This is a genomic window from Microbulbifer sp. ALW1, assembly GCF_009903625.1.
Classification (GTDB): Bacteria; Pseudomonadota; Gammaproteobacteria; order Pseudomonadales; family Cellvibrionaceae; genus Microbulbifer.
The window spans coordinates 1,020,172-1,135,514 of record NZ_CP047569.1 but is presented as its reverse complement, the minus strand read 5'-3'; the positions used below and the strand labels follow the sequence as shown (position 1 = coordinate 1,135,514).

Annotated in this window: 95 protein-coding genes (2 of these 95 only partly in view); 40 read left to right on the top strand and 55 right to left on the bottom strand. The window is 58.4% G+C overall.

The genetic code is table 11. From position 1 onward, the window contains the following. The 4 genes in view from cyoB to cyoE are tightly spaced (at most 28 nt apart) and all read left to right on the top strand, a layout consistent with a single transcriptional unit that may run on beyond the window. Positions 1-1,961 carry the 3' portion of a cytochrome o ubiquinol oxidase subunit I gene (gene cyoB, locus GRX76_RS04645; protein WP_160152239.1) on the top strand. It extends 106 nt beyond the left edge of the window, so the window shows 1,961 of its 2,067 coding nt (coding positions 107-2,067); the start codon falls outside the window, past its left edge; its stop codon occupies positions 1,959-1,961. Then, the gene (cyoC, locus tag GRX76_RS04640; protein ID WP_160152238.1) at positions 1,958-2,599 is read left to right on the top strand and encodes a cytochrome o ubiquinol oxidase subunit III; all 642 of its coding nucleotides are present in this window, start codon (positions 1,958-1,960) and stop codon (positions 2,597-2,599) included. Before cyoB ends, cyoC begins: the two co-directional genes overlap by 4 nt. Then, complete coding sequence (gene cyoD / locus GRX76_RS04635; RefSeq protein ID WP_160152237.1) at positions 2,599-2,940, top strand: cytochrome o ubiquinol oxidase subunit IV; 342 nt, start codon at positions 2,599-2,601, stop codon at positions 2,938-2,940. The genes cyoC and cyoD overlap by 1 nt, the downstream gene beginning before the upstream one ends. Positions 2,941-2,968: 28 nt before the next feature. Beyond that, positions 2,969-3,862 (top strand): heme o synthase, encoded by an 894-nt coding sequence (cyoE, locus tag GRX76_RS04630; protein WP_236250548.1) that lies wholly within the window; start codon positions 2,969-2,971, stop codon positions 3,860-3,862. A 95-nt stretch (positions 3,863-3,957) separates the two neighbouring features. Here cyoE and GRX76_RS04625 read toward each other — a convergent pair whose 3' ends face one another. After that, complete coding sequence (locus tag GRX76_RS04625; RefSeq protein ID WP_160152235.1) at positions 3,958-4,284, bottom strand: hypothetical protein; 327 nt, start codon at positions 4,282-4,284, stop codon at positions 3,958-3,960. A gap of 443 nt (positions 4,285-4,727) precedes the next feature. Between GRX76_RS04625 and GRX76_RS04620 the strand changes: the two genes are divergently transcribed. Together GRX76_RS04620 and GRX76_RS04615 are read left to right on the top strand one after the other, a co-directional pair. Then, positions 4,728-4,958, top strand: a complete 231-nt coding sequence (locus GRX76_RS04620; protein ID WP_160152234.1) for a DUF350 domain-containing protein — start codon at positions 4,728-4,730, stop codon at positions 4,956-4,958. 10 nt (positions 4,959-4,968) lie between these two features. Then, positions 4,969-5,784, top strand: coding sequence for a transglutaminase-like domain-containing protein (locus GRX76_RS04615; protein ID WP_236250547.1), 816 nt, complete (start codon positions 4,969-4,971; stop codon positions 5,782-5,784). Positions 5,785-5,880: 96 nt separating this feature from the next. Here GRX76_RS04615 and GRX76_RS04610 read toward each other — a convergent pair whose 3' ends face one another. Continuing rightward, the gene (locus GRX76_RS04610; protein ID WP_160152233.1) at positions 5,881-8,274 is read right to left on the bottom strand and encodes a zinc-dependent metalloprotease; all 2,394 of its coding nucleotides are present in this window, start codon (positions 8,272-8,274) and stop codon (positions 5,881-5,883) included. Between the two features lie 317 nt (positions 8,275-8,591). On the opposite strand from GRX76_RS04610, the gene GRX76_RS04605 reads away from it, so the two are divergent. After that, positions 8,592-9,410, top strand: a complete 819-nt coding sequence (locus GRX76_RS04605; protein WP_160152232.1) for a sulfite exporter TauE/SafE family protein — start codon at positions 8,592-8,594, stop codon at positions 9,408-9,410. 74 nt (positions 9,411-9,484) lie between these two features. Beyond that, complete coding sequence (locus GRX76_RS04600; RefSeq protein ID WP_160152231.1) at positions 9,485-10,630, top strand: histidinol-phosphate transaminase; 1,146 nt, start codon at positions 9,485-9,487, stop codon at positions 10,628-10,630. A gap of 310 nt (positions 10,631-10,940) precedes the next feature. Here GRX76_RS04600 and GRX76_RS04595 read toward each other — a convergent pair whose 3' ends face one another. Continuing rightward, complete coding sequence (locus GRX76_RS04595) at positions 10,941-13,487, bottom strand: TonB-dependent siderophore receptor (RefSeq protein WP_160152230.1); 2,547 nt, start codon at positions 13,485-13,487, stop codon at positions 10,941-10,943. Between the two features lie 393 nt (positions 13,488-13,880). Here GRX76_RS04595 and GRX76_RS04590 point away from each other — a divergent pair, with 393 nt between their 5' ends. The 3 genes from GRX76_RS04590 to GRX76_RS04580 all read left to right on the top strand — a co-directional run bounded on the left by GRX76_RS04590 (position 13,881) and on the right by GRX76_RS04580 (position 16,892). Then, the gene (locus tag GRX76_RS04590) at positions 13,881-14,684 is read left to right on the top strand and encodes a DUF2884 family protein (RefSeq protein ID WP_160152229.1); all 804 of its coding nucleotides are present in this window, start codon (positions 13,881-13,883) and stop codon (positions 14,682-14,684) included. Positions 14,685-14,905: 221 nt separating this feature from the next. Then, positions 14,906-16,042 carry a hypothetical protein gene (locus GRX76_RS04585; RefSeq protein WP_160152228.1) on the top strand — a complete coding sequence of 379 codons (1,137 nt, stop codon included), beginning with the start codon at positions 14,906-14,908 and terminating at the stop codon, positions 16,040-16,042. Between the two features lie 7 nt (positions 16,043-16,049). Beyond that, complete coding sequence (locus GRX76_RS04580) at positions 16,050-16,892, top strand: hypothetical protein (protein ID WP_160152227.1); 843 nt, start codon at positions 16,050-16,052, stop codon at positions 16,890-16,892. A gap of 155 nt (positions 16,893-17,047) precedes the next feature. Here GRX76_RS04580 and GRX76_RS04575 read toward each other — a convergent pair whose 3' ends face one another. After that, complete coding sequence (locus tag GRX76_RS04575) at positions 17,048-17,587, bottom strand: peroxiredoxin (RefSeq protein WP_160152226.1); 540 nt, start codon at positions 17,585-17,587, stop codon at positions 17,048-17,050. A 253-nt stretch (positions 17,588-17,840) separates the two neighbouring features. On the opposite strand from GRX76_RS04575, the gene GRX76_RS04570 reads away from it, so the two are divergent. Further along, a complete protein-coding gene (locus GRX76_RS04570; RefSeq protein WP_160152225.1) occupies positions 17,841-19,139 on the top strand; it encodes a hypothetical protein in 1,299 nt (432 codons plus the stop codon). A gap of 149 nt (positions 19,140-19,288) precedes the next feature. Then, a complete protein-coding gene (locus tag GRX76_RS04565) occupies positions 19,289-20,278 on the top strand; it encodes a hypothetical protein (RefSeq protein WP_160152224.1) in 990 nt (329 codons plus the stop codon). Between the two features lie 40 nt (positions 20,279-20,318). On the opposite strand, the gene GRX76_RS04560 is transcribed toward GRX76_RS04565, so the two are convergent. The 3 genes from GRX76_RS04560 to tkt all read right to left on the bottom strand — a co-directional run bounded on the left by GRX76_RS04560 (position 20,319) and on the right by tkt (position 24,027). Continuing rightward, on the bottom strand, positions 20,319-20,795 hold the full coding sequence (locus GRX76_RS04560; RefSeq protein ID WP_160152223.1) for a tRNA-uridine aminocarboxypropyltransferase: 477 nt from the start codon (positions 20,793-20,795) through the stop codon (positions 20,319-20,321). Position 20,796: 1 nt separating this feature from the next. Beyond that, positions 20,797-21,819 carry a type I glyceraldehyde-3-phosphate dehydrogenase gene (gap, locus tag GRX76_RS04555; RefSeq protein WP_160152222.1) on the bottom strand — a complete coding sequence of 341 codons (1,023 nt, stop codon included), beginning with the start codon at positions 21,817-21,819 and terminating at the stop codon, positions 20,797-20,799. A 207-nt stretch (positions 21,820-22,026) separates the two neighbouring features. Then, positions 22,027-24,027, bottom strand: coding sequence for a transketolase (gene tkt, locus GRX76_RS04550; RefSeq protein WP_160152221.1), 2,001 nt, complete (start codon positions 24,025-24,027; stop codon positions 22,027-22,029). A gap of 314 nt (positions 24,028-24,341) precedes the next feature. On the opposite strand from tkt, the gene GRX76_RS04545 reads away from it, so the two are divergent. The 5 genes from GRX76_RS04545 (at position 24,342) to GRX76_RS04525 (ending at position 31,121) form a co-directional block, all read left to right on the top strand. Next, complete coding sequence (locus GRX76_RS04545; protein ID WP_160152220.1) at positions 24,342-25,307, top strand: metalloregulator ArsR/SmtB family transcription factor; 966 nt, start codon at positions 24,342-24,344, stop codon at positions 25,305-25,307. A gap of 84 nt (positions 25,308-25,391) precedes the next feature. Further along, positions 25,392-26,612 carry a methionine adenosyltransferase gene (metK, locus tag GRX76_RS04540; RefSeq protein WP_160152219.1) on the top strand — a complete coding sequence of 407 codons (1,221 nt, stop codon included), beginning with the start codon at positions 25,392-25,394 and terminating at the stop codon, positions 26,610-26,612. Positions 26,613-26,694: 82 nt separating this feature from the next. After that, positions 26,695-28,071 (top strand): adenosylhomocysteinase, encoded by a 1,377-nt coding sequence (gene ahcY, locus GRX76_RS04535; RefSeq protein ID WP_160152218.1) that lies wholly within the window; start codon positions 26,695-26,697, stop codon positions 28,069-28,071. 64 nt (positions 28,072-28,135) lie between these two features. After that, a complete protein-coding gene (gene metF, locus GRX76_RS04530; RefSeq protein WP_160152217.1) occupies positions 28,136-28,966 on the top strand; it encodes a methylenetetrahydrofolate reductase [NAD(P)H] in 831 nt (276 codons plus the stop codon). Positions 28,967-29,114: 148 nt separating this feature from the next. Then, a complete protein-coding gene (locus tag GRX76_RS04525; protein ID WP_160152216.1) occupies positions 29,115-31,121 on the top strand; it encodes an OPT family oligopeptide transporter in 2,007 nt (668 codons plus the stop codon). Positions 31,122-31,136: 15 nt separating this feature from the next. On the opposite strand, the gene GRX76_RS04520 is transcribed toward GRX76_RS04525, so the two are convergent. After that, entirely contained in the window at positions 31,137-31,685 is a 549-nt protein-coding gene (locus GRX76_RS04520) for an OmpA family protein (protein ID WP_236250546.1), read from the bottom strand. Between the two features lie 298 nt (positions 31,686-31,983). Between GRX76_RS04520 and GRX76_RS04515 the strand changes: the two genes are divergently transcribed. Continuing rightward, entirely contained in the window at positions 31,984-32,733 is a 750-nt protein-coding gene (locus GRX76_RS04515; RefSeq protein WP_160152214.1) for a hypothetical protein, read from the top strand. A gap of 39 nt (positions 32,734-32,772) precedes the next feature. Here the strand turns inward: GRX76_RS04515 and GRX76_RS19140 are convergent, their stop codons facing one another. From GRX76_RS19140 to GRX76_RS04490, 6 genes are all read right to left on the bottom strand, one after another. Next, entirely contained in the window at positions 32,773-32,937 is a 165-nt protein-coding gene (locus tag GRX76_RS19140; RefSeq protein ID WP_201276910.1) for a hypothetical protein, read from the bottom strand. Positions 32,938-32,986: 49 nt separating this feature from the next. Beyond that, positions 32,987-33,646, bottom strand: coding sequence for an HAD family phosphatase (locus GRX76_RS04510; protein ID WP_160152213.1), 660 nt, complete (start codon positions 33,644-33,646; stop codon positions 32,987-32,989). A gap of 20 nt (positions 33,647-33,666) precedes the next feature. After that, entirely contained in the window at positions 33,667-34,029 is a 363-nt protein-coding gene (locus GRX76_RS04505; RefSeq protein WP_160152212.1) for a hypothetical protein, read from the bottom strand. Positions 34,030-34,061: 32 nt separating this feature from the next. After that, positions 34,062-34,802: a 16S rRNA (uracil(1498)-N(3))-methyltransferase gene (locus GRX76_RS04500; RefSeq protein ID WP_160152211.1), complete on the bottom strand. Its 741-nt coding sequence runs from the start codon at positions 34,800-34,802 to the stop codon at positions 34,062-34,064. 112 nt (positions 34,803-34,914) lie between these two features. After that, positions 34,915-38,049, bottom strand: a complete 3,135-nt coding sequence (locus GRX76_RS04495; RefSeq protein ID WP_160152210.1) for an efflux RND transporter permease subunit — start codon at positions 38,047-38,049, stop codon at positions 34,915-34,917. 2 nt (positions 38,050-38,051) lie between these two features. Continuing rightward, on the bottom strand, positions 38,052-39,215 hold the full coding sequence (locus GRX76_RS04490) for an efflux RND transporter periplasmic adaptor subunit (protein WP_236250545.1): 1,164 nt from the start codon (positions 39,213-39,215) through the stop codon (positions 38,052-38,054). A 452-nt stretch (positions 39,216-39,667) separates the two neighbouring features. On the opposite strand from GRX76_RS04490, the gene GRX76_RS04485 reads away from it, so the two are divergent. Beyond that, positions 39,668-42,016 carry a Tex family protein gene (locus tag GRX76_RS04485; RefSeq protein ID WP_160152209.1) on the top strand — a complete coding sequence of 783 codons (2,349 nt, stop codon included), beginning with the start codon at positions 39,668-39,670 and terminating at the stop codon, positions 42,014-42,016. 115 nt (positions 42,017-42,131) lie between these two features. On the opposite strand, the gene GRX76_RS04480 is transcribed toward GRX76_RS04485, so the two are convergent. The 7 genes from GRX76_RS04480 to GRX76_RS04450 form a co-directional block, all read right to left on the bottom strand. Continuing rightward, complete coding sequence (locus GRX76_RS04480) at positions 42,132-45,107, bottom strand: Calx-beta domain-containing protein (RefSeq protein ID WP_160152208.1); 2,976 nt, start codon at positions 45,105-45,107, stop codon at positions 42,132-42,134. Positions 45,108-45,218: 111 nt separating this feature from the next. Continuing rightward, positions 45,219-46,694, bottom strand: coding sequence for a sulfatase-like hydrolase/transferase (locus GRX76_RS04475; protein ID WP_160152207.1), 1,476 nt, complete (start codon positions 46,692-46,694; stop codon positions 45,219-45,221). A gap of 15 nt (positions 46,695-46,709) precedes the next feature. Continuing rightward, the gene (locus GRX76_RS04470) at positions 46,710-48,461 is read right to left on the bottom strand and encodes a Na+:solute symporter (protein WP_160152206.1); all 1,752 of its coding nucleotides are present in this window, start codon (positions 48,459-48,461) and stop codon (positions 46,710-46,712) included. Then, complete coding sequence (locus tag GRX76_RS04465) at positions 48,458-49,105, bottom strand: 2-dehydro-3-deoxy-6-phosphogalactonate aldolase (protein WP_160152205.1); 648 nt, start codon at positions 49,103-49,105, stop codon at positions 48,458-48,460. The genes GRX76_RS04470 and GRX76_RS04465 overlap by 4 nt, the downstream gene beginning before the upstream one ends. Beyond that, positions 49,102-50,037 carry a 2-dehydro-3-deoxygalactonokinase gene (locus GRX76_RS04460; RefSeq protein ID WP_160152204.1) on the bottom strand — a complete coding sequence of 312 codons (936 nt, stop codon included), beginning with the start codon at positions 50,035-50,037 and terminating at the stop codon, positions 49,102-49,104. The genes GRX76_RS04465 and GRX76_RS04460 overlap by 4 nt, the downstream gene beginning before the upstream one ends. A gap of 136 nt (positions 50,038-50,173) precedes the next feature. Continuing rightward, positions 50,174-52,822 carry a TonB-dependent receptor gene (locus GRX76_RS04455; RefSeq protein WP_160152203.1) on the bottom strand — a complete coding sequence of 883 codons (2,649 nt, stop codon included), beginning with the start codon at positions 52,820-52,822 and terminating at the stop codon, positions 50,174-50,176. Between the two features lie 156 nt (positions 52,823-52,978). Then, positions 52,979-54,130: a mandelate racemase/muconate lactonizing enzyme family protein gene (locus GRX76_RS04450; protein WP_160152202.1), complete on the bottom strand. Its 1,152-nt coding sequence runs from the start codon at positions 54,128-54,130 to the stop codon at positions 52,979-52,981. A 184-nt stretch (positions 54,131-54,314) separates the two neighbouring features. Here GRX76_RS04450 and GRX76_RS04445 point away from each other — a divergent pair, with 184 nt between their 5' ends. Both GRX76_RS04445 and GRX76_RS04440 read left to right on the top strand, forming a co-directional pair. Continuing rightward, complete coding sequence (locus GRX76_RS04445) at positions 54,315-56,051, top strand: SMP-30/gluconolactonase/LRE family protein (RefSeq protein ID WP_160152201.1); 1,737 nt, start codon at positions 54,315-54,317, stop codon at positions 56,049-56,051. Further along, positions 55,999-56,898, top strand: a complete 900-nt coding sequence (locus GRX76_RS04440; RefSeq protein ID WP_236250544.1) for an SDR family NAD(P)-dependent oxidoreductase — start codon at positions 55,999-56,001, stop codon at positions 56,896-56,898. The genes GRX76_RS04445 and GRX76_RS04440 overlap by 53 nt, the downstream gene beginning before the upstream one ends. Positions 56,899-56,994: 96 nt before the next feature. Here the strand turns inward: GRX76_RS04440 and GRX76_RS04435 are convergent, their stop codons facing one another. From GRX76_RS04435 to GRX76_RS04425, 3 genes are all read right to left on the bottom strand, one after another. Continuing rightward, positions 56,995-57,453, bottom strand: a complete 459-nt coding sequence (locus GRX76_RS04435; protein WP_160152200.1) for a hypothetical protein — start codon at positions 57,451-57,453, stop codon at positions 56,995-56,997. Between the two features lie 62 nt (positions 57,454-57,515). Next, positions 57,516-58,193, bottom strand: coding sequence for a pseudouridine synthase (locus tag GRX76_RS04430; RefSeq protein ID WP_160152199.1), 678 nt, complete (start codon positions 58,191-58,193; stop codon positions 57,516-57,518). Between the two features lie 37 nt (positions 58,194-58,230). Next, positions 58,231-60,351 (bottom strand): winged helix-turn-helix domain-containing protein, encoded by a 2,121-nt coding sequence (locus GRX76_RS04425; RefSeq protein ID WP_160152198.1) that lies wholly within the window; start codon positions 60,349-60,351, stop codon positions 58,231-58,233. A 273-nt stretch (positions 60,352-60,624) separates the two neighbouring features. On the opposite strand from GRX76_RS04425, the gene GRX76_RS04420 reads away from it, so the two are divergent. Beyond that, positions 60,625-63,360 (top strand): TonB-dependent receptor domain-containing protein, encoded by a 2,736-nt coding sequence (locus GRX76_RS04420; protein WP_160152197.1) that lies wholly within the window; start codon positions 60,625-60,627, stop codon positions 63,358-63,360. Between the two features lie 132 nt (positions 63,361-63,492). Then, the gene (locus GRX76_RS04415; RefSeq protein ID WP_160152196.1) at positions 63,493-64,851 is read left to right on the top strand and encodes an alkaline phosphatase; all 1,359 of its coding nucleotides are present in this window, start codon (positions 63,493-63,495) and stop codon (positions 64,849-64,851) included. Between the two features lie 21 nt (positions 64,852-64,872). On the opposite strand, the gene GRX76_RS04410 is transcribed toward GRX76_RS04415, so the two are convergent. The 7 genes from GRX76_RS04410 to ampC all read right to left on the bottom strand — a co-directional run bounded on the left by GRX76_RS04410 (position 64,873) and on the right by ampC (position 72,436). After that, on the bottom strand, positions 64,873-65,700 hold the full coding sequence (locus tag GRX76_RS04410) for a class III extradiol ring-cleavage dioxygenase (RefSeq protein ID WP_201276908.1): 828 nt from the start codon (positions 65,698-65,700) through the stop codon (positions 64,873-64,875). 37 nt (positions 65,701-65,737) lie between these two features. Further along, positions 65,738-66,181: a thioesterase family protein gene (locus GRX76_RS04405; protein ID WP_160152195.1), complete on the bottom strand. Its 444-nt coding sequence runs from the start codon at positions 66,179-66,181 to the stop codon at positions 65,738-65,740. Between the two features lie 32 nt (positions 66,182-66,213). Next, positions 66,214-67,377: an iron-containing alcohol dehydrogenase gene (locus GRX76_RS04400; RefSeq protein WP_160152194.1), complete on the bottom strand. Its 1,164-nt coding sequence runs from the start codon at positions 67,375-67,377 to the stop codon at positions 66,214-66,216. 112 nt (positions 67,378-67,489) lie between these two features. Continuing rightward, positions 67,490-68,176 carry a TetR/AcrR family transcriptional regulator gene (locus GRX76_RS04395; RefSeq protein ID WP_160152193.1) on the bottom strand — a complete coding sequence of 229 codons (687 nt, stop codon included), beginning with the start codon at positions 68,174-68,176 and terminating at the stop codon, positions 67,490-67,492. A gap of 180 nt (positions 68,177-68,356) precedes the next feature. Beyond that, positions 68,357-70,078, bottom strand: a complete 1,722-nt coding sequence (locus GRX76_RS04390) for an NAD(P)/FAD-dependent oxidoreductase (RefSeq protein WP_160152192.1) — start codon at positions 70,076-70,078, stop codon at positions 68,357-68,359. 278 nt (positions 70,079-70,356) lie between these two features. Further along, positions 70,357-71,130 (bottom strand): 4'-phosphopantetheinyl transferase, encoded by a 774-nt coding sequence (locus GRX76_RS04385; protein WP_160152191.1) that lies wholly within the window; start codon positions 71,128-71,130, stop codon positions 70,357-70,359. Positions 71,131-71,209: 79 nt separating this feature from the next. Further along, on the bottom strand, positions 71,210-72,436 hold the full coding sequence (gene ampC, locus GRX76_RS04380) for a class C beta-lactamase (protein ID WP_160152190.1): 1,227 nt from the start codon (positions 72,434-72,436) through the stop codon (positions 71,210-71,212). Between the two features lie 275 nt (positions 72,437-72,711). Here ampC and GRX76_RS04375 point away from each other — a divergent pair, with 275 nt between their 5' ends. Both GRX76_RS04375 and GRX76_RS04370 read left to right on the top strand, forming a co-directional pair. After that, positions 72,712-73,215: a hypothetical protein gene (locus GRX76_RS04375; RefSeq protein WP_160152189.1), complete on the top strand. Its 504-nt coding sequence runs from the start codon at positions 72,712-72,714 to the stop codon at positions 73,213-73,215. 29 nt (positions 73,216-73,244) lie between these two features. After that, positions 73,245-73,862: an NUDIX hydrolase gene (locus GRX76_RS04370; protein WP_160152188.1), complete on the top strand. Its 618-nt coding sequence runs from the start codon at positions 73,245-73,247 to the stop codon at positions 73,860-73,862. A 31-nt stretch (positions 73,863-73,893) separates the two neighbouring features. Here the strand turns inward: GRX76_RS04370 and hutG are convergent, their stop codons facing one another. Then, positions 73,894-74,847 carry a formimidoylglutamase gene (gene hutG, locus GRX76_RS04365; protein ID WP_160152187.1) on the bottom strand — a complete coding sequence of 318 codons (954 nt, stop codon included), beginning with the start codon at positions 74,845-74,847 and terminating at the stop codon, positions 73,894-73,896. Next, the gene (gene hutI / locus GRX76_RS04360) at positions 74,831-76,060 is read right to left on the bottom strand and encodes an imidazolonepropionase (RefSeq protein ID WP_160152186.1); all 1,230 of its coding nucleotides are present in this window, start codon (positions 76,058-76,060) and stop codon (positions 74,831-74,833) included. The genes hutG and hutI overlap by 17 nt, the downstream gene beginning before the upstream one ends. Positions 76,061-76,239: 179 nt before the next feature. Here hutI and hutC point away from each other — a divergent pair, with 179 nt between their 5' ends. The 3 genes from hutC to hutH all read left to right on the top strand — a co-directional run bounded on the left by hutC (position 76,240) and on the right by hutH (position 80,521). Next, positions 76,240-76,977 carry a histidine utilization repressor gene (gene hutC / locus GRX76_RS04355; RefSeq protein WP_160152185.1) on the top strand — a complete coding sequence of 246 codons (738 nt, stop codon included), beginning with the start codon at positions 76,240-76,242 and terminating at the stop codon, positions 76,975-76,977. A gap of 238 nt (positions 76,978-77,215) precedes the next feature. Continuing rightward, positions 77,216-78,889 carry a urocanate hydratase gene (gene hutU / locus GRX76_RS04350; RefSeq protein ID WP_160152184.1) on the top strand — a complete coding sequence of 558 codons (1,674 nt, stop codon included), beginning with the start codon at positions 77,216-77,218 and terminating at the stop codon, positions 78,887-78,889. Between the two features lie 81 nt (positions 78,890-78,970). After that, positions 78,971-80,521 (top strand): histidine ammonia-lyase, encoded by a 1,551-nt coding sequence (gene hutH, locus GRX76_RS04345; protein ID WP_160152183.1) that lies wholly within the window; start codon positions 78,971-78,973, stop codon positions 80,519-80,521. A 116-nt stretch (positions 80,522-80,637) separates the two neighbouring features. Here hutH and GRX76_RS04340 read toward each other — a convergent pair whose 3' ends face one another. From GRX76_RS04340 to GRX76_RS04330, 3 genes are all read right to left on the bottom strand, one after another. Further along, positions 80,638-80,940, bottom strand: a complete 303-nt coding sequence (locus GRX76_RS04340) for a superinfection immunity protein (RefSeq protein ID WP_201276907.1) — start codon at positions 80,938-80,940, stop codon at positions 80,638-80,640. A gap of 81 nt (positions 80,941-81,021) precedes the next feature. Beyond that, on the bottom strand, positions 81,022-81,651 hold the full coding sequence (locus tag GRX76_RS04335) for a hypothetical protein (protein ID WP_160152182.1): 630 nt from the start codon (positions 81,649-81,651) through the stop codon (positions 81,022-81,024). 8 nt (positions 81,652-81,659) lie between these two features. Then, on the bottom strand, positions 81,660-82,157 hold the full coding sequence (locus GRX76_RS04330; protein ID WP_160152181.1) for an RNA polymerase sigma factor: 498 nt from the start codon (positions 82,155-82,157) through the stop codon (positions 81,660-81,662). Positions 82,158-82,402: 245 nt separating this feature from the next. On the opposite strand from GRX76_RS04330, the gene GRX76_RS04325 reads away from it, so the two are divergent. The 7 genes from GRX76_RS04325 (at position 82,403) to GRX76_RS04295 (ending at position 91,164) form a co-directional block, all read left to right on the top strand. Beyond that, entirely contained in the window at positions 82,403-82,792 is a 390-nt protein-coding gene (locus GRX76_RS04325) for a MerR family DNA-binding transcriptional regulator (protein ID WP_160152180.1), read from the top strand. 58 nt (positions 82,793-82,850) lie between these two features. Next, the gene (locus tag GRX76_RS04320; protein ID WP_160152179.1) at positions 82,851-84,020 is read left to right on the top strand and encodes an isovaleryl-CoA dehydrogenase; all 1,170 of its coding nucleotides are present in this window, start codon (positions 82,851-82,853) and stop codon (positions 84,018-84,020) included. 181 nt (positions 84,021-84,201) lie between these two features. After that, positions 84,202-85,809, top strand: a complete 1,608-nt coding sequence (locus GRX76_RS04315; RefSeq protein WP_160152178.1) for a carboxyl transferase domain-containing protein — start codon at positions 84,202-84,204, stop codon at positions 85,807-85,809. A gap of 77 nt (positions 85,810-85,886) precedes the next feature. Next, complete coding sequence (locus GRX76_RS04310; protein ID WP_160152177.1) at positions 85,887-86,684, top strand: enoyl-CoA hydratase/isomerase family protein; 798 nt, start codon at positions 85,887-85,889, stop codon at positions 86,682-86,684. 216 nt (positions 86,685-86,900) lie between these two features. Next, positions 86,901-88,904 (top strand): acetyl/propionyl/methylcrotonyl-CoA carboxylase subunit alpha, encoded by a 2,004-nt coding sequence (locus GRX76_RS04305; protein ID WP_160152176.1) that lies wholly within the window; start codon positions 86,901-86,903, stop codon positions 88,902-88,904. 2 nt (positions 88,905-88,906) lie between these two features. Continuing rightward, complete coding sequence (locus GRX76_RS04300; protein ID WP_160154804.1) at positions 88,907-89,827, top strand: hydroxymethylglutaryl-CoA lyase; 921 nt, start codon at positions 88,907-88,909, stop codon at positions 89,825-89,827. Positions 89,828-89,904: 77 nt separating this feature from the next. Continuing rightward, complete coding sequence (locus GRX76_RS04295) at positions 89,905-91,164, top strand: DUF945 family protein (protein ID WP_160152175.1); 1,260 nt, start codon at positions 89,905-89,907, stop codon at positions 91,162-91,164. Positions 91,165-91,292: 128 nt separating this feature from the next. Here the strand turns inward: GRX76_RS04295 and GRX76_RS04290 are convergent, their stop codons facing one another. The 4 genes from GRX76_RS04290 to alaE all read right to left on the bottom strand — a co-directional run bounded on the left by GRX76_RS04290 (position 91,293) and on the right by alaE (position 94,848). After that, the gene (locus tag GRX76_RS04290; RefSeq protein WP_201276906.1) at positions 91,293-91,646 is read right to left on the bottom strand and encodes a hypothetical protein; all 354 of its coding nucleotides are present in this window, start codon (positions 91,644-91,646) and stop codon (positions 91,293-91,295) included. A 121-nt stretch (positions 91,647-91,767) separates the two neighbouring features. Continuing rightward, the gene (locus tag GRX76_RS04285; protein ID WP_160152174.1) at positions 91,768-93,117 is read right to left on the bottom strand and encodes a hypothetical protein; all 1,350 of its coding nucleotides are present in this window, start codon (positions 93,115-93,117) and stop codon (positions 91,768-91,770) included. Positions 93,118-93,528: 411 nt separating this feature from the next. Continuing rightward, positions 93,529-94,236 (bottom strand): aspartate/glutamate racemase family protein, encoded by a 708-nt coding sequence (locus GRX76_RS04280; protein ID WP_236250543.1) that lies wholly within the window; start codon positions 94,234-94,236, stop codon positions 93,529-93,531. 39 nt (positions 94,237-94,275) lie between these two features. Continuing rightward, on the bottom strand, positions 94,276-94,848 hold the full coding sequence (gene alaE / locus GRX76_RS04275; protein WP_160152173.1) for an L-alanine exporter AlaE: 573 nt from the start codon (positions 94,846-94,848) through the stop codon (positions 94,276-94,278). A gap of 346 nt (positions 94,849-95,194) precedes the next feature. On the opposite strand from alaE, the gene GRX76_RS04270 reads away from it, so the two are divergent. Then, positions 95,195-95,743 carry a PadR family transcriptional regulator gene (locus GRX76_RS04270; RefSeq protein ID WP_160152172.1) on the top strand — a complete coding sequence of 183 codons (549 nt, stop codon included), beginning with the start codon at positions 95,195-95,197 and terminating at the stop codon, positions 95,741-95,743. A gap of 14 nt (positions 95,744-95,757) precedes the next feature. Here GRX76_RS04270 and GRX76_RS04265 read toward each other — a convergent pair whose 3' ends face one another. The 8 genes from GRX76_RS04265 to acs form a co-directional block, all read right to left on the bottom strand. Further along, entirely contained in the window at positions 95,758-96,744 is a 987-nt protein-coding gene (locus GRX76_RS04265; RefSeq protein WP_160152171.1) for a TIGR00341 family protein, read from the bottom strand. 55 nt (positions 96,745-96,799) lie between these two features. Next, positions 96,800-98,848, bottom strand: a complete 2,049-nt coding sequence (locus tag GRX76_RS04260) for a TonB-dependent receptor (RefSeq protein ID WP_160152170.1) — start codon at positions 98,846-98,848, stop codon at positions 96,800-96,802. A 177-nt stretch (positions 98,849-99,025) separates the two neighbouring features. Further along, entirely contained in the window at positions 99,026-99,400 is a 375-nt protein-coding gene (locus GRX76_RS04255; protein ID WP_160152169.1) for a VOC family protein, read from the bottom strand. A 188-nt stretch (positions 99,401-99,588) separates the two neighbouring features. After that, on the bottom strand, positions 99,589-100,173 hold the full coding sequence (locus GRX76_RS04250) for a GNAT family N-acetyltransferase (protein ID WP_160152168.1): 585 nt from the start codon (positions 100,171-100,173) through the stop codon (positions 99,589-99,591). Beyond that, complete coding sequence (locus GRX76_RS04245; protein WP_160152167.1) at positions 100,170-100,601, bottom strand: hypothetical protein; 432 nt, start codon at positions 100,599-100,601, stop codon at positions 100,170-100,172. Before GRX76_RS04245 ends, GRX76_RS04250 begins: the two co-directional genes overlap by 4 nt. Before the next feature lie 21 nt (positions 100,602-100,622). Then, on the bottom strand, positions 100,623-101,111 hold the full coding sequence (locus GRX76_RS04240) for a YciI family protein (RefSeq protein WP_160152166.1): 489 nt from the start codon (positions 101,109-101,111) through the stop codon (positions 100,623-100,625). A 42-nt stretch (positions 101,112-101,153) separates the two neighbouring features. Then, positions 101,154-102,005 carry a universal stress protein gene (locus GRX76_RS04235; protein ID WP_160152165.1) on the bottom strand — a complete coding sequence of 284 codons (852 nt, stop codon included), beginning with the start codon at positions 102,003-102,005 and terminating at the stop codon, positions 101,154-101,156. 125 nt (positions 102,006-102,130) lie between these two features. After that, positions 102,131-104,068 (bottom strand): acetate--CoA ligase, encoded by a 1,938-nt coding sequence (gene acs, locus GRX76_RS04230; protein WP_160152164.1) that lies wholly within the window; start codon positions 104,066-104,068, stop codon positions 102,131-102,133. Positions 104,069-104,356: 288 nt separating this feature from the next. On the opposite strand from acs, the gene GRX76_RS04225 reads away from it, so the two are divergent. After that, complete coding sequence (locus tag GRX76_RS04225) at positions 104,357-104,710, top strand: cupin domain-containing protein (RefSeq protein WP_160152163.1); 354 nt, start codon at positions 104,357-104,359, stop codon at positions 104,708-104,710. Positions 104,711-104,827: 117 nt separating this feature from the next. On the opposite strand, the gene GRX76_RS04220 is transcribed toward GRX76_RS04225, so the two are convergent. From GRX76_RS04220 to panC, 7 genes are all read right to left on the bottom strand, one after another. Then, positions 104,828-105,754: a histone deacetylase family protein gene (locus GRX76_RS04220; protein ID WP_160152162.1), complete on the bottom strand. Its 927-nt coding sequence runs from the start codon at positions 105,752-105,754 to the stop codon at positions 104,828-104,830. A gap of 2 nt (positions 105,755-105,756) precedes the next feature. After that, positions 105,757-107,658 (bottom strand): bifunctional acetyl-CoA hydrolase/transferase family protein/GNAT family N-acetyltransferase, encoded by a 1,902-nt coding sequence (locus GRX76_RS04215; RefSeq protein ID WP_160152161.1) that lies wholly within the window; start codon positions 107,656-107,658, stop codon positions 105,757-105,759. Between the two features lie 188 nt (positions 107,659-107,846). Next, on the bottom strand, positions 107,847-109,133 hold the full coding sequence (locus GRX76_RS04210; protein ID WP_160152160.1) for a serine hydrolase: 1,287 nt from the start codon (positions 109,131-109,133) through the stop codon (positions 107,847-107,849). Positions 109,134-109,254: 121 nt separating this feature from the next. Continuing rightward, positions 109,255-111,477, bottom strand: coding sequence for a TonB-dependent receptor (locus tag GRX76_RS04205; RefSeq protein WP_160152159.1), 2,223 nt, complete (start codon positions 111,475-111,477; stop codon positions 109,255-109,257). Positions 111,478-111,609: 132 nt separating this feature from the next. Continuing rightward, positions 111,610-112,305, bottom strand: a complete 696-nt coding sequence (locus GRX76_RS04200) for a Crp/Fnr family transcriptional regulator (protein WP_160152158.1) — start codon at positions 112,303-112,305, stop codon at positions 111,610-111,612. Between the two features lie 278 nt (positions 112,306-112,583). Then, entirely contained in the window at positions 112,584-112,970 is a 387-nt protein-coding gene (panD, locus tag GRX76_RS04195; RefSeq protein ID WP_160152157.1) for an aspartate 1-decarboxylase, read from the bottom strand. Positions 112,971-112,981: 11 nt separating this feature from the next. Next, positions 112,982-113,830 (bottom strand): pantoate--beta-alanine ligase, encoded by an 849-nt coding sequence (gene panC, locus GRX76_RS04190; RefSeq protein ID WP_160152156.1) that lies wholly within the window; start codon positions 113,828-113,830, stop codon positions 112,982-112,984. A gap of 238 nt (positions 113,831-114,068) precedes the next feature. Here panC and GRX76_RS04185 point away from each other — a divergent pair, with 238 nt between their 5' ends. Together GRX76_RS04185 and speA are read left to right on the top strand one after the other, a co-directional pair. Next, positions 114,069-114,791, top strand: coding sequence for a DUF6515 family protein (locus GRX76_RS04185; RefSeq protein ID WP_160152155.1), 723 nt, complete (start codon positions 114,069-114,071; stop codon positions 114,789-114,791). 425 nt (positions 114,792-115,216) lie between these two features. Further along, positions 115,217-115,343, top strand: the 5' portion of a protein-coding gene (gene speA / locus GRX76_RS04180) for a biosynthetic arginine decarboxylase (protein WP_160152154.1). It continues 1,796 nt past the right edge of the window; 127 of the gene's 1,923 nt are visible here — the first part of the coding sequence; the start codon lies at positions 115,217-115,219; the stop codon falls past the right edge of the window.

Here is a 115,343-nt window from a genome sequence, read left to right as displayed (position 1 = left end):
CCATCACCCGCGCAAAGCAGTGGAACACCCTGTGGTTTGACTGGATCACTTCCGTCGACCACAAGCGCCTCGGGGTGATGTATATCCTGCTCGCGCTGATCATGCTGATCCGCGGTTTTTCCGACGCGATCATGATGCGCACCCAGCTGGCCATGGCTACTAACGGTGCAGCCGGCTACCTGCCACCGGAACACTACGACCAGATCTTCACCGCCCACGGGGTGATCATGATCATGTTCATGGCGATGCCGTTCATGATCGGTCTGATGAACATTGTGCTGCCGCTGCAAATCGGCGCGCGCGATGTGGCCTTCCCGTTCATGAACAACCTGAGCTTCTGGTTGTCGGCGGGCGGCGCCATCCTGATCAACATTTCCCTCGGCCTCGGCGAGTTCGCCAAGACCGGCTGGCTCGCGTATCCGCCGCTGTCGGAGTTGTCGTTCAGTCCCGGTGTGGGAGTGGATTACTACATCTGGGCACTGCAGATTTCCGGTGTCGGCACCCTGCTGACGGGGGTGAACTTCCTGGTAACCGTGTTCAAGATGCGCGCGCCGGGCATGAAGCTGATGGATATGCCGATCTTCACCTGGACCTGTACCTGGGCCAACGTGCTGATCGTGGCCTCCTTCCCGATCCTGACCGCGGTACTGGGCTTGCTGACCCTCGACCGCTACCTGGACTTTCACTTCTTCACCAACGATCTCGGCGGCAACGCCATGATGTATATCAACCTGTTCTGGGCCTGGGGACACCCCGAGGTATACATCCTGATGCTGCCCGCTTTCGGTATTTTCTCTGAGGTGATTTCCACCTTTACCGGCAAGCGCCTGTTCGGCTACAAGTCCATGGTGTGGGCCAGCGGTGCGATTTCCATCCTCGGGTTTATCGTGTGGCTGCACCACTTCTTTACCATGGGCTCCAGCGCCAATGTGAATGCCTTCTTCGGCATCATGACCATGATCATCGCGGTACCCACCGGGGTGAAATTATTCAACTGGCTGTTCACCATGTACCGAGGGCGCCTGCGCATGACGGTACCGGTACTCTGGACCCTGGGCTTTATGGTGACCTTCACCATCGGCGGCATGACCGGCGTATTGCTGGCGGTGCCAGGGGCGGACTATGTACTGCACAACAGCCTGTTCCTGATCGCCCACTTCCACAACACCATCATCGGCGGTGCGGTGTTCGGTTACCTGGCCGGCTTTGCCTTCTGGTTCTCCAAAGCCATGGGCTTTCATCTGAACGAGCGCATTGGCAAGGCGTCGTTCTGGTGCTGGCAGGTCGGTTTCTACATGGCGTTTATGCCGCTGTACGTGCTCGGTTTCCTCGGTATGACCCGTCGCCTGAACCACACCGACAACCCCGACTGGAATCTCTGGCTGTATATCGCCTGCGCCGGTGCCGTCGTGATCCTTGTCGGCATCGTGCTGCAATTTGTGCAGCTGTACCTGGCGTTCCGCGACCGCGAGCAGAACCGCGACCTCACCGGTGACCCCTGGAACGGTCACACCCTGGAGTGGTCCACCGCCTCGCCGCCGCAGTTCTACAACTTTGCGGTGCTGCCACAGGTGCACGACATCGATGCCTTTACGGAAATGAAAGAAAACGGCACCGCCTACCAGCGCCCCGCCAAATACGCGCCCATCCACATGCCGAGAAACACCGCTGCCGGCATTTTAATCGCCGGTGCCGCCACTGCCTTCGGCTTTGCCGCCGTGTGGCATATCACCTGGCTGGCCGCCGCGAGCCTGGTGGCGGTGGTCGCGTTCCTGCTGCAGCGTGCCTATGCGAAAGATGTGGATTACTACGTGCAGCCGGATGAAATCGCGCGTATCGAATATGCCCATCTGCGCCATATCAATCCCGCACCGGCAGCCACCCCTGGTCACGGCCAGGCAACGCCGGCGAAGCGCCGCAAAAAGGCAAACGAAGAAACCATTGAAGAGGTGTCCGCATGACCGCGATAGCTCAAATACCACAGGGCGCCACTGCGGCGTCCGATCACCACGACGATCACCATCACCACGAACATCATCATGACTCAGGTGAGAACACGATTTTCGGTTTCTGGCTCTACCTGATGACCGACTGCCTGCTGTTCGCCTCGGTGTTCGCCACCTACGCGGTGCTGTTCATGAACACCGCCGGCGGCGTATCCGGACGCGATATTTTCGAACTGGATTACGTGGCCATCGAAACCGCGGCGCTGCTGCTCAGCAGTATCACCTACGGTTTCGCCATGATCGGCGCGCATCGCCAGAACAGAGCCGCCACCCTCGGCTGGTTGGCGGTGACATTCGCCTTCGGCGCGGTGTTTATCGGCATGGAAGTGAATGAATTCCACCACCTGATAGCCGAGGGCAACGGCCCGTCGCGCAGCGCCTTCCTGTCTTCGTTCTTCGCCCTGGTCGGCATGCACGGCCTGCACGTGACCGCCGGCCTGATCTGGATGGCGATAATGATGATCGAAGTAGTGAAGCGCGGCCTCGGCCAGCAGACCATCACCCGACTGTCTTGCCTGAGCCTGTTCTGGCACTTCCTGGATATCGTCTGGGTGTGTGTATTTTCCGTGGTTTACCTGATGGGGGTTCTGTAATGAGCGCACAGTCTGATTTGTATTCCGGACATGAACACGCGGCCGATCACGGCAGTGTCAAATCCTACCTGGTGGGGTTTGTGCTGTCGGTCATACTCACCGCCATTCCATTCTGGGCGGTGATGACCGGGCAATTCGACAAAGCCACCAGCATCTGGCTGGTGGTAGTGATGGCGATTGTTCAGGTGGTAGTGCACCTGAAATATTTTCTGCACCTCAACTTCTCCATCGCAGGACGCGCGAATACCTTCGCCTTCCTGTTTACTGCATTGATCATCGTGATGGTGGTTGGGCTGTCGGTGTGGATCATCTACGCCTCCAACGCCATGATGATGCATTGATGCTTTTACCACGATTCAGGTAATGGCCGTGTTCAAGCATTTATCGAAATACTTCGCCGTCACCAAGCCGGGCATCATCGCCGGCAATCTCATTTCGGTAGCGGGGGGATTCTTCCTCGCCGCCCGCGGCGAGATCGACTGGGGGCTGTTTATGGCCTCGGTGACCGGGCTGTCGCTGATCGTGGCCTCTGGCTGCGCCATCAACAACTACATCGACCGCGACATCGATGCACGCATGCAACGGACCCGCAACCGGGTCACCGTCACCGGTGCCCTGGCCGCGCGGGCAGCGCTCCTGTTCGGCATGTCGCTCGGCATTGCGGGCTTTGCGCTGCTCTCGTTTTACACAAACGCCGTTGCCGTCGCTTTCGCGGCACTCGGATTTGCGGTTTATGTAGGGGCTTACAGTCTGTATATGAAGCGCAACTCCGTTTACGGCACCTTGGTGGGCGCGCTGTCCGGTGCGGTGCCGCCGGTGGTGGGCTACTGCGCGGTGACCGGAGCCTGTGACGCTGCAGCGTTGATCCTGCTGGTGATGTTCTGCCTGTGGCAAATGCCACACTCCTATGCGATTGCTATATTCCGTTATCGCGACTATGAGGCGGCGAATATCCCGGTATTACCGGTTGCACAGGGCATCAGCAAGGCAAAACTGCATATCGTGCTCTATATTGCAGTGTTCGCCCTCACCAGTATTCTGCTGCCTTTGAATGGCTATACCGGTACAGCGTTTATGACGGTGGCCTGTACCACCAGTTTCTGGTGGCTGGCGATGGCGTTGCGCGGTTACCGCAAAGACGTTGACGTCCATGGCTGGGCGCGGCAGGTTTTCGGGTTTTCGATTATCACCATAACCGCTCTGAGCGTGACCATGGCACTGGACTTCAACCAAGTTGCACCCCAGTGGATAGTGGCCGGCTAACGCAGCTCGAATTATCGGAATTCGTTCAATAAAATTTGTTCAATAAAAAAGGTTTACCGGTAACCCGGTAAACCTTTTTATCCTTTCTCAGGCGGTTACTGACTTTGCAGGTCAGTAATGCACTTGTTGTACTCATTGATGTACACGCTGCTGCCCCGGTTGGGCACTTCATTGGATTTATCCGCAGCGGAGTTACGACAACCTTCAATCTGGTCACCAGTCAGGTTAGTCGCAGGAAGGGTCTGGCTGCGCTGATACATATGCGCTTGTGACAGACGATCCTTATGAGCCTGAACGGTAGGCTGAGGAACCTGATAGAAAAGACCAGTTTGTTCATTGAACTGATAGAAGTTATCGCCACTGTGCCAATAGGTTTTACCCATAATCTGCACTTCGGACGCCCCAGCAGGGAGCTGAGTCATTTGGTCTTCCGCCTGAGCAAAACCCGCTACAGCACAGAACAGAACGACGGGCATAAGATAACGCATTTGGTTTACCTCCTCTTCGGATGTGCCACGAAGTCTATTCCCCGGTCGGTCCCTTCCCAACAAGATTCGTGGCGATAAAACGCCGGCTCATTTCAGCGCACTCATCATCGTCAGCAAGGCTACCATCCCGTACTTAAACCCCTGCCAAAGCGAGCAAGCCGGCGCGAAGCAGACGTCAAAAATGAAACAGCGTTTCCCTTAGATGATTTCAGAATTTCCCTTTCCCTAACTGATCAGTCAGGCCTGTTCAATTGCCGATACCAGAACGCATTAGAACGACGTTGGCGGCGCGCCAATCAACATAGACTTGTGGTCTAATAAGACCCTTCTAATGGGGCCCAATAGCCACCTTCGAATTACCCTCAGGATAAACAACCGTGCAATCTGAATTTCTGACCGCCACCCTGTTCAATCTCGGCCTGAACCTGCTCTACACCCTGCTGGCACTACTTATCGGCATGGTGGCGCTGCTGGTGATCGACAAGAAGCTACTCAAGCATGTAGACATTGAAGCGGAGCTGAAGAACGGCAATATGGCCGTCGCAATCTTTGCCTCCACCATCCTGATGTTTGTGGCACTGATCATTTCCTTCGGGCTCAAGGGCTGAGGTTAGTCCGGTGCGTCTACTGCTCATCGGTATCGTGCTAGGTGCCCTACTAATGGTGCCGAAACTGCTGCAACAGCAATGGACCCAGCAGCGGGAGCAGGCTTCGCTGGTAGCCAGTATCCGCAGCGCGCCCTTGGGATCCGCGGAGGAGACACATATAGACAGCCAGCGGGGCACGGTTGTGGTCAGCGGCAGCAGTTCGCCCCTCACGGAAAGCATGGTGCAAGGAGCGATTGGAAAAAGATCTGCCGAAGAGAGCGGCTATATCTCCGTATGGAACTGGCAGGGACTTGAATCCGTCACTGCCTCCGCCCGCGGTCTCGACAGCCTGCACCACTTTGCCAACAGCTACCTGGTTGGCTTCCAGCCCTTCGATACCGAGGCACTCTGGGTTCCCCTCTACACCCTCGCCATTCGCAAGGAGTACCAGTACGACCACCTGCAATATGCAGGGCTCGCCGATATCTGGCAGACCTCCCGCCAGGCCTATTATCAGAAGCGCGGTGACTGTGAGGACCACGCCATACTGCTGGCCGACTGGCTGATTAACCTGGGGGTCGATGCCCGGGTTGCTCTGGGCACATACAACGGCGACGGCCATGCCTGGGTGGTCGCCGTTGTGGACAATACTGAGTATTTGCTGGAGGCAACCAGCAAGCGCCGCCAATCCAACTGGCAGGCCATGCCCCTGGCCGCCCTGGCCGAGGGTTACGATGTAGAGTTCCAGTTCAACCGGGATTACTTCTGGGCCAAAACCACTTCCGCACCCACGCGGAACTATCGTGGCAAACACTGGATCAGGAAATCACAGTTTATTCGTGGATAACCCTCGCGGTCGCACTCAATCAGGTCGATGGGAATATAAAAATGCCGGCAATATTGCCGGCATTTTTATTGCGTTCACAAAGAATCGGTTAGCCGCTCAAATCGGCGACCCTGGCGGTATTGCTTTCACATCACCCGCGTCCACCTTCAAATCCCCCTGCATAAACGCGGCTATGCGGTTGGCTTCATTGAAGTAGTGCGCGTTGTATCCCAGGGGATCATCGCCAAAAAGTTTCATTTCACCAATGGCGTGCTGGAATTTTGCCAGCTCAAAGTTGGCACGCGCACGGGCGGATTCCGGCGCTTTTTTGTCGCTGGCAAGCAGCATCAGGCGGTGGATATAGACGTGATTCACCCGCTGGTGTACTGCCGCCTCTAGCCCGTCATATTTTTCGCGCTTCAGCGATTGCTCGGTCAGCTGGGCCAGCAGGGTATTGAAGCCCGGGCCTTCACCGCGACGGGCCTGCTGCTCCTGCAGGCGGGCGGCGCGCTCCGGATCAAGCAGTATCGCGTAAGTGTGGCCTGCCGCCGCTTCCGCCATCGCAATCCCATCAAACGCGACACCGGTATAGGCCGGGAAGCTCTCACCGGTGCGGCTGTAACCGTAGGATTTCGGCGGCAGCAGTTGCAGTACCTTTTCTGGCAGGGTCAGAAATTCCGGCTGCAGCGTCGAGACCAGGGCATCGATCGCCTGCTGCTGCTTGTTCGCTGGCACCAGGGTATAGCTCTCCGGATCGGCGTTATTGTAGAGGTAATCGTACTCCAGGCCACCAATCAACTTGCCGACCGCTTCCGCCTGGTAGCGATGCCCGTAATACACTGGCACCAGGGTTTCATCCAGGGAGGAGCGTACCGTATCCGAACGGTTTGCCGCACGACTGAAATTATCCAGTGCGTAACGGCGCAGCTCTGTCATGCGGGAAAACTCATCCAACACATCGCCGCCGTTGTCCCACAGGTGAGAAGAACCGTGGGCATTATTGATGGAGCGGGAATCCGGGTCAGAGATAAAACGCAATTTCTGATCACGGGCATCATCGATAACCGCGGCCAAATACTGATGCTCCTGCGCGTTGTCGGTAACACCATACCCGTAGCGGACCGCCAGTTTGTCCCAGGCACCGATACCGGTGTCGTAGGCTTGCTGTAATTTCAGCGCATCGCCATCCAGAGTCACCAGCGGCGCCGGGTAATCCATTACCGAAGCGCGACCTTCGGTACTCGCCACAAAGTTGTGGGCCAGTCCGAGGGTGTGGCCCACCTCATGGGCAGACAGCTGGCGAATACGGGCCAGCGCCATATCCTGCAGCGCTTGCGTATCGGCGTCCTCCTGGACGTAGGGCTGCAACAGGCCCTGGGCAATGAGAAAATCCTGGCGCACACGCAGGGAGCCCAGGGTGACATTACCCTTGAGAATTTCCCCGGTACGCGGGTCGTAGACGGAATAACCGTAGGACCAGCCTCGGGTAGAACGGTGCACCCAGTTGATCACGTTGTAGCGCACATCCAACGGATCGGCGTCCTCCGGCAGCACTTTTACCTGGAAGGCATTCTTGAAACCGGCGGCCTCGAAGGCCTGATTCCACCAGCTTGCGCCCTCGATCAGGGCACTGCGCACCGGCTCCGGTACACCGGAGTCCACGTAGTAAACGATCGGCTCCACCACTTCATCGCTACCGGGTTGCTTCTGCAGGCGGTGGCGGAAAATCAGCCGCTGATCCATCGGCTGATCGATCGCCGTCGCATAGTCGCGATAGGTCAGCGGGAAATAGCCGCTATTGCTGTGGAACTGGCGGGGCTGGTATTCGTTATCCGGCAGCTCCACCAGTGAAATATGCTGGCGCAAGGTCACCAGTGTCGGCGTAGGAACCACTTCCTTCAGGTAGTTACCCGGTTCACTGCCTGTGAATGTCAGCTGCGCTTCAAATTCCGTGTTTTTGGGGAAGCTCTTGGTTCTCGGCAGGTAAATGGAAGACTTGCTGCCATCGATGCTGTAACTGCCCTGCTTGGTGTCTTTGAGGCGCTGGGCAATGCCGTGCTGGTCGCTCAGCAGAAAAGGCGTGAAGTCCACCAGTACCGCACCGCCCTCTTCCGCCAGTACTGTGAAGCCCCATAGCACCGAAGAGGCGAATGCTTCCGATACCGCCTGGCGCTCGGCCGGGTTGTCGGATTCGGCGCGGTAAGCGAGATTGCGCTGGTGCAGCAATACCTTGTTGCCCACCCGCTCAAATCGCACCAGACGGCTCTCGCCGGCCTGATTGCGGTCCAGGCCCACCGGGTTGGATCCCAGGCCCTGCGCCAGGCCAGTAACAAACAGCAGATCCTGGTCAAAGTGGTCCAGCTCCAGTAGAACCCGACCTTCTTTACTATCCCAGTAGAAATCGTACAGCCCCTGCTGCTTTTTCATACCGCTGGTGATTTCGCCGATGCTCGCCGCCTCAGCGGACAAACTGGATATCAGCAGCGCGGCAAAGAGTAACCTCGTTAGCATTGATCCCCCCAAAAACCTTTGTTGTGCATTATTAAACCGTAGAGATTACCACTCGCGCCTCGACAGTAAACCGCAACACCGGGATTCGGCAGATCGCCCTGTCCGAATCACACTTTCGGGGCAAGTCGTCGCGGTGGCCACAGTGACAGCCAACAATTCTTCCGTTGCGTTGATCCCACCAACCAAGATTGTGATGGCGCCCAGATTCGCCCCACCCTCACGGAAATTCCATTCATCGCAGCACAACCCGGCCGCGGGACTATTGGCACGTTTAATGCTTTTTAGACTTTGTTCAACGAAGAGCTAGCGGAGTGTCTATGAGCATCGAAGAAGTATCACTGTTTATCTTGCTGCTCTGTGCAGCGGGCCTTATCGCCGGAATAACGGCGGGTTTATTTGGCAACGGAGGCGGGTTTGTGGTGGTGCCGGCACTGCTGGCGGTCTTCCCCTTTCTACACAGTGCTACCGATGAAATGATGCGCGTGGCAGTAGGTACCTCACTGGCATCCATCGTGGTCTCTTCGGCAAGATCGGTACAGGCGCACAATAAGCGCGGAGCCGTGGACTTTAAAGTGCTGCGGGACTGGTCCATATGGATAGTACTGGGGGTTTTTGCCGGCCTCTATATCGCCTCCTTCACCAACAGTAAAAGCCTGGTCTATGTGTTTGCGGCCGGCGTCCTGATGTATTCCATCTATTTCCTTTTCCCCAATCTTTTTGACGGGCTCAAGGGCAAACTGGAAATGCCGACAGGTATTGCCCGCGCTGGCCTGGCGAGTTTTCTCGGCGGTTTTTCCTCCCTGCTCGGTATCGGCGGCGGCACCATTACCGTGATGACCATGGTGCTGTGCAACCGCCCGGCGCACCAGGCCGTAGCCACCGCATCCGGTATCGGCTTTCTCATCGGCCTCCCCGGCGCCATTGGCTTCCTCATTATGGGGCTGGGCGCACCGAATTTGCCCATGGGCTCGATTGGTTACATCAATATTCCTGCGCTTATTGCCATTTCCGTATTTTCAATAATCTCGGCGCCTATTGGTGCACGCTGGGCACATAGCCTGAATGAACTGCACCTGAAGCGCCTGTTCGGGGTTTACCTGATTGCCGTTTCCATGGCCATGTTTGCCAAAGCCTGAGCCGTTTTTATTTTAAAAATGGTCGTTCATCAACGACCACACAAGACCGTTCACACAACCAGGAGAACAAAATAATGCATAAATCACTGAGCAGGAGGTTGTTTCTGCAGGGCGCCACTGCGGCGTTCTCCGCGGCCGCCATTGGCGGTGCCGCCAGCGCATCGGCCAAGGAAATGATTCGGCCAACGCCGCTCTACGGACCGCCCCCGGGGGTCGCCAAGCTGAATGCGAACGAAAACCCTTACGGCCCCAGTCCGGCAGCGCTCAAAGCCATGATGGAGGCGAGCCAGAAAGGCGCCTATTACGTTTACGACAGTGTCATGCGCCTGAAAACCATGATTGCCGAACGCCACGGACTCACGCCCGAGCATGTCGCGCTCGGCTCCGGTTCCAGTGCCGGCCTGGTGGCCGCGGCGATTGTGGCTGGCCACAAGGGCAACATACTCGGCCCTGACCTTTTCTGGGACACTACCTCGCGGGTACTGGAAGTCCAGAACATTGGCGAAATCAAGCGCCTGCCCAAACTGGAATCCCTCGCCATTGATCTCGATGCCATGTACGCGGCCATCGATGATTCAATTTCCATGGTGCAGGTTACCAACCCGAACAACCCCACCGGCATGCTGGTAGACCCGATAGCGATGCGCAACTTCTGCATCAAGGCGTCAAAAAAGTGCACCGTATTGGCGGATGAAGCCTATAACGAACTGACCGACAACAGCGATGCCAATACCGTGATCCCGCTGATCAAACAGGGCCACGATATTATTGTTGCACGCACCTTTTCCAAGATTTATGGCCTTGCAGGTATGCGCGTTGGCTACATGATCGCGCAGCCGGAAAAAATTGCGGAAATGGAGCGCTTTGGCATCGGCTGGTACGGTTTGAACCAGGCGGGATTGGCAGCGGCCATTGCCAGCTATGAAGACCATAAATTTATGGACTACTCACGGGCCAAGGTAAAAGAAGCGCGCGAGATGGTCAGTGCTGCGCTGAAAGAGAATGGGCTGACCGCTCTCCCGTCCGTCACCAACTTCATGTTCGTCAACCTCGGGGACCTGAACGCGGAAACCTTCCGCGCCGAGATGGCCAAGGAAAACGTATTGATCCGCGGTATTTATCGGGACTACAACAACTGGTCCCGCGTGAGCATGGGCTTCCTGGAAGATGTCGAAAAATACACTTCCGCCCTGCCGAAAGTATTGAATCGCATGTCATAGCAGACAGCGTTCAAACAATCGCTCCACTGGCCAGCATTATTGCTGGCCTTTTTTATGCCCGGAATACTACGCCACTTGCGGCACCCTTAACTCTGGGAATATCCCTTCACTGCAATCTCACTAAGACGATCTACTCTCCGCTGCTGGCAGCGATCAGTCTGTTACTTCTCTCCTGCTACCTCTTTCCTGCTACTTCTCTCCTGCAACCATACCTTCTCCCACTAAATCACCAGAGATACCTCTCATCACCAAACAGCAGACAAAAAAATCCCCGCATTAAGCGGGGAAAGAAGTTTGTAGAAGACGTAAATCAGAAATCGTAACGCACACCCATGTAGTAGAAGGCACCCTGCCAGTCCACTACAGTATCACTCGCATAAAGTGCACCACAGCAGTAATCGCCCAGGGCATCTTTTTCCGGATACTTGTCGAAGATATTGCGGCCACCCACACTAACGGATGCGGCTTCCGTGAGCTGGTATTTACCTTCCAGATCCACCTGCACCAGAGGGTCGTATTTCTGAATCGCGAGAGTGTCACCATTCTCGGAATTCTTGTAACTGCCATACCAGTTGGCGCGCGCCATCAGTGAGAGATCCCCGACTTCGTGCGTAGCGGTTACCGCACCGCGCAGTTTTGGATCAAAATTTTCGAAGTCATACTGATCTTCCGCATTCAGATACTCATCCGGATTGGAAGTGAACTCGGATTTGTTGTAATTCACCGATGCCGTAAAGTTGGTCACGCTGTCTTCACTCCAGGCGACCGGGAATGTCGCTACCACATCCACACCCTGGGTACTGGTATCAAATGCGTTGGTAAAGTAGAAGACACCACCAATGGATTCAGCGCCCACTACGCCGGCGTCAACCAGCGCCAGGTAGTTGTCGTAGGCACCACCGGTAGACATATCCGTGGACACATCCAGAGTGGAGATCGCGTAGGTCCGGTCATCGACATCGATGCGGTAGAAGTCTACGGTCAGGCTCAACAGATCAAAGTCGGCGGTCATACCAACGGTAAAGTTGGTGGAGGTTTCCGGTTTCAGCGGTTCAGCGCCAAGGGCACCGGCCACATCGCCACTCGCCGGGAACAGCCCCGTGGCTACAGGGAAGCCGTTCGGCAGACGGGTGGACACATTGGTCGTACCCTGCTGCCCCGGGGTCGGCGCGCGGAAGCCGGTACCGATGGAAGAGCGCAGGCCAATGGACTCGGTCAGGTCGTATTGCATTGCCACTTTGCCCACCAGCTCGGCGTCAAAGTCGGAGTAGTCCTCGTAACGCAGCGCCGCCTGCAGGAACAGCCGCTCGCTGACATCCGTACTCAAGTCACCATACACAGCGTAGGAATCGCGGGCGTAGCTTCCGGAGTATTCCGGCGAGTAGCCGGGAAAGCCGTTGGAACCCACCCCAACTACCTGATATACGGGATCATCGGCATTACTACAGTCCAGTGTGGAGCCGTTAGCGATGACAGCCAGCCCGGCGGCCGTTGCCATTCCGGCATCACAGAATCCCCAGGGATCGGAAGAGGCATGTGGGCCCGCTTCATAGGACGCTGCATCACCCCCGGTCAGGTCATAGGATTCGTCCATATAACTGAGACCGAATGCGGCAACCACTGGCGCATGCATGCCGAAATCCAATTCTTTGGAGAAGTCGGCCTGAATCTGCACTTCCTCGTTCGCCAGGCTGCCCGGCTTGAACGAGGTCGGGCTGTCCGGCCCCATGGACGGGTTAATGGTGTTTTTCAGGGTGTAGTCAATTTCACTGTAGCCGTAGCGCGCACTGAAATCGTACAGCAGACCGGAAACCATCTCGCCCTTTAGGCCACCGACCAATGAGTAATCGGTTACCTCACCAAAAAAGCGCGGGGTAAAGCCGCCGGGGAATTTTTCCAGCGGGCTATAAATGGAGCCATCTTCTTCCCGCAGGTCCATAATGGTGCCGTTATTCGGATAGCGGTAATAGAAGCTACCGTCGGCTTCGCTCTCGGAGTAGTTACCGAATGCGTAAAGTTCTTTACCCTCACCCAGGTCGTAGCCGGCATTAAAGAATATACGTGCGGCTTCGGCGTTTGGCTGGCCCCAGGGCTGCACGACATCCCCTTCCAGAGACGCATTTTTTGCCGCTTCGATAAACTCCGCATCCTGATCGTTCAGACAGAACCAGGATTCACAGTACTGCTCGCTGCGGGAAGTAAAATCAGACTGGGAAACTTCACCGGAAACACTCAGGAAACCATCGCTCCCCAACGGCATGCCGACGTTACCATTCGCGGTGGTCTGGAAGCCGTCGCCTTCACTGTATTCACCAGCCTGCACATTAAAAGTGCCGCCTTCGGCGTTGTCCTTGAGAATAAAGTTGATCACGCCGGCGATGGCATCGGAACCGTACTGAGCTGCCGCACCGTCGCGCAACACTTCAACGGATTTGAGTGCAGAGCTTGGAATCGTGGCAATGTCTGGGCCCTGGGTACCTGAGCCGCCGATTTGCACCAGCGCAGCTCTATGCCGGCGCTTGGAATTCACAAGCACCAGGGTTTTATCCGTAGGCATACCCCGTAATTGCGCCGGGCGTACAAAGGTACCGCCATCGCTGATTGGCTGGCGCGATACGTTATACGAGGGCACCAGGGTTTTCAGTACATCGTTGGTATCGGTATAGGAAACTGATTCCAGGGTTTCACTATTGAAAACATCCACCGGCACCGGCGAGTCCGCCACGGACCTGGGTTTACCACGCACCCCGGTAACGGCGACCTCCTCGATCTCCTCCGCAAATACGGGCTGCATCGGCGCTACCGCGCTGCCGGCGATGATTGCTACCACTGCACAACTAAGGGACTTCCGCTTCATGAGCAACTCCTTTCTATTTTACAAATGCCATAACGTTATTTTTTTCAGGCAAAAGCTCCCCGTGCCACGCACACACCTAGTGCGCAGACAAATCAGACATCGATAACAACGGGTACTTTTTGGTGCAGGGCAAAACGCAGAAATTGCGAATGCCGTTGATAGAGGTAGAGCAATAAGCGTGCCAGAGATGTGGTATCGAATTCCGAGGCCTGATTGGCCGGAACAGGGAAAGAAAGTCAGGTGGCTGCGTCAGGGCCCTCTTTTAGGGGACTCTTTTAGGGCTCTCTGTCAGGACTAAAAGTCACTAAAAATTTCATCCAGGGTGCATCCAACCATAAACCTTGTGTCGTCCTACCCCTATAAGACATCCACCAAGCATATTGGGTTAAGTTAATGAAGAAGACTTGCATACTCGCCGCCGCCCTGATAGCCGCACCGGCAGCCACAATGGCACACCAGATCAACCTCAGCAGTGATACCGGTGAACAGTGCAATGCGAACATCAATCACCGCATCACCGTTGGCCCGGACTTTATCGAGGCCCGCGATGCAGACGACCTGGACCAGCTACTGTTTGCCTACCGGGCCCCGGATCAGCTGGCGGTAGGCGACGACGGCCTGATTCTCAGCCCGGAGCAACAGCAACTGATGGCAAAGTACCAGCAGGGGCTGCACCAGTCGGGACGGGAAATCACCCTGATTTCTGCAGAGGCCATGAATATCGCCCTGGATGGGGTCGGCATTGCAATGTCAGCCCTGGCAGGGCCGGATAACCCGGACACACTGGAATTCATTAGTGACTCGGAGCAGCTGAAAGAGAAACTCCTGGCACAGGTTCACCAGAATGGTGACGTCTACACCCTGGGCGGCCCTGAAATCGATGCCGGGCTGGAAGAAACCTTTGAGCGCGAACTGGAACCGCGATTAGAAGCGCTCGCCAAAAGATCAGCCGGCACCATTGCCTGGCACGCGATGAAAGCAGTATTTACCGGTGGGCGCAGCATCGAACGCGATGCCGAAGCCGCAGCAGAAGCGGCGGAAGAAGCCATCGAGAAAAAGGCTGAAACACTGGAATCCCATGCAGATGCCCTCTGCGCATTGCTGGAAGAAATCGATGCAACAGAAACAACCCTGCACAAAGCGATCCCACAACTGCAGAAACTGGATCTCATTTCGATGAATCCGCACAAGGATTAACCCCCGACCGTTCCATAAGCGGTTACCATGTTTGACCCCCCAAAAGTTCGGCCGCCTTGCGGCCTTTTTTGTGCCTGATGATTCGCTCGCCCCTAAGCGGCACACCCGTACAAAACAATTTTCCAAATTACACAAAATTACAGCGCTAACGGCATTCATCCGCTGCGGTAGCGAGGATAGAATTACGCGCGATTTTATCCCACCACCATCAAGGAAGAATGATGCAGCAGGCAGTATCCCGGCGCTTTGACCAATACTTATTTTTTAGTGATCAGACCGTAGGGAAAGACGGTCGCAGGGTATTTATCAACCCCGACCTTTTGGCCCCCTTTCTGGAGTTTGTACGCGAAGACGCCTTCCGGGGAAAGCAGAGCCTTGCCAACATGATCGGCCTGAAGAATTCAGCCGCCGGGCTTAGCAGCCAATCCAACCAGAGCAATGCCAGCCAGCACCGCTTGGATTGCGGGGGTGTGATCGTTACCTATTCCGTGCTTCAGGCAGGAGCGCCGGATAGTTTTGGGGATGGGGTTTATATAACCCATATCCAGCAGGCCCTGAATGTTGGAGAAAAACACCTTCCCGGTCTACACAACATTCAGTATCGATCCGGGTCCTGGGCCCCCTTTGAGACTACAGACAAAAAAATACAACACACGGTTGCCACCGTTGGCGCAGATTATGATCCCGAGTCACAAAAATATGATCTCACTAACACAGCGGAAAACATGGCAGATTTCCTCGCAAAAAATATCAAAGGAAGTGACCTTGGTTCCGAGTTTTCACTCTACTTCTGCCCAACTGATATCATCGATGATCTTGGCACATGGAGATTGCCTGAACAAAAGGTCAAACCGGGGAAAGCTGGCCCAGAAGATCTGGCAGAAATTTTAATAGAGACCCAGAAACAGTACTGGACCGACACCGACCAGAAGCACCTATGGTATGTTTTTGAGCATGGCGCCAAGCTGCTTGATAGTGCATTGAAAATTGTAAAAGATAGAGGGGTTACGTCGCTTTCTCATCATGAATTTAGTTTTGTAAACCCAAGATCAAATATAGGGCTAATGCTCACGGACATTGAAAAGCTAAGAGCAACGTTCAGCAAAACCCTGAGCCTGAATGGGTACGGATCCAAGTATCATCAAGCGACCAATATCGAGGCATCCATTGCCGGCTTGCAGGCTCACGACAAAAGCTGGAGCAGCCTGGAAAGCCAGCTAAGACCGTGTTCCGATATTTTGGTCAGAGCAAAGAGTCTTCAAGAGGGAATTGCAAGCGACCCGTCCAAGATCATGAATTTCACAAACCTGAATTTCATGTCGTTGCTCAATAAAATTACAGCCAATCTAAACTGGTAGTGCGTCCATGCTCCCCTCCCCCCCTATAAATGAAGAGTTCAGTTATATTGCTTTTGAAGATAGCTCGATTAGCTGTTTCGACCTATCGGGCGTCCAGCTAATATTCTCCGGCCAGATAAAAGCAAACAGTCGATTTCAAGACCAGGCCGTTGGATTTCAGGCTGACATCTATGATCATGGTATCTATGAACCCAATTTATTCATTAACGTCGCCAGGCCATTCAATAACAATCGCCCTAAAATCAGCTACCTGAATATTTCGGATATCTGGTGGCGCCACTACTCACCTTCTGATCAAGGAGTAGATGTCGTTGGAAGCTGCTCCCTGAGAATACGGGTTCTCTGGCCGGCTCCTGACGCCTTTCCAAGTATTTCAAACCTTAAGGATTTAAGTCAGTTTACGGAAGCGTGCTTCCAGGTAGCGGCAGACCCTGATGAAGCGTCCGAACACTTTCTTTACCCGAAATCCAAAAAAGAACTAGTTCTTCACGATATTAAGCAGCGAAATTGGCTTCAGGCAGATCATGGCAGCTATTCCGTAGACAGGGAATTCAGCTTTTACACACCAATAACCAAGAACCATATGCTGCATCTATCCTTCCGTCCTCAGGGATACTGGCCCCAAGGTACCGAACCACCCGAAGACACCCTGAACAAGGTATTTGTCAGCTTCTGGGATTTCATGGACAAGCTATCCATCATTGATGAAGCGTCGCAGCAGACCAGGACGCCGGGTATCGAGTTGAAGGGTGAGATGCTTGAGCGGCACCTGCTGGAGCAGGAACACACAGCCAATACAGAAACGGCAAATTGCTGGGGTGACGACGATCCCGATACCAGTGGCTGGTAATTGATCTGCTCATCATGGAGCACCGATAGCGACAACATCACCAATAAAATTGCAACGCTAGTAAAAATAGCAACGCCAATAAAAAAAGGGGCCGCAACTGCAGCCCCTTTTACGTTTAGCCTGCAGCCTTCTAAAGGCCCAGGACAAGTGTCAGCTCACGACTTTTTAGCAACACCCAGTTCACCAAGGGTACGCGCCATGTCTTCCGCACTGGTCGCTGGCTTGATGTCACTATCTACTTTCAGGATTTTGCCGTCTTTGCCGATATAAAAGGTAACCCGCTTGGCCATGTTCAACACGGGCATTTTCACCCCATAGGCTTCGGCCACTTCGCCACTGGGGTCACTCAACAGCGGGAAGTCCGCCTTCTGCTCTGCGGCAAATTTGGTGTTTTCATCCACTTCATCGGTGCTGGCCATAAAGTAAGTGACATCGTACTCGCGGATCAGGTGCCCCTTCTCGGCCAGGGATTTGCATTCGATGGTACAACCTTTGGTAAACGCCCTGGGGTACCAGGCGATAACGATTGCCTGCTTATCTTTGAAATCAGCCAGTCGGTAGGTCTTTCCGTCAGATGCCTGCAGCGCGAAATCGGGGGCATCGTCGCCCGCCTCGATTGCCAGCACAGGCAGCGCTATCAAACTGAATGCGGCTACCGCCCACTTGATGACGTGTTTCCGGAATAAATTTCTCATTTCATCTCTCCAAAACTAACCGTTTTCCAATTCTATTTCGCCCCACGCACAGCCAAGGTATACGACCGGATACCGCTGACAGATCAGTCACTCTTCGCGCTGGAGCTGATCAAATATCAGCCGTAAAATCTCCCACTTTTGCACCGGAAGCCAGTAGCTGTACATTAAATACACAACGGATTGTGGTAAGAAATTCCAATAACGAACGGACTATGACCAAGAGTCCATATTTACGCAACCGCAATCCAATCCCATGTCCCAGAGTATTCCTACATCCCTGTTGCGGGCCTTTCTCCCGCTCGTTTTGATCTGTGTCGTCCTCCTGATGAGTGGCTGCGGTGGCGGCGGTGGTGGCGACGAAGACCGCAGCAGCACCAGCAGCGGAAATGCCGATCCGGGGCAGGCACCACCCCCATCCTATGAACCCCCGCCCTCTGACAGTAATACTGGCACGGGGTCACCCTCGTTATCGCCGGGCGACTATGCCAGCATCCAGAATTGTCCCCTGGTGGGCGGTAGCAGTGCCGCGGAATTCAAATTGCTATTCATCAACCTGGATTCGGCCCCCTACTTCGACGAGATCGTCAGTGATGCCATTGAAAACCAGTTCGGGGCACTGGCACCTTTCGTTGACTACTTTTCGCACTTCGGATTCTACACACTGGAGACCGAGGGGCAGGCGAACCTCGGCTGTGAAAAGGGTCAAGACGAGGCTGCCTTTTCCTGCGACAACAGCAAAATTCATCAAGCCATCGCCGAGCAGTGCGAAGTGGATGATATGCAGGGCATTATCAAGGTCGTCATTGCCGATATGGGTTACGGCGCTTCCGGCGGCGAGATCATCTACCTGGGAAGCGATCGAAGCTGGCCCGATAGCAGCTACGCCCTGCAGCAGTTACGCAATATTGTTGTCCACGAGGTCGCGCACAATTTTGGCCTGGCAGACCTCTACGATGGCGGCATTAATACGGATGGTTCGGCGGTAGCGGGCTGGCCCAGCGAAATGTCCCGGCAGTGGGCCAATCTCGACGGCCCTGGCTGCAGCAAGTGGTGCAATAACTACAAGCCCGCATCGGAGTATACGCAGTCCGCCAATGCCAGCTGTGCCACTTTCACCGATCGCGCCAGCTGTACCAGCTTCAACCGCACCGATGCCGGGGAATGCAAGACTGCGGATGGCGACAGCTATGCCTGTTGCGCCTGGTCGGAAGACACGACGGACGACTACTTTGGCTCCCAGTGCACACCGGTGTGGGGCACGGAGGATATTGGGCAGGATTGCCTCGAGGGGACAGGCTGCTTTTACGGCGGGGCCTATGGCAACAACTCCTGGCGCCCGGTAAAGACCTGGGATGACAGCATCATGTACGGCGCCGGACACTCCGAGGCGTTCGACACGGTGTCGGAGCAGGCCCTGCGCGAGGCGATTCGCTGCTGCGGCACTTCCGATGACAGCACCGCTTCCTGCTCGGCTTTCCGCGAGACGTTCAATAATTTTTTACTGGAGTACCAGCCGTACAAATCGCGCATTGGCTCCTGTGGTACCCGCTGATCACATAGTGGCGGCGCCAGTACGGGCTGGAAAATACTGCACCTAGCGCACTATTTTCTAGCCAATTATCCCGGTTAGCTGTTCGCAGTGGCGAAATAGTTCTGTATAACTCCCCCTCCGCTAAAAACAACAACAGAGGGGGAACCGCCGTGAAAACACCCATCGCCCTACGTCTAGGTGCACCAGTTCTGCCAGCCTGGCCTGGTATTCTCGCGCTTCTCCTTCTTGCGCTCCTCGGCCCGGGCACTGCACTCGGGTTTTCAGAAGCAAATCACAAAAACCTCTCGCGTGAATCGGTGCAGTATTTTCAGTACCGCTGCGATCCCAAACAACGCACCTGGTGGGCAGACCCCATTATCGTGGCCCGGGGTTCTGTGGGAGAAGACACGTATCTGCGACCAAGCCGCCTGCTCAACTGGCATTTTTACAATCCGGACACCAGGCTAAAACGTCAAAAGCTTGGGCTCGCAAACCCGACCCCGAGCCTGTACCTGAAGAACGCAAAAGAAAAGATTAAACGGGCAATCCATGCGAGGAATCCCGAGATGCTTTCTGATGGTCTGGGTGACTTTTCCCACTACATTCAGGATATGGCGAATCCATCGCATATAGCGCCCCATTTTCACGGAGGCAGCAAAAAGGATCAGTTCGATATTTACCCGCTGCCGATCGAGCCTGCACTTACTCTGGAGCTGTGCAATGCTGTTGAAGCCAGGTACCTGGAACTGTACCAGGGCAATCACCCTGCTGTTGATGTGGATGATCTGGATCGGCTGATTGAAGACACCGCCAGCAGTACCCTCTCACAAATACAGCAAACCTATAGCGCGCACATCAACGGTAAAAAGGCAGTCAGACCCTGGACAGATTTCTGGTTGAAATCAAAAAACGGTGAATTTCGTGAATACACGGAATCGGTACTCGGGAACCGTTTTGGCAAACCGCGGATTAGTGCCAATACAGAAACCCTCGGTGAAAGAGATAGCCCTTGCAAGAAGGGTCATCCCTGTCTTTTCGAAATACAGGCGAAGGATTACGAAGAGTTTGCCATTACACAATCAAACCTGGCGATGACGAACACTCTGGTAGCGCTGCGCCTTGTATCCGATATTTATAACCAGCAGGTAGAAATGCGGTAACCGCTGAGATCGGCGGGTATGGCCTTAGGTAAGTGCCCGCCTAGCGGCCAAGAAATGCGAGGAAGCGCGCTTCCAGCCCGCCCGCCATATCCGCCCGTCCCTTTGCCCGCAGTATTTCGATAATGCACTCCACCGTACACAGCCCACCATCGCGCTGATTGCGCCGCAGGGTAAATTGCGATGGCCGCTCTGCCGCCAGCTCAACGCTCGGCAGTGGCTTCAGGTAAGGGCTGCGATTGAACATTTTGCGCGCTTCCTGCCAGGTGCCATCCAGCAGGACAAAGGTTTCACACTCCTCCAGGCTCAACGCAGACGCTGCTTCCCCGGACATTTCACTCTGGGGATAGACCAGGCCACAGCCCGGCTGCTGCAGCGTCTCCAGCAACCCGGGATCAGGCGCTGTGCGCTGCCACACTAGCCGCCGGATTGCGGCCCCTGTATCTCCTTCCAGCGCCAGCTTCCCGGTATTCGTGGGGCGCTCCAGCTCGCGCTCGTGAGTGAGGAGAATGATTTGCACGCTAGTGGGATTGCAGGGCGCGGGTGACATCCAGCATGCGGTTGGCAAAGCCCCATTCGTTATCGAACCAGATCAGGACCTTGACCAGCCTTCCGCCGGCGACCCGCGTCTGACTGGCATCGACGATGCCGGAGCGGGGGTCGTGGTTGTAGTCACAGGAGGTCAGGGGCTCTTCGCTGTAGCCGAGCACGCCGGAGAAGCGGCTTTCCGCTGCGGTTTTCAGTACGGAATTGACTTCGGCCTGGGTAACGGATTTTTTCAGCTGCACCGAGAGGTCGATGGCGGAGACGTTTACCGTGGGCACGCGCATGGCCTGGGCTTCGAATTTGCCGGCCATGTCGGGGAGTATGCGCTCGATACCGCGGGCGAGGCCGGTGTCCACCGGAATGATAGAGGAGATGGCGGAGCGGGTTTTGCGCAGGTCGGTGTGGTGGTAGGCGTCGTTTACCGGCTGGTCGTTCATCGCGGAGTGGATGGTGGTGATGACGCCGGCTTCGATGCCGAAGGCGCTTTCCAGGGCGGCGATGACGGGGATGCTGCAGTTGGTGGTGCAAGAGGCGGCGGAGATGATGGTCTCTTGGCCGGTAAGCGCGGTGTCGTTGACGCCGTAGACGATGGTGGCGTCGACGTCGCTGGTGGCGGGCTGGGAGAAGATGACTTTTTTTGCCCCTGCTTTTAAGTGCAGTTCGGCGCGCTGGCGTTCGGTGAAGCTGCCGGTGCATTCGAGGACTATGTCGACCTGGGGGTTGCGCCAGTCGAGATTTTCGAGGTCCCGGTGATGGGTGACGGCGATCTGGTCACCGTTGATATGCAGGGTTTCGTTGTGCACGGCGACGTCGCCGTGGAAGCGGCCGTGGACGGTGTCGTATTTGGTGAGATGGGCGATGGTGGTGCAGTCGGCCAGTTCGTTAATGGAGACGATCTGCAGTTGGTCGCGCAGGTTGGATTCGTACAGGGCTCTTAATACAGAGCGACCTATGCGGCCGTAGCCATTGATGGCGAGTCTTATTGGGTGGTTGGACATGCATTCCTCGGGCTAACTCCACCGCCTTCGGGTTTGCTCTGTTCCAGTGCGGTGGCGGGCAGGCCCTGGGGACGGGTTTTCAGGACCGCTGTGAATACATCCCTGTACGCTTCGTCGGCAACATCCCTGTTGCCGACGATCCTGAAAACCCGTCCCCAGCACCTGCCCTTCTATTCAAACCACAGTGCTTCGACTTGTGGCCCGTTGTTACTTCAGCAGTCCTTCAACCGCTTCCACAACTTTCTCGGCAGTGATGCCAAAGTGCTTCATCAGATCACCTGCCGGTGCAGATTCACCGAAGGTGTCCATACCGATGATGGCGCCGTCGAAGCCGACAAACTTGTGCCAGTAGTCTTTGTGACAGGCTTCTACTGCAACGCGGGCGCGCACGGAAGCAGGCAGTACAGACTCGCGGTAGTCGGCGCTCTGCGCGGAGAAGGCTTCGGCACAGGGCATGGAGACGACGCGCACTTTGCGGCCGGACAGTTGTTCGGCGGCGGCGGTGGCGAGCTCTACTTCGGAGCCGGTGGCGATGATGATGGCTTCGGGTTCGCCGTCGCAATCGCGCAGGATGTAGCCGCCCTTTTCGATCGCTGCCAGCTGCTCATCGGTGCGCGCCTGCGGGGCGAGGCCCTGGCGGCTGAAGATGAGGGCGCTGGGGCCTTCGCTGCGGGATACGGCCATTTTCCAGCTCACTGCGGATTCGGTGGCGTCGCAGGGGCGCCAGGTGTGCAGGTTCGGGGTGGAACGCAGGGCGGTGAGCTGTTCTACCGGCTGGTGGGTGGGGCCGTCTTCGCCGAGACCGATGGAGTCGTGGGTGTAGACGAAGATGACTTTCTGCTTCATCAGCGCGGCCATGCGCACGGCGTTGCGGGCGTATTCCATGAACATCAGGAAGGTGGCGCCGTAGGGGACGAAGCCGCCGTGCAGGGCGATGCCGTTCATGATGGCGCTCATGCCGAATTCGCGCACGCCGTAGTAGAGGTAGTTACCGGAGGCGTCTTCCGCGGAAACGCCTTTGGAGCCGGACCAGATGGTGAGGTTGGAGCCGGCCAGGTCGGCGGAGCCGCCGAGGAATTCCGGTAGCAGTGGGCCGAAAGCGTTGAGGGCGTTCTGGCTGGCTTTGCGGGAGGCAATTTTCTCGCCGTCGGCCTGGCACTGTTTGATGTACTCGTCGGCCTTGGCAAGGAAGTCTGCCGGCAATTCACCGCTCATGCGGCGTTCGAATTCGGCCGCCAGTTCCGGGTGGGCTTCCTGATAGTCGGCGAAGATGTCTTTCCACTCGTCTTCCTGCTCGGCGCCTTTGGCGCGACCGTCCCAGGCCTGGTACAGGTCTTCGGGGATCACGAAAGGCTCGTGCTTCCAGCCCAGGGTTTCGCGTACCAGGGCGATTTCTTCGTCGCCCAGCGGCGCGCCGTGACACTCTTCGCGGCCCTGCTTGTTAGGGGAGCCGAAGCCGATCACGGTTTTGCAGCAGATGATGGTGGGCTTGCTGGTTTCTGCGCGGGCTTCTTCAATCGCGGCCTTGATCGCGGCCGGATCGTGGCCGTCGACGTTGGCAATCACGTGCCAGCCGTAGGATTCGAAACGCTTGGGCGTGTCGTCGGTGAACCAGCCTTCCACTTCACCGTCGATGGAAATGCCGTTGTCATCGTAGAACGCAATCAGTTTGCCCAGGCCCAGGGTGCCGGCCAGGGAGCAGGCTTCGTGGGAGATGCCTTCCATCAGGCAGCCGTCACCGAGGAAGCAGTAGGTGTGGTGATCCACCAGCTCGTAACCTTCGCGATTGAACTGGGCCGCCAGTACTTTTTCTGCCAGCGCAAAGCCCACCGCGTTGGTGATACCCTGGCCCAGGGGACCGGTGGTGGTTTCAACGCCCGGCGCATAGCCGTACTCCGGGTGGCCCGGGGTTTTGGAGTGCAACTGGCGGAAGTTCTGCAGCTCGTGGATAGACAGGTCATAGCCTGTGAGGTGCAGCAGGGAATACAGCAGCATGGAACCGTGGCCATTGGACAGCACGAAGCGGTCGCGGTCCGCCCACTCGGGGTTGGCCGGATTGTGTTTCAGGTAGTCGTTCCACAGCACTTCGGCGATATCTGCCATGCCCATGGGCGCGCCGGGGTGGCCGCTCTTGGCTTTCTGGACCGCGTCCATAGACAGGGCGCGAATGGCGTTGGCCTTTTCTGTGCGAGACGGAGTAGAAGACATAGGGAATTCTCGGTTTGGGGATCTTCGGTTCATCAGATGCGCTGCGGACCCGACTCTGGTGGCCAGTTTGCCGCTGTCGCCAATTGCCCGGCTCGATCTGAACCGGCGACAAATCGGGGGGCGTATTTTCCCGTAATCCCCCGCCCGGCGCAAAGCCTGTCGGTTCAATTCTCCGCTTGAGGCAGCAACATTTTCCTAACAAAGCACAATCTTATCGATCCTGTGTGGATTAGTTACATCTGCATCAAACTATTTCGATACACCTTAATCAAAAAATTTTGATATAGGCAGCATGCACTGCTAGACTCCCCGCCATGCTTGACTCCCGCAATACCACTGCTGACCGTGAAAATCACGACAGCGACCAAATTCCGCAACTGGCAGCGACCCTCAAGGCCGCTGGCGACCCGCTGCGCCTGGAGATATTGCGCCTGCTGGCCCAGGACTCCTACAGCGTGCTGGAGCTGTGCCGCATCTTCGACCTGCGCCAGCCGGCCCTGTCCCACCACCTCAAGGTGCTGGCCCAGGCGGAGCTGGTGAGCAAGCGCCGCGAGGGCAACAACCTGTTTTACCGCCGGTCCGTGGGCAACGAGCTGCTACAGCAGTTGTTCGCCGGCCTGGACCAGCTGCCCCTTGCCGATGCTCGCGCCGAGACCGTGGCGCAGATCGCCGCCGAGCGCACCGAGGCGTCGCGGCGTTTCTTTGCGGACTACGGCAATCGCTTCCGCGAGCAGCAGGAGTTGATCGCTAGTTATAGCGTCTACGGTCCCCAGGTAGCACAGCTGCTGAAACCCGGGCGTCACGCGCTGGAGGTTGGCCCCGGTGAAGGGGAGTTTCTGGAGGAACTGGCGAGCCGTTTTGGCACCGTGACCGCCCTGGACCTGTCGAAGACGATGCTGGAACGGGCACAGGCATTTGCCGACGATAAAGGTCTGCAGAATATCGAGTTCGTGTGCGATGACACCCGCGCGGCAGCGGCCCGTCCGGAAAGTGCGGACTGCATTGTGGTGAATATGGTGCTGCACCACACACCGGAGCCGGCGCAGATTTTTCACGACTTACAGCGCTCACTGAAAGTGGGCGGCCAGCTGTTGATTACCGAGCTGCACGACCACACCCAGGATTGGGCGCGGGATGCCTGCGGCGACCTCTGGCTGGGATTTGCACCTCAACAGCTGGTTGAGTGGGCTGCAGATGCAGGCCTGCAGAAAGGCCGCAGTGAGCACAGCGCATTGCGCAATGGATTTCAGATTCAGATTCAGGAGTTTGTTAAGCCCTGATTATTCAGGACTTGATCCCTATTAAGTTTTGCACTCCGCCAGCAGCGGAAAAAGGAGCGCTTCGGCGCAAATGGAGAAATCACAATGAGTGAATACAGCATCTTTACTTCGGAATCCGTTTCCGAAGGCCATCCGGACAAAATTGCCGACCAGATTTCCGATGCGGTTCTGGACGCCCTGCTGGCACGCGACAAAAACGCCCGTGTTGCCTGTGAGACCCTGGTAAAAACCGGCATCGCGGTCATCGCCGGTGAAATCAGCACCTCCGCCTGGGTCGACCTCGAAGACCTGGTGCGCAAGGTGATCACCGATATCGGCTACACCTCCTCCGACGTCGGCTACGACGGCGAAACCTGCGGTGTGATCAATGTCATCGGCAAACAGTCTGTGGACATCGCCCAGGGCGTTGACCGGGTAAAACCGGAAGACCAGGGTGCCGGCGACCAGGGCCTGATGTTCGGCTACGCCACCGACGAAACCCCGACCTTCATGCCCGCCCCGGTTTACTACGCCCATCGCCTGGTAGAGCGGCAGGCGGAAGCGCGCAAGTCCGGCCAGCTGCCGTGGCTGCGCCCGGATGCCAAGAGCCAGGTCACTTTCCGCTACGACGAAAATGGCAAGCCCTGCGCGATCGATGCCGTGGTTCTGTCCACCCAGCACAGCCCGGAAGTCAGCCAGGAAGATCTGCGTGACGCGGTGATGGAACTGATCGTGCACCACGTGCTGCCGGCGGAACTGCTGCACCAGGACACCAAATACCACATCAACCCGACCGGCAAATTCGTGATCGGCGGCCCTGTGGGCGACTGCGGTCTGACCGGCCGTAAAATCATCGTCGATACCTACGGCGGTTCCGCCCGCCACGGCGGTGGTGCTTTCTCCGGCAAGGACCCGTCCAAGGTGGACCGCTCCGCTGCTTACGCCGGCCGCTACGTGGCAAAAAACATTGTGGCCGCTGGCCTCGCCAGCCGCTGTGAAATCCAGGTGTCCTACGCCATCGGCGTGGCCGAACCCACCTCGGTTTCCATCAATACGTTTGGCACCGGCAAGGTGAGCGACGAACGCCTGATCGAACTGGTACGCGAAAACTTTGACCTGCGCCCCTACGCCATCTCCAAGGCGCTGGACCTGCTGCACCCCATGTACCAGCTCACTGCTGCCTACGGCCACTTCGGTCGCGAGCCATTCGAGCACACCTACAAGTGGGTCGACAGCAACGGCAAAGAACAGACCGAAACCTTCACCGCCTTCCCCTGGGAAAAAACCGACAAGGCGGAAACCCTGCGCGCGCAGGCAGGCATTTAATTGAAACAGGCGGGCCACAAGCCCGCCCAATACGCTTGGCACAACCAACGCGAACATTCAGAAAATTTAGGTAACAAACCCGATGAGCACCGAATTTAAAGACTTCAAAGTAGCCGACATTTCCCTCGCCGACTGGGGCCGCAAGGAAATCGAAATTGCCGAAGGCGAAATGCCAGCCCTGATCACCCTGCGGGAAAAATACCGTGCTGCACAGCCGCTGGCCGGCGCCCGCATCATGGGCTGTATCCACATGACCATCCAGACCGCGGTACTGATCGAGACCCTGGTTGCCCTGGGCGCGGAAGTGCGCTGGTCCTCCTGCAATATTTTTTCCACCCAGGATCACGCGGCCGCTGCCATCGCCGCCAGTGGTATTCCGGTCTTCGCCTGGAAGGGCGAAACCGAAGAAGAGTATGACTGGTGCCTGGAGCGCACCATTGGTGCCGACGTGGCCGGCTGGCAGCCGAACATGATTCTGGACGATGGTGGCGACCTCACCGAGCTGCTGCACCGCAAGTACCCGGAACTTCTCGATGCGGTACACGGCATCAGTGAAGAGACCACCACCGGCGTACACCGCCTGCAGGACATGCTGAAAGCGGGCACCTTGAAGGTTCCGGCGATCAACGTGAACGACGCGGTGACCAAGAGCAAGAACGACAACAAGTACGGCTGTCGCCACAGCCTGAACGATGCCATCAAGCGCGGCACCGACCACCTGCTGTCCGGCAAAAAAGCGCTGGTCATCGGTTACGGCGATGTGGGTAAAGGCTCTGCCGCCTCCCTGCGTCAGGAAGGCATGATCGTAAAAGTCACCGAGGTCGATCCCATCTGTGCCATGCAGGCGTGCATGGACGGCTTTGAGCTGGTGTCGCCCTATATCAATGGCATCAACGACGGCACCTCCGACTGCATCGATCGCGCACTGCTGGCGAAAACCGATCTGCTCGTCACCACCACCGGCAACGTCAATGTGTGCGATGCGCACATGCTGGCCGCACTGAAGTCCGGCGCCGTGGTGTGCAATATCGGTCACTTCGATAACGAGATCGACACCGCGTTTATGCGCAAGAACTGGGAATGGCAGGAAGTAAAACCGCAGGTACACAAAATCGTGCGCAATGCGGCAACCAACGATCACCTGTTGCTGCTGTCCGAAGGTCGCCTGGTCAACCTGGGCAACGCCACCGGCCACCCCAGCCGCATCATGGACGGCTCCTTCGCCAACCAGGTGCTGGCCCAGATTCACCTGTTCGAAGAAAAGTTTGCCGATCTGCCGGCGGACCAGAAAGTGTCTGCACTCTACGTCAAAGTGCTGCCGAAGCACCTGGACGAGGAAGTGGCCAAATACATGGTGGAAGGCTTCGGCGGCGTGATCACCCGCATGACCGAAGACCAGGCCAAATACATTGGCGTATCTGTAGACGGCCCCTACAAGCCAGAAAGTTACAAGTATTAAAAAAACCTCACGGCCGGCCGCAACGTCCTCTTGCGGCCGGTTGCCGAGGGAATGGAAAAGAACAATGAGTGATTTACGTATCAGCTTTGAGTTTTTCCCGCCCAAGACCGAAGAGGGTCGGGACAAGCTTTACAATACACGCGAGCAACTGCAGGCGTTCAATCCGGAATTTTTCTCCGTAACATACGGCGCTGGCGGTACCACTCGCGATACCACCGTCAATATTGTCACCAGCCTGCGCAAGGACGGTATCTCCATTGCACCCCATCTGTCGTTTGGCGGTGACAACGAAGAGATCGTGCTGGAACTGCTGAACCGCTACAAGGAAGCCGGTGTCGATCGCATTGTCGCTCTGCGCGGCGATATGCCCTCCGGCATGGGTTCCGTAGCCCAGCTGGTATACGCCAATGAATTGGTGGCCTTTATCCGCCGCCACACCGGAGATCACTTCCACCTGGAAGTGGCGGCCTACCCGGAAATCCACCCGGAAGCCGAAAGCTACGACGACGATATCCGCTTTTTGAAAGGCAAGTTCGAGGCCGGTGCCAACAGCGCGCTGACCCAGTACTTCTACAACCCGGATGCCTACTTTTATTTCCTCGACCAGTGCCAGAAGGCCGGTATCGACGCACCCATTTATCCGGGCATTATGCCAATCACCAACTTCACCAACCTGGCGCGTTTCTCCCGCAACTGCGGCGCGGAAATTCCGCGCTGGTTGAAGTACCGCATGGAAAGCTACCGCAATCCGGAAGATGTGAAGAAGCTCGGCCTGGAGATAGTGACCGACCTGTGCGAAACCCTGCTGGAAGGCGGTGCGCCGGGATTGCACTTCTACACCATGAACCAGGTGGAACCCACCGCGAGCATTCTGAAGGCGCTAGAACTGGGGTAACCGGGGTCGCTGGGGTAACTGGCGACAACGCTGACTGGTAACCGGGAGACCACCGCGAAAATCCCGGTAACCGCGATAGAAAAGGGGCAGACTGCCCCTTTTTTTGCTATCTAAAGAGACATAAAAGCCTAATGACACGGATTCGTTTATGGCCGACCGTCCTCTTGTTCCCGCGGACCAGATCCTCAATGAGCTGACTTTCAAGGCGCTGATTCTCGGTGCCCTGCTTTCTGCGGTGCTTTCCGCCGCCAATGCTTATATCGGCCTGCTGGTCGGCCTCACCGTCTCCGCCTCCATTCCCGCCGCCGCCACCTCCATGGGCATTCTGCGGCTGTTCCGCCGCTCCACCATTCTCGAAAACAACATGGTGCAGACCTCCGCCTCCGCCGGCGAATCCCTGGCGGCGGGGATCATCTTTACCATGCCGGCGCTGGTCATGATGGGAGCCTGGAGCGGTTACCACTGGAGCACCCTGACCCTGATCGGCATTCTCGGCGGCCTGCTCGGCGTGGCCTTTACCATTCCCCTGCGACGCGCCCTGATCGTGGAAACCGAGCTGGCATTCCCCGAGGGTGTGGCCACCGCGCAGGTGCTGAAAACCGGCGGTATCCAGACCGACAAGGATCACCCCGAATACCGCCCCAACGAAGAGGCCAAACGCGGACTGCGCCTGCTGTTGCGCGCCGCCGGGCTCGGCGGCCTGATCAAGCTGCTGGAATCCGGCGTCGGCCTCCTCGCCGGTGGCGTCGCTGCCACCAAAAGCTGGCTTGGCGGCCACTGGCTGTTTACCGGCAACATCACCCTCAGTCCGGCACTGCTCGGCGTGGGCTACATCGTCGGCCTGAACGTGGCGGTGCTGGTATTTATCGGCGGGGTGATCGGCACCTTAATCGGCGTGCCGCTGAACTGGCTGGTGAACGGTGAAGAGCTGCGCCAGCTCGCCGGTGTCAGCGGGGAGATGAGCAGCTGGACGGCCCAGGACTGGGACAACCTCGCCAATGCCTCCTGGCAGCAGTGCCGGCGTATCGGCGTGGGTGCAATGATGGTCGGGGGCGTCTGGTCCCTGATCACCCTGGCACGGCCACTGGTGGACGGGGTCAAGGCATCGCTGCGTGCGCACCGGCAGGCCAAGGCGGGCCAGGTACCGCTGCGCACCGAGCAGGACATGCCGATTCCCTATGTCAGCCTGCTGGTATTGCTGTCCGCAATACCGCTGTATTTTATTTTCCTGCATGCACTGGACGGCTTCCCGAGCCGCTACTGGATTGCCGCCATCATGTCGGCGCTGATGCTGGTGCTGGGATTTATCTTTGCCTCGGTAGCCGGTTACATGGCGGGCCTGGTGGGCTCCAGTAACAATCCCATCAGCGGTGTCACCATTGCCACGGTGATCGTCTCCGCGCTGATCCTGTTGCAGCTGATGGGCAACGACGGCATCGCCGGGCGGCTCGGCCCCATCGCGGTGATGTACCTGGCAGGCATGATCTGCTCCGCCGCGGCCATCGCCGGGGACAATATGCAGGATCTCAAGTGTGGACACATTCTCGGTGCCACCCCCTGGCGCCAGCAGGTATTCCAGATCATTGGTGTCATCGCCGCGGCCGGCGCTATTCCACTGGTGCTGTCGATTCTCGACCAGGGCTACGGCATCGGCCGGGTGAGCCCGGTCAACCCCAGTGCAACGCCATTGTCCGCACCCCAGGCCAGCCTGATGCGCGACCTGTCCACCGGAATTTTTGGTGCGGGTATCGAATGGAACTATATCTTTATCGGCTTTGGCCTGGCGGTGCTGCTGATCGCGCTGGACCAGATCCAGAAAAAGCGTGGGGCGGAATTCCGCTTTCCGGTACTGGCGGTGGCTGTCGGTGTTTATCTGCCACTGGGATTATCGATCCCGATCTTCCTCGGCGGCCTGCTGGCACACTGGCAGCGCAAGCGCCGCCAATCCAGGGAGAAATCCCAGGAAGCGGAAGGCGATGGTTTGCTGCTGGCCTCGGGCCTGATAACCGGCGAGGCCCTGATGGGAGTTATCGTAGCGGTGCTGGCGGTCAGCGCACCGGGCAAAGTGCCCTATATCGGCGACTTTGCCCTGGCGCCCTGGCTGGGGCTGGGCGGGCTCGCGCTCTGCTTCTGGTACCTGGCGAAAAAGGGCTAGGGTGTACGCCGGCAATTATGGATGCGCGGGTAGCGTTTTCTTTTCGCGATTCAGCTGAACCTTGACCGGCTTGCCGTCAAAATCCAGCACCCGCACCACCAACCTGCGGTTCTGCTCCCGCCCTTTCTGGGTGGCGTTGTCCGCGACCGGATCGGAATCGCCAAGCCCGGCAGCCTCCACTCGCTCTGCGCCAATACCGCGCTCCAGTAAAAACTGCTTCACCCAGTCCGCGCGCCACTGGGACAATTTGCGGTTTTTTTCCGGGTCGCCGGCGTTGTCCGTGTGGCCTTCCACCGCGATTTTCAGCGCGGGGAAATCCCGCATGATCACCAACAGCGCCTCAACATCTCCCAAGGTTTCCATTTTCGGCGCGAAGCCACCGGGCTCGAAATCCACTCGCAGCAGAAAAATCTCGCCATTTTCCCGCGCCTGCCCCATCAGGTAGCGCACCATATCGTCCCCGAAAGGCGCCGCCTGGCGCGCCGCAATCTCACCCAGGCCGTTGCTGACCAGTTCCCGCGGGTCGAGGGTGTATTTTTTGGTGGGATCTGGACAGCCAGTCAAGAAAAGGCTCGGAATTATCATTGCCGCAAGCAGCCCCGCGGGGCGCCGCCAGAAAACAGACATATTGCCGGCTCCTCTGTGCTAGTTCAGTCGAATCTGATTGCAGTGGGACCTGAATGCGTCACCCCTGTATCAATTTCGACAGTGCAGGCATTGTAAGGCGCCACCTGTTCATTCACGCATAAATCGCCGCTGCCGGGGAACGCTGGGCGAAGCCGGCTATTTCTGAGATGATCGGAAGCACCTTAACCTTTCCACAAACCCTTTCCACAAGGCCTGAATCTCGCGGGAGCTCGCCATGGGCAAAAAATTACTCTCCACCGTCGGCGCCACCCTGTGCCTGGCCGCGCTCATCCACAGCAGTGAACTCACTGCCCAACAGATTGTGACCGTAGACCCGGGCGATGCCTGGCTGAATGCCAGCGATGGCTATCAGGAAAAAGTCACCTGGCGGGTGGCGAGCAAGGGCGGCGCCGCCTCTCCCCGTGGGGTTTTCGTCAACCTGGACAACAATCAGGAACTGGCGGTAGTGGATCAGATTCTGGAGTTCAGCGGCGACCGCGGGGAAGTCACTGAAGTGGTGCAGATTTCAGCCAGCCAGGCCCGCAGCTGGCACGCCAAGGGTGTGCGCCGGGTCGGCTACCGCCGGGTGTTCGCCGGTGCTGCCGGCAGCCTCTCCAACCATATTCTGTTCGACCTCAATGCCAGCGGCCGCTTGGCCCAGGTAGAGGCTTCACCGCCTAACCAGACGGTCAGCAGCAAGTCCCGCAGCATGATGATGGCGTGGAATCTGGGCAGTGACTTGGGAGACATCCGCGCCTACTCGGCCAGCGGGCAATTTCTGGTGGGAGACAGAGTGGTCTATGAAGTGGCAGAGCCGCTGATCGCGCAAGCGGGGAAACCCATGCGCGAGACGGTCGAACTGCCTCCAGGGCTGGTCAGTGAGCTGGTGGCCCAGGGTATTTACCAGCTGCGCTACACCCGCACTTTTGTCGACGACAAGGATACGCGACGCAGTGCGTCAGTGGATGTTCGTTTAACCCAGTAAAACCCGGTCAAAATGAGCGCGGCAGACATCAGCCTGCGCTCAGTCCGCCTTGCGGCGGCGCAGCAGCTGGTGCCAGAAGAGTCCTTCCAATAGCAGCCCCAGAATCAAAAACAGGGCGCCGCCAGCGGGGATGCCAAATACGTAGCAGGCAATTGCCGCGAACAGGCAGGTTACGGCCACAAGTAAGCGTTTGATCGTTTTCACGGACAACTCCTTTTCGTAATTTCCTTAATTTTCCCCGATAAAACCAGACTTAAAAGTAGTCCAGCAGCAACTGCATATCGTGGATTACCCGCGCGCCCTCGGCTTCCAGCTGACGGCTGCGCACGCCGTTGTGGCTGTATCCGATCACCGGCATCCCTGCCGCTACCGCGGCTTTCACTCCGGCAATGGAATCTTCCACCACCAGGCAGTACTCCGGTGCTATATCAAACTGGCGCGCGCTGTGCAGAAACAGGTCCGGCCAGGGCTTGCCACGCCCGACGTCATCGGCGCTGAAAATGCGCCCGTCAAAGTATTCCCACAGGCCGGTTTTATTCAGGGTGATCTGCATCTTTGCGTGAGGGCCGGAAGAGGCGACACAGGTTTGCAGGTCTGTGGTGCGAAGTTTTTCCAATACCTCGTGAATACCCGACACCGCTTCCAGCTCCGTGTGGAAGGCTTCGCGAATGCGACTTTCGGTCGCATTGAAATAAGACGGCGGCAGGGGCCCGCCATAGCGGGTTTCGATATCGACAATACAGTCCTTTGACGGGCGGCCGCTGAATTGCTCGTCCAGCTCATCCGCCGTTGCCGGCATCCCCAGCTTGGTCATTTCCTCCGCCAGCACCCGACAGACAATACTCTCACTGTCTACCAGCACCCCGTCGCAGTCAAAAATCACCAGGCGGGTATCGAATTTTCCGTGTGCCATCAAACTTCCTACATCGTTTTTCAAGTAGCCGAGATCAACAGGATACCAATAAGCACCCCGACCGCACCGGCAACGCGTACCAGGTTTTCATTGCCGTGCACTATCCCAAGGACAAATTCCCGGGTCCGTTCATAGCCCGCCTGCAACGCATAAGCGCCGATGACGATCAGGAAAATCCCCAGCACATTGAACAGCGTGCCCCAGCTGCGGGTATCGGAAATCAGCAGGAACACTATACCGATGACCACTCGCGCCCAGGCGCCAAAATAAAACATCTGCGGGTTCATCCGCTCACCCATATCCCGCGCAATCTGCGGTTTGAGGATGATCAGAACCGACATCGCGGTAATTGCCACGCCTATCAACCAGACCAATGCTTTCATTGCCATTTCCTTCCGTTTGAAATTTTTACGCGTTAAAAATCGCCCCACTGGAACTGGAGCACCGACAGCGCCGCAACCGGTGCCGTTTCGGTACGCAGTACCCTTGGCCCCAGGCGCAGCGGGTGAAAGCCCTGCTGCATGGCCAGCTCGATTTCCTCTGCCGATAGCCCCCCTTCCGGGCCCACCAATAATAGCGCGGCATCCGGGCGACCGAGCTGCTGTTCCAGCTGTGCCAGTGAGGTATCGGTGCGGTGATGCAACACCAGTTTCAGTGCGCTGGCACCCTTGGTCAATGCGAGGTACTGGGTCAGTTTCACCGGCTCCAGAATCTCCGGTACCCGGTTGCGCGCGCTCTGTTCGCAGGCACTGATGGCAATCTGCTGCCACTGTCCCAGCTTTTTCTGCAGCCGGTCGCCGGAAAGTTTTACTTCGCAGCGCTCGGTAAACAGCGGCTGTATCGCGCTCACCCCCAGTTCGGTTGCTTTCTGGATGACCCAATCAAAGCGGTCACCGCGGGAGATGCCAATGGCCAGGGTGATGGCCAGCGGCGACTGCCGGTCGCCTTCGGTAAAGGCACCGATACTTACCCGCGCCTTCTTGCCGCTTTCCAGTAATTCCGCGGCGTATTCGCCGCCTTCACCGTCAAACAGAATCAACGGGCGGCCGGGTCCCAGGCGCAACACCTTGACCAGATGGCGCGATGCGGCTTCATCCAATTGCACTTCAGTTTTACCCGCCAGTGGCTCGGCGGAAAAAATACGGGGGATACGCAAAGGTCGATCCTGGATACAGAATAAGAATTGCGTGAAGGGTAATACAGGAGGGAGGGAAGTTGTAGATTTGCAGCCACTGCCCTTTTCCAGAGGCAGTGGCTGCAGGCAAGTATCAGACCTTCTCGAAGCTGACTGGCAGCTCCTCGTTGATCTTGTCGCCCTTGACCTTAATTCGAAGCATTTCGATGATCTTGTACAGGTTCGGCACCAGCAGCAGGGTCACGAAAGTGGCGCAGAGTACGCCAAACGCCAGGCTCACCACCATCGGGATCAGGAACTGCGCCTGAATTGAACGCTCGAACATGATCGGCACCAGGCCCACGAAAGTGGTAATGGACGTCAGGATAATCGGGCGGAAACGATCCCGGCCCGCCTGAACAACCGCTTCCATCACTTCGACGCCCTGGGCGCGCAGCTGGTTGATGCGGTCCATCAATACCAGGTTGTCGTTCACCACCACGCCCGCTGCCGCCAGGAAACCCAGCATCGACATGATGCTGATGTTATAGCCCATCAGCAGGTGCCCCAGAATCGCGCCGAAGAAACCGAAAGGCACTGCGGTCAGGATCAGCAGCGGCTGTGAATAGGAGCGGAACGCAATCGCCAGCAGCGCATAGATCACGAACAGCGACAGGATAAAGAAGGCGAGAATGGCCGAGCCAAACTCTTCCTCTTCCTGCATTTCACCGGCGGTCTTGAGGCTGAAACCGGGGAACTGGGACTCCCATTTTTTCAGATTTTTTTCGCGCAACTCTTTCAGGATTTCGTGTGCCGGGGAAGTACCCGGAATCAGCTCGGCGGTAACCTGCACCGTGCGTTCACGATCGTTGCGGCGGATGGTGGTGTAACCAGGCACGTAAACCGCTTCCGCCACCGCGCTGAAGGGAATCTCACCCTCGTTGGTGCGGATACGGATACGGTCGATCTGGTCTTCGTTGCCACGCTCTTCCTGCGGGTAGCGCACCATCACACGCACATCCTCGCGACCGCGGGGAATGCGCTGCACCTCTTCACCGAAGAAGCCCTGACGCACCTGCTTGGCCACATCCGCCAAACCGATACCCATATTAGTGGCATGGGGCTTAAGCTGGATTTCGATGTCACGACGGGCACTGATCAGGTTATCGCGCACGTCGTAGACGCCGGCAAAACTGTTCAGCTCCTTCTTCACCGCATCGGCGGCGCGGCGCATCTCGTCCATATCGCCAGAGGCGGTACTCAGGTTCAGGGACATACCCTTGCCACCATCGTTGATGGTGTGCTGGATATTCATTTCCTCGATGCTTGCAGGCAGTTCGCCAATGTACTCGCGCCACTTGAGTGCAAGCTGTTCGGAGGTCACATCCCGATGCTCGCCATCGGTCAGCTGCAGCAGCACGGTCACGTTGCCGCGCCACAGGAACACCATGGTGTTCTCGACAAAGGGTTCACCGCCATTCAGTGCCAGCATGTCCGGGTCTTTCGCCAGCTGCTCGCCAGCGCGCTCGAACTTCTCCATCACCCGCTTGGTCTCCTCGAAGGATTCCCCCTGGGCCATGGTGGTGCGCAGCTCCAGCAGGTCCGACGGCACTTCCGGAGAAAAAGCCTTGCCGACATAGCCGCCGCCAAACAGTGCGAAGGACAGGATCAGCGCCATAAAGAAGGTCATCACCGTGGCGCGGCTGTTGCTGAGGGTCTTTTCCAACAACGGCAGGTAATACTTTTCACCAGCCAGGTGCATGGCGTTGGCAAACTTCGCACGTACCTGCTGCAGCTTGATCCCCATCGCTGACGTCGCCGGTTTCTCCGGCTTCAGCTTGACCAGGTGCGCCGGCAGAACCAGCAGCGATTCAATCAGGGAGAAGCTCAGACACAGCAGCACAACCACCGGCAGTGACATCATCATCTGCGAGGTGTACCCGGGCAGGAACAGCATGGGCACGAAGAACACCATGGTGGACACCACCGCGAAGATCACCGGTGCCGATACTGTCTTGACCCCGGCCTCGGCGGCCTGGAGCCCCGTTTCCCCACGGTCGTGGGCCGCGTGCACCGCCTCGCCGACAATGATGGCGTCATCCACCACGATCCCGAGGATCATCAGGAAGGCGAACAGCGACAACATGTTCAGGGTGATGCCCGTGAGCGGCAGCAGCCAGAAGGCGCCCATAAACGCGGTAAAGATACCCACAGTTACCCACACCGCCAGCGCCGGGCGCAGGAACAGCATCAGCAGTACAAACACCAGGATCAGACCGGTCACCGCATTCCAGAACAGCATGCTCATGCGGCTTTCATAGGCTTCCGAGAAATCGAACCAGGTTTTGAATTCCATCCCGGGTGGCAGGACTTCCTGGGTCTCCTTCATGAATTGGCGGATCGCCTCGGCAGTGGCCACCACGTCCAGCGGCTCGCCCTGCATCACCCGCAGGTTCATGGCCGGCTTGCCGTTGAAGCGGATGACCGAACCCTCTTCCTCGAAACCGTCATTGATCTTGGCCACGTCGCCCAGCAGCAGCTGGGTGCCATCCTTGCGGCTCACCAGCGGAATGCGCGCGAAGTCATCGGCGGTATAAGCCTGGCCGCGGGTCTGCACCTGGATATCGCCGCGCTCGGAGCGCACACGCCCGGCGGGCAGGTCCAGGGAGGAGCGGCGCACCGCACTGGAGACATCGTCAAAGGAAAGGTTGTAGCGGCGCAGATCGATTTCCGAGACCTCGATGGAGACCTCATCGGCGCGATCGCCCCAGACGTCAACGCGACGCACACCGGGCAACAGCATCAGCTTGTCACGCAGATCCAGTGCAGTGTCCTTGAGCTGGCGCGGGGAGACGGGACCACCGATGGCGATCATCATCATCTGCTGTTCCCACTCCTCCAGCGCAATCACCGGGCGCTCGATATCCGCCGGGAAGGTGTTGATGGAATCCACCTGCACCTTGATGTCGTTCAGCAGGCGTAGCTCGTCATAGCCGTCCACCGCCTGAATGCGCACGGTGCTGTTGCTGCGACTGGACCAGGAGTTGACCTCCTTGATGCCCTTCACCTCGGAGATCGCCTGCTCCACGCGCAGGGTGACCTGCTGCTCCACTTCCGCGGGGCCGGCGCCGGGGTAGCTGATATTGATTCGGACCACGCCGGGGTTGATGGCCGGGAATACTTCCCGCCCTACATGGGAGATACCGAAGATGCCGCCAATGATGATCAGGATCATCAGCAGGTTGGCGGCCTTACTGTTGCGGACGAACCATCCGATGATGCCTTCCATAATCAGAAGGCCCCCTGTGCAGAAGCGGTGGAACCGGCGCTCTCCGCAGGCTCTTCAGACTCCGCCTCTTCCTTTTCACCCAGCATCAGCCCGGAGGGCTTGTCATTCAGCGGGTTGGGGGTCAGCACCATGCCCTCGCGGGAATAGCCCAGGCTGGAGATAACCACTTTTTCACCGGAATCGATATCGCCGCGCAGCCAGACCTGTTCGCCCACCGCCTGCAGCAGCTTCACCTGTTTAAAGGCCAGCTGGTTCTCGTCGTTCAGCACCAGGATATGGTTGCCCTCGTGCAGCGCCTGGCGCGGCAGCAGGGTGATGTCGTCATAGGTTTTGCCGGCGATCTGCGCTTCCACGAACATGCCGTTGATCAGCGGTGCGTCGCCCTGATAGGGGTTCTGTACCTGGGCAACCGCGTAAACAAAGCGGCTGTTGGGATCGATCGCGGCCTCGGTGCGCACTATCTGTCCTCGCCACTCGCGCTCCTGTCCCGCCAGGTTCGCCGCTACACGCACCGCAGGGCCATTTTCGATGGCGCGGCCGAGGGGCAGTTCCAGCAGTGACAACTGGTGGTCGGTCAGAGGCAGGCGCACTTCCGCGACACCCACACTGTGGATACGGGCGAGTTTGGTACCCGGGGTCACGTACTGGCCGATATCGACCAGGGTTTCCACTACACGACCGGCAAACGGCGCCTTCACCGCCGTGCGGTCCAGGTCCAGCTTGGCCTGGTCGCGATCGGCTTTGGCCGCAGCCAGCGCCGCACTGGCCGCGGCCAGCTGCGGTTTGCGCAGGAACAGAGCATTGGCCTTTTCTGTGCCCAGGTCGCGCCACTCGCGCTTGGCCTGCTTGGAAACCCCCTCTTCCTGGGCGAGCGCAGCAGCAGCGCTGGCAACCTGGGACTCGGTGCGGGTGAGCGCGTGGCGGTAGTCCGCGGCTTCGATCTGGATCAGGGAATCGCCCTTCAGGAAAAAGCCACCAGGAACAAAGGCATCGTTCACGCTTTCGATCACACCGCCAACGCGGGCCACCACTTCAATCTCGTGACGTGCGTGTACCGAACCCTGGCTCGGCACCAGCAGGGTGTGGCGACCGGGCTCGGCATAGAGCACATCCGCCACCGGCGGCACCACTACCTCCGCTTCTTTTTCCTCTGGCTTTGGCGCCATCAGAATCACAGCGGCTATAACAGCCACCCCTGCGAGCACAACGACCCCTAAAACTTTGTTTTTCCCAGTGCTTTTGTTCGCGCTTTTATTAGAAAGATTCACAGACGCTTCCATTGATCAAAATTTAACTAGTTACGCATTCTACTGGAGTCTGACGAGATTGAAACTGTCCTCGGATGCAGGCTGTCGCAACTAAGTGCACTTGACCGCAAACGGGCTCTGTGAGCAATTTCCCGGGCGCAAAAATCGCTGCTCTGTCAATCTTGGTAGACGCCGCCCCATGGCCCATAATGGCCGCCGTTTTTAGCATCGGTCGCCATCTCTGTTTGGCCAGAAGGTTGGACACACTTTGATCGAACCCATTCATTTCGTTTCGCTGCTACCGGTGAATACTGCGCCCATATTTTCCGCAGGCCACCGGCCATAGACTCATCGAGGATGTAAATAACAAGATGTTGGATATCAACGCCCGTATTGCCGAAGAACTGAACGTGCGCCCCCAACAGGTGGCCGCTGCCGTGGGACTGCTGGATGAAGGCGCCACCGTACCCTTCATCTCCCGCTACCGGAAAGAGGTCACTGGCGAACTGGACGACTCCCAGCTGCGTACCCTGGAAGACCGCCTGCGCTACCTGCGCGAGATGGAAGAGCGCCGCGCGGCCATCCTCAAAAGCATCGACGAGCAGGGCAAACTTACGCCGGAACTCGCCACCCAGATCAATGCCGCCGATACCAAGAACCGCCTCGAAGACCTCTACCTTCCCTACAAGCCCAAGCGCCGCACCAAAGGCCAGATCGCCATCGAAGCGGGCCTGGAACCACTGGCCGACGCCCTCTACGCCGACCCGACCCTGAACCCGGAAGAGGAAGCGCAGAAGTACCTCAACAGCGACAACGAAGATCCCGCGCTGCACGTCAAAGACATCAAGGGCGCGCTGGATGGAGCCAAATTCATCCTGATGGAGCGCTTCGCCGAAGACGCCGAGCTGCTGGGCAAGCTGCGCGACTATTTACAGCGCGAAGGCCAGGTGAAATCCAAGCTGCTGGACGGCAAGGAAGAGGAAGGCGCCAAGTTCCGCGACTACTTCGAGTACGCCGAACCCTTCTCCAAGGTGCCGAGCCACCGCGCCCTGGCCATCTTCCGCGGCCGCAACGAAGGTATTCTCGCCATCAACCTGGGCCTTGAGGGCGATGAAGAGCGCACTCCAGCCCAGGGCCACCCCTGCGAGACCATGATCGCCCGCCACGTGGAGATCGAAGACCACGGCCGCGCCGCCGACAAATGGCTGGGCGAAGTGGTGCGCTGGACCTGGCGCATCAAACTGCTGACCAGCCTGGAAACCGACCTGCTGGGCCAGCTGCGGGAAATGGCAGAAGAAGAGGCCATCAAGGTGTTCTCCCGCAACCTGAAAGACCTGCTGCTGGCGGCCCCGGCCGGCCAGAAGGCCACCATCGGCCTCGACCCGGGCCTGCGTACCGGGGTGAAAGTGGCCGTGGTGGACGCCACCGGCAAGGTGCTGGACCACACCGCCATCTACCCCACACCGCCGCAGAACCGCATCCAGGAATCCGCCGCGATCATCGCTGCCTTCTGCAACAAGTACGACGTGGGCCTGATCGCCATCGGCAACGGCACCGCCAGCCGCGAGACCGACAAGTTTGTCGGTGACACCATCAAGCAGTACAAACTCACCGCGCAGAAAGTGATGGTGAACGAGGCCGGCGCCTCCGTGTACTCCGCCTCCGAATTCGCCGCGCGCGAATTCCCGGACCTGGACGTGACCATCCGCGGTGCCATCTCCATCGCCCGTCGCCTGCAAGACCCGCTGGCCGAACTGGTGAAGATCGATCCCAAATCCATCGGTGTGGGCCAGTACCAGCACGACGTTTCCCAGTCCCAGCTGGCGCGCTCCCTGGACGCGGTGGTGGAAGACTGTGTAAACGGCGTCGGCGCCGAGCTGAACTCCGCCTCCGCACCGCTGCTGGCGCGTGTATCCGGCCTCAGTCAGTCCATCGCCAACAACATCGTCAGCTACCGCGACCAGAACGGTGCCTTCAAAAACCGCGCGCAGCTGAAAGAAGTCCCGCGCCTCGGGCCCAAGGCGTTCGAACAGGCCGCGGGCTTCCTGCGTATCAACAACGGCGAAGATCCACTGGATAAATCCGGCGTGCACCCGGAATCCTATATCGTGGTGAAACGCATCGCGGAGAAAAACGGCCGCGAGATCAACGGCCTGATCGGCGACTCCGGCTTCCTGCGCAAGCTGAACCCGGCGGACTACACCGATGAAAAATTCGGCCTGCCCACGGTAAAAGACATCATCGCCGAACTGGAAAAACCCGGCCGCGACCCGCGTCCGGAATTCCGCACCGCCAAGTTCGAAGAGGGCGTGGAAGAGATCAAGGACCTGCGTCCGGGCATGGTGCTGGAAGGCACCGTCACCAACGTCACCAACTTCGGTGCGTTTGTGGATATCGGCGTGCACCAGGACGGCCTGGTACACATCTCTGCATTGTCCGAGAAGTTCGTCAAAGACCCGCACGAAGTGGTCAAGGCGAACGACATCGTCAAGGTGAAGGTGATGGAAGTGGACGTGGCGCGCAAGCGTATCGGCCTGTCCATGCGCATGAGCGACGAGCCCGGTGAACAGGGCAGCGGCGGCGTCAAGAAAGGCGACCACCGCGAAACCAGACAGGCCCAGCGTCACAACAACCGCAGCCGCCAGCAGCAAAGCGCTGGCAACGGCGGCCGCGGCAGCATGGGCGACCTGCTGGCGGCGGCGATGAAGGGTAAGAAGTAAGCCACTCGTCCCTCGCAAACGAGAAAGGGCGACCATATTGGTCGCCCTTTCTTTTTGCCAGTGCCCCGAAAATTATCCAACAGGCGCTCGGCAAGCTTCTTAAACGGCTGCTCGCTCAGCGCGCAACTGCCACCCAGCGAATCGCATCTGCAATTACAAAGCCGTCGGTACCAGCGTTGCTGATGGTTACCCGTGCGGTCTGGTCAGCTTCCAGCGGGAAAACACCCAGCGGCTGCCAGGCGCCGCCGTTGCGGGTCTGGTCTATGGTGACGGTCTCGCTGCCATCGGCGTACTCCACGGTCACCGGTACGTTGGTGGCGCGGTCGGACAGGCTGTTGTAGTACACATAGACGATGTAGTCGCCGCTAGTCGGCGCCTGCCATGCATAGGTGGCGGCAAGCTCGCCCTTGGGCATGTTGCGATCATGCAGATAGTCACCACCAATACGCTCAGCCGCGAAGCTGCTCACGTTCCAACTACCGGTGAGCTGCGCCTGGGTGTTGTCGATCACGGTGCCCAGATCCTCGAAGCGCACCGCGTCGGCCATCACGAAGCCGCTGGTACCGGTGTTGGCGATGGTCACCAAATCCGCGTTGTTACCGCTGAACTGGTATTCGCCGAGGCCGACCCAGTTGCCGCCGTTTTCCTGCTGATTGACGGTCACCGTATTGCTGCCACCGGCATGATTGATGGTTACCGGCACATTGTTGGCGCGGTCGTTACCGGCGCTGTAGATCACTGATACGGCGTAGGCACTGGCGGACGGCAGCAGCGGGCTGAAGGTGACCGACTTGCTGCCCTTGCCGTTTTTGCGGTCGTGCAGGTAGTCGGCACCGTGGCGCTCGTCGGAGAAGCTGCTGGTGGCCCAGTCGCCGTTGACGGCTACACGGCCGGCGTCCGCATTGTCCACCACCAAGGTCAAGGGGCGCTCGTCGTCGGTGATTTTCTGGGTGGCGATGGGGCTGCTCACGTAGTACTTATCAGAGGGCAGCAGCGCCACCGACAGGGTCTCGTGCTCTTCCAGCTCGCGATCGTCCAGCACCGGCACCTCGACGCGCACGCGCTCTTGGCCCGACGCAAAGTAGGCGCGGTTGCCCAGGATCGAGTAATCGCTGCCACCGGTGGCGCTGCCGCCAAGCTGGTAGTTCACATCCAGCGCGCGCGACAGGTCGCCGGAGCGCACCAGCTCCACCACAACTGGCATACCGGACTCGGCGCCGTCGCTCACCGGATAGACGCCCACCCAGTTGAGTTCGTCATCACCATCGTCGTGCAGTTTGATGGTCGCGCGGTTTGCTGCGGCAACGTTGTAGTCGTTGTGAATGGCCAGCTCGAAACTGATGTTTTCCGTGGTTTCGCCCTGGGTATCATCAATCGGAGCCACAGGAATCATCACCGTATCCTGTCCCTGGTCGAAATGCGCCGTCAGTGGGATACTCGCAAAGTCCTCGCCAGCATTGGCAGAGCTGCGGTCCACCAGTTGCACGGTTACCGCGCGGTCGTCGCCGCCAATGCGCTTGACCTTCAGCACCCCGGTGGAGGCGGTCTGTGCACAAGGTCCCTGAGCGCTGCGCTTGACCGCCGCGTTTTCACAGATATCCATACCCACCGTTGAAATACTGAAGGTGGGCTTTTGTTGGTCGTACTCGACCCAGAACTCCACCGACTGCGGCGGCACGGTGATCGCCACGCTCGCACCGCTCACTTCGCCGATATAGGCATCGCGCTCGGCGACGTCGAAGCGGCGGCCGGTAAACGCGCCGCTGGTTTTGCTGATGTCGATGGTATAAGTGAATGGCGTGGTGTTGCGGTTGGTGAGCGCGAACACCATCTGCCCGGACGGGGTTTTCCAGGACATGATGCGCTGGTTGAAGCGCACCTTCTGCTCGTTCACGTGCTGGCGCACCGAGTCCCACGGCATGTACTTCACAAAGCCGGCGATACCGTTCCAGTTCGTATTCAGGTAATCCCAGTGGTGCGGGGCTATGTGGCTGTACTGGTCGAAATTATTGTCGTCACCCGGACGCCACAGCCCGAGGCCGTAGCCTTCGGACTCTTTGTTGTAACTGGGCTTGAGCGCGTGCAGCCAGTACCAGGTGGGCGAGTCCATGAAGGTCATCCAGTTCATGATCGACTGGGCGGTGTTGATCATGCGGTCGACGCTGGTCTTGCCGTCCAGGTACTCGAACTCGTTGTTGTAGACCGGTTTGCCGTGGGTCTCGCTGTTGTAGTAGTCGGCATTTTTGATCTGGTCATTCGAATTGGTGCCGATCTTGTGCCAGCTCCAGCCGTCCACCAGCGCTAGCGCCGCGGGGTCTTCGTGGATCAGGTCCACGCGCGAACTCTTCTGGCCGTGGCCACTGTCGGAATGGAGAAAAATATCCGGGTTGTAGGCGCGCACCTTGGAGGCGGTGGCCAAGTAGGCCTCGTAATACTTGATGCCGTCCGAGGGGAAATATGTATTGGAGTAGCGGTTGTTGCTGGTAAAGGGCTCGTTCTGCAGTGACCAGCGCACCACCGGGATACCGCCCTGCTCGAAGTGCTGGATGTCCTTGATCACCGCATCGCCGAAGTCTTCGTAGTCGATATCGTCGCGCAGCTCGCCGCCGATATAGGAGTTGGTGGATTTCCAATAAGGCGTCTGCGACCAGTACTCCGCCGAGGCGCCTTCCATACCGGAATCCATGATGATGCTGCGGGTTTCCTCAAGATGTCCCGGATAGCGCTCCGCAAGGTATTTTTCGTCCAGGGTGAGGCCGCGGTAATACAGGCCCATGGCCAGACGCGCGTAGCGGAAGCCCTGCAGCATTTCGTTATTCAGGCGCTCGCGCTCGGAGTGGATCAGGTCGTGCGGGATACCGGTGACCTGCTCCGGCAGGCCGTTGTTGCCGGAGCCGATACTGTCGAGCTGCAGCTCCACGCCCAGACCCTGGATTACCTGACGCGGCGAATCGGTGTTGATGGTGTATTCCGCTGCGCCAGCCGCGACGGACGCTATGCACAGGGACAAGAGGGAAATACCGGAGCCCAGGCGCGCGCCTTTTTCCCATATTTTGGACGCACGTGTAGTGTGCGCTGTATGACTACTCATCATCGCATCCTCGATTTTTATCGTTAAATTAATGGAGTTTCCGGCGTTGCACCGGGGATTAAAGTAGAGGCTGGCTTGCCGGCTGAATATCGGCGCACCAGCCACTTCTCACTACAGAGAACCGTACCGCTGTCTCTCGCTTCTCAATTGCTCTGCATACTGCCGCAGAATTTTTTCATGACCCTGCTGCAGGGCCAGGTTGACCAGCTCATCCGGGTCACCGCCGATATCGTAGAGTTCAATAAACTCCGGCGCCGCGGTACCACCGTTCGCTGTTTTGCCTTCATCGCCGTTAGCGTAGGTTTCAATATAGAGATGCCGGTTATTGCGAATAGCGAAAAAGGATCTCGGTACCAGTTGCGGCGTGGGGGATTCGTAGTAGAAAAATTCCCGCTCGAAATCGCCTTTTTTCAGTAACAGATCGCGAAAGGATTCGCCGTGAAATTCCGCCGCCGGGGCCACGCCCGCGAGCTCCAGTATCAGCGGCGCCAGGTCCGCGTTGGTGACGATGCTGTCGGTCTGTGCTGGTTCAATGCCGGGGCCCGCGATCAACAGCGGCACCTGCATGGAGCGGCGGTAAGCCAGCACCTTGCTGGTGAGGCCGTGTTCGCCCAGCTGCCAGCCGTTGTCGGACATGAAAATGACATAGGTATTTTCTCTGAGCCCGAGAGTCTCCAGTGACTCCAGCAAGCGCCCTACCTCGGCATCCATATCGGTGACCGCCGCGTAGTAGTCGCGGATATGGGCGCGCAACTTCGCCTCGTCCTTATAGCCGTACACTTCCATCGCGCGGGTAAAACTGCGGGATTCTTGCAGGTAAGGGGGCTTGCCAGTGGCATCGAGATCCGGTGGGTAGGACGCGGGTAGTGGCACCTGCTGCGCATCGTAGCGATCCATGGAAGACGCGCTCGCCGGCCAGGCAAACTCGTGATCCATATGCGGCACCTGGGTGTTGTACCAGAGGAAGAATGGCTGCTGTTTCGCACCGGCCTCTTTCAGAAACGCTATCGAGCGGTCAACAGACCAGGTTTCGATAAAACCGGGGACGGTTTTCGCTTCACCATTCTCACTCACCTCGCGTCCGTACCAGGGGCCGTTCGCGTGAAATATATCTGCAGACTGGAAGCCCATTTCCTGTGGCGTGTTGCCCAAGTGCCACTTGCCTGTCACGCCAGTGCGGTAGCCCGCATCGCGCAGCGCGGTGACAAATGAGGGGTTGCCGGGGCGCACCGGTGTGTCGCCATAGGTAGTAACACCGTGGGAGGATGGGTAGCGCCCGGTCAGCACCGTGGCGCGACTGGGGCTGCACACGGACAGCACACTGAAGGCGTTGCCAAAGCGCATTCCCTCTTCGGCGAAGCCGTCGATACTCGGTGTGTGCAATTGCGGATTGGTCGTACCCAGAGTGTCGTAGCGCAGGTCGTCGGCAAAGATAAACACAAAGTTGGGAGCTGCTGTTTTCTCTTCGGGTACCACACTGTTCTGCGGTACTCCATCGCCTGAGGATGAAGGCGGCGCTGCATCACAACCGGACACCGCTACCAGAATTGCAGTGACCAGCGCTGGAAAAAAAGTACGTTTTTTCATAGATACAGGCTCCTGTCAGGCGCGGGCTTGCGGGGCATTGATTGTGGGTTCTTCGCGCAGGCCGGGCTTTGCCAGCAGACGCCCCAAGATCGCGGCGGTAATGAATAGCAACAGGGACAGTGTGGCCATTTCGAAGCGAACCCCGGGATTTACCAGTGTCAGCAACGTCGTGATCGCTGCACAGGCCAGCACCGACCAGGTGACAATCATCAGCGGCAGGCGGCCATCCGCGGCACTTGCCTCCGCATCGGTTTCCCGATGCACCGCCACCGACTGCAGCGACAGCCAGCCGGCAGCGGCCCGCGCCTTGAGGCGACCGCGAATTTCCAGCAATGACAGGACCACCAACGGCGCGACCACGCCAATATAAATATCCAGACTGCGCGCATTGTCCGCCGTCCACTGCACCAGCCCGTCAAATTGTGGAATAGCGGCGAGCATTCCTGTTGGCGCCGCCAGATACTTGAGCAGGACACCCAGTGTCACTGCCACGCCGGCGGTCAGCCACACGGCGCTGGCGGAGATGTGACGGCTGAACAGCCCCCATAGTGCCGGTGCGAACATGGGGCTGATAAACAGGCTCATCAGGCTGAACACCACCTTTTCGGCCCCACCCAGATAAGGAATGGCCATGGCAAGGGCGATGATGGCCAGCCCCAGCAGGGCCGCAGCGACGCGGCCGGCCCACACCGATTCGCCGTCGCTGGCGCCCGGACGCAACAGGCCGCAGTAGATGCGATCCGTCATAACGCCGGCGAACACATTGATCTGTGAACTCACCATACTGGCGGTGGCGGAAAACATGGCCGCGGCCACCAGCCCCAGCATACCCAGTGGCAAAACCGCCTGACTCATCAGGATATAGGCCTGCTCAGGGTCGGCGGTCGGGTCGACCGTGCGGTACACCATGGCCGGGAGCAACCAGATCGCGGGGCTGATGATGTACAGCGCACCAAACAACAGTGCCCCCTTGCGGGCATCGCGCTGGCTCGGCACCGAGATGTGCCGCTGCACAAACGCCCACTCAGCACCCAGCATAAACAGGTGGATGGCACACCAGCCCAGCAGGAAGAACCAGGAATAGCCGGCGCTGGTGAAGTCGAGGAAGTTGACTGGCACCGCCTGCGCGAATGCCGCGAGGCCACCACTGTCGCCGAGCGCAAGCCACACGGTGAACAGCACGGAAATACTCAGCACAATAAACTGCAGCACGTCGGTCATCAGCACGGCCCAGAGACCGCCGATAATGGTGTAGGCCACGATCACAAGGCCGCAGATCAGGATGATGGGTATCACCGATACTTCACCGTTGCCATCGGTTGCCCCGGGCAGCAGCGGTACCAGGATGGTGGAAAGCGCATACAAGGCCACCGCCGAACCGATGATACGTACCAGCATCAGCATCCAGGTGTAGTAGTGCACCGCGGTGCGGCCGAAACGCAGTTCGATATAGGTTGCGGGGGTGGCGATATTTAACGCTTTCCAGCGCGAAGCGATAAAGAAGCCCACCAGCAGTGCCGCCAGGCCACTGGCCATGTTGATGGAAATGGCCACCATGCCGTGCTTGTACGCCAGTCCTCCCCACACCACAAAGGTGCCGGCGCTGAACAGCGTCATATAACTGCTGAGGCCGGAGACCCACCAAGGGGACTGGCCACCAGCGGCAAACATATCTTTGAAGCTCTTGTTGCGACGGTAGAAGATCCCGGCAACCGCCACCATGCCGGCCACGTAGAGGGCGAACACGGTGTAATCGTAAATACTCATTGCGCTGTGCCCTCCAGCTCACTCATACCGGCGATGCGCCCGGCAACCGCTTGTGCGTAATGCCCGATTTCTACCAGTGGGCGTCCGGATTTGTAAAAGCCGCCACCGATACCGACACCGTCGAATCCGCCATCGAGGAATGCGCGGACGTTGCCAGTATCCACGCCGCCAACGGCGAGGATTTTCATCTCTGTCGGCAGTACTTCGCGCATGGCTTTGACCGCCTCCAGCCCGCCTACCGCGGGGAAGTACTTGAGCCAGCGGGCACCCGCCTTGATCGCAGTGAAAGCTTCGGTCACGGTCTGGAATCCGGGCATGGGAACAGCGCCGCGCGCGAGGCTGGCCTCGATGACCGCGGTATCGACATTCGGCGCCACACACAGGCGCCCACCGCTGTCCACCACCCGCTCAACCGCGGCAGTGTCCAGTACGGTACCGGCGCCCACCAGCATGCGCTCGCCCATGGCGGCGCTGAGCCGTGCGATACTGTCAAACGCATTTGGCCGGTTGAGCGGCACCTCGGCAATGCGGATACCTGCGTCGTACAGCACCTGGGCGACATCGACGACCTCCTCCGGGGATACACCGCGCAGGATGGCCACGACCGGGCACTCACGGAACGCCTGCTCAAGACTGATACTCATTGGGAACCTCCTGACAGGCTGTCAATTTCTAAAAAGGCACGCACCACGGCATCGCGGCTCTGTGTAACATTCGCATTCAGGCCCTTTTGCTGCAGGCCGAGCATATAAAGTTTGGAAAGATGGGGGTTGCCGATGATTTCGACGGTGGGTGTGGAGCCTTCTGGGACGAGAGTGGTCAGCACCTCGCGCAACTCATTGCCCAGCAACAGACCGCGGCAGTAACTGGCAGAAGCGGCTTCACTGAGTTCACCGCTAATATGGCGAGCGCGCACGCCGAACAACTGTCGTGCCAATCCGGCTTCGGCGTCACTGCCGCGCTCGAATCCGGCGAGAAAACTACCGGCATCGGCGCTACCGGCGGTTAGCTGCCCGCGTAACAAGCTGTGTTTTTGCAGCAGATCGAACAGTTCGCCGGTCATGTAAGTGCTGAAATCGTCGACCTGGTAGTTGCCGTCAGCATCCAGACTGGCGCGCGCCCATTTGGTATGGGTCCCCGGTAGGCAAAGCAGTCGCTCACTGGTATCCCCGGGTACTGCATTGGCCAGAAATCCGAGAATTTCCAGTTCCTCCCCGCGCATAATCTCCGGCTGGTCAAACATCGAGTGGCAGGACAGGCCCGGTACAATCCGGCAGCCGACATTGCCGATCTCCGTGGTTGCCAGGTTTGCGGCGAGCACCGGCAATCCAGATGGGCAAGGCAGATAGGGCACTGGAAGCCAGCCCGCATTGGAGCCAATCATGCCGGAGGCGTAGACGTCGCGATCGGGCCAGTCGGCGATTAGCTCCGCAACGGCTGACACCATATCGTCCCGCGAAGCCGACGCAATGCCGACAGATAGCTTTCTCTCTGCCACGACCCCACTGTCGCGATGGATGCGATAGGCGTGCAGCTTACTCGTGCCCCAGTCGAGGGCCACAAAAGTGTCACTCACTCATCACCTCTGTTTTATTGTTTTCAGTAACTCTTCATCAGCGCACTCTTTGGCCATACGCTGAGGGAGAGGCACTGCGGCCTGTGTCAAAAAGACCCCGGCATTTCTGCCGGGGCAACAAGAGAGACGACAGCAATCAGAAGGTCGCGCTCAGCCCCAGGGTCAGGCGGCGACCAATTTCGGCGTGGATCCAACGCGCATCCGCGGTGCCGACGTATTTCTGCTCCGGTTCTTCGGTGAGGTTAATCGCCTCGAAATCGAGCGCCACCGAATCGGTGATGTTGTAGCGCAGCGACAGATCCAGAGAAGAGAAGTCCTCGGTAAATACCGCAGCACCGCCAGCGCCGATCTTGTCCACAAACTCATCGCGCCAGTTGTAGGCCAGGCGCGCGCTGAGCAGGTCATTCTCGTAGTAGGCGATTACGTTGAAGTTGTTCTCAGACAAACCGATCAGTGGCAGTTCTTCACCGGTGCGGGCATTTTCCAGACCGGTGGAGCTGTCGATCCAGGAGTAGTTCACCAGCGCACCGAAGCCGTCGAACGGTTGCGGCAGGAAGGTGAATGGCTGCTGATAGGAAATTTCCACCCCGTTGACGCTGCCACCCTCACCATTGCGCTGGCGGGTTACCAAGTAGGGCGTGTCGCCAAAGCCCGGGAGCACTTCCTGATTGGTTTCGGTGACGATAAAGGACTCCACATCCTTGTAGAAAATACCGGTGGTCAACGCGGCCTCATTATCGAAATACCATTCCAGCGAGGCATCGAACTGGGAAGCACGGAAGGGTTCCAGCCCCGGGTTGCCGGCGCTGGCCGCCCCCTCTTTAGGGTCCACATCCAGTGCTACTGCCAGGTCGATGGTATCCGGGCGCGCAATAACATCCGCATAGCCGAGGCGCAGCAAAAGATTCTCACTGAGGTCCACCTTCATCACCGCACTCGGTAACACATCGGTGTAGGACTCTTCGATCGATTGCGCCACCAGCTCACTGCCAGTATCCGTTGCCAGCGTGGCGGTGTTGTTGACGGTGGTATCGGTACTGGCGACGCGCACGCCGAAGTGACCGGACACCGCGTAGCCATTGACCTCGGTAAAGTAGTTTGCCTTCAGGTAGGCAGCAGTGATGGTGTCCTCAACCTTGTAGTAGTTGGTCGGGCTCGGGGTCGGGCCGGCACAGTCAGGGACGAAGTTGGCACAGTAGCCGGGGCCACCAGAGGCGTCCGGTACCAGGTACTCACCCGGGAAGTTGATTCCCGAGCTACCGCCGAGAATATTGCCGCGGTTGACCGACTGCCATAGGCCTGCAACCGAGGGATCGGCGGCATTGATACCCGGACGGAACACCTGCTCGTGGAAGTCCTTCTCCGCTGCCATATCGGCCCAGCGCACACCGGCTTCGATGGATTCAAAGATGCCCATACCCAGCTCGTAATCGGCGTCCAGGCGGAAGGCTGTTTCCTCGTTTTCGAAATAGAACAGGCGATCGAAACCAACGGTGTAGCTATAAAGGGAGGGATCGGTGAAGTCGACATTTCCCGGCAGCATCAAACTGGCGAATTCGCCCGCACCGAAGTCGAAGCTGACCTCGTAGCTGTCGTCGGTCTGGGCGCGCAGGAACTGCTGCCCCTCGACCAGTTCTGCCTTGGAGTGACTGAGCTCAGATGACAGCATCAGGCGCTCGGTGGCCATCAACTCACCGCCAAACGCGAACTGAGTAGTAGTGGAGTCGAACTGGGCACGGGTGACATTGCCCTGAATGGCGGTGTTATAGGTGCCTGAAAGGAGGCTGTCGCTACCAGAAAATTCGGCGGTACCGTTGTAATCCGCCAGGTTGCCACTGGTGTTGGCGGCAACCCAGTCGCGGTAGTTTTCGGTATCGGAATTAGTGTGCAGAACTTCCGCGTAGGTGTTCAGCTTGTCAGACGGCTGCCACTGCACCACCAGGTTGAGGGCGTCGTCATCGCGCTCGTCGACGGAAGATTGATAGCGCAAATCACTCATGCGGAAGGCGTCGATACCGTCCCCATTATTGTCCACACCAGACATGGGTACCCAGCCACCGAAGTTCCAGAACTTGTCCTCGCGGGCGTTGCGGCCGCCAACCACGCCGCTCAACTGCACGCCGATGGTGTCGTCGGCAAAGCTGTTGGAAACCAGGAAAGAAAATTTCTCTGCGGCATCGCCGTTCAGGTCCTGGCGCGACAGGTCCAGGCCAGCGGATGCATTGAAGCCGGCGTTATCCAGCGGCTTGCGGGTTTTCACATTGACGGTGCCCCCGAGTGAACCTTCGATCTGGTCGGCGGACATCAGTTTGGTGACCTCAAGAGAGCTGATCAGCTCAGAGGGCAGGTAGCGCAAAACATCCTGGTTACCGCCGCCGGCAGAGGTATCATCCACGCCGCGGCCGTAGGGTCCCACATAAGACCGGCCATTGATCTCGATACGGTTCTGGCGCAGGCCTCGAATCGCAACACTACTACCTTCCCCCGCCGTGCGGCGGATCTGCACTCCGGACACCCGCTGCAGCGACTCTGCCACATTGTTGTCCGGCAATTTGCCGATATCTTCCGCCACAATGGCGTCAATAAAGGTATCCGAGTCGCGTTTGCGATCGGCGGCATCCTGCAAACTGCCGCGGATACCCGTCACCGCCACTTCTTCTATCTCACTGCGGGCAGCGTCTTCTGCATGGGCGGCACCCGCCCCGAGAGCAAAGGCAGTACCCGCCAGAGAACAAGTCAGCGCCAGCAAGCTGGTATCCCTTCTCACACGGTTTGAAGTTTTCATTATTGTTTCCTCATCAGTCGCACAGATTATTATTTGATGAAATCACCGCCAACTGCGGCGATTACCGTACCACTACTTCCAGATATTGGAACCGAGACTATCATCGCTGGAACTCAGTTTCAAAATATAAAACTAAGTTCCACAATTTTAATCTCACTAAAATTCGGGTTTTACCGGAAACCATCCCGGGCGCTCGCCATCCAGGTAGGCCCCGGCAATGCGATCTACACTGTACTGCTCCAGCTTCTCCACGAGCGGCTCGACGCCCAGACCTGGCCCCTGGGGCACCCGATAGCGCCCATCTACCAGCGCTGGCGGCTCGGCAACGATGTCATCTGCCAGATAGTCGCGCTCGGTATCGATGGAGATCGTCATATTGGGAATGGAAGCGGCCAGGTGCAGATAGGCGGCCTGCGAGATACCCATCTCGCCACCGCTGTGTAGCGACAACGGGATGCCCACGGCCTCGGCGATACCGGCCTGCTTGATCACCTGCCAGCAACCGCCGGCTTCGTGGGGGTCCAGCAACAGTACATCCGCCGCCTCCATCCGCACGATGTTGACCACGTCCTCCAGGGTGTAAGCGCTCTCATCCAAGGCAATTGGGGTAAGTTGGCACTCACGCAATTTCGCATGGCCAATCAGGTCATCGAGCTGCAGCGGCTGCTCTACATAAGACAGGTCGTAGTCCGCCAATCGTGCCAGCAAGCGTCGGGCGGTGCCTGGCGTCCAGGCACCGTTGACATCTACACGCAGCTCGCAGTCGCCAACGGCTCGCCTTACTGCCTCAGTGACCGCGATATCGGTGCGGTAATCGAAACCGATCTTGGCCTTGAAGGATGTAAAGCCGCGGTCGAGAAACCATTTCGCCTTGTCTGCCACTGCCACCGGATCCGGCAGGAACAGGTAAGCGGAGGCCGGAATTTCTGTGCGCCAGGCGCCCCCCCACAACTTGTGCAGCGGCTGCTCCAGCCGCTTGCCATAGGCATCCCACATTGCCATTTCCATGGCTGCACACGCCATTACTGCCGCACGCTTGTGGTGGTAGTAACCCGCACCGAGCACATTGCGTGTAAAGCGTTCTACCTCGGTCACGCAATAGCCCCGCGCCAGCGGCATAACCACCTCATCGAATACCGCGCGTACTGTGTCCAGCAGGCAGATGGTCTCACCCCAGCCTTCGGTGCCCTCGTCCGTGGTAATACGCACCACGATACGTGTGGCACCAAGACGTCGGCCCGAAGCCCACAGGATGTCCTCGCTGAACGGCATGCGGATCAGCCACCGCTGGATATCGACAATCTTCATTCACCCTCCCGGGTTTCCCCGTCGCGGACCGCGAAATGGCCGCGACCTGATTAAACATATAGACCTGAGTTCCAAAATATAGAACAATGGATCACATGTTGGCAACGCCAGCGGTGAGTGATCGATTGAATTCATTGGGTAAGCAACGATAATGACGGCAATCTACGTAGACTTTGGCGCAAGAATGAAAGAAGAAAGGGAAGCCTGGGGCTCAGTACTGGAGGGCTCAGGTTCGGACTCCAGTTCCAAAGGGCCCGTGCCGGGCACTCAGGCCTTGTGGAAAGGGTTGTCGGTACTGAAGATTGTCGCGGAGGCATCAGCGCCGGTTCGTTTCAGCACACTGCTGGACCTGTCCGGGTTACCCAAGGGCACACTGCACCGGATACTGCAGGCACTGATGGACTTCCGTTTCATTCGCCTGGATGAAAGCGACCAAACGTACCGCCTGGGTCCCCACCTGTTCGAGATGGCACACAAGGTATGGGATGAATTTGACCTCCGCGGCGCCTCCGAACCGGAGCTATTTCGGCTGCAGGCCCTATCCGACGAGACGTCACGTCTCGCAGTGATGGAAGGCGATGGCATTCTAATCATCGATCAGAAAGAAACATTGCACCCGCTGCGACTGGGGCTGGGCGTTGGCAAACGTCTGTCCCTGCATGCCAGCGCTATGGGCAAGGCGATTCTTGCCCACCTGCCGCCGGCGCAGCTGGATCAGATCCTGCGCAAATTAGATCCGACACGTCTCACCGCGAACACCATCACTAGTACCGAAGAGCTGAGTCGCCACCTCGACCTTACTAAGGCACGCGGCTACGCCATCTCGGTGGAAGAGCAGTTCGACGGTATCAATTCTGTGGCAGCCCCGATCCTTGATCACCGCGGACAACCGCTAGGGGCCATATCCATTACCGGCGGAGCCTACCGCTTGTCCGCGGAAAAGCTACACAGCCTCGGCCGGGACCTGATTGAGTCTGCGCGTCGTATCTCGGGTAATGTGGGCGAAAGCCTGATGTCTATTGCTGTTCACCGCCGCCCAGTAGTCACGCACGCCAGTACCTGGGAATGCAGCGTTTCTTCCCAGGCGTTCCTGGGTGAGGGGCCACACTGGAACACCGCGGAACAGAAACTGGAATGGGTCGATATCCTGGAACCTGCCGCGCACATTTCGGTGCCCGAGGCTGGGATCGACAACAAAGTGCAACTGCCTGAAATTGTCGGTGCCATGGTGCCACGCAAGCGCGGCGGCCATATCGCGGTCACCCAGTACGGTTTTCGTGCGGTGGACATCAGCAGCGGCAAAATGACACCCATTGCCGCACCGGAAGACATGACCGGTTTACGTTTTAATGACGGAAAATGCGACGCCAAGGGGCGTTTCTGGGCCGGCACCGTTGCTCTGGACGCCTCCCCCAATCGCGGTTCTCTGTACTGCCTGGAGGAAAACGGAAAACTCCGCAAGGTGCTCGACGGGCTGCACATTTCCAACGGTATCGGCTGGAACGCAGACTCCACACGCATGTACCTGACGGATTCCGGCGAGCGCACTATCTATGTGTTCGACTACGACCTGGCCTCTGGGCGCCTGGAAAACCAGCGAGTGTTTGCGCGCCTGAACGACGACGACGGCTCTCCCGATGGCCTGGCGGTAGACAGTGAAGGTGGTGTCTGGAGTGCCATCTGGGACGGCTGGCGCGTGGTGCGCTTCGATGCCGATGGCGTGATTGATCGCGTTGTCGATCTACCAGTGCCGCGCCCGACCAGCTGCGCCTTCGGCGGTCCCGATCTCAAAACCCTGTACGTCACATCGGCCCGGATTCGCCTCTCGTCGAGCCTGCTGGCCGAAGCGCCGCTGTCGGGAAGTGTGTTTGCCATCGACACCGGGATTCGTGGTGTCCCCGTGGCCACATACGCAGGCTAATCCAGGCGGCCACAGAAAACAGCGTAAAGAAATCCATAAAATCTGGGAGCCGAGCGGTAGAGCCGAGCGGATAGAAAACATGAATTTCGCAAAATACCCCAGCCTCGAAGGCAAGACAGTGCTGATTTCCGGTGGTGCCGCAGGTATCGGTGCGTCACTGGTACAACACTTCTGCGCTCAAGGCGCGCGTGTCGGTTATCTCGACCTGTGCGCTAACACTGCTGAAACCACCGCTAGCACTGTCGAGGCAGACACAGGCAACCGACCGCTATTTCAGGTTTGTGACCTGCGTGATATCGCTGCGACCAGACGCGCCGTAGACGCACTCGAAAAAGAAATAGGCTGTATCCAGGTCCTGATCAACAATGCCGGCCACGACGAGGCGCACACGTTTGACGAGGTTACCCCCGAATACTGGGATGACCGCGTCGCCGTCAACCTGCGCCATCAGTACTTTCTCGTCCAGCGGGTCGCGGGACAGATGAAGGCATACACTGGCGGCAGCATTATCAATATGGGTTCCATTTCCTGGATGATCGGCGCCGTTGGCGTATCCGCTTACACCACAACCAAAGCAGCCATAATGGGCATGACAAAATCCTTGGCGCGAGAGCTGGGCCCCCACGACATTCGCGTAAACTCCATTGCGCCGGGCTGGGTGCTCACCGAGAGGCAACAAGAAAAGGCAAGAAAATTTCCAGAAAAAATTGACCAATACCTGGAAAAGCAATGCCTTAAAACATTGCTGGATCCAAGTGATATAAGCCGTTTGGCACTGTGGTTAGCTGCAGACGACAGCCGTCACGTAACAGGTCAGACAATGATCGTCGATGGCGGAGCAACATAAAGAGATCCTAATGACTACGCCAGTGAGCAATGCAGCCGGTGGTAACTCGTTTTTTTGCAAGAACAGTTATTCGCTCCGCTCTACCTTCACATCCGCCTAGTCGACAACCATAAACGGAATCTCAACCTTCGGTGCATCCTGCCCCGACGCACCAACACAAATTCCCTGGATCACCAGCAGCATCCAGCCGGGTTTTATCCCCCGTACCTTGCTGTCCGATCCCCGGGTATCCACCAGTTCAGAATCTTCGTACAGACTGACCGTCAGCGGCGCCGCCGGCACAAACCGGTTTTGCGTATCGAAAGCGCGTACGACCAGTTGTTTAGGCTCCCAGGCCTCCCCCACACGCACCCGGACTTCGCCGGGCTCTACTTCCATATGCGCGATAGGCGAGGATTTTTCACAGGCTTCCGGCCCGGTGTAGAGGGTGTACATACGCCAGCCGGCTTCAATGGTGGCGTCCTCGGTAACTGAACTGCGGCCCTCGGCAAGCATCCCGGCCCAGCCCGACAGACTCCATATACAGGTGCCAATACACAAAATTGTGCGCAACATACCTACCCCGGAAAAATGAAATTCGGTGAGAGCTTAGCAGGCGTTACCAGCCTCCGCGGCAATCAATCCCTTCCGTTACCAACCTGAAATTCGGGGCCCGGGTTACACAAAAAGTGCATCGATTTTCCCAGCACCGGGTGTTCAAACCCCAACTCCTGGGCATGTAGCAAAAGACGCGGCGCGGCCGCGAGTGCCTCCGGGTGCGCATAGAAGGGGTCGCCGAGAATCGGGTGGCCGATGGACTGCATGTGTACCCGCAACTGGTGCGAACGGCCGGTAACAGGGGTCAGCAGGAGCAGGCTGGTTTTTCCATCGCTGTCGAGTTTCTGCCAGCGGGTGAGTGACGGCTTGCCGGACTCGAAACAGACCTTCTGCCGCGGTCGGTTGGGCCAGTCGCAGATCAGTGGCAGATCCACTTCTCCCTGGTCCGCCGCAGGCTCGCCCCACACTCGCGCCAGATAGCTTTTTTCCACTTCGCGGTCCTGAAACAGCCTGCTCAACTGGCGGTGAATATCGGCGCCCCGCGCCATCACCACCAGCCCCGAGGTATCCATATCCAGGCGGTGTACGATCAGGGCATCGGGATATTCCGCCTGGGCGCGGCTGGCGAGGCTGTCTTTGTGCGCGGGATCGCGTCCGGGGACAGTGAGCAGGCCGCTGGGCTTGTCCAGCACCAGTAACTGCGCATCGCAGTAGACGGTATCTAGCCACGGATCGAGAGGGGGTTGGTAAGGACGCACACAGGCTCCGGAAATGTTCAGGCAACGGCGACGGAGATCAATCCCGCAGCTCAAATTGGTAAATATCGGATTGGTAGGATTCGCGCTGGGTGAACAGCAGCCAGTTTTTCTCCGGTACATAACTGAAATCGCCAAGGCGCTCCACCGCGCCGCGGGGAATCAGGGCCAGCCCGCTGGCTTCACCGCTGTCCAGATCCAGCTTCATCACCCGGCTGTGGATACCCGCACTCTGCTGGAAAAACACCTGTCCCCGGTAAAGATCCCAGTTAAATTGCGTCGCGAAGGCATCCGCAGGCAGCAGCTGCCGTACCTCTTCGAGACGCGCAGTCACGGGGCTCATTGCGCCCTGCCACAAGCCGCCATCGCTGCGGACAAACAGAAACCTGTCATCCCCGGCGGGCAACAATTTGACCATGGGGATATCACTCAGGGGCTGCCCACCCCCAGCCGCCAGGTCAAAGCGGAAACCGAGGTACTCACCGCCGGTTGAAACGGTGGCGTAGAGATGGGCATCGTCCTCAGCCCAGGCCGGGCGACTGAAGTTGTAAAAACCCGGACCATCTTCCCCCGGTACTATCTGACGCACTTCGCGGGTGGCAAAGTCCAGCACCATCAGCTGGTTGCCGGCAGCGGAACTGTCCGCCGCAACAAAGGCAATACGGTCACCGGCGTGAGACCAGCGCGGTGTCATCACCTCGCCATTGAGGTTGGTTATTTTCTCGCGGTGACTGCCGTCCAGTTGACTCACCCAGAGCTCCATCGCTCCGGACTCATTGGAACAGAACACCAGTTTGCCCTGCACCTGGGAATAGTGTGCATTGCGCTGGCTGAAGTTGGCCTGCAGCAGGGGGATAGCCGCACGCAGGTCACTCCCCAGGTCCAGATAGCCGATGTACTTGTCGGTGTTGCCCAGGCTATACACGTAACGATTGCTGCCAGGTACCTGACTCAGGCTGCTGATGCCGGGCAATGCCAGCTGTGTCGCCTCGCCGCTGTCGAGGTCCACCATGCGCACCACGCGCTTGCCGGCAATCTTGCTGGCATAGACGATGCGCCTATCCTGCTTGCCCCACCCCAGGCTCTTTATATCGCTCTCGCTACGGGTGATACGGCGCTCTTCGCCGCTGTCCAGATCCCGCACATAGATATCTTCGGACAGCAGGTCCATCCGCCGGCTGAACGCCAGGCTTTTGCCATCGCCGGAAAAGGCGATATCGCGATCCTCATACTTGCAGGAATCGCCACAGGAAATGCGTCGCTCGGGATGTGCGGGATCTTTGACGTCAACCAAGTAGATGCCGCTGTTGAATATTCCGGGCTCGGTCTTGTTGACGGCCAGGAAGTCGCCGGAGGGGTGGATAGCAATATGCGTATTCAGGTCGTACTGACAGTCAGTAATGCGGCTGCGCGACAGCGTCGCCAAGTCGAGGTACTTCACCGCGCAACGCTGTTGCTGGCGATCCCGCTCGATATAGTAAATGCCCTCGCCCCCGGGCGCCCACACCGGACTGTGCTCGCTTTGCTCGGTGTGGGTCAGCTGTTTCGGGGGGCCCCCACCGGCGAGTGGACGCAGGTAGAGATCCGCATCCTGGTTCGGCCGCGCCCAGGTAAACGCCAGTTGCTGACGATTCCGGTCCACCGCCGGGGTAAATTCGCTGCCGGGATAATTGGTCAATCGCTCGTTGCTTAGCACCATGTCCCGAGGTGATGCGCTCAACAGGGCCGCGAACACAGCCACGGCCAGCAGCGCCGCTGCGACGACCGCCCCTCCAATTATCCAGCCGCGGCGTGAATTACCGGAAGCCGCCGCGGGTTGATCCGGGTCCGCCACCCTGAGCAGCGGCTCAACTGCCAGGCGATAGCCGTGTCCGCGCTTGGTCACAATGTACTGGGTATCGGGGTCGATATCCGCCAGTGCCTTGCGAATATGCCAGATGGCATTGTTGATGGCCTTGTCGCCGACAAAATGATTGCCACCCCACACCTGCTGGATCAGCTGCTGGCGGGTGACCCAGTTGGGGTAGTGCTCGACCAGGCATTGGAGCACATCGAAGTATTTTTTCTGGGACAGATCCAGGCGCGTATCGCCGTGCGATACGCTCTGCTCCGCGAGATCGACGCGGACCTCGCCAATGTCGTATTCCGGCTTACCGGTCACCGGTTTACTCCCCTGAAATCCAACACGATTTCCCCACCCAAACCATCAATTCTGGCCCGAAATTATACCGCAGACGCCCTGATAGAAAATGCGACCACAGCCCTCAACGGCCCGTAACTCATTGATTTCAATAAAAAAGAGTTTAAAAGATATTCGCCAGACACTTTCCGACCTGCCCTCGCTTGCGACCGCTTCGCCCCCTCTCGTACAAAAGGTTCCACGCCGCAACGCCGGCGAATAATAACCACACAACAAGCTTCGGAGGGACACAATTTGAACGCGAACAAACTCGCACTGGCCATAGGGATCGGCATCGGCTCCATGAGTGCTGTGCCCGGCCTCGCCGCCATGCAGCAGGAGCCAAGCACTGGGGCCAGCGAACCGCTGATGGAACGGGTTGAAGTCACCGGCTCCCGCATCAAGCGCATCGACCTCGAAGGGGTAGCGCCGGTACAGGTCATCTCTGCCGTCGATATCGAGGCCAGCGGCCTCACTTCCATCACCGACGTATTGCAGACCTCCACCGCCAACTCCGGGGTCAACTTCAGTGCCGACGGCTCCTACGTGGAGAGTGCCAGCTCCGTCAACCTGCGCGGCATGGGGGTCAACCGCACCCTGATCCTGATCAACGGGCGCCGCCAGGCCTCCTTCCCCACCGCTTACGGCGGCTCCACCAACTTTACCGATGTCTCCGATATTCCCGCCAGCGCGGTCGAGCGTATCGAAATCCTGACCGGTGGCGCCTCGGCAATTTACGGTTCCGACGCCATCGGCGGCGTGGTGAACATTATTCTCAAGAAAGGCTACGAGGGCACCGAGTTCGACGCCCGCTACACGGCCCCGGAGCAGGGCGGTAACAAGCAGGTAGAACTGTCGTTTACCCAGGGCTTCACCACCGAAAAATCCAACACCATGGTGATGGTGGAGTACAAGCAGGTGGAGGAGCTGCTCAACCGCGACCGCGACTTCCTGTATTCACCCCGCTACTACAACGACGATGACGGCGACCTGGCCTGGGGCAACGGCCCCGACAATCTCGATGCCCCGTCCAGCACCGCGGCCTATCTGCGGGACTACGACGAGGTGTTCCACGCATCCTCGAGAAATTACGCCAGCGAAGCCCTGTGTGACGACATTCTCGCCGGCGGTGCGGTCTATCTGCCCGACCAGTCCTACCGCTGCTATTACGACAGCGACGCCACCGAAGGCGTGTTGCCCGCCGATGAGCGGATCAACCTGGTGATCAACACCGAATACCAGCTCAACGACCTGTGGAACCTGTTCGGCAGCCTGCAGAGTTCCTACAAGACCTCCGATCGCTTCAAGACCGACAAGGGCATCGGCGAAGACATCTACATGGATGCCGCCGATGGTCGCCTGGCCTATACCACTGAGGGCATGGACGATTACCACCGCTTCCAGATCCGCCGCCGGTTTGCGGACTTCCCCGGCCAGCGCATGTACGAATCCACGGTACAGAAGTACGCGGTAACTGCCGGTGCCTCCGGAACCCTGTTTGGCGAGTACGACCTGGACATCTCCTGGTCATCGGCGCTAAACCTGTACGACCGCAACAAATACCACATGGTCAACGGCGCTGCGCTGCTGGACAACATCACCCTCGATCCCAACGACACCAGCGACAAGTGGTACCCGCTGGACAAATTGACCGATGCCCAGGCTGCGCGCCTGATGGATGTGTCGGTTACGGACTCCGAAGCCACCATGAACCAGTTCCAGGCAGTGCTCTCCGGGGATCTGATGGAAGGGTTTGCCGGCCCCATCGCCTTCGCCACATCCTTCGAGTGGGCCAGCGAAAGTTACGACGACTCTCAGGATGAAGACACCCGCACCGGCGGCCTGCTCGGCCAGGGCGGCACCAATGGTGGCGGTGACCGCCAGCGCAGTGCGCTGTCCGCGGAATTGCTGATCCCCCTCCTGGATACCGCCAGCGGCCAGTCCCTGGAATTATCCACAGCGGCCCGCTACGACCACTACAACGACGATTCCGATGTGGGCGGCGCCTTCACCCCACAGGTGGGCCTGACCTATCACCCCACCGAAGACCTGTTGCTGCGCGGCAGCTGGGGCAAAAGCTTCCGCGCCCCGGATATGCACCGACTGTACGCCGGTGAAACCCTGGGCTTCGGCTCCACCAACCTGACCCTGGCCAGCGGCGAGGTGATCGAAGACGACTACGACTCCTGGTCGGCCGGCAATATGGCACTGGAGGAAGAAAAAGGGGACTACTGGAACCTGGGGCTGGTATGGACACCCACCGACAGTATCGAAATGACCCTGGATGTGTGGGAAATCGAACTGCGTGGCGCCGTACGCAGCGTAAGCACCAATGAAGTGCTCGAAGACCCCAATTACAACCTGACCGGGCAATACGCCAGCTGTAACCAGTTCAGCGGACTGGGTTACATCAATATCGTCGACGACGGTGTCGAGAACCTGCTGTGCATGCGCAAGGGCCCGATCAACGCCGCCTTTGAATCCACCCGCGGCGTGGACGCGCGCTTCAGCAAGGAGTTCGAGCTGGGCGATCTCGGCATTCTGGATTTCTCCGTGGAGACCTCCTACATCGCCGAAAAGCTGTATCAGGAATATGCCGGCGGCGACGTGGAAGATGCTACCCAGCTCCACTACACCCCGAAGCTCAAGGCCAACAGCTCCGTGAGCTGGCGCCGGGACAACTACAGCCTCAACCTGACCTACTTCTATACCGGAGAAGCGCAGGGTGAAGACTATTTTGAGTACCCGGACGGCAGTGAGGCGCTGGCCAGTGACACACTGGCGGCTTACAAAACCCTGAATGTAAACGCCAGCTACGAATTCCCCTGGGAAGGGAAGGTGACACTGGGTGTAAACAATGCAACGGATGAAATGCCGCCGCTGTTTCACCGCTACAGCACCCTGCGCAACGACTTCCCCTACCACGCCGACTGGCTGGGGTACGACGTCATTGGTCGCACGGTTTACCTGCGTTACAAGCAGACCCTGTAAACAAATCAGGCACCGGGGCTGACCCGGTGCCGGCATCCTCTCTCTTTGCACTCTGGCGCTAACCGGGTCCAGGCGATGGCCCAGCTTATCTAGGGTGCTTTTTTTCGGCACTCGAGATTTACGGAGCCGCCTATGAAACTCAAGCCCCTGTCCCTGATAACGTGCCTGCTGCTGGGCCTCGCAAGCCAGGCACTTTCCACTCAGGCACTTTCCACACAGACACTTTCCACACAGACACCTTTTTCCCAGTCACAGCCGCGCAATATCATTTTCATGATTGGCGACGGCATGGGCCCCGCCTACACCTCCGGTTACCGCTACTTCAAGGATGACCCGCGAACACCGGCAGTAGACACCACCGTGTTTGATCGCCTGCTGGTGGGTACCGCCAGTACCTACCCGGATGACGACACCTATGTTACCGACTCGGCGGCTTCCGCCACCGCGCTGGCCACCGGTGTCAAATCCTACAACGGTGCCATCGGCATTGACGCGGAACACCAGCCACTGGAATCCCTGCTCAAGCGGGCAAAACAACTGGGAAAAGATACCGCGCTGGTGGTGACATCCGAGTTGAATCACGCCACCCCGGCCAGTTTTGTGGCCCACAACGAGTCCCGCGGCAACAAGGACGACATTGCCAATGACTTTATCGATATCCGCATTAATCAGCGCCCGGTGGTAGACCTGTTACTCGGCGGTGGACAACAGTATTTTCAGCGGCAGGATCGCAATATCCTGCGGGAATTTGAACGGCTGGATTACCAGAGCGCCATCGAACTCGATGCGCTGAACAGCCTCACCCGGCTACCCGCGATTGGCCTGTTTGCCAGCAAAGGGCTGGAGCGCGCCATCGACAGCGCCAGTCCACATCGCCTGTCCCTTTTGACCGGCCACGCCCTGGGTTTGCTGCAGAACAATAAAAACCCGGCCGGTTTTTTTATGATGATCGAAGGCAGCCAGATCGACTGGTGCGGTCACGCCAACGACATTGCCTGTGCCATGCATGAAATGGACGATTTTGCCCGCAGTATCGAACTGGTGGAAAAGTTCATCGAAAACAACCCCGACACCCTGCTGGTGGTTACCGCCGATCACTCCACCGGGGGGTTGAGCCTGGCCGCCAACAAACGCTATATCTGGAACACCGACATCGTTGCGCAACAAAAGCAGAGTCTCGGTAAATTTACCGAGCAGCTGGATAAGGACGCCGACATTGCGTCGCGCTGGTCGCACAACTTCGGCTACTCACTGGATTCCGGGGAACTTGAGCAATTGCGCAAAACGCGGGAAGACAAGAACAAACTGTACGACACCATCGTCGCTATCAGCAGCCGACACTCAAACACGGGCTGGACCACCCGCGGCCACGACGCGGTGGATGTGCAGGTATTTGCTGCCGGCAAAGGGCATGATCGTTTCCAAGGATTTCAGGACAACACCGACATCAGCAAAACCCTGTTCGAGTTGCTGGGTAGCAAATCCGGCTGATGTTATCGGGATGGTATCAACTCAAGCAGATGCGAGCGCCGCTGGCCATAAATACATGCTGGCCCGCTTGTGCAGGATGTCCAGCGCAAACGGCTCCGCGCAGGGGGCCTGCGCTATGCCATAGCACACATGCAGCGGCAATAAATGTTCTTCCCGCGGATGACAGAAGCGCGCGCCGGGTGCACTGGGCCAGTGCACCAGACGCTCCGCTCGCTCGGTTTCCGTGAGTGCGGCACTGGTACAGGTCTCGTGTAGCCACTGCTCGAAGGCGCTATTCAGATGGCGGGATTCATCGGTTTCGGCGGCAAAAAAAGCCTTCATATTGTGAAACGAGAATCCGGAACCGAGCACCAGCAGGTTTTCCCACTCGAGACCTCGCAGCGCAGCGCCAATCGCCAGATGCTCTGCGGCACTCAGGTTGCTCTTGAGCGACAACTGTACACAGGGAATATCCGCCTGTGGAAAGAGGAGTTTCAACGGTACAAACAGGCCGTGGTCAAAACCCCGGCTGGCATCTTTTCGCGCCTTGATACCAGACTGCGACAAGGCGTCATAAACCGCCTGCGCCAGTGCCGGCTCCCCGGGTGCCGGATACTCGATGGAATAAGACTCATCGGGAAATCCGTAGTAGTCATAAATCAACGGGGGATGGCTGGCGAAAGTAATACTGGGCTGACTTTCCTCCCAGTGGGCGCTGATGATCAGGATGGCCGATGGTTTGCGCAGGCGGCCAGCGATCTGCTGTAAACAGTTCACCAGTTCTGCATGCCCCGGATCGCCCAGCAACGGTAGAGGGCCACCACCGTGGGAGACAAACAACACTTCCGGTTGCGCACTTGGAGTCGGCATCCGCATTCCCTCTGAATCAAAGATTTCGGGAACCATTCTAGCCGATGCGTGACAGGGACTGACGGATAGCCTCCGGAATCGGTACCGAGCGGTTTTCCGAACGCGCCACAAACACATGGGTAAAACTGCCGCTGGCCGCGGCTTCCTCTGCCCCTGCAGGGAATATTCCCACCCGGTATACCACCGAACTGTTCCCCAACTTCTCTACCCGGATGCCCGTTTCCAGCTGCTGGGGATAGGCAATTGGTGCGCGGTAGTCACAGCTGGAATTGACCACAAAGGCCACGATGTCGCTGTTGTGGATATCCAGTCTACCCTCCTCGATCAGGTAACGGTTTACCGCGCTGTCGAAGTAGCTGTAATAGATCACGTTATTTACATGGCCGTATATATCATTGTCGTGCCAACGGGTGGTGATGGGATAGAACACCCGGTAGTAATCCCGGGCAAAGTGCTCACTTGCGTTAGCTTGCTGTGACATTTTTTCTCTTTGTGTTTATTGCCGTTAAGCCATTAAAACGCCGCGCGGTAAATCGCCAATGCGTCCTGCTCGGTAACCGTGCGCGGATTGTTGACCAGCAGGCGCTGCTGCTGCATCGCGTCCGCCGCCAGTCGCGGGAGACTCTCCTCGGTAACCCCGCAATCCCGCAGACGACTGGGCAGGCCCAGCTCGGCAATCAGGTTTTCCAGCCAGCACACCAGCGCTTCCGCCTGTACCTCCGCCGAGCCGCTCGCAACATCGCGCCCCATAATACAGGGCGCCAGTTCGGCATAGAGTGCCGCGGCCTGCGGCGCATTGAATCGCAGCACATGGGGCAGTACCAGGGAATTGCTGAGGCCGTGGGGAATATGGAAGTGCCCGCCGAGGGGGTAGGCCAGTGCATGCACTGCGGCCACCGGTGCATTGGCAAAGGCCTGGCCGGCGTAGAGCGCCCCCAACAGCATATGGCTGCGGGCCTCAATTTGGCTGCCGGTGTGGGTAGCGGCGGCAATATTCTCGGACAACAGGCGCAACCCCTCGCGGGCGAGCATATCGGAAACCGGGTTCTTTTTGTGCGCGCTGGTGTAGGCCTCGATGGCATGCACCATGGCATCCACACCGGTGGCAGCGGTCACTGCTGGTGGCAACCCCAATGTCAGCCTGGCGTCCAGCAATGCGGTATCCGGTTGCAGCAGTGGCGAGACGATACCGGCCTTGGTAGTTTCGCCGGTGGTAACGATGGAAATGGGGGTCACTTCCGAGCCTGTGCCGGCAGTTGTGGGTATCTGTAACAGAGGCAGGCGCGGGCCGAGTACATTGCCGACGCCGTAGAGCTCGTCGAGGGACTGGCGGCAATCCGGGTGCGCCAGCACTGCCACCAGCTTGGCCACATCCATGGAACTGCCACCGCCGAAGCCCACCACCATATCCGCTGCCAGCGCGCGGGCCGCGTGCACCGCGGCCTCCACCGTGGCCGTTTTCGGGTCCGCTTCCACCCGGTCAAATATCCCCAGGCGCAGGTCGGTGCAGTCAAACCCGGGCAGTACAGCGTCCAGCAGTCCGGCGTTGACGATACCCGAATCCGTCACCAGCAGAACCCGATGAGCACCGGCAGACCGGCAGTGATCCGCCAACTTCTCTGCGGCACCTGCTTCACAGATGATGGTTTTGGTGGTGGAAAACGTGAAATTTTGCATATGGCACCCGTCATTTCAGGGAAACCATTGAACGGCGGGGCGGGAGGCTTGACCATTACCTCCCACTTCGGATGGCGGTTTGCCAGTACCGGTCGGGATTCAAGCCCGTTGATTACACCGGCTGCAAAAAGCCTCGCAACAATCGCTCAATCATTTTGCGGTTGTCCAGGCCCGTGAACCCCAGGCTGCTGACCCGGGAAAACTCCAGATACTGCACCACGGCCAGCAGCAAACGTCCATCCACGTCCGACAGCCCCGAGCCAAACGGCGTGCAAAAACGCTGAGAAAGCGCCTGTAGAGCAAGCGTGTATTCCCGCACCTCATCGCGCACCGCGTCTGGCAGGAATTGCTGGAACAGGAATTGGCTTTCAATCTTAAGCTGGCGGTTGCGCGCCTCCTGCTCACCGGCGAAGAACTCTTCAATCAGGTCACACAGGCCCTGAAGGTATTGCTCGACCTCCAACTTTCCGTCGGCAGCCAACTCACATCTGGCGAGCAGTAACTGCTGCTTCTGCTCCAGGTCACCCAGCACCGGGGACATGTCATCTTTGAAGGAGCGGAAAGCCGCAAGCAGCAGGTTGTCGAACGTCTGGAAATAGTAGGTCGTCATCGCCAGCTGCACGCCGGCAGCCTTGGCAATGGTGCGATGGGACAGCGCCGCCAGCCCCTGGTCGGCAATCAGGTTCAGGGTCGCGTCGAGGATTTTTGCCTTGGCAATCTCGCGTTTTTCCGCTTTTTTATTCACGGGTGCCTGCTTGGCCTCAGACGCCTTGCGGAGAGTGCCATTGCTGCTAGCCATGGGGGTTGCCTCGAGGATATTCGTGCTTGGTCAAAATACGGGCGGCAACCCTATACAAAGGTCATATGCTGGTCAATCGCCCAAACAGGAGAAACCCGCCACTAATGACTATTTTCACCGATCAGTGAGCCCTTTCTACTCCACGGCCTGATTCACCGCCTGCTCCACGGCTTCACCGCCTCACGCTTCCAGCTGGGGGTCTGGTTTTTCAGACAATAGCTTCCCGGCTTTTATCCCCGAACTTTTTGCGGTTTTCGCACCAAAAATACGCAACATCAGTGCTCCGCCCCGTCGCCACCCCAGCAGGCTTTGCGCCGTGACTAATCCCGCGAACAGAGCGCCGGCAACGCCACAACTCATAATGTCCTGCCCTGTCAGGTACAAACCCTTGATGCGGGTTTTCGGGCGCAGCCAGTTTCGGGTAAAGCGCGCCGGATCGTGATCTAGCCCGTAGATTTCGCCATGCTGATATTCACAGAAATAGCGGGTGGAAAGCGGCGTGGATAATTCACTGTAATCAATCTGTCCGCGCAGTTGCGGGAAGTGCCGGTATAAATGTTCCAGCAACCGTTCACTGAACTGCTGTTTCAGGGCCTCATACTCGTCACCGCGCTTGCCCCAGGTTTCCCCTTTCCAGTGTTCGAACCAGGCAAACTTGGCCGGTGCCACTATTTCAATGGTGGCCCGGCCCGGGTAGCGCTGCTCGAAACTGGGATCCTTGGCTGAAGGAAAGGAGATATACACCAGCGGAATCTCCGCCTGCGGATTCTCCAGGTAGGTCGCAAAATCGCCCTCGTAATCGGCGCTGGGATAAAGCCAGTAATTGGTTTTCGGCAGCCCCAGTTCCGCCGCCGTTTTCTGCAACCCGATGTACAGGCACAGGTGACTCATGGAAGGTCTGACCTCGCGCAACTGACACAGATACCCCGCCGCATCAGCCGCACTTTGCGGCAGCAACTTTTCGAAGGTATTGAAGACCCCGGCATTGGAGATCACCGCCGGCGTCAGAATCTCAGTGCCATCCGCCATGCGCACGCCGGTTACCCGCTTGCCATCCAGCAACAGGGTCTCCACCCGCGCATAGGTAAACACCTCACCACCGGATTTCTGGATCTGGGGAATGATCGTTTCGGCAAATTGACTGGAACCACCAATCGGGTAATAGCCACCATAGAGGTAGTGTTTGGCGATCAGCGCGTGAATGATGAAGCTGCCGGACTGCGGCGTCATACCGTTATCGCCCCACTGCCCGGTGAGCACCGCGATCAACTCTTCGTTGTCCGTCAATTCACGCAATACGTCGTAGGTGGTTTTATTGAGGTAAGCGGGCCAGCGAATTTTTTTGTACAGATTGAGAACAGGAGAGCACCAGCGGGGCAGCAACTTCTCCAGGGTGATCAGCGGCATGGCCGCGGCGACCGCCATTACCCGCTGCAGATACGCTTCAATGACTTGTTGCTCACCGGGAAAACGGCGGGACAGTTCCGCCACAAACGCCTGGCGCCCCGCCACCAGATCGTACTGGTTGTCGCCGAGACAGATCCGATCGTAGGTGCTGTCCATGGGCGCCCACTGCAGACGACCACCGGAAATAAAATCGAACAACCTGCGGGTCATGGTCGGATGCTCGCCCACATCACCGATGTAGTGCACCCCTACATCCCACTCGTAGCCGTGGCGATCGTAGGCATGGGTAAATCCGCCAGCGGTGTAGTGCTGCTCCAGCACCAGAACCTTCTTGCCCTGGTCACTGAGCAGTGCCGCGGTGGTGAGACCGCCGATTCCAGAGCCAATCACGATGGCATCGTAGGGACCGTCGAGTCGCCCCGCTCGATAGCGGCGGCCAATGCGCAAACGGCCCGGTTGCGGGCTGGCGCCCTGGGAAGATTTGGACCCGATCATGAGCAGCCTCCAACGAATACTTTTTTTATTGTGTCTTTATATAGCGTCGTTATTCAGCCACCTTAGCCCTCACCAGCAGGTTATGCAATGAATTGCATATGCGTTCATCAATGATGATCCGCAGCCAGCCATCGGCTGGCCCGCGTATTTAGGGTACAGAATGAAGTTGGGAAGCCGGGTACCACGATCGCGAGAGAGAGAACGGCGAGAGGTGCCGGCGAGAAGGACCGGCGAGGAGGAAACTTACTGTGTAAAGGCTACCGGCACGCGCCCAGGCATCAGACAACGGCCTTCAGGTTTGCGCGCCCCGGAAACTTTCCGCAGGTGACCGACTGTATCCAGTGCTCACCCAGGGTGAACTGACACTGGTAATCCCGCGGCAGCTTGTGCTTGTCTGCGAAGCGTTCGGTCAGACGCAACACCAGTGACTGCTCCTCGAGCCGCAGCTCCACGGCCTCGGCCACTTCGAACCCGAAGTAGTCTCGCACCGATGGATACAGGGCTTTGAACAGGCTTTCTTTGGCGGAATAGATCAGGGTAAGCGCCACCCGCTCGGACAGCCCCTGGTCACTGAGCAGCTCCCGCTCGCGCCGAGTGGCCACTATGGTGGCAATCTCGCGGCAGACCCGGGTGGGAATCAGGACTTCCACATCAATCCCCAGGTAATCCATATCCAGACGACGACTAACAGCACACACCGCTACACTGCCCACATGAGAAATGGAACCGACCACCCCGCTCGGCCACAGCGGATTGCGCTGCTCGCCGATACCCACCTGCAGATCCTGATTGCGTACCGGGGCCAGGTGCTGCAACGCCAGTGCTGCGGCGTAGCGACCCGCGAGAAACCCCGCCTGCCGCTTGGGCAGCGAGCGCGCAATAGGCTCAGGCAGGGCAATTCCCAATTGAGGGTAGAGCGTGGGTTGATAGCCCGCCGAATCAAATTCACAGCTCACCTGGCGCACGCCGGTTCTCGGATCCACCGCCGACTGCACCTTGCCAATAAAATGACGCTCAGCCCCGGACTCCTTCGTTGCGTTGACTGCCTGCATTTACCTCTTCCCCCGAAACTACACTGGATGTTCATTAGCTTGGTGAATGCATGCAGCATGCCAAGCCATCCGGCGGATGCTATTTCTTCGAGGTAAGCTTCGGGCTGGTTGCGGCTCCGGTGACGGTCACCTCAGGGAGTAACACCTGCAGAATTTTGTACAGGACTTCGATTCGCGCGTCGTTGGGGAAGTATTTATTGGCAAGCAGAACAAAACCAAAGCGCTGTTCCGGAATGAATGCCACATAAGTGGAAAAGCCACTGGTGGACCCGGTTTTGTTGATCAACACATTTTTTTGCGGCGCCAGGGGAGGCCGGATGGGTTCAACCGGGTGATCTTCGGTGATCATCATGCGGGAGTTGCCTTGTAACAGGGTATCGGCCCGCACGGGTAGCGCGTACTGCTCCCACACCAGGTCCTGCACATAGAACTCAGTTTTGAAGTGCCCCTCGCGGGTTGCCGCCAGGGCCTTTTCCAGTTCGGGGGAGGCCTGCACCAGCTGCATATGGATCCCCAGGTAACGCACCAGATCCGCAGCACTGGACTTGACCCCGTAAGCCTCTTCTCCCAGCACGCCGATATTCACCCGCACCGCTTTATCATCGCGGTTGTACCCCTGGGCATAATCGGACATCTTCTCCGCTGGCACCGAGATATAGGTATCCCCCAATCCCAGGCCCTGAAAGATTTTCTCCTGCATGACCTTGGCGTAGGGCTGACGTAATTTCTCTGCGGTGATCAGCCCCAGCAACCCTATCCCCGGATTGGCGTAAGTGCGGCTGGTGCCGGGAAAATACTGCGGTTGCCACTGTTTCAGATAAGCCAGTAACTGCCGGTTGTTCTCAATGTCCGATGGCACCTGCAGTGGGAAGTGACCTGCCGTATGGGTGGCCAGATTGAGCAGTGTCACCCCATCCATGGCCGAACCACGCAATTCCGGCAGGTGCAGGCTGACCGGATCCTTCAGTGACAGGGTACCGGTCAATTCGGCATAGGCCGCCAGCGTCGCGGTAAATGTTTTACTGACGGAGCCGATTTCAAAAAGTGTGTGCTCCGTAACCAGATTCCCGGCCTCCGCCGAGGTTTCCCCCATATTAAAAAAGTAAGGCTCCCCATCCACCGTCAGGGCAAGGGCCATGCCCGGCACCTGATACTTTTCCACAACTGGCCGAATTGCCTCGACCACCAGCGCCTGCAGTTTCTCCGGGTCCACGCGTGCCGGCGCTGCGAAGGAACTTGCCGATACGCACAGCGCCATCAACCCCCAAGCCAAAACATGGCGCAATTTCAAACCCAACAATGGCATGGCAGTTTCCCTGAGCATCCAGATTTATTGTTCATCGTCAGACCACACCCCCGGAAAATAGTGCAAAAAGCCACGCTCTGCTGACCGGAACAGGCAGGGCCAGCCATTGCCGTGTGCCCCTCCCGCCTCGTAAATCCATCAACCGGGCAAGAAAATAGGTATTATCCATAAGCCGACTCCACTAAAGGTATTAGCGCGTTTGGCAATAGCCGCGCGATCCGGAATAAGCCGGCACAGAAACAGGATGTATGCTTACAATCACAAGGATGAGAACAATGCCAAACATGGAACAGCTAAAAAGTATCCTGAAATCTTACGGTGTCTCTGAACACAGCATGGCCGTGATCCAGGCGCGACATGGATCCAGCATTTTCGTGAAGATGTCCAAAAGTGACCAGACGTTAACCGGCCGCGAAACCCACCGCTACCCGCACATCAGCCCCGCTTACAACGGCACTCCCGCCCACCTCACGGATATCCGTTTTGTGAAAACCGTAGGGGCACATGACGTCTTTCAGCGTTTTCATCGCCATATTGATGACAACCTCAACCTGAGTGATGAGCGCCACGACCGCTTCCAGGCGGTAGAGAGGAACTCGGGGGCTATTTATTCGGTCAGTGTTACAGGGGGAAGAGGCCCGGCTGCGACGGATGTCCGCTCGCTGGAAGAATTGCGCGGGCTGACCTTTTCCATTGGCTTGCGGGTTCACGAGTATCAACGCTACGCGGTCATGTCTCGGGCAGTCATGAACAAGTACAATCTGGGTGTACGAACCTAGTTATTTGCGGTAACAGCAGTTTCGGGAATATGCGACGAATCCTGAAGAAAAGTATTCTTGCGACAGTGTTGCTGGGCTTGCTGGCAGCACTGGCGTTCGTATTGTTTCCCGGTCTCAAGTATGAAATTTACCGCCAGCTGTCGCCCAAGCTGCGCTGGAATATCTCCTATGCACTGACCGACAAGTTTGTGGTGGGGATGGTGTATTTTGTGGAGCGCGATCGGCAACTGCTGCTGGTTCGCCACAGCTACCAAGACAAGTGGGCGCTGCCCGGCGGCTGGGTGGAGCGCCATGAATCCTTCGAGGAGTCGGCGCGGCGAGAGCTGGATGAGGAGCTGGATATCCGCATCGACGATTTTGAGGTGCTGGAGGTGAACAAGGTCCCGCGTTCCGGGATCATCAACATCGCCATCCGCGGGCGCCTGCAGGACAAGCGAGTGATGATTCGCGACAGTGAAATCTTCGGTTATCGCTTCTTCGACCTCGACCAGTTACCGGAAGACATACTCTATACCCACAAGCCCTACATCCGCCGCTACCTGGAGTCCTACCAAGCACCACAAGCCATTCCGGCACAAGCGCCCGAACAGGCCACGGAGCCTGACCCGGCGCCGGCGGAAGCCAGTCCCGCGCAAGCGGATCACTAGCCCACCGCCACCTCTCAATTAAACTATCTCGTCACCCTTTCACCCCATTGGCGATCTGAAACACCACCCGTGCGGCAGTGCGTGCGGCGTGATCTTCGATATCAAAATAGGGGTTGAACTCGGCGATATCCGCCAGGCACACCTTTTTCGACTCCAGCACTGTGTCCAGCAATGGCTCGAACAAGTCGAAGGGTACACCGCGCCCGGCGGGCGCACTGACCGCCGGCATCACCGCTGCGGGGAACACATCCAGGTCGATGGTGAGGTAAACAAAATCCACCCGGTCGATAAAGTCCGCCATCTGTTTTTGCACCAGCTCGATGCGCCAGGGGACAATTTCCCGGTCGGAAATCACCTGGGCCCCCAGCTCTTCGGCGCGGTGGTAGAGCGCCGGGGTATTGGCGGTGGCGGCGGCGCCCACACAGAGGTAATTGAAGGGGCGACCATTGAGGTCACACTGTTCCGCAATCTGGTAAAAGGGCGTGCCGGAAGAACCCTGGGGCGCCGGCAGGCGCAGGTCCAGGTGCGCGTCGAAGTTGATGATGCCCAGGGTTTTATCCCGGTGTTGCTCGCGCATCCAGCGGGCAATCCCCTGGTAACTGCCGAAGGCGATTTCGTGGCCGCCCCCCAGCACCAGCGGAAAGTGCCCGGCGCTCATCAGCTCGGTAATACGCGCGCCGAGCATCGCCTGGCCAGACTCCAGGTCGTCTTTTTCTACCCGCACATTGCCGGCGTCATACAGCGGTGCGCTGAAGGTTTTAGGCAGGTTGGCGAGCGCCAGGCGCAGGATACGCGGCCCCTTGGCAGCACCAATACGCCCCTTGTTGCGGCGCACGCCCTCATCCGAGGCGAACCCCAGCACCGCCAGCCCCGGCGGGCTGTCCAGGTGCAGCGGTACTATGTCCTGGTGCCAGCGCTTGCCGGCCTTGCCGTCTTCGCTGTCAATCCGGCCACTCCACAAACGCATATCAGCCAGCTGTAACATGGCGTCCCCCGAAAAACATTTCTGCAGGTTTCAGTGCACCCACTTCGTAGGCCAGCTGATCCGGTGTCTCCATCGGCCACAGGGCCATATCCGCGCGCAATCCGGGGCGCAGCACGCCGCGACTGCAACAGATGCCGAGGGCACGGGCCGCCGAGCGGGTGACGCCGGCAAGGGCCTCTGCCGGTGTCAGCCCGAACAGGTTGCACCCCATGTTCATCATCAGGCGCAGGGAAGCGATGGGGCAGCTGCCGGGATTCAGGTCGGTGGAAATCGCCATGGGCACACCGGCGGCACGCAGCTTGTCGATGGGTGGCACCCGGGTTTCCTTCAGGGTGTAAAACGCCCCCGGTAGCAACACCGCGGCAGTGCCGCTTTCCGCCATGGCGGCGACATCGGCATCGGTGATGTATTCGATATGCTCCACCGAAAGCGCACCGGCCTTGGCCGCCATGCGGGTGGCGCCGGTGGACGCCAGCTGTTCCGCGTGCACTTTCACCGGAAGATCCAGCCTTTGTGCCGCTAAAATGACTTTTTGACACTGTTCAACGCTGAAAGCGATGTTTTCACAGAACATATCCACCGCATCCGCCAGCTGCTCTTTGGCCACCGCCGGCAGGATTTCTTCGCACACCAGGTCGATGTACTCGTCCGCGCGGCCGTCGTATTCCGGCGGCAGGGCATGGGCGGCGAGACAGGTGGTGAGAATATTGACCGGATGGTGCTGGGCCAGGCGGCGGGCAACGCGCAACTGCTTGAGCTCGGTTTCCAGATCGAGGCCGTAGCCGGACTTCACTTCCACCGTGGTGACGCCCTCGGCAATCAGCGCGCGCAAGCGCGGCTCGGCACTGCGATACAGATCCGCCGCACTGGCAGCCCGGGTAGCGCGCACGGTAGAAAGAATACCGCCGCCACTGCGGGCCACCTCCTCATAGCTTTCGCCGCCAAGGCGACGGGCGAACTCGCTGGCGCGATGGCCGCCGTAGACCATATGGGTATGGCAATCGATCAGCCCCGGCGTCAGCCACTGGCCCTCGCCGTCTATCACCAGATCAGCCGTACACTCCGGCAACTCCCGGCGCGGCCCTATCCAGACAATTTTTTTACCCGTCACCGCCACCGCGGCGTCTTCCACCACGCCGTAGGCACCGGGAATCGACGGATCCATGGTGGCCGCGTGGACGTTGGTAATCAGCAGATCACAGCGTTCAGTCATAGTTGCTCACTGAATTGGCGTTAATTGTAACGATAGCCCTAACGGGGCCATTTGGCGCAGATTCTCACTCTTGACAGCCATCGCCATCAAATTCATAGTTGCGCCATCGACAAACTTGTATATACAAGAATGTACAACTGGACAGGCACTTTACCCGAGCAGGCAAAGACCACACAAGTATGAGTAGTCAATCTTCCACCACCACCGCAGAAACCGGCAGCCAGCCCCGCTACGCCGCCATCAAAGCGCACATCCGCGCCCAGATCGAATCCGGTGACTGGCCCGCCCACTTCCGCGTGCCCTCGGAAAATCAGCTCGCCCAGGACTTCACCGTCAGTCGCATGACCGCCCGCCGCGCCCTCTCCGAACTCACCGACGAAGGCGTGCTCATCCGCTCCCAGGGCCTCGGTACCTTCGTCGCCGAACCAGTCCCCGCCGGCTCCCTGCTGGAAGTGCGCAACATCGCCGACGAAGTCGCCGCCCGCGGTCACAGTTACGGCAACCGCATCCTCAAACTGGAGCAGACCACCGCCAATACCGAAGTCGCCGTGGCACTTGGCCTCGCCGAAGGCGCCGCGGTCTACCACTCCATCATCGTACACCTGGACAACGACCTGCCGATCCAGTTCGAAGAACGCTATACCAACCCCACACTGGTGCCGGACTACCTGCAACAGGACTTCACTGCGGCCACACCCAACGAATACCTGACCCGCGTGGCACCACTGACGGAAGTGGATACCACGGTGGAGGCGATCGGTGCCGATGACGTTGTGAGTAGCGCACTGGAAATCAAACCGGGTACTGCGTGTTTGCAGATCTGGCGACGTACGAAAAGTAGTGCGGGCACCGTGAGTTTCGCGCGACTGGTGCACCCGGGAAATAGATACCGGCTGGGCGCGCAACTGAGGTTTTAAAACAACTCCGAGCGCGACGAAGTACAGAAATTTGAATTGAAGGCGGAGCGCCGGGCGGAGGTTTTCAGGATCGTCGGCAACAGGGAAGTTGCCGACGAAGCGTACAGGGATGTATTCACAGCGGTCCTGAAAACCTCTGCCCGGTGCTCCGCCGCCACAAAACCAGTTTTAAAACTCCGGGCCAAAAACCCACAGAACCTAATTTCAAACCAAGAATTTGGAAAAAAACGAGGCAACCATGACCGATAAACGCCACGACCCCAGCCGTAAAATCGCCGCCCCCACCGGCACCAAGCTCAACGCAAAAAGCTGGCTCACCGAAGCCCCCCTGCGCATGCTGATGAACAACCTGCACCCCGACGTCGCCGAACGTCCGGAAGATCTCGTTGTATACGGCGGCATCGGCCGCGCCGCGCGCGACTGGGAGTGCTACGACAAAATCGTCGAAGTACTGCAGCGTTTGGAGGACGACGAAACTTTATTAGTCCAATCCGGCAAACCCGTCGGCGTATTCAAAACCCATGCCGACGCACCGCGCGTGCTCATCGCCAACTCCAACCTCGTCCCGCACTGGGCCAACTGGGAACACTTCAACGAGCTGGATAAAAAAAGCCTCGCCATGTACGGCCAGATGACCGCCGGTTCCTGGATCTACATCGGCTCCCAGGGCATCGTCCAGGGCACCTACGAAACCTTTGCTGCAGTAGCGCGCAAACACTTCGACGGTGAAGCGAAAGGCAAATGGGTACTGACCGGTGGCCTCGGCGGCATGGGCGGCGCCCAGCCTCTCGCCGCCACCATGGCCGGCTTCTGCATGATCGCCGTCGAGTGCGACGAAACCCGCATCGACTTCCGCCTGCGCACCGGTTACGTGGACAAGAAAGCCACTAGCCTCGACCAAGCGCTGGCGATGATCAACGAAGCCATGGAAAACGGCGAAGCCATCTCCGTCGGCCTGCTCGGCAACGCCGCCGACGTATTCCCGGAAATTGTTGAGCGCGGCATCCTGCCGGACTGCGTTACCGACCAGACCTCTGCCCACGATCCACTGAACGGCTACCTGCCGAAAGGCTGGAGCATGGAGCAGGCCGCCGAGATGCGTAAAAAAGACGAAGCGGCAGTCGTGAAAGCGGCCAAGGAATCCATGGGCATCCAGGTACAAGCCATGCTCGCTCTGCAAGAGCGCGGCGCAGCCACCCTCGACTACGGCAACAACATCCGCCAGATGGCCTTCGAAGTGGGCGTAGAGAATGCATTCGACTTCCCTGGCTTCGTACCGGCCTACATCCGCCCACTGTTCTGCGAAGGCATCGGTCCCTTCCGCTGGGCGGCACTGTCCGGCAATCCGGAAGACATCTACAAGACCGACGCCAAGGTAAAAGAACTGATCCCGGACAACCCGCAACTGCACAACTGGCTGGACATGGCGCGCGAGCGCATCCAGTTCCAGGGCCTGCCCGCGCGCATTTGCTGGGTCGGTCTGAAAGACCGCGCGCGCCTGGCGCTGGCGTTCAACGAAATGGTCGCCAACGGCGAACTGGAAGCACCGGTAGTAATCGGTCGCGACCACCTCGATTCCGGCTCCGTTGCCAGCCCCAACCGCGAGACCGAATCCATGATGGACGGTTCCGATGCGGTCTCCGACTGGCCGCTGCTGAATGCCCTGCTGAATACCGCCAGCGGCGCCACCTGGGTATCGCTGCACCACGGCGGCGGCGTCGGCATGGGCTTCTCCCAGCACTCCGGTGTCGTGATCGTATGTGACGGTACCGAGGCCGCGAAAAAGCGCATCGAGCGCGTGCTGTGGAACGACCCGGCCACCGGCGTAATGCGTCACGCGGATGCGGGCTACGAGATTGCGAAAAACTGCGCACGCGAGCAGGGCCTCGACCTGCCGATGCTCAAGAATTAATTCGCAGTCTTTTTAAATTCATTCGCTGTGCCCAAAGCACTGGCACAGCGAACATCAACACTATTTTCGGTAGAAAGCGTTATGTACCAACTGGAAATCACCCCCGGCCAACTTAGCCTGGAACAATTGCGCCGCGTCGCTCGCGAGCCGGTAAAACTGAGTCTGAACAGCGACGCTCACGGAGCCATCGAAGCCTCCGCCAAAACCGTCGCCGACGTTCTGGAACAGGGCCGCACCGTCTACGGCATCAACACCGGTTTCGGCCTGCTGGCCAACACCCGCATTGAAAAGAAAGACCTGGAAACCCTGCAGCGCGCCATCGTGCTCTCCCATGCCGCCGGCACCGGCAACTTCATGAGTGAAGATACTGTGCGCCTGCTGATGGTGTTAAAGATCAACTCACTCGCCCGCGGTTTTTCCGGCATCCGCCTGGAAGTGATTCAGGCCCTGATCAAACTGGTCAACGCCGGTGTCTACCCGGCGATTCCGGAAAAAGGTTCCGTGGGCGCTTCCGGCGACCTGGCACCGCTGGCACATATGAGCGTGGTGCTGCTGGGTGAAGGCGAATGCTTTATCAATGGCGAGCGCAAACCGGCATCCGAAGGTCTGCGCTTTGCGGAAATGCGCCCGCTGGTGCTGGCGCCGAAGGAAGGCCTGGCACTTTTGAACGGCACCCAGGCCTCCACCGCTTTTGCCCTGCAGGGAATGTTCAGCGCGGAAGACCTGTTCGCCGGCGCGGTGGTAACCGGCGCACTGACCCTGGAAGCCGCCAAGGGCTCCCGCCGCCCGTTCGACGATCGCATTCACGCCGCGCGCGGCCAGGTAGCCCAGCGCGATGTTGCCGCGAGCTACCGCGACCTGCTGGGTGACCACAGTGAAATCGGCGAGTCTCACGAAGATTGCGAAAAGGTGCAGGACCCCTATTCCCTGCGCTGCCAGCCCCAGGTAATGGGTGCCTGCCTGCAGCAGATCCGCTTTGCGTCTGAAGTGTTGCTGGCGGAAGCCAACGGCGTGTCCGACAACCCGCTGGTCTTCACCGACGAGGAAAACCCGGAAAACTCCGACATCATTTCCGGTGGCAACTTCCATGCGGAACCGGTAGCGATGGTGGCCGACAACCTGGCCCTGGCAATTGCGGAAATCGGTTCCCTGTCCGAACGCCGCATGGCCCTGCTGATCGACTCCAACCTGTCCGGCCTGCCGCCATTCCTGGTGGACAATGGCGGGGTCAACTCTGGCTTTATGATTGCCCAGGTGACTTCCGCGGCACTGGCCAGCGAGAACAAAACCTTCGCCCACCCGGCGAGCGTCGACTCCCTGCCGACTTCCGCCAACCAGGAAGACCACGTGTCCATGGCCACCTTCGCCGGTCGCCGCCTGCGGGATATGGCCGACAACACCTGCGGCATCCTCGCCGTGGAACTGCTGGCCGCCTGCCAGGGCCTCGACTTCCGTGCACCACTGAAGACGACCGAGAAACTCGAAAGCGCCAAGGCCGCCCTGCGCGAACGCGTCCCCTTCTATGACAAGGACCGCTATTTCGCGCCGGATATCGAGGAAGCTAAGCAGTTGCTGGCGAGCGCTTATTACCGGGAATACCTGTCGGTAGAAATGCTGCCCAGTAATCATTAAACGGAAAGGGTAGCGGGAAACCCGTTAGCCAATGATCGAAAGCCTTTGCTTGAGTGCGATACGCGTTTGAGCAAAGGCTTTTTTATTGGGATTTTTTGTGCAACCCGATCCGCAAATCAGCTTTGCGCTTTCAACGCCTCCGGTGAGGAAGCCGCACCATATTTTTTAGCTAGCTTGCCACTCATCTTCCCGGTGCAAGCCCATACCAACAGCGCCACCCAGGCAATCCATGACAAACCCGCCGGAATATTGGCGAGAAATATTTTTCCCAGATGCCCACGATTGAAAAATATTGCGAGCAGGCTCGGCAAAAACCAGACCGCAAAAAAGAACACCACGAAGAAGGCAGTCTGAAATGGATCCATCTGCGCGAGCAGATCCAGGAAGTCGGAGAATTTTTGTTCCAGGTTCGACAGCATGTTTAAAGTCTCTTTTATTGGAAGAATAAAGTAATCACTGTTTGTTCAACCCTTTATGTAGTACCGGTGCAACCCGGTTTCTTACACAGTATTTTCACTCTGATTTTCACACTGCCACTCGGCAATCTGCCGTTCACCGGATTTGATGCGGCGCCAGTACCACAGGCTCCAGACGCCCATGCCCAGCGTAAATACGAGTAACCCGCTGATGGTAAACTTGCTGTCACCCGCAAAGATAGGCTCCAACCAGCCATAGTTCGACATCCACTGCCAAACCGCAAAGATTCCCAGCTCCGCAATAAAAAACAGCCAGGCAAATCGGAGCATGCGCCGCTTGCGCACCAGACGCAGTCGCGCCAGGTCCAGATAGCCGCGCACGGATTCCTCCAATGGCTCCCACAGCCCCCGACGGTTGGACACGGAAAAAGCCATGGCCCAGGCCAGAAGCACCACTATCAACAGAGCGCGCCAAGGCGCATCGCCGGCTTCGCTATTAAGCATCAGATAGACCCCAGCAACCCCCACCACAATCGACGCGATCCATTCAAACCAGGCATACCATCGTATGCGACGCTCCTGCCTGGCTACCTGTGCGCGGATGACTTCGGGAACGGTTGCCGCAACCGGCGCCTGCTGCCAGAGATTCGCCAGCGCCTGCAGCCCATCATCGTCTTGATCAACCGCGGACTTGCCGCTTTCTTTGCTGTTCATGTGCTGATTCACACCGTTTCACTCAGTTTTGTATTCAGGCGCTCACGCGCACGGTTCAGTCGCACCGCGACATTGGACTCGCTGATGCCGAGCACTTCCGAAATTTCGCTGTAGCTCAGGCCCTCAAAGCGCAGAGTCAACACCTGCCGCATACCCAGCGGTAACCGCGACACCGCGCGCATCAGTCGCTCGGCATCGCGACGCTGCACCAGTTGCGCCTCAGGCCCCGGGCGCTCGTCGGCAACCGTTTCCAGCACTTCGCTGTCCTCGCTGTCGCGGCGACGGGCGAGCTGGGTGACACTGCGGTTGTGGGCGATGCGATAAACAAAGGTGCGCAAGCTCGAATCGCCGCGAAACCCCGGCAGCGCCCGCCAGATCGCCAGCCAGATTTCCTGCACCAGGTCTTCCCGCTCTGCCACGTTGCGCACATGACTGCCCGCCAGGCGGGCAATACCACCTCCGCAATCCTCGACCAGTTGCTGAAAAATCTGTTCACGCGCGTCCAAGTTATTGCTCTTCTATCCGTGGAGTTGGCGACCGGTTTGCTGCCGATCGCGGTGGTTACTGCCCTGTACTGTACCCAGCGCGGCAAAAACCTTACATAAATATCCCGGCGCACAGCTGGCTCCTGCCACTCCCGAAACCCATACAGTAATTTCGGTCACTATTTGGCCCAGATTGACGTTTACGTTAACGTAAACGTCAACTAGACTTCTGGCACATCTGAGGAACGGCCAATGAGCGCCCCAACATGACGACAGGCACCACCAGCTACAGCATCTCCGAGCTGGCCCAGGAATTCGGGATCACCACTCGCACCATCCGCTTCTATGAAGACAAGGGACTTCTGAGCCCCGAGCGGCGCGGGCAGACGCGGGTTTACACCCCGGAAGACCGCGTGCGCCTGAAATTGATCCTGCGCGGCAAGCGTCTCGGTTTCTCGCTGGATGAGAGCCGGGAAATCATCGACATGTACGACCCGGGCAAAGGCAATGTTGAGCAGCTCAACCGCCTCCTCGAACGTATCGACAGCAAGCGCCAGCAGTTGCGGCAACAGCAGCGGGACATCGAGAAGATGCTCGCGCAGCTGGACGATGCCACGGCGCGCACCAAAGCGGCGCTGGCCGAACAGACCGACTGAATAAACCACTGAATAAACCACTGAATACAACCTCTGACTGACTCATAGCGGAGCTACCATGAATACACCTTACCCCACGCTCAACTTCGGCCTCGGTGAAGACATCGATATGCTGCGCGACATGGTCTACAAGTTCTGCCAGGCAGAACTGGCCCCGCGCGCGGCGCAGATCGATGAGGACAACCTGTTCCCCGCCGATATGTGGAAGAAGTTTGGCGAGCTTGGCTTGCTGGGCATGACCGTGGAAGAGGAGTACGGCGGTACCAACATGGGTTATCTGGCCCACGCGGTGGCGATGGAGGAAATTTCCCGCGCGTCCGCCTCCGTCGGCCTGTCGTACGGTGCCCACTCCAACCTGTGTGTGAATCAGATTCGCAAGAATGGTACCCCGGACCAGAAGGCTAAATATCTGCCGAAGCTGTGTTCCGGTGAGCATATCGGCGCCCTGGCGATGAGTGAGCCGAATTCCGGTTCCGATGTGGTGAGCCTGCAGCTGAAGGCGGAGAAGAAGGGTGACCGTTTTATCCTGAACGGCAACAAGATGTGGATCACTAACGGTCCTGACGCAGACACTTACGTGATCTATGCGCGCACTGAGCCGGGCATCAGCTCCGGCGGCATTACGGCGTTTATTGTTGAGCGCGGCTTCAAGGGTTTCTCGCAGGCGCAAAAGCTGGATAAGCTGGGCATGCGCGGTTCCAACACCTGTGAGCTGGTGTTTCAGGACTGCGAGGTACCGGAAGAAAACATTCTGGGCCAGCTGAACGGCGGTGTGCGCGTGCTGATGAGCGGTCTGGATTACGAGCGGACGATCTTGTCAGGCGGCCCGGTGGGTATCATGCAGGCGTGCCTGGATATCGTTGTGCCTTACCTGCACGAGCGCAAGCAGTTCGGTAAGGCGATTGGTGAGTTCCAGCTGATGCAGGGCAAGGTTGCGGATATGTATACGGACCTGAATGCGAGCCGCGCGTATCTTTACGCGGTGGCCCGTGCTTGTGATCGCGGTGAGGACTCTCGCAAGGATTCTGCGGCGGTGATCCTGTTTACTGCGGAGCGCGCGACGCAGATGGCGTTGCAGGCGATTCAGACTCTGGGCGGTAACGGTTATATCAACGAATACGCGACCGGTCGCCTGTTGCGGGATGCCAAGCTGTATGAAATCGGCGCGGGCACTTCCGAAATCCGTCGCATGTTGATCGGTCGCGAGCTGTTTAACGAGACACGCTAAGGCGCCTTGTAGATGGATTTGTGGCGGTACTGCTACCGGTATTGGTTTGCAGGACACGCCGTGAACCCATCCATGGGGGCTCGACTGCGGCCGTCCTGGCCGCAGACGGTCCTGCAAACCAATACCGGTACCAGCACCTTCGATTTTTAGTGCTGGCCTCTAATCAACTTCGTAAGTTTTTATGAATCAGATTCAGAGCAAGATTAATTCCCGTGATCCGGCATTTGCGGAAAACCGCGAGCAGATGCAATCCATCGTCGATGACCTGCGGAGCAAGCTGGAAACCATCGCCAAAGGCGGCAGCGAGCGCGCGCGGGAGAAACATGTTTCGCGCGGTAAATTGCTACCCCGCGACCGTATCGATGCCCTGCTCGATCCGGGCAGTCCATTTCTGGAGTTTTCCCAGCTGGCCGCCTTTGACGTTTATGGCGAAGACGTACCCGCCGCGGGTATTCTCACCGGTATCGGCACCGTAGCGGGCCAGCCCTGTGTGATAGTGGCCAACGATGCAACGGTAAAAGGCGGCACCTATTATCCGCTGACGGTGAAGAAGCACCTGCGTGCCCAAACCATTGCCGAGCAGAATAATCTGCCGTGTATTTATCTGGTGGATTCCGGCGGTGCCAACCTGCCGCGCCAGGATGATGTATTCCCGGATCGCGAACACTTCGGTCGTATTTTCTTCAATCAGGCGAATCTGTCTGCCAAGAATATTCCGCAGATTGCGGTGGTGATGGGCAGCTGTACTGCCGGCGGTGCTTATGTGCCGGCGATGGCGGATGAGTCGATCATGGTGAAGGAGCAGGCGACGATTTTCCTGGCGGGTCCGCCGCTGGTGAAAGCGGCTACCGGGGAAGAGGTTTCCGCGGAGGAGCTGGGTGGTGCCGAGGTGCACTGCAAGACATCCGGGGTTTCCGACCACTTTGCCAATAACGATACCCACGCGCTTCAAATTGCGCGCAATTCCGTATCGCGTCTGAACCGGGTGAAAAACCCGGGCCTGGATATTCAGAAGCCGATCGAGCCGATTTATCCACCTGAGGATATCTACGGGATTGTGCCCAAGGACTCCCGCCAGCCGTTTGATGTGCGCGAGATTATTGCGCGGGTTGTGGACGGCTCCGAGTTCGATGAATTCAAGGCGATGTATGGCACCACTCTGGTGACCGGTTTTGCCCGCATCCATGGCTACCCGGTGGGTATTGTCGCCAACAACGGTATTCTGTTTGCGGAGAGCGCACAAAAAGGCGCGCACTTTATTGAGCTGTGTGCACAGCGCAATATTCCGCTGGTATTCCTGCAGAACATCACCGGCTTCATGGTGGGCAAACAGTACGAGGCCGGCGGTATCGCCAAGCACGGTGCCAAGATGGTGACGGCAGTCGCTACCGCGAAAGTGCCGAAGATCACCATCCTGATCGGCGGCTCTTTCGGTGCCGGCAACTACGGCATGTGTGGCCGCGCCTACGATCCGAACTTCCTGTTCATGTGGCCCAACGCACGCATCTCGGTAATGGGCGGTGAGCAGGCGGCGGGTGTACTCGCGCAGGTGAAGAAAGACCAGATGGCGGCGCAGGGTGAGGACTGGAGCGAGGAAGACATCGCCAGTTTCAAACAACCCATCATCGACGACTACGAGCACCAGGGGCACCCGTATTACGCCTCCGCACGCCTGTGGGATGACGGCGTGATCGACCCGAAAGATACCCGCACGGTACTGGGGCTTTGCCTCGCCGCCGCCACGCACAAAGAGCCGGAAGAAACAAAATTCGGAATTTTCCGGATGTAGTATGTTGGCCGGCGTTTCGAACCGGCCAACCACGTATCCAAGAAAGTTCACGAGAATTCGAGAGTTAAGGAAAGAACATGAGCGAAAAAATGCTGTGCGAAATCGATAGCGAAGGCGTTGCCACGGTTACCCTCAACCGTCCGGAAATCCACAACGCCTTCGATGACGACCTGATTCGCCAGCTCGGCGAAACCTTCGACAACCTCGCCCGCAGTGGCGGCGTGCGCGCGCTGATTCTCGCCTCCAATGGCAAAAGCTTCTCCGCCGGCGCCGACCTTAACTGGATGAAGCGGATGGCGGACTACAGCGAAGAACAAAACCGGCAAGACGCCGCCGCACTCGCCGCCATGTTGCACAAACTCGACCAGTTCCCGGCCCCGACCATTGCCCGCGTTCAGGGCGCCGCGTTTGGCGGAGCCGTAGGCTTGGTCAGCTGTTGTGACATCGCCGTCGCCGCAGAACGGGCCAGTTTCTGCCTCAGCGAAGTAAAAATCGGCCTGCTGCCCGCCACCATCAGCCCCTATGTGATCAATGCAATTGGCACCCGCCAGGCCCGTCGCTACTTCGTCACCGCCGAGCGTTTCTCGGCAGAACGCGCCAAAGAAATGGGACTGGTCTCCGAAGTCGTCGCCGATGGCGATCTGGACCTGACCGTACAGAAGCTGGTGAACTGCATTACCGACAACGGCCCCAACGCCGTCACCATGGCCAAGCAACTGGCCATGTCCATGTCGAACCGGGTGATCAATGAAGAACTTCAGGGACAGACCAGCGCACTGATTGCCGCAGTACGGGTTTCCCCGGAAGGACAGGAAGGATTGAGCGCGTTCCTCGAGAAACGCGCCCCCAGCTGGATGAACACCAGCGAAGAGTAAGCGAGCCGATACCAGAGCTTACGAAGTACAGAATCTCAAATCGAAGGCCGGGCGCCGGGTACAGGTTTTCAGGATCGTCGGCAACAGGGACGTTGCCGACGAAGCGTACAGGGATGTATTCACAGCGGTCCTGAAAACCTGTACCCGGTGACTGGCCGCCACAGTACAGGAACAGAGCTCCCTAATGAGCTCGGCAAAGACCAAACAGAGCCAGCTATGATTCGCAAACTGCTGATCGCCAACCGCGGCGAAATTGCCTGTCGTATTATCCGCACCGCGCGCCGTCTCGGCGTCGCCACCGTAGCGGTCTATTCCGACGCAGACGCCAACGCCCTGCACGTCCAGCAGGCCGACGAAGCCGTTTATCTCGGCCCCGCGCCCGCCAAAGAATCCTACCTAGACAGCGACAAAGTCATCGCCGCCGCCAAAGCTACCGGCGCCGACGCCATACACCCCGGCTACGGCTTCCTCTCGGAAAACGCCCCCTTCTGCCGCGCCTGCGAAGAAGCCGGCATCATCTTCGTCGGCCCACCCGCCGCCGCCATCGACGCCATGGGTTCCAAATCCGCCGCCAAGCGCATCATGGAAGAAGCCCAGGTCCCGCTGGTTCCCGGCTACCACGGCCAGAACCAGGACCCCGGTATTCTCGAAGGCCACGCCAACCGCATCGGCTACCCCGTGCTGCTCAAGGCCGCTGCCGGCGGCGGCGGTAAAGGCATGCGCCGGGTCGACAAGGCCAACGACTTCCACGCGGCTCTGGAAGCCGCCAAACGGGAAGCCAGCAACGCCTTCAACGACGATTTGATGCTGATCGAGCGCTACGTGGTCAATCCGCGTCACGTGGAAATCCAGGTGTTCTGCGACAAGCAGGGCAAAGGGGTTTACCTGTTTGAACGGGACTGCTCGGTACAGCGCCGCCACCAGAAAGTCGTGGAAGAAGCACCCGCCCCCGGCCTGCCCGCAGAAACCCGCAAAAAAATGGGTGAAGCCGCCCTGCGCGCCGCCCACGCCATCGGCTATGTGGGCGCCGGCACCGTGGAATTCCTGCTCGACGCCAGCGGTGCCTTCTACTTTATGGAAATGAACACCCGCCTGCAGGTGGAGCACCCGGTGACCGAAATGATCACCGGCCAGGACCTGGTGGCCTGGCAGCTCGCGGTCGCCGGCGGCGATCCGCTGCCACTGGAACAGGACGACCTGAGCATTGTCGGCCACGCCTTTGAAGTGCGTATCTACGCGGAAGACCCGGACAACGACTTCCTGCCGGCCACTGGCAAACTGTTGCGGCACCAGCCCCCGGCGGCCAGCCAGTCCGTGCGCGTGGATACCGGCGTGCAGACCGGTGATGAAATCAGCGTGCACTACGACCCGATGATCTCCAAGCTCATCGTGCACGGTCGCAATCGCCGCGAGGCCCTGACCAAACTCGACCGCGCCCTGCAGCAGTACCAGATTGCCGGCCTGCGCCACAATATCGAATTCCTGCGCAGGGTGATCAATCACACCGCCTTTGTTAACGGCCGGGTGAACACCCACTTTATCGAAGACTATGAGCAGGAAATCCTGCAACAGGAGCGGCAACTGCGCTCCCAGCAGTGCGCCGCGATCGCAGCGTTTTTGCATCACAACGAAACCCGCGCGCTGCATCGCAGTGCCCCCAAAGCCGACCCCTTTTCCCCCTGGCACAGCGGCAATAACTGGCGCAATGGCCTCACGGTCTGGCGCAGCCAGCGGGTAGAAATTCACGGCCAGGAAGTCGAAATCCACTTCGCCGGCAGCGACGAAAAACTGCAGTGGCGTTGCAGCGCCGCACTGGATACTCAGGCGGGTGAAGTCGTCACCCCGCACGGCAAGAACATCGCCATTCTCGACGGCCGCCGACTGAGCTACACCAGTGTCAGCAGCGGCGACCAGGGCACGGTCTTTATCAATGGCGAGCAGGTGGACTTCAAAGTATTGCCGGCAGATATCGGCGAGAGTGCAGATGCTGCCCACGGACTTGAGGCGCCCATGAATGGCACCATCGTCGCGCTGCTGGTAGAGCCCGGTACTGAAGTGGAAAAAGACCAGCCGCTGCTGGTGATGGAAGCGATGAAAATGGAACACACCTTGCGCGCCCCGGCCAAGGGCCAGGTACAGCAGTTCTTTTGCGCCGCCGGTGAACTGGTAGACGGCGGCAGCCTGCTGATCGACTTTGCGGCAGAGAGTGCGGAGGCCTGATGATGCTGTTCCCGGATCGCGTCAAAATCGTCGAAGTGGGTCCCCGCGACGGACTGCAGAATGAAAAGCAGCCCATCTCGGTGGATACCCGGGTCCAGCTGATCAATCTGCTGAGCGAGAGCGGCTTGCAGGTGATCGAGGCCGGCAGCTTTGTCAGCCCCAAATGGGTACCGCAGATGGCGGCCAGTGAAGAAGTACTGGCGGGAATCCAGCGCAAGCCCGGGGTCACTTACAGTGCACTCACCCCCAACATGGTGGGTTACGAGCGCGCACGGGACGCCGGTGCCGATGAAGTGGCCGTGTTTGGCGCCGCCTCGGAAAGCTTCACCCGCAAGAATATCAACTGCTCCATCGAAGAAAGCCTGGAGCGTTTCCGCCCGCTGGTGGAGCAGGCCCGCGCCGACGGTATTCCGGTGCGCGGCTATGTGTCCTGTGTGCTGGGCTGCCCTTACGAGGGCGACATTCCCGCAGAAAAGGTGGCGGAAGTGAGCCGCGCGCTGCTGGAGATGGGCTGCTACGAGATCAGTCTCGGCGACACCATCGGTGTCGGCACCCCGGAAAAAGCCAGGTACATGATTGAGACCGTCGCCCGGCAGGTACCCCTGGAAAAGCTCGCGGTACACTTCCACGATACCTACGGCCAGGCGCTGGCAAATATCTACGCGGCACTTCAGGTCGGGGTCAGCGTGGTCGACTCGGCGGTGGCCGGTCTCGGCGGCTGTCCCTATGCCAAGGGCGCTTCCGGCAATGTGGCCAGTGAAGACGTGCTGTATATGCTCGACGGCCTCGGTATCCATACCGGTGTCGACCTCGCGCGCCTGGCCAAGGCCGGCAATTTTATTTCCCGCGCGCTCGGCCGGAAAAGCGGCTCCAAAGTCGCCCGTGCCATGAGCGGTGACTGCGGCGCCGTCGAGGGCGATTGAGGCGAATAGCGGTCACGGGATTCATCGCGATCTGCTAACATCAGGCGCTTCGACACAAACGCCTGAATTTTGATCGCATGAAAGCCTTACGTTTTATTCTGATCGCCTTTTCTTCCCTGCTGTTGCTGGCGGCCGTGATTGCGCCCCGCCTGATCGGCCCCAAGGTCGAGGAGACCCTGCAACAGCAACTGGGCAACCAGCCCAATATCGAGCTGACGGGCTACCAGCGCGGCTGGTTTGGCGCCGAAGCATTGACCCTGTTGAAGGGCAAGGACGGCGCCACCGAAGCTTACACGGCCATCCAGCACGGTCCGGTGCTGTTTACCCACAGCGGCCCGCGCATCGGGGTTATCTACGGTGAGACACGTTTTACCGGTAAGCAGCTGGAGCCGGCTCTGCGCCGCCAGCTGGAGGCCTATTACGGCCCCCTGGGCACAGAACTGGAAGACAGCCCGCTGTTGGTGGAAACCCTTGTGGGTACCAACAACCGGGTCACCAACACCCTGCACCTGCTGCCCATCGAGCGCAACGAAGGCGACCAGCAGATCCAATTCAAGGGTGCCCAGATCCAGATAGTCACCGACTACCAGGGCAAACAGCAGGACAGCCACCTGGCGCTGGGCGAGTTTGTACGCATGGACGGCCACCGTGAGGCCCTGTACCTCGAATCTGCCACCGGCAGTTTCGAACTGGATCCCAATGGCGCCGGCAAACTACACCTGACCCTGCCGCTGGTGCGCGCCAACAACGATTCCGGCCCGCTGGAACTGCGCAATGCGAAACTCGATTACACTGGTGAACTGGTGGCCGCGCGCACCCTGAAGGTGCAAACCCGGGTCGAGCTGCCGGAGATCCAGTCCGCCACCCCGGCCAGCGCCCTGACCCAGCAGATCAACCTGCCCGCCATCGGCTACGACGACCTGCACCACTACCTCTACAGCCTGCTACTGACCCCGTCCGCCCAGCGCAGCTGGCCGCAGGTGTTCGACCGCCCGCTGCAGATGCAACAGCAGCTGGATATCGAAACCGCCAACGGCCCCATGCAATTGCAGCTGGATGTGGACTGGAAAGGCATGCCGAGAAACCGGCAGGTTCAGAACGACAAGCTCTTCTGGCTGGACGCCCTCACCGGCAGCGCCAATATCAACGCCGCCGAGCAGGCACTGATGCAGTCGCCGCTGGTATTACAGGCCAGCACCCTCAAACAGTACGGCCTGCTCAAGAGCAACAACGGTGAGCTGAGCATGCATCTGCAACTGGATCGCGGCAATCTGGTGGTCAACGGCCAGCCGCTGCCGGCGGACCTGTTTATCCTGGCGATGACCAGCAAGTTCTGAGCCGAAAACGACAGGCAAAAAAAGAGCGGCCAATTGGCCGCTCGACGGTTTTCTCTCACCGAATTCTCGCTTTCTCTCACCGTTTACCGGCACTACCTCAATTCGTTCTCACTGCTTCGTTTGTTCACTCAAGCGTATGCGGGGCGATTGTCCGCCAGGGTCAGCCAGCCGCGGACGACGCGGTACACCAGCCAAACCCAGCTGATGGCCCAGACCGCAAACCCCACCAGAATCCATACCGTGGCCCAGCCCACGACCAGCCACAGCAGGCTGTACCAGAAAGTGCGGATCTGCCAGCGGAAATGGGACTCCGCCAGAGTGCCGCGCACATCCCCGCGCTTGACGTAGTTAATCAATACCGCAACAAAGAACGGCACCGCGGTGAAAATACTGATGGCCTGAATCAGGTACACCAGGGTGGCGATATCGCGCGCGGATCGCTCGCGCTCTTGCGCGGCGGGGGTGGGGTACTGCTCTGTCATGGTCTGCTTCCCGTCAATAACCAGGGCTAAGTGTAGATCCAATCGTTGCCGGTAATAAATACGCCACAGCGCGACTGGTCGCGAGTGGCACCCGGTTTATCGCGATGGATCCTCGCCTCACTCAGCGCAGCGCCCACTCGGTATGCACGTTTTTCTCCCGCCAGGCTTTCAGCTGCTGGATAGAAGTGCGCATCAGGCCGAGCACCTCGGTGCGCTGGTGGCGGCAGTAATCCCGCTCACTGTCGATGGTCAGTCGCGCAGACAGCGCCTTGAGACGGCTGGCGACCACCTCCAGTCCGACACTCTCTGCCTCGGCAGCAATCACCTGTGCCTGGTGCTGGGCGTCCAGCCAATGGCGGCCGGTGAGCGCACTGGTAAAGGCGGTAATCTTTTTCGGCAGGTTGGCCAGGCGATCGCCCAGTAACTCGGCAAAGGCCAGGTGCCCGAGGGTGTCGCGCTGGCGCTCCAGGGTGCTCGAATTCAACACCTTGGTAGCCCTGGCCGGCTTACTGCTACCGGAGCGGCTGCGGGTCTTCTGGTCCACCCAGCTCAGCAACTGTGACAGCTGGGCACCGGTCGGCTGCGACGGCAGTACGCCACTCAATCCGCGGCCGGCATAGCGGTCCTTGTCGCCCGCTCCAACCGAGTCCAGCATGCCAAAGATCAGTAAATTCTCGTTGGCGTAATCACCGCGAATCTTGCGTGCGGTTTCCACACCATCGATCAGTGGCAGGCGCACATCGATCAGCACCAGGTCAAAATTGCCTTTGAGTGCAGCCTCGGCACCATCGATACCGTTGGTTTCCCGGCGCACTTTGTGCCCACAGGCCTCCAGGCGCGGGCGCAGGCTCGGGTGACTGTCATTTTCCACCAGCAACACCAGCAGCTCCCGCTGGGAATCGTCCGAAGTGATTGCGGCACTGATGGAAGGTCCGTCCACGGCCTGAGGCGTGCCCTGACCTGCGCGCTGTACCTCTTCGATATTATTGCGCAGGGTGCGGCACTGCCCCAGTGCGGCCTCCGCCAGATGCCGGGTTTCTTCATCCCCGCCGCGGGCCAGCAAGCTCATGGTGCTCACCAGGGTTTCCAGGGGTTTGCGCATCCGGTGGCCGGTGAGCGACAGAAAATCCCGGTGCTCTTCCTGCAGCTGTTCCGCCGCGACTTTTGCTTCGTCCAGCAGTTTGTCCCGCTCCATCAGTTCGTGCACCCGCGTCTGCACCTGGCGGAACAGCTTGGCATTCTCGGCCTGCAGGTCCGCCACCTTGGAGGCACCGGATTCCTGGGCTGCCTGCAACTGGGCGCGCAGATAAAACAGAGCTATACAGCTGGCGACGGCCACAACTGCCGCCAGCAGTACCCACAGCAGCGGTAGGCGATTTTCCAGCAGCAGGGCCTCCCCGGGGAAGGCCAGTGCCACTGCCGGGCAATTGCTGAGCAGCAGAGCGCAAAGCAGCTGGTGGCCGCGACTCATTGGGGGAGCTGAAGATCGGGGAATTGAGGCGGACCCCGAAAATGGGGCGCCGACGGGTTTTGCGCTGGCACTGAGGCAGCCGCTACTCGCCGAATGGCAGTAGGTCATGGTCATACTCATCCTTGTAACCACTGAAAATGACGGGTTAATCCTGCAACCCGGCCCGAAGTTTGCGTTTATTGCATTTATTTCGGGTTTCTTACCTGTCCGTTAAGACGCACCAGACAGGGAAAACGTATCAGCCAGAACTATGCATCAAGTTGTTAGATAATGCATAGATCCCGCCTGTACAAGCCCATTTTACGCCAAAAATCCTATTTGCGACGGAAACCTGTACTGTGGCGCCACTTATATTGATCCTGAGCCTTCAGGTCAAGTATGCGACACGTATAACGTGGAGAGCGTGGATGTTCAAGCCGCCTGCGGCAAACGCTCCTGCAGTATCGCCAGCATGCGTTCCGAGGGCAGGAACAGCCGGATACCGTCGCAGTGCGAAAGCAACTCGCGGTAGAAGTAGTCGAAGTGGGTGCACCCGAGGATCAGGATCTGCACCCCGCTTTTCACCAGGGCGGCGGCCAGGTCGTCGAGGGCGTGCTGATGGACGATCATCTCCGCGGGCATACCGTCTTCGATATCCTCCACAATCTGCAGGTTGCCGATACCAATTACCTTGGCGGAGGGATTGCCGGCGAGGATTTCGCGCTCGATATTGGCGCAACTCTGGCAGTTGGCCGCCAGCAGGCCGAAGTTGCGATAGCGCTGGGTGAGCTCGGCGTACACATCGAGGGGGGAGATGACCGGGATGGCCGAGGCCGCCCTGACCGCAACCATATCCACCGCCCCGGACAGGGAGTTGCAGTAGATCATGGCAGCGCCGGCACCCGCCGCCTGCAGGCGTGTAATCGCCTGGATCAGCAGCTTGGTCAGCTCGGCGCGGCCCAGGGCCTGTAACTGGGTCTGGGCCTGGGGGGAACCGGAAATGGCTAGGCCAATGCCCGCCACCTGGCGGTCGGCGAGAAATTCGAGCCCGAAACGGGTATCCGTCGCGGTGCCGGCAATCACACCGATGGCGCCGCCACCGGTCTCAATACCATTGTTCTGTATATCTTTATTATTCAATGCCAGCCGGGAGAACCCGCCTCCAGAGTCGATCGCTGTTTATCCGGCGGTAGCGCTGTCCGCCGCCGGCCGCCTATTCAGCCACAGGCGGCGCAGGCAGTCGAGGTATAAACCGTAGGGGCGGCCCAAGGCACCGGCGATCAATACGAAAGTGCCACACGCGGTCGCAATTTCAATCGCGGAGGCACCGCCAAGAATCATGTTCAGGGTGTACAGGGGCAGCTGGAAGCTGAGGAACACAAAGGTATCCACTGCGTAGTTGTGCAGGCCACTACCGCGGCCAAAGCGCGCCACTACCCAATTGCGATAGATACTGAAAGGGCGTGCGATCAGGGTGTTGAATACCACCGCCAGCAAGCGGACCTTCAGATGCTCGCTCCAGCTCATTCCCGCCAGCAACAGCTCGATGGGGATCGCGATCGCCCAGGAGAAGCTGTTCATGGCAAACACATCCAGCAGCCATTCGTCCCGGCGGGTGCGCCGGTTGCACTGCTTGTTCAGCTCGGTATTGGTAGACTGTGTTGTCTCTACCGGCTGCTCATCCTCCAGCACCAGTACCGGTGGGGAGACGGGGATGGCCTCGGTGGCTTGAGACAGGGATTGCGGCGACATGATGACTTAAAACCCGGTATTCGACGGGAGGATAACCCGCCGGAATGACTGCTGTTGGATATTATTCAACCACTTTTGATGGCGACGGCGATTATATCCACCGCAGACGTAAATACTAGGCCCTCAATATTAACTTTTCGTTATATCCACAATAAACATCCTAAATACACCTAGATAGACAAGACACCCATCCGACAAAAATCCGAAAATCCGTCAATTCCTCATAGCGACATTCAGTGCCAGTAGCTGCCATACGCAGTACACTGCCCCGACCTATGCAACTTCGCGCATACTTCAGGCAACTTTTACCCCCTCAATCAACAGCCGACCACCCGTACACCCGCCCATGTCACTGAGATTTGCCGTGCTGAGCCTGCTGGATATCGAACCCGGCAGTGGCTACGACCTGAAGCGCCGCTTCGAGCGCAGCGTCAATCACTTCTGGAGCGCCAGCCACCAGCAGATGTACCGCGAGCTGCACAAGCTGCACGGGGAAGGCCTGCTGGATTGTGTGGAGGAACCCCAGGACGGGCGCCCGGACAAAAAGGTGTACAGCCTGACGAACGCAGGGCAGGCCGCGCTGGAAGCCTGTGCCGCCAAACCCGCCGCGCCGCAGAAGATCCGCGATCCTTTCCTGATTCAGGTGTTCGCCGGTCACCATTTGCCCCCGACGCAGATGCGCGCGGAGCTGCAGCGCCACCTCGATGAGCACCGCGACAAGCTAGCCACCTACGAGGCGCAGAACGCGCGCTTCTACCGGCGCCCACCAGAACAGCAGCAGAAGCTGTGGATATCCCATCAGCCGCTGCTGCTGGGTATAGAGACGGAGAAGGCGTGGATTGGCTGGGCGGAACAGCTGCTGGCGCGGCTGGATGCAGAAATTGCGCGCGACTGAGGGCTACTGGAGGGCTACTGCAGGTTGAACTGATTGCGCAGGTAAATCGCTCCCATTAACAGCAGCAGGGAACAGACCCACACCCCGATATAGATTTTCATCGCCTTGTGTGCAGACTTCTTTTGCCACCAGGTGCGAGGCTCTATCCCTTTCATCACAAACACCAGCTTGCAGGCCAGGTTGACGCACACGATGTTCACCGCCAGTAGCAGGCCCGCACCCAGCGCCAGCTGCCATTTGCCGGATCCCACCATCATGCCGAAGGTGGCGGCCGGTGGCAGCAGCGCCACCGCCACCATCACCCCGACCAGCACACTGGACAACCCAGAGGTCATCGAGAGCGCCGCGGCGGCGCCGGAGGCCAGCGCCAGTGCCACCGAGTCCCAGCCCACATTGGTGCGGGACAGCAGCTCACCGCTCAGGGTACTCCAGGGCCACAGCAGGCCAATCACTACCGATAGCGCCACCGCCACCAGTAGCCCCGCCACCAGGGTGACCAGGGCACTGCGCATCAAGGCGGTGTCTGCGAGGGCGGTGCCGAGCCCGAAAGCCATATTCGGCCCCAGCAGCGGGGCAATCACCATGGCACCGATCACCGCCGCCACGTTGTCTTCCAGCATGCCGATGGCCGCCACCAGGGTAGAGAGCACCACCAGCACCAGATAATCCCGATCCAGGCGCGCGCTTTTCTCGGCGCTGGCGTAAAGCGCCTCGCGCGCTGCCAGCGCGGCATCCTCTTTCTTGCGCTCCTCGTCGCTCTGCTTGGGCAGGGAGACTTCCACCGGGATCACCAACACCCGCGCCCCCTGCACTCCCTCAATCAGGGGCGCCAGGTCGTCGAGGAACAATTGCACCTTGTCGTCACTGGTGAGCAGGCGCATCGCCTGGTGGCCACTCTGCACCGGGCCCTCAATGCGGAATTCTTCCGCCTCGCGGGCTTCGGCAATGGCGGCGACGCGGTCGCTATCGCGGGGATCGGCGAGAATGGCCAGCAGCTTCACGACTATTTACTCCCTGCTCCTATCCTTGCTCCTTGCTCCTTGCTCCCGCCCCGGGTTAGAAGCGGTAGCGCAGAGAGGCACGCAGGGTACGCGGTTCGAAAATGTGGTAGTGGATATCCTCCACCCCATCGACACCCTCACCGGGGAGGCGCGAGGCATAGAAGTAATCCACATCGTGATCGCGGGAATCGAGGGCATTCAGTAGATCCAGCTGCAGGCGCCAGCTCTGGATATCCCGGCCCATGCGCAGATTCACCAGCGAAGAGCCGCCGGACTCCACGCTGCCGTCTTCGATCAGGGGATAGGCACCGAAGTGGCGCAGGTGCAGGGAGGCGAACCAGCCATTGTCGCCGCTGTAATTGAGCGCGGCACTGGCCACCAGGGGAATGGCACCGGGGATTTCATCCCCCGACGGGTCGGCATCACGGAAGCCCGCTTCGGTATAGGAGACTTCCAGCTCACCGCTGATACTCTCCGAGGCGAACCAGTAGATCCCCGCCTCCACACCCTGGCGCTCGCTGGGACGGCTGGCCTCGGTGTTACCGGCATCGCCCACAAACAGCAGCTCGGAATCGAGATGCAATTGCCACAGGGCCAGAGTCGCGTGCAGCTGATCAGTGATAAACAGCCGGGAGCCCAGCTCACTGCCGCGGGACTCCACCAGCGGGTCCACCCTCTCCACCGGCTCCTCCGTCAGCGGATCTGTGCGAATGACCGTGCCGCGGGCATCATTGGAATGCAGCCCCTGGCCGTAGCTCAGGTAGAACTCGGATACCGGCCACGGCTGCCAGGCGAGACTGGCCTTGAGGGAGGGTTTGCCATCACTGCGCTGCCCGCTATTGGCGGCAAGCCCGGCGTCTACATCGAAATCGTAATGGTCGTAGCGCAGCCCCAGATAGCTGCGCAGGGTATCGCTCCACTGGGTCTGGTTGACTGCGAAGAGCCCGAGACTGTCTTCCAGCACCTGGTCTTGCCGTACCGTGTCGAGAATGACACGTTCCTCGGTGTGGTACAGGCCTACGCGGTCGATATCGTCGCGGCGCCCCTGCAGCCCCAGCTGCCAGGCACTGCTTTCGCGCTGCCACTGTTGCGACACGTCAAAACCGTAGATTTGGCGAGCGTCACGCTGCTGGAACTGGTCGCCACTACCCCGGTTCTCCAGACCATAGGTAAAGTTGGACCAGAGATTGAAGTCGTAATCGATGGCGTAAGCGCTGGCAGACAGCTCGCCAGCAGCCATGGCCCCGGTCCAGCCGCCGGAGAGACTGTAGCGGCGGGTGTCGCCACCGAGGCTGGTATCGAGGGAGCCATAAGCATCGATGATGCCCTCGACCACCGCCCGCGCCGGAATCTGATCCGGGGAGTTCCAGCTGTTGTCGTAACCCATGAAGGTTAGATGGGTCCGCCCACCGGCCAGGTCACCGGACAGCTTGCCCAGCACATTGACCTTGTTTACGTCTTCGCTGAGATCACTCCAGGGGCCATCGTAGGCCTGCCACTCCGCCGCCAACAGCAGATCGCTGCTGCCGGACTGCAGCGAATCCGCGACCACGCCGCGACGGTAACCCTGCTCACCAAAACTCAGCTCCGCCAACCCTGTGGATAACTTTTCTGCCAGCACAAAACTGGCCGAGCCGGCGGAGGAGAAATCCCCCACTTCGGCGTAATAGGGGCCCTTGCGATAGCGCAGGCGCTCAACCGTTTCCGGGATGACAAAATTGAGGTCGGTGTAACCCTGGCCATGACCATGGGTGCGCAGATTCACCGGCATGCCGTCTACGAAAGTGGCGAAGTCGGTGCCGTGATCCAGATTGAAGCCACGCAGGAAATACTGATTGGCCTTGCCGCTACCGGAGTGCTGGGTGGCCACCATGCCGGGTACGAATTCCATCAGGTCGCCGGTGCGGATCAGTGGCCAGGCCCCAATCTCTGCCGGCCCCACTTCCCCCTGAGAGGCAGAAATGGCTTCCCCATTCAGGTTCAGTTTGCGCCCAAGCACCGTGACCTCCTCGACCGCTTCCGGGTTGTTTACCAGTTCGGTCGATGGGCGGACTGAGTCGACAGCACCGCTGGCGGCAAGAGAAAAAATCAGGGCAAGGGACATGCAAAACCTCAAATTATTCTTTACTCACAGGTGAGCGCAGTGATGGCGGCCGGCAAAAATAATGGCCGCCCTTCAAGATAGTTGAGGTTGCTTACACTGCCAGAAAGGCGAGGCGCATTCTTGCGTCAGATGACGCAGATTGTGGACAGAAAATGAAAATTTATTCGCCTGTCAGCCCTAGAAAGCATCTTCGGGAATGTGACATACCACTTCGATATTGTGGCCGTCTGGATCCAATACAAAAGCGCCGTAATAGCTGTCGTGGTATTCCGGCCTCAGGCCGGGAGCACCGTTATCTTTGCCCCCGGCTTCCAGCGCCGCCTTGTAAAAGGCGTGCACCGTTTGCCGGTCTTCGGCGCTGAAGGCAATATGTACCGCAGGTACCGTGCTGGATCCGCCCTTGATCAGCAATTGCGGTTTGCCACCCCAGCCAAATCCTGCCCAGTCCGCCATTTCCGATACCAGCTCATAGCCGAGCGGCGCCAGTGCCGACTGGTAAAACGCTTTGCTGCGTTGATAGTCGTGCACAATAAGACCGATATGATCCAACATTCCTGATTCCTCCCATTCCGCCGCATCACCCGGTTCATTGCCGGCAATGAAGCAGTATAGGCAAACGCGAAATAGGCAAACGCGGATGACGCAGAGAAAATGCAGAGAACAGAAGGCGGGGGAAACACAAACAGAAAAGCTCGGAGCAGTTTGGACGGTGGCGAAAGACGTCGGCTAGACCTTCGCAATCAGCGACATGCGGTTTGCCACTCCTGCCGCAGCAAGCCGAAAATCATCGCGTCCTGAATTTCGCCCAGATGAAAATAGCGCTGGCGCATCAACCCCTCACGCTGGAAGCCGAGAAACTCCAACAAACTGAGGGAAGCCCGGTTGCGGGGGTCGACATCAGCGGTCAGCCGGTGCAACCCCAGGCTCGAAAAAGCAAAGTCCAGCAAGGTGGGCAGGACACGGCGCATCAGCCCCTGGCCCCAGCAGGCGGGCGCCAGGGCAAAGCCGATTTCCCCCTGATGAATGCCGCCCGCATGACGCTCAAGTCCGGCGAGGGTCGCGGTGCCGACGATATTGCCGCGCCACTCCAGGCCCCACTGGTACAGCTCACCGGAAAGAAAACCCTGATGGATGGACAGCAGATATTCCCGCGCCTTCTCATCCGAATCCTGCAGCTCGCAGGACATATAACGGACGACTTCCGGCTTCGAAAAAATCGCCCGCAATGCATCCAGATCTGACTCCTGCAGCCAGCGAAAGCAGAGTTCCGGTTCGCCGGCGACAGGAATTGTTGGCAGGTGAATACTGAAACCGTCCGGGTTCATTGCCCGCCCACAGGGAGCACCCCAAAACAACTGAGAGCGCCGTAGACAACGGCGCCGCAGCCAAACACAAACTGCCCCAGCAACAAGGCGCGAATGGCAAAGGTGTAGCGAATAAAACGGCTGTGGGACTGCTGATCGCGGCTGAATACCCGCGCCTCAGCCGATAGGCCCTGTTCCATAGCCCTGAGGCCGGGTACCGTCAGGTTCAACAGCTGACGGCTGCGCATGTCCATCAGCCAGAAAACGCCGGAAACAATCACCACAAAACCACCCAGCAGCACCAGGATCAGCGGGTGAAAATCTTTTTCCACCGCGGTAAACACACCGCCATCGGCAAACATGGAAAGCACCACAAAAAAATTGAATGCCTTGAGTCGCTGGTCGGCATTAAAGCGGTAGTGCTCGTAGAGGTACTGCTGTTCGTTCACGATATTTGATATTCCAACTTTTCACGGTGCCTGCTGGGAGATACGCTGGTGTACCGCGTTGAGCTGTTTTATCGCGGCCGATCCGTACCAGGGGTGCAATTCCATCACCAGCCGGCCGGCTTTTACCGCCGGATCGGTTTCCGTCAGCTTGCGCGCCTCTTCCACTGTGGCCACATCAAACACGTAGATGCCCCGCAGTTCCCCCTTGTCCAGGAAGGGGCCCGCGAGTACCAGCACCCCCTCGTCCGCCATCCGCTGGATATTGGCCATATGCGCGCGCTGTAGCTCGGCAGCCTGCTCGGGCCCCTGATCCCGGTTAGGACCCGCCTTGAGCAGGGCCATGACGTACTTGCGCATGCCGTAATCATCGGCACCCAGCTTCGCAGCCAGTTGCGCGTCAAATTGGGGGCCATGGGTTTTGCTTTCCGCGCCGTCATCTGACGCCAGAGTGACACTGGCAAAACTGCATAACAGCGCGCAGAGCGCGGATCTCCAGAAATAAATGCTCATGCTGTTTTATCCATTATTATTTTTCGGTGGTCGCAGTGATTTTCAGGGCACGATCAATACATCGGTATTGGCCCGCCCCAGAATCCGCTCAGCGGTATTGCCGAGCACAAAGCCCTTGGGCCCTTTGCGTACACCGCGCCCGACCATGATCATACGGGCTTTATTGCGGTCCACCACCCGGTTGACTTCTGCTGCGGGCTTGCCGGTAACAAAATGCGTTGTTTTGCAGGTCACGCCGCTATCGGCAATCACCTTATCCACGGCATTCATCAATTTACCGGCCTGCTCGCGGAACTCATCGAGATCCGCCACTTCGTCGGGAACCGGCACACAGGCGACGGTTTCAATGTCCGCATTGAGCGGCTGCGCAAGGGCCTCCGCCAGCTTGAGCACCCGCTGGTTGAGTTCGATATGCAGAGCGTTCTCAACTGCCGGATCCAGCGCGGTAACAATACGATCGCGCTTGACCCAGTGCGTGTTGACCGCCAGCCAGAGCGGTGAGGGCAGGTTTTCAATAAGACGCCAGTCGATGGAACCAAAACCGCCGCGGCCGAATTGCTTCTGCGCGGTTTTGATCACCAGGTCGCAATCGTTGGCGGACAGGTATTCCAGGGTCCAGGAGGGGATATCGTGGTGCCAGATGACTTCTGTGGTTGAACCCTGGGGAAGTGGGTACTTCTGCTGGAGCGCCTGCAGCCACTGAGCGCGCTCTTTCTGCATTTGTCCGCTGACGTTCAGAATGGAACCGGAGAGGAGCGGGATGGAGACCACCGGCTCGTAGACAAAACTCACTAACTGCAAACTCGCACCCGTTTTTTCTGCCAGTTCCAGCGCCCGTTCCAGAGCGATCTGTTCATGCTTGGGTTTGTCGAGGATGACGAGAATATTCTGCATAGCGCCTCCGGTGCTTGGAATCAGTTACATACCATTGATTCCATTAAATCACCGAAGGGCAGTTTTGTCTGTAGCCTGCCCGTCACCGGTAACCCTTCCGGGAAACTGGTGACGGATGTACAAACTTATTGATTGGCTCGATGATCCACCAGTTCATCCACCACAGAAGGGTCTGCAAGCGTGGAAGTATCGCCCAGAGAGTCCAGCTCGTTGCAAGCGATCTTACGCAGGATACGGCGCATGATTTTGCCGGAGCGGGTTTTCGGCAGTCCCGGTGCCCACTGAATGATATCCGGCTTGGCAATGGGGCCAATTTCCTGCACGCACAGGTCGATGAGTTCCTTGCGCAATTCCTCGGAAGGTTCGCGGCCATTTTTCAGGGTGACATAGCAGTAGATGCCCTGCCCCTTGATATCGTGCGGGTAACCAACCACCGCCGCTTCTGCCGTATCCTCGTGCAGCACAATCGCGCTTTCGATTTCAGCGGTGCCCAGGCGGTGTCCGGAGACATTGAGCACGTCATCAATACGCCCGGTAATCCAGTAGTAGCCATCGGCATCGCGGCGCGCGCCGTCGCCGGTGAAGTAGTATCCCGGGAAGGTGGAGAAATAGGTGTCGATCATGCGCTGGTGATCGCCGTATACACTGCGGATCATGCTCGGCCAGCTGGCCTTCATCACCAGTGCGCCCTCGCCTTCACCGGCAATTTCCTGGCCCTTTTCATCCAGCAGCGCCGGCTGTACACCGAAGAAGGGGCGAGTGGCTGAGCCCGGCTTGAGGGTGGTGGCGCCGGGCAGTGGGGTGATCAGGTGGGCACCGGTTTCGGTCTGCCACCAGGTATCCACAATCGGGCAGCGCTTGTCGCCCACCACCTTGTAGTACCACTCCCAGGCTTCCGGATTGATCGGTTCGCCCACGGTGCCCAGCAGCTTCAGCGAGCTGCGATCGCACTTGGTGACGAAGTCGTCGCCGGCGCCCATCAAAGCGCGGATCGCGGTGGGCGCGGTATAGAAAGTATTGACCTTGTGCTTTTCCACGACCTGCCAGCAGCGGGAGGCATCGGGATAGGTGGGTACGCCTTCAAACATCAGCGAGGTGGCTCCCGCAGCCAAAGGACCGTAAACGATGTAACTGTGGCCGGTGATCCAGCCCACATCCGCGGTACACCAGAAGACATCACCTTCCTTGTAATCGAAGGCGTATTTGAAGGTCATGGTGGACATCAGCAGGTAACCGGCAGTGGTGTGCAGTACACCCTTGGGTTTGCCGGTGGAACCGGAGGTGTAGAGGATAAACAGCGGATCTTCCGCATTCATCGGCTCGGGCGCACAGTCAGCGCTCTGCTCGGCAACAGATTCCGCGTACCAGATGTCGCGCTTGCTGTCCCAGTCGATATTGGCACCGGTGCGCTTGACCACGATGGCGGTATGCACATCCGGGCAGTTGGCCAGGGCTTTGTCCACATTGGCTTTCAGCGGCACTTTTCTGCCGCCGCGCACGCCTTCGTCGGCGGTGATCACCAGGCGGCAGTCGGAGTCGAGGATACGGTCTTTGAGTGAGTCGGGAGAGAAGCCACCGAACACCACCGAGTGCACAGCGCCAATACGGCTACAGGCGAGCATCGCGTAGGCGGCTTCCGGGATCATCGGCATGTAGATACACACGCGATCGCCCTTGTTCACGCCACGCGCTTTCAGCAGGTTGGCGAGGCGGCAGACCTGCTGGTGCAGTTCGCTGTAGGTAATATTTTTGCTGTCGGCGGGGTCGTCACCTTCCCAGATAAACGCGGTCTGGTCGGCGCGCGCAGGCAGGTGGCTATCGATACAGTTTTCGGAGACGTTCAGTTCGCCGTCGGCAAACCAGGCGGCGTGGCCTTTGTTGAGATCTTCTTCCACTACTTTGGTGAAAGGTTTGCTCCACTGCAGGAAGTCGTTGGCCTGCTGGGACCAGAACGCCTGCGGATCTTCCACAGACTGCTGGTACATGCGCTGATAGTCCTCATTGCGGACGAGGGCATCGGCGGCGAATTGTTCGGGTACCGGGTAGGTGTGCACTTCAGACATCGTTTTCTCCCTTATTAGAATTATCGGGATGCTGCGCAGGCCCTTTGCACAGGGCCAGCTGGCATTTTGCATCGCTGTTATGCGCGTCCGGCATGGAGCCGGGGCATTTATCCCGATAAGTTATACCACTGGCAGTCGCTTAATGACAACGCTGTCAAGACTCCTGTCGTACCATCATAGCCTGCGATCTTTGCGGTTTCACAGCCTGCAGCCGGATTCCCGTGCCATTTTTGTCGGGGCGGTGCACAATAGGCTAAAAAAGTGATCACATTTTTAAAGGGTGGATTTATGGCTGTGAAGTTATTGCGCGTTCGCGAGGGTGCAGGTGAGCGGGATTCGGGGCCGGTGGCACCGGAGAAGGTGCTGGCGGGGATGCCACAGCAGCTGACGGAGCATTTCTTTACCAATGCGAAGGAAAATTTCTTTTGCGGTATCTGGTCTTCGGATGCGGGGAAGTGGACGCTCACTTACAGCGAGGATGAGTTCTGTTACATCATCGAGGGCGAGGCGGTGATTACCGATGCCGAGGGTGTGAATGAGCGGGTTTCTGCTGGGGATGCGTTCTGTATTCCCGCCGGGTTTGAAGGGACTTGGGAGACCATCGGCACGGTCAAGAAGTTTTATGCGATTTATGAGGAGTAATCCTGTAGTTCCGTGGTGACTACCAGTTACCTCGGTGGCGTCATAGCACCAGGTAAGGGGTTTCGAAACCCCCTACCCGGCACTCTGCCTTCGCATCACGTATCGGTTGTTCGATCCTCAGTTGCCGATCAGTCCTTTCAGGTGCGCGACCACACTGCGCCCCAGTGCTGAAAGCGCATAGCCACCCTCCAGTGCGGAAACGATTCGCCCCTCACAATGTACGTCGGCAAACTCCCGCAGTTTTTCCGTTACCCAGCGATAGTCGTCTTCATTAAAGCGCAGTTGTGCCATGTGATCTTCCACGTGGCCATCGAAGCCGGCGGAGATAAACAGCATCTGCGGCTGGAATTTTTCCAGTGCGGGGAGCCATTCGTTATCGACCAGTGCTCGCAGTGCATCACCGCCAGCTCCCGCCTCCAGCGGTGTATTGACGATGTTGTCCGGTAATTCCTCTGTGCCGGTAAACGGGTATAGCGGCGACTGAAAACTGGAGCAAAGCAAATAGCCCTCGCGGCCGGCAACGAAGTCTTCGGTACCGTTGCCGTGGTGGACGTCGAAATCGAGGATGGCGACGCGGGCCAGGCCGTGCTGTTCGCGGGCGTGGGCGGCGGCGATGGCGATGTTGTTGAACAGGCAGAAGCCCATGGCTTTGTCGCGTTCGGCGTGGTGGCCCGGGGGGCGCACGGAACAGAAGGCACTATTCACTTCGCCGGCGATGACTTTGTCGACGACATCCACGGCGGCGCCGGCGGCGTGCAGGGCGGCGGTAAGGGTGTCGGGACACATGCGGGTGTCTTCATCGAGCACTTCGATGCCTTCGCTGGGCGCGCGGCTGTAAATGGCGTCGACGTACTCCCGCGTATGTACCCGTTCAAGCTGTGCTCTTGCCGCCTGCGGCGCATCGAAAAAGCGCAGCACAAATTCCATACCGCTGGAGAGCAACTGGTCCTGAATGGCGTCCAGGCGTTCGGGGCACTCGGGGTGTTCGTTGCCCATATCGTGCTTGCGGCAGGCGGGGCTGGTAAAAAATCCGACGGTGGGCATCTTCAGTCCTTTTCTTGTCCTGTTCCGTCCATTGCTTCGCTGCCGGGTGCGCCGGTCAGGTCCAGCTCCAGGTAAAGCTCGTCCATACTGTCACCCATGCGGGTGGCAAAACCGGCATTTTCAAAAATGCCGAGCATGGGTTTGTTGTCCCGGCGCACGCAGGCAAACATTTTGCCAATGCCGCGCGCGCGGGCAATGGTTTCCATTTCTTTCAACAGGGTGGTGGCGATCCCCTGGCCGCGGCGGCTTTCCTTGATGACGAAGGCGACTTCACAGTTGTTATCTGCTTCGTAAAAATAATAGCGACCGACGCCCTGAATCACTTCGCTGCCACCGTCGTAGTCGGTAAAGCACAGCGCCAGGTCTTTGCGCTGGTCGACACTGACGAGACTGCAAGATTTTTCCCGAGACATCTGCGTTACGTGGTGGTTGTAACGCATCATCAGGGTTTCTTTGTTGTGGGTGTAGAAAAACTCCTGCAGCCGGCGTTCATCGGAAGGACGCAGTGGGCGCAGGGTATAGCGGATGCCGTCGAAGGTGTAACGCTTCTGTTCCAGAGCGCCCAGCTCCGGCACTGTGGTCGGCGCCTGTTCCTGATATTCCGGCACCCAGTAAAACTCGCGCACTTTTTCCAGTAGTTCACGGCGGAATTCCGGGTGTGCGATACGGATCATTTCCAGGGTCCGCTCACGTATGCTTTTTCCGCGCAGGGAGGCAATGCCGTATTCGGTCACCACAAAATGCACATGGGCCCGCGAGGTAACCACGCCGCCGCCGGGGGTAAGGGAGGCAACAATACGGGAAACCAGTTGGCCGTTTTTATCCCGCGCGGTTGAGGGCAACGCGATAATTGGCTTGCCGCCCTTACTCAGTGCCGCGCCGCGAATAAAGTCCACCTGACCACCGATACCACTGTACAGCAGACTGCCGATAGAGTCGGAAACCACCTGACCGGTGAGATCCACTTCGATGGCGCTGTTGATCGCGACCATTTTGTCATTGCGGGAAATTTTGACCGGTGAGCTGACATGCTCCGCCGGATACAGTTCAACATGAGGATTGCCGTCGACGAAGTCGTACAGCATTTTCGATCCCATGCAGTAGCTGGTAATCGTCTTGCCTTTGTGGAAGGTTTTTTTGCGGTTATTGATCACACCGCTTTTCATCAGCTGGGCGACACCATCGGAAATCATTTCCGAGTGCACACCGAGATCTTTGTGGTTGCCCAGGTAGCGCAATACGGCATCGTGTACTTTGCCCATGCCAATCTGCAGGGTCGAACCATTCTCCACCAATACCGACACATACTGCCCGATCTGCTCCACCGCCTGATCCATTTCCGGTGGCGGCGATTCGGGAATCGAGGCATCGGCGGTCATCCAGGCGTGGATCTGGTCACGGTGGATAAAAGTGTGACCGTTGGTGCGCGGCATGCTCGGATTGATCTGGGCGATCACTGTGCTGGCATTTTTTACCGCGGAGGACACCACATCCACACTCACACCCAGTGAGCAGTAACCCAATTCATCCGGCGGGCTGACCATAATCAGCGCCGCATCCAGTGGTAGAACATGGTCACTGAACAGTTTGGGCACTTCGGAAAGAAATGTCGGCGTATAGTCCGCCCGCCCCTCTGCTACGGCTTCGCGCACCGCGGTACCGCCGATATACAGGGCATTGACGCTAAACAGCTCGGCGTATTTACGCTCGGCCCAGAAGTTGTCAGACAGGGTAAAGACATGGGTGACCTCAATATCGTTGAGGCCACGACTGTTGGCGACCAGATCGGCCATCAACTCGTTGGGGACGGCGGCGTGGGAACCGAGAAAAATCCGGCAGCCGCTTTTCAGCAATTGATCCCAGGCGACGGGTTCGCTGGTTTTGGGGTTTGTCAGGGATGACATGCGGAAAAGAGCGCCTCCTGTCGAGTCGTGCAATAGTATGCAAGACTCGCAGGAGCCACAAGTGACCGCAACCTTTTGCTGGCTTCCAGGGATTAGCGGCCAGTAATGCGTTGTTCGCTGCGCGGGACCGCGCCGGCGTGGCGACATCCATTCAGGAACAAAATTGACTTCTCTTCCCTTAGTCCAATTTACAGTGCCAACGCCAGGCTGCGCGCGGCCTTCTCCATCGGCACCGGTGAAAAACCATTGGCAAACCAGGCCACCACCAGGTCTTTTTCGGGCGAAATATACAGTCCCTGCCCATTCATGCCGCCCTTATAAAAATCGCCATCGTGAAATACTGCATCCCACTGATAGGCATTGGCTCTCGGCGTTTCAGCAAACAACTTCTGCAACTTCGGACCGAGCACGCCTCTGGGATAGTTTTCCGGCTGCCCGCCAGTACGGATGTCATTCAATATTTTCTCTGATACCAACCGGGCTTTGGAAACACGGTTCCAGCTCGGGGTGTACAACATACCGAACTTGGCCATATCCATCAGGCGCGAGGAAATCAGCCCGTGGATGATGCCATTGCCCTGAGGTGAAAGGCCGAGCTGCGCATCCCCTTCCATACCCACTTTCATCCAGATGCGGTCAGACACAACGTCCGCTAGGCGCTGCCCGGTCACCGCCTCGATCACCAGTCCCAGCATTTGCGTATTGGCCGAGGAATATTCAAAGGCGCTACCGGGTTCACGCAGCTTGACGATTGCCAGCAACGCCTGATTATGGGTTTCACGTACCCCATCCACGTTGGGCAGACCCGCCTCCGCAACCATAAAGCGTGCGAAACTTGAATTCGGGTTGGCTCTCTGCTCCGGCCCCTCTTCCAGATCGAGACCGGTCTGCATATTCAGTACATCGATCAGCTTGATCTTTTCCCAGTCGCTACCGATTGCCGCCGGCAGATAGTCGGCCACCGTTTTGTTGACATCAATCCGGCCCTCTTCCTGCAACTGGGCGATCAGCAGGCTGGCTACCGGCTTGGCATTGGACATCCACACGTGGTTATCGAAGGGACGCATCCCCGGGTATTCTTCATAAACCACCTTGCCGCGATGGATAACCACAGCGCCCTGCAGCGGAGAGTCCTGCGCGGTGACCAGGTCGTGAAATTGCTGTTTTTTATCCTGCCAGGTGATCTCCTGGGTCTTAACCCATTTCTCTGGCTTGCGCGGCAGCTCTACCACTGGGCCAGCACGATAAATGGTCGCGTGGGGAAAATTCTCTGCCAGATGCAAATAGGAGTAGGCCCCTTCCGGGGTAACCGTGAGGAATTTTGGCAGATTCCAGCCGGCGCGCAGCTGATACGCAGTCTCTGCAGCATAGCCGTCAGCGACATCGCGCAGGTAACCGTTGGTTGTACTCTCCGCAGAGACCACCGCTGCCGCGGCCAGCAATCCGGCACAGCAGGTTTGTAAAAAATTCTTCATCGTATTCGCCCTCTATCCGGTAACTCGTGCAATTTGAAAGCGTGAAAATAAAAGGGCTATTGACCGGTCTCCGATCAATAGCCTTCCCTGCTAACTAATTTCTGGGTTCGATTCCTGAAAATTAGAAACGATACTTGGCTTCCACTCCGTAGGTTCTCGGCATTGCGTAGCCGGCCACGTAAGTGCCGAGGAAATCACGGAAGCTGTAGTTCATGTGATCACTGTCGGCGAGGTTGCGCCCCCACAGGTAAACTTCCCATTTATCGGCATCGTCCAGCAGACCAACGCGGGCGTTGATCAGGTCGAAGCTTTCCAATTTATCAAAGGCGACATCCACGGCGCCGTTGCTGAAGCCATCGTTGTTACTGGGATTGATGTAACGCTCGGAGGTGTAACTGTAATCCGTGCGCAGGAGTACCGTGGCCGCCAGAGCCGGCACCGGCACGTAGTACTGAACACCGAGGGAAGCGGTAGTTTCCGGTGCATAAGGCAGGTCATTGCCAGACGCATCGGCACCGTTGTCACCACCACCGGGGAAATGTTTGAAGCGCGCGTCCAGCAGGCCCAGCGCCGCGGTCAACTGCAGGTTATCTGTGGCCACGTAGGTCGCCTCCAGTTCGACACCCTTGCTTTCCACTTCTGCCGCATTGGTAATCGTCAGCGCCGTACCGCCACCGCCGAGTTCGATGTACTGGTTTACCTGATAGTCGTCAAACACGGAATTGAACAACGCCGCGTTCAGTCTCAGGCGGCGATCCAGCAATTCCGCCTTGTAACCCAACTCATAACTGACCACCGACTCAGTATCGAACTCGATATCATCCGGACTGCCGGTAAACTGGTTGGCATTGATGAAGTCGAGGTTATAGCCACCGCTCTTGATACCGGTGGAGGCGCGCGCATAGACAAAATTGTTGTCATCCAGCGAATAGTTCAGGCTGACCGTGGGGGAAAAGTCGCGATCGGTGCGAGAATCCCGCACTTCCCCTGTGGCGATATTGAAGATGCCCGAAGCACTGCCATCAATCGCCCAGTCCACATCCTTGGTCTCCAGGGAGTAGCGGAAACCGAAGCCGAGATTCAGGCGATCGGTGAGATCGTAATTACCATTGGCAAAGATGGCGTAGCTTTTTGTGTCGACGGTGCCACCGTAGGCAACTGCAGTAGAGAACGGTGTCAGCCCCAGAATGCCCGCGTGCTCCCCGGCCAGTGCGTTGCGCTCGGTGTCACTATCCTGGGCAAAGTAGTAGAGACCCAGCACATAAGACAGCGCAGAATCCGCCGGCGAAGTCAGCTGAAACTCCTGGGTGATCTGGTCATAAGTATCGTGGTAGGCGGTGTTCACCAGGTCCAGCTCGGTGAAATCCACATCGGTACCGTAAATCATGTCGGTACTGCGGAAAGCGGTAATCGACCGAAAGGAAAAACCGCTGTCCATGTCGTAATCCACCGTGGCGGAAGTACCCCAGAGTTCCTTGTCTTCCGGCACGGTGCGATTCTGGTACATCTCGTATTTGTTGTTGCCCTCGACCGGATAGCCCAAAGCAAACACGTGGGTCAGCGGTTCACCGTTGAAGCCCCAGCGATCCTGCGCCATGTAATCGGCCGCGAGATTCAGCGTCAGGTTGTCCGCCAGATCCGAGCGCAGGGTGACGCGTCCCGAGGTGGAATCACGGCCATTGACGTCGTCGCCGTTGTACAGATTCTTGATATAGCCATCGCGCTCGGTCTGGTTCAGGCTGAGCGAGACCGCAGTGCTATCGGACACAGGCAGATTGCCGCGGATCTGGAATTCGCGATTGTTGAAGTTGCCAATGTTGATCCCAAGATCCAGTTCCTGCTCATTACTGGGCTTGCGGGAAATCAGGTTCACTGCACCGGCCACGGTGTTTTTACCGAACAGGGTGCCCTGGGGACCGCGCAGTACTTCCACCCGTTCCAGGTCGAGTAGCCCCTGGTTCACCGCCGGTGACTGCCCCAGGTAAATCCCATCGAGATACACACCCACCCGGGTATCAAAGCCGATATTGCGGCTATTGGCACCGACGCCGCGGATGGTGATGCGGGAGGAGAAATCACTGTCCTGGCTGATCTGGACATTGGGCGCCATTTCGCCAAGATCTTTCACTTCCTTGATACCGCTCTGCTCAAGGGCGTTGGCACTCAGCGCAGCAATGGAGATGGGTACTTCCAGCGCGCGCTCCTGGCGCTTCTGCGCAGTGACTGTCACTTCCTCAAGAGTCGCATTCTGTGCGGCCAGGGACAGCGAGGGAATCAGGGTGGCGCCGCTAATGGCGAGGGCCAGCAGGCGGCGTGCATGCAAAGGCATAATTCGGGTGTTCATCGGCACTTTCTCTCAGGATTTATTGTTATCTGAATGATTTTGTCAGGGCAGCCCCTGACAGCTGTGCTCGATGCTAATATGCCCTTTCCGGGCATAACTGTCCGAATTCGGACACTCCAGAAAGAACCCCCCTCAGCTCGTCGAAAGTAAACTTTCCAGTGCGTTACAGTCATGGATGGTTATGGTGCCGTACCCCAGGCTGACCCAACCGGCTTTCTCCCACTTTTTCAGTTCCTGATTGATCCGCTGTCGCGTGGTCCCGGCCAGCAATGCCAGCTCCTCCTGCGATACGCTCAGGCTAACTTCCTGGTCACCAATACGGTACTCGGCATAGCCGGTGGCCAAATCCATTAGCCGCAAGGCCAGCCGCTCCGGCAGCGAACGAATCAGGCTGGCCTCAAGCATTCGCAGTCCGCTGCGATAGCGTTTGCACACCTGACGAATAAAGTGGCGATAAAGCCGCGGCTGTTCTTCCAGCAGCGCCTGAAACTTCTCTTTTGGAACAAACAGCAGCTGAGCGCTGCCTCTGGCCACGGCGTCACTGGGCCTGGGACCATCGTCAAATACGGAGACTTCACCCACCCAGCTGCCTTTCTCCAGGATGCCCATCACCGCACACTTGCCCTCCTTGCTGTTGATTTCCGCCACTACCGCCCCCTGTAAAATTGCGTAGAGGCCATCGGGCTCATCACCTTTGCTGTAGAGGTACTGGCCATCGGTAAAGCTCTTCAGTTTTGCGCCGGCAATCATCTGCTCGATCACATCATCGGGTAACCCCTGGAACCAGTGGCTATCCAGCAGGGTTTGCTTTATGTCTTCGTGTTTCACAAACAGAGCTCCATTCGCACCGGCCGGGACTTGTTATGTTACTGCCGCCTGAATTAAAGGCACATACATGAAAAAAACAAACGCAATCAGGTGACAAGATCACCATTCAGCGGGGAAAGACGCCCGTTTCCTTCAGTGCAGAACACACACTGGATCAACAATGGCACTGGTGACGCACATGCATTCGAAAGAAAGGGAAGGCTCAGGAAAGTTGCGCAGTCGCGATCAATGATCGCTACTGCGCACAGGTGAAACCTGGAATATAGCAGTGAGGAGGATCAGGCCTCGGCCATCTGCACCGGAATCGCGTTGGTGCTGCGCTCTACGCGGTTGCGCTCGTCCAGGTAGACCAGCCTGGGCTTGAATGTATCGGCCTCGGTTTCGGACATTTGCGCATAAGCAGCAATGATAATGCGGTCGCCAACCTGAACCCGGCGCGCCGCAGCGCCATTCATGGAAATGATGCCAGAGCCGCGCTCCGCCAGAATCACATAGGTGTGGAAGCGCTCGCCGTTGGAGACGTTGTAAATATCGATCTTCTCAAACTCGCGCAGCCCGGCCAGCTCCACCAGGTCTTCATCAATCGCGCAGGAACCGTCATACCACAGCTCCGCCTGAGTCACCGCCGCCATATGCAGCTTGCCCTTCAGCATCTCAATTTGCATAACGGACTCCCTCACATACTCAAAGATACGTTATCGATCAGGCGAGCACCGCTGGTGTACATAGCCCCCAGTAGTGTGATCTCGCGGTCATCGTGTGCCGCCGGCTGCAAATCCTTGCTGTTGCAGATGGAGAAATAGTCCACCTTGAAGCCCGCGTTTTCGATCCGCGTCCTGGCTTCATCCTCCAGCGCCGCAAAGTCCCGGCGACCATTTTCGATTTCGGTACGCGCCCAGTTCAATGACTGGTTCAGAATCGCTACCTTCGGGCGCTCCTCTTCGGTGAGATAGCCATTGCGCGAGCTCATTGCCAGGCCATCCGTCTCCCGGTGCACCGGTGCCGCCACTACCTCTACCGGCATACACAGGTCTTCCACCATGCGCCGGATCACCGCCAGCTGCTGGAAATCCTTGATACCGAAAACCGCCTTGTTCGGCTGCACGATGTTGAACAGCTTTGCCACCACCGTGGTAACGCCCTCGAAGTGTCCCGGACGGCTCGCGCCGCAGAGCACATCGGTCATGGCCGGGCAGATCACCTTGGTCTGCTGGTCCATGCCATTGGGGTAGATCTCACTTTCGTCGGGGTGGAACAGGTAGTCACAGTTGGCCGCGCGGAGTCTGGCCATATCTTCCTGCATGGTGCGGGGGTAGGTGTCCCAGTCCTCGTTCAGGCCAAATTGCAGGCGGTTGACGAAGATGGAGACCACCACCAGGTCACATTGCTGTTGAGCCAGCCTGACCAGCTCGATATGTGCGTCGTGGAGATTGCCCATGGTGGGCACGAAACCGATGGTCTTGCCATCGCGGCGGGCCTCTGCCAGCGCGTCGCGCAGGCTGGCCACATGGTGAAAAACTTGCATTGCCGGGGTTCCGCCAGAGGTGTACACGGGCGGCATATTACCCCCCCTCTCCCGACTACGACAAATTGGGAAACATTGGTCAGATTCGGTTTTTGCGACCTGTCTGGCAATTTTCTGGGGGCGATTCAGGAAGGATTCAGTGTACAGCCCGCAGAATGGCCCCCAATGACAGAGAAAGCAGCCCTTCAACACCCGGGGCTACCTGATAAGCCGCACCGGCGGCGATTGGAGAGAGACCATGAAAACACTGATCACTGCCATCACCACTGCCAGCCTGCTGCTGGTTGCCGGCCCGGCACTGGCGGACCGGGACGACCGCCACCACCGCAATGACCGCGACCACAAGAACCGGTTTGTCCAGGAGCAGCGCGGGCACCACAACAAGGTGCGCGATATCGAGAATCGCAAGCAGAATCGCGACCAGAGTCGTCAAAAGCAGGATCACCACAAAGGTGGAAACAACTGGCGTGGGGATCACAATGGCAACCAGGACAGAAACCACACGCGCAAGGATGACCGCAAATACGTGAAGTATGTGGGTTACGACTCCCGCTATGACAAGAATCGCCACCGGGACGATCGCGGACACGGGCACGGCTACAAGCACAATGACCGCCATTACAAACCCCGACATAAACCGCATCACCGCCCGCACAAGCACCGCTGGCGCCCGGCCCACTACGGCTATGGCTATCGCTGGACTCGCCTGCCGCAGCACTATGTAAGCCTGACGTTTGGCGGTCTGGGGTATTACTTCAGTGACGGTATCTTTTACCGTCCTTACGGCGCCGGCTATACCGTCGCCCACGCCCCGGTCGGTGCCCTGGTGCACACCTTGCCGACGACTGCGGTAACCGTAAGCTTCAACGGCCTCAGCTACTACACGGCTTATGACACCTATTACCGCTGGGACAACCACCGCCGCGGCTACCTGGTGGTGGCCAACCCGGGGTTCTTCTAACCGGGCACTCGGCAAGAATTCCCTTCACAGGATGTCACTGGCCTTAGTCACAGGCACAAACCCCAACTAACCGAATATTGATTCGGTTTTATCTCCGGCGACTCTGTAAAGAGTCGCCTTTTTTTACATTTCCGCTTCACCATCTCGCCACACTAATTCCTGCAGGGCTTGCCGTTACCGCACGGCGACAGCGGGACAACGCACAATTTTCTACCAATTCAACGGAATCTGCGCCCCACACTCGCAATTCACGGTTTTTCACCCTATAAAACCGAACAAAAATTTAATTTTAATCTTTGAAAAAGGTTATTTTTCTTTTCTATAGTTATTGCTTTCCGCAAACTCTGGCCCCAAGATTCGCGCCCCTGATAACCCAGCAATTTACCGGACTAAAAAACCGTTCCTCTTTCCTAAAACGAGGCGCCATGAAACAAGAACAGATCGAAAACTGGACCTGCGAAGACTCCGCAGAGCTGTACGGCATCCGCAACTGGGGCGCCGGTTATTTCAATTTGAATCCGTCCGGCGAGATAACGGTTGAAGTCAAAAACG

Coding starts and splice junctions, on each gene's coding strand:
- cyoC (WP_160152238.1), top strand. CDS start 1,958: ATGACCGCGATAGCTCAAATACCACAGGGCGCCACTGCGGCGTCCGAT.
- cyoD (WP_160152237.1), top strand. CDS start 2,599: ATGAGCGCACAGTCTGATTTGTATTCCGGACATGAACACGCGGCCGAT.
- GRX76_RS04625 (WP_160152235.1), bottom strand. CDS start 4,284: ATGACTCAGCTCCCTGCTGGGGCGTCCGAAGTGCAGATTATGGGTAAA.
- GRX76_RS04610 (WP_160152233.1), bottom strand. CDS start 8,274: ATGCTAACGAGGTTACTCTTTGCCGCGCTGCTGATATCCAGTTTGTCC.
- GRX76_RS04605 (WP_160152232.1), top strand. CDS start 8,592: ATGAGCATCGAAGAAGTATCACTGTTTATCTTGCTGCTCTGTGCAGCG.
- GRX76_RS04600 (WP_160152231.1), top strand. CDS start 9,485: ATGCATAAATCACTGAGCAGGAGGTTGTTTCTGCAGGGCGCCACTGCG.
- GRX76_RS04595 (WP_160152230.1), bottom strand. CDS start 13,487: ATGAAGCGGAAGTCCCTTAGTTGTGCAGTGGTAGCAATCATCGCCGGC.
- GRX76_RS04590 (WP_160152229.1), top strand. CDS start 13,881: ATGAAGAAGACTTGCATACTCGCCGCCGCCCTGATAGCCGCACCGGCA.
- GRX76_RS04585 (WP_160152228.1), top strand. CDS start 14,906: ATGCAGCAGGCAGTATCCCGGCGCTTTGACCAATACTTATTTTTTAGT.
- GRX76_RS04580 (WP_160152227.1), top strand. CDS start 16,050: ATGCTCCCCTCCCCCCCTATAAATGAAGAGTTCAGTTATATTGCTTTT.
- GRX76_RS04575 (WP_160152226.1), bottom strand. CDS start 17,587: ATGAGAAATTTATTCCGGAAACACGTCATCAAGTGGGCGGTAGCCGCA.
- GRX76_RS04570 (WP_160152225.1), top strand. CDS start 17,841: ATGTCCCAGAGTATTCCTACATCCCTGTTGCGGGCCTTTCTCCCGCTC.
- gap (WP_160152222.1), bottom strand. CDS start 21,819: ATGTCCAACCACCCAATAAGACTCGCCATCAATGGCTACGGCCGCATA.
- tkt (WP_160152221.1), bottom strand. CDS start 24,027: ATGTCTTCTACTCCGTCTCGCACAGAAAAGGCCAACGCCATTCGCGCC.
- GRX76_RS04545 (WP_160152220.1), top strand. CDS start 24,342: ATGCTTGACTCCCGCAATACCACTGCTGACCGTGAAAATCACGACAGC.
- metK (WP_160152219.1), top strand. CDS start 25,392: ATGAGTGAATACAGCATCTTTACTTCGGAATCCGTTTCCGAAGGCCAT.
- ahcY (WP_160152218.1), top strand. CDS start 26,695: ATGAGCACCGAATTTAAAGACTTCAAAGTAGCCGACATTTCCCTCGCC.
- metF (WP_160152217.1), top strand. CDS start 28,136: ATGAGTGATTTACGTATCAGCTTTGAGTTTTTCCCGCCCAAGACCGAA.
- GRX76_RS04525 (WP_160152216.1), top strand. CDS start 29,115: ATGGCCGACCGTCCTCTTGTTCCCGCGGACCAGATCCTCAATGAGCTG.
- GRX76_RS04515 (WP_160152214.1), top strand. CDS start 31,984: ATGGGCAAAAAATTACTCTCCACCGTCGGCGCCACCCTGTGCCTGGCC.
- GRX76_RS04510 (WP_160152213.1), bottom strand. CDS start 33,646: ATGGCACACGGAAAATTCGATACCCGCCTGGTGATTTTTGACTGCGAC.
- GRX76_RS04505 (WP_160152212.1), bottom strand. CDS start 34,029: ATGAAAGCATTGGTCTGGTTGATAGGCGTGGCAATTACCGCGATGTCG.
- GRX76_RS04495 (WP_160152210.1), bottom strand. CDS start 38,049: ATGGAAGGCATCATCGGATGGTTCGTCCGCAACAGTAAGGCCGCCAAC.
- GRX76_RS04490 (WP_236250545.1), bottom strand. CDS start 39,215: ATGGCGCCAAAGCCAGAGGAAAAAGAAGCGGAGGTAGTGGTGCCGCCG.
- GRX76_RS04485 (WP_160152209.1), top strand. CDS start 39,668: ATGTTGGATATCAACGCCCGTATTGCCGAAGAACTGAACGTGCGCCCC.
- GRX76_RS04480 (WP_160152208.1), bottom strand. CDS start 45,107: ATGAGTAGTCATACAGCGCACACTACACGTGCGTCCAAAATATGGGAA.
- GRX76_RS04475 (WP_160152207.1), bottom strand. CDS start 46,694: ATGAAAAAACGTACTTTTTTTCCAGCGCTGGTCACTGCAATTCTGGTA.
- GRX76_RS04470 (WP_160152206.1), bottom strand. CDS start 48,461: ATGAGTATTTACGATTACACCGTGTTCGCCCTCTACGTGGCCGGCATG.
- GRX76_RS04465 (WP_160152205.1), bottom strand. CDS start 49,105: ATGAGTATCAGTCTTGAGCAGGCGTTCCGTGAGTGCCCGGTCGTGGCC.
- GRX76_RS04455 (WP_160152203.1), bottom strand. CDS start 52,822: ATGAAAACTTCAAACCGTGTGAGAAGGGATACCAGCTTGCTGGCGCTG.
- GRX76_RS04450 (WP_160152202.1), bottom strand. CDS start 54,130: ATGAAGATTGTCGATATCCAGCGGTGGCTGATCCGCATGCCGTTCAGC.
- GRX76_RS04445 (WP_160152201.1), top strand. CDS start 54,315: ATGAAAGAAGAAAGGGAAGCCTGGGGCTCAGTACTGGAGGGCTCAGGT.
- GRX76_RS04435 (WP_160152200.1), bottom strand. CDS start 57,453: ATGTTGCGCACAATTTTGTGTATTGGCACCTGTATATGGAGTCTGTCG.
- GRX76_RS04415 (WP_160152196.1), top strand. CDS start 63,493: ATGAAACTCAAGCCCCTGTCCCTGATAACGTGCCTGCTGCTGGGCCTC.
- GRX76_RS04410 (WP_201276908.1), bottom strand. CDS start 65,700: ATGCCGACTCCAAGTGCGCAACCGGAAGTGTTGTTTGTCTCCCACGGT.
- GRX76_RS04405 (WP_160152195.1), bottom strand. CDS start 66,181: ATGTCACAGCAAGCTAACGCAAGTGAGCACTTTGCCCGGGATTACTAC.
- GRX76_RS04400 (WP_160152194.1), bottom strand. CDS start 67,377: ATGCAAAATTTCACGTTTTCCACCACCAAAACCATCATCTGTGAAGCA.
- GRX76_RS04395 (WP_160152193.1), bottom strand. CDS start 68,176: ATGGCTAGCAGCAATGGCACTCTCCGCAAGGCGTCTGAGGCCAAGCAG.
- GRX76_RS04390 (WP_160152192.1), bottom strand. CDS start 70,078: ATGATCGGGTCCAAATCTTCCCAGGGCGCCAGCCCGCAACCGGGCCGT.
- GRX76_RS04385 (WP_160152191.1), bottom strand. CDS start 71,130: ATGCAGGCAGTCAACGCAACGAAGGAGTCCGGGGCTGAGCGTCATTTT.
- ampC (WP_160152190.1), bottom strand. CDS start 72,436: ATGCCATTGTTGGGTTTGAAATTGCGCCATGTTTTGGCTTGGGGGTTG.
- GRX76_RS04375 (WP_160152189.1), top strand. CDS start 72,712: ATGCCAAACATGGAACAGCTAAAAAGTATCCTGAAATCTTACGGTGTC.
- GRX76_RS04370 (WP_160152188.1), top strand. CDS start 73,245: ATGCGACGAATCCTGAAGAAAAGTATTCTTGCGACAGTGTTGCTGGGC.
- hutG (WP_160152187.1), bottom strand. CDS start 74,847: ATGTTACAGCTGGCTGATATGCGTTTGTGGAGTGGCCGGATTGACAGC.
- hutI (WP_160152186.1), bottom strand. CDS start 76,060: ATGACTGAACGCTGTGATCTGCTGATTACCAACGTCCACGCGGCCACC.
- hutC (WP_160152185.1), top strand. CDS start 76,240: ATGAGTAGTCAATCTTCCACCACCACCGCAGAAACCGGCAGCCAGCCC.
- hutU (WP_160152184.1), top strand. CDS start 77,216: ATGACCGATAAACGCCACGACCCCAGCCGTAAAATCGCCGCCCCCACC.
- hutH (WP_160152183.1), top strand. CDS start 78,971: ATGTACCAACTGGAAATCACCCCCGGCCAACTTAGCCTGGAACAATTG.
- GRX76_RS04340 (WP_201276907.1), bottom strand. CDS start 80,940: ATGCTGTCGAACCTGGAACAAAAATTCTCCGACTTCCTGGATCTGCTC.
- GRX76_RS04335 (WP_160152182.1), bottom strand. CDS start 81,651: ATGAACAGCAAAGAAAGCGGCAAGTCCGCGGTTGATCAAGACGATGAT.
- GRX76_RS04325 (WP_160152180.1), top strand. CDS start 82,403: ATGACGACAGGCACCACCAGCTACAGCATCTCCGAGCTGGCCCAGGAA.
- GRX76_RS04320 (WP_160152179.1), top strand. CDS start 82,851: ATGAATACACCTTACCCCACGCTCAACTTCGGCCTCGGTGAAGACATC.
- GRX76_RS04315 (WP_160152178.1), top strand. CDS start 84,202: ATGAATCAGATTCAGAGCAAGATTAATTCCCGTGATCCGGCATTTGCG.
- GRX76_RS04310 (WP_160152177.1), top strand. CDS start 85,887: ATGAGCGAAAAAATGCTGTGCGAAATCGATAGCGAAGGCGTTGCCACG.
- GRX76_RS04305 (WP_160152176.1), top strand. CDS start 86,901: ATGATTCGCAAACTGCTGATCGCCAACCGCGGCGAAATTGCCTGTCGT.
- GRX76_RS04300 (WP_160154804.1), top strand. CDS start 88,907: ATGCTGTTCCCGGATCGCGTCAAAATCGTCGAAGTGGGTCCCCGCGAC.
- GRX76_RS04295 (WP_160152175.1), top strand. CDS start 89,905: ATGAAAGCCTTACGTTTTATTCTGATCGCCTTTTCTTCCCTGCTGTTG.
- GRX76_RS04290 (WP_201276906.1), bottom strand. CDS start 91,646: ATGACAGAGCAGTACCCCACCCCCGCCGCGCAAGAGCGCGAGCGATCC.
- GRX76_RS04285 (WP_160152174.1), bottom strand. CDS start 93,117: ATGAGTCGCGGCCACCAGCTGCTTTGCGCTCTGCTGCTCAGCAATTGC.
- alaE (WP_160152173.1), bottom strand. CDS start 94,848: ATGTCGCCGCAATCCCTGTCTCAAGCCACCGAGGCCATCCCCGTCTCC.
- GRX76_RS04270 (WP_160152172.1), top strand. CDS start 95,195: ATGTCACTGAGATTTGCCGTGCTGAGCCTGCTGGATATCGAACCCGGC.
- GRX76_RS04260 (WP_160152170.1), bottom strand. CDS start 98,848: ATGTCCCTTGCCCTGATTTTTTCTCTTGCCGCCAGCGGTGCTGTCGAC.
- GRX76_RS04255 (WP_160152169.1), bottom strand. CDS start 99,400: ATGTTGGATCATATCGGTCTTATTGTGCACGACTATCAACGCAGCAAA.
- GRX76_RS04250 (WP_160152168.1), bottom strand. CDS start 100,173: ATGAACCCGGACGGTTTCAGTATTCACCTGCCAACAATTCCTGTCGCC.
- GRX76_RS04240 (WP_160152166.1), bottom strand. CDS start 101,111: ATGAGCATTTATTTCTGGAGATCCGCGCTCTGCGCGCTGTTATGCAGT.
- GRX76_RS04235 (WP_160152165.1), bottom strand. CDS start 102,005: ATGCAGAATATTCTCGTCATCCTCGACAAACCCAAGCATGAACAGATC.
- acs (WP_160152164.1), bottom strand. CDS start 104,068: ATGTCTGAAGTGCACACCTACCCGGTACCCGAACAATTCGCCGCCGAT.
- GRX76_RS04225 (WP_160152163.1), top strand. CDS start 104,357: ATGGCTGTGAAGTTATTGCGCGTTCGCGAGGGTGCAGGTGAGCGGGAT.
- GRX76_RS04220 (WP_160152162.1), bottom strand. CDS start 105,754: ATGCCCACCGTCGGATTTTTTACCAGCCCCGCCTGCCGCAAGCACGAT.
- GRX76_RS04215 (WP_160152161.1), bottom strand. CDS start 107,658: ATGTCATCCCTGACAAACCCCAAAACCAGCGAACCCGTCGCCTGGGAT.
- GRX76_RS04210 (WP_160152160.1), bottom strand. CDS start 109,133: ATGAAGAATTTTTTACAAACCTGCTGTGCCGGATTGCTGGCCGCGGCA.
- GRX76_RS04205 (WP_160152159.1), bottom strand. CDS start 111,477: ATGAACACCCGAATTATGCCTTTGCATGCACGCCGCCTGCTGGCCCTC.
- panD (WP_160152157.1), bottom strand. CDS start 112,970: ATGCAAATTGAGATGCTGAAGGGCAAGCTGCATATGGCGGCGGTGACT.
- panC (WP_160152156.1), bottom strand. CDS start 113,830: ATGCAAGTTTTTCACCATGTGGCCAGCCTGCGCGACGCGCTGGCAGAG.
- GRX76_RS04185 (WP_160152155.1), top strand. CDS start 114,069: ATGAAAACACTGATCACTGCCATCACCACTGCCAGCCTGCTGCTGGTT.